The 113,290-nt window shown below is 66.2% G+C and carries 99 protein-coding genes, 3 tRNA genes and 6 pseudogenes (2 of these 108 cut by a window edge); 73 read left to right on the plus strand and 35 right to left on the minus strand.

Translation table 11 applies throughout. The features are described from left to right. Both greA and AC3WLY_RS10300 read left to right on the plus strand, forming a co-directional pair. Window positions 1-351, plus strand: the 3' portion of a protein-coding gene (greA, locus tag AC3WLY_RS10295; protein ID WP_021163362.1) for a transcription elongation factor GreA. The gene continues 126 nt to the left of window position 1, outside the view; the window shows 351 of its 477 coding nt (coding positions 127-477); the start codon falls outside the window, past its left edge; it ends in the stop codon at window positions 349-351. Between the two features lie 14 nt (window positions 352-365). Then, the gene (locus AC3WLY_RS10300; protein ID WP_006497614.1) at window positions 366-824 is read left to right on the plus strand and encodes a DUF4149 domain-containing protein; all 459 of its coding nucleotides are present in this window, start codon (window positions 366-368) and stop codon (window positions 822-824) included. 48 nt (window positions 825-872) lie between these two features. On the opposite strand, the gene AC3WLY_RS10305 is transcribed toward AC3WLY_RS10300, so the two are convergent. Next, a complete protein-coding gene (locus AC3WLY_RS10305) occupies window positions 873-1,400 on the minus strand; it encodes a YhbY family RNA-binding protein (RefSeq protein ID WP_047900347.1) in 528 nt (175 codons plus the stop codon). A 193-nt stretch (window positions 1,401-1,593) separates the two neighbouring features. Here AC3WLY_RS10305 and AC3WLY_RS10310 point away from each other — a divergent pair, with 193 nt between their 5' ends. The 11 genes from AC3WLY_RS10310 to phoR all read left to right on the plus strand — a co-directional run bounded on the left by AC3WLY_RS10310 (window position 1,594) and on the right by phoR (window position 13,826). Continuing rightward, on the plus strand, window positions 1,594-2,256 hold the full coding sequence (locus tag AC3WLY_RS10310) for an RlmE family RNA methyltransferase (RefSeq protein ID WP_034183277.1): 663 nt from the start codon (window positions 1,594-1,596) through the stop codon (window positions 2,254-2,256). Window positions 2,257-2,422: 166 nt separating this feature from the next. Continuing rightward, the gene (gene ftsH, locus AC3WLY_RS10315; protein WP_072435866.1) at window positions 2,423-4,321 is read left to right on the plus strand and encodes an ATP-dependent zinc metalloprotease FtsH; all 1,899 of its coding nucleotides are present in this window, start codon (window positions 2,423-2,425) and stop codon (window positions 4,319-4,321) included. Between the two features lie 76 nt (window positions 4,322-4,397). Beyond that, a complete protein-coding gene (folP, locus tag AC3WLY_RS10320) occupies window positions 4,398-5,291 on the plus strand; it encodes a dihydropteroate synthase (RefSeq protein ID WP_492308553.1) in 894 nt (297 codons plus the stop codon). 28 nt (window positions 5,292-5,319) lie between these two features. Then, window positions 5,320-6,675 carry a phosphoglucosamine mutase gene (gene glmM / locus AC3WLY_RS10325; protein ID WP_175962427.1) on the plus strand — a complete coding sequence of 452 codons (1,356 nt, stop codon included), beginning with the start codon at window positions 5,320-5,322 and terminating at the stop codon, window positions 6,673-6,675. 447 nt (window positions 6,676-7,122) lie between these two features. Further along, window positions 7,123-8,157, plus strand: coding sequence for a phosphate ABC transporter substrate-binding protein PstS (pstS, locus tag AC3WLY_RS10330; RefSeq protein ID WP_175962428.1), 1,035 nt, complete (start codon window positions 7,123-7,125; stop codon window positions 8,155-8,157). Window positions 8,158-8,251: 94 nt separating this feature from the next. Then, on the plus strand, window positions 8,252-9,238 hold the full coding sequence (gene pstC / locus AC3WLY_RS10335) for a phosphate ABC transporter permease PstC (RefSeq protein ID WP_175962429.1): 987 nt from the start codon (window positions 8,252-8,254) through the stop codon (window positions 9,236-9,238). Then, window positions 9,235-10,128: a phosphate ABC transporter permease PstA gene (gene pstA, locus AC3WLY_RS10340; protein ID WP_105392992.1), complete on the plus strand. Its 894-nt coding sequence runs from the start codon at window positions 9,235-9,237 to the stop codon at window positions 10,126-10,128. The genes pstC and pstA overlap by 4 nt, the downstream gene beginning before the upstream one ends. 15 nt (window positions 10,129-10,143) lie before the next feature. Beyond that, window positions 10,144-10,992 carry a phosphate ABC transporter ATP-binding protein PstB gene (pstB, locus tag AC3WLY_RS10345; RefSeq protein ID WP_072435860.1) on the plus strand — a complete coding sequence of 283 codons (849 nt, stop codon included), beginning with the start codon at window positions 10,144-10,146 and terminating at the stop codon, window positions 10,990-10,992. An 18-nt stretch (window positions 10,993-11,010) separates the two neighbouring features. After that, a complete protein-coding gene (gene phoU, locus AC3WLY_RS10350; protein ID WP_310134915.1) occupies window positions 11,011-11,715 on the plus strand; it encodes a phosphate signaling complex protein PhoU in 705 nt (234 codons plus the stop codon). Window positions 11,716-11,747: 32 nt separating this feature from the next. Beyond that, window positions 11,748-12,449 carry a phosphate regulon transcriptional regulator PhoB gene (gene phoB / locus AC3WLY_RS10355; protein WP_027787869.1) on the plus strand — a complete coding sequence of 234 codons (702 nt, stop codon included), beginning with the start codon at window positions 11,748-11,750 and terminating at the stop codon, window positions 12,447-12,449. A gap of 57 nt (window positions 12,450-12,506) precedes the next feature. Beyond that, on the plus strand, window positions 12,507-13,826 hold the full coding sequence (gene phoR / locus AC3WLY_RS10360) for a phosphate regulon sensor histidine kinase PhoR (protein WP_175962430.1): 1,320 nt from the start codon (window positions 12,507-12,509) through the stop codon (window positions 13,824-13,826). 129 nt (window positions 13,827-13,955) lie between these two features. Here the strand turns inward: phoR and ppk1 are convergent, their stop codons facing one another. Next, window positions 13,956-16,019 (minus strand): polyphosphate kinase 1, encoded by a 2,064-nt coding sequence (gene ppk1 / locus AC3WLY_RS10365; protein WP_072435858.1) that lies wholly within the window; start codon window positions 16,017-16,019, stop codon window positions 13,956-13,958. A gap of 279 nt (window positions 16,020-16,298) precedes the next feature. On the opposite strand from ppk1, the gene ppx reads away from it, so the two are divergent. Further along, a complete protein-coding gene (ppx, locus tag AC3WLY_RS10370; RefSeq protein WP_492308552.1) occupies window positions 16,299-17,813 on the plus strand; it encodes an exopolyphosphatase in 1,515 nt (504 codons plus the stop codon). Window positions 17,814-17,901: 88 nt separating this feature from the next. On the opposite strand, the gene AC3WLY_RS10375 is transcribed toward ppx, so the two are convergent. Further along, on the minus strand, window positions 17,902-18,336 hold the full coding sequence (locus AC3WLY_RS10375; protein ID WP_492308551.1) for a hypothetical protein: 435 nt from the start codon (window positions 18,334-18,336) through the stop codon (window positions 17,902-17,904). Between the two features lie 293 nt (window positions 18,337-18,629). Further along, window positions 18,630-18,706, minus strand: a tRNA-Pro gene (locus tag AC3WLY_RS10380). Window positions 18,707-18,863: 157 nt separating this feature from the next. On the opposite strand from AC3WLY_RS10380, the gene sixA reads away from it, so the two are divergent. Together sixA and AC3WLY_RS10390 are read left to right on the plus strand one after the other, a co-directional pair. Continuing rightward, window positions 18,864-19,325 carry a phosphohistidine phosphatase SixA gene (gene sixA / locus AC3WLY_RS10385; RefSeq protein ID WP_072436410.1) on the plus strand — a complete coding sequence of 154 codons (462 nt, stop codon included), beginning with the start codon at window positions 18,864-18,866 and terminating at the stop codon, window positions 19,323-19,325. Between the two features lie 170 nt (window positions 19,326-19,495). After that, the gene (locus tag AC3WLY_RS10390) at window positions 19,496-20,302 is read left to right on the plus strand and encodes a GNAT family N-acetyltransferase (protein WP_492308550.1); all 807 of its coding nucleotides are present in this window, start codon (window positions 19,496-19,498) and stop codon (window positions 20,300-20,302) included. A gap of 210 nt (window positions 20,303-20,512) precedes the next feature. Here the strand turns inward: AC3WLY_RS10390 and AC3WLY_RS10395 are convergent, their stop codons facing one another. Next, window positions 20,513-20,683 (minus strand): hypothetical protein, encoded by a 171-nt coding sequence (locus AC3WLY_RS10395; RefSeq protein WP_174419115.1) that lies wholly within the window; start codon window positions 20,681-20,683, stop codon window positions 20,513-20,515. Window positions 20,684-20,819: 136 nt separating this feature from the next. Here AC3WLY_RS10395 and AC3WLY_RS10400 point away from each other — a divergent pair, with 136 nt between their 5' ends. Beyond that, window positions 20,820-20,996, plus strand: coding sequence for a hypothetical protein (locus AC3WLY_RS10400; RefSeq protein WP_165948090.1), 177 nt, complete (start codon window positions 20,820-20,822; stop codon window positions 20,994-20,996). A gap of 19 nt (window positions 20,997-21,015) precedes the next feature. On the opposite strand, the gene AC3WLY_RS10405 is transcribed toward AC3WLY_RS10400, so the two are convergent. The 5 genes from AC3WLY_RS10405 to AC3WLY_RS10425 form a co-directional block, all read right to left on the minus strand. Further along, window positions 21,016-22,383 carry an MATE family efflux transporter gene (locus AC3WLY_RS10405; RefSeq protein WP_492308549.1) on the minus strand — a complete coding sequence of 456 codons (1,368 nt, stop codon included), beginning with the start codon at window positions 22,381-22,383 and terminating at the stop codon, window positions 21,016-21,018. A 10-nt stretch (window positions 22,384-22,393) separates the two neighbouring features. Beyond that, window positions 22,394-22,717, minus strand: a complete 324-nt coding sequence (locus tag AC3WLY_RS10410; protein WP_492308548.1) for a DUF2288 domain-containing protein — start codon at window positions 22,715-22,717, stop codon at window positions 22,394-22,396. A 72-nt stretch (window positions 22,718-22,789) separates the two neighbouring features. Further along, the gene (locus AC3WLY_RS10415) at window positions 22,790-24,409 is read right to left on the minus strand and encodes an acyl-CoA synthetase (RefSeq protein ID WP_492308547.1); all 1,620 of its coding nucleotides are present in this window, start codon (window positions 24,407-24,409) and stop codon (window positions 22,790-22,792) included. Window positions 24,410-24,776: 367 nt separating this feature from the next. Then, window positions 24,777-25,478, minus strand: coding sequence for a peptidoglycan DD-metalloendopeptidase family protein (locus AC3WLY_RS10420; protein WP_175962444.1), 702 nt, complete (start codon window positions 25,476-25,478; stop codon window positions 24,777-24,779). 133 nt (window positions 25,479-25,611) lie between these two features. Further along, entirely contained in the window at window positions 25,612-26,523 is a 912-nt protein-coding gene (locus tag AC3WLY_RS10425; protein ID WP_492308546.1) for an aldose epimerase family protein, read from the minus strand. Window positions 26,524-27,002: 479 nt separating this feature from the next. Between AC3WLY_RS10425 and AC3WLY_RS10430 the strand changes: the two genes are divergently transcribed. Next, window positions 27,003-27,833, plus strand: coding sequence for an undecaprenyl-diphosphate phosphatase (locus tag AC3WLY_RS10430; protein WP_021157259.1), 831 nt, complete (start codon window positions 27,003-27,005; stop codon window positions 27,831-27,833). A gap of 180 nt (window positions 27,834-28,013) precedes the next feature. Beyond that, window positions 28,014-28,090, plus strand: a tRNA-Arg gene (locus tag AC3WLY_RS10435). Window positions 28,091-28,100: 10 nt separating this feature from the next. On the opposite strand, the gene AC3WLY_RS10440 is transcribed toward AC3WLY_RS10435, so the two are convergent. The 6 genes and pseudogenes from AC3WLY_RS10440 to AC3WLY_RS10465 all read right to left on the minus strand — a co-directional run bounded on the left by AC3WLY_RS10440 (window position 28,101) and on the right by AC3WLY_RS10465 (window position 30,665). Beyond that, a complete protein-coding gene (locus AC3WLY_RS10440; RefSeq protein WP_492332671.1) occupies window positions 28,101-29,165 on the minus strand; it encodes a tyrosine-type recombinase/integrase in 1,065 nt (354 codons plus the stop codon). Next, window positions 29,066-29,407: a hypothetical protein gene (locus tag AC3WLY_RS10445; protein WP_492308640.1), complete on the minus strand. Its 342-nt coding sequence runs from the start codon at window positions 29,405-29,407 to the stop codon at window positions 29,066-29,068. The genes AC3WLY_RS10440 and AC3WLY_RS10445 overlap by 100 nt, the downstream gene beginning before the upstream one ends. Beyond that, window positions 29,404-29,691: pseudogene (locus AC3WLY_RS10450) on the minus strand (hypothetical protein); the annotation flags it as partial. The pseudogene AC3WLY_RS10450 and the gene AC3WLY_RS10445, both read right to left, overlap by 4 nt. 160 nt (window positions 29,692-29,851) lie before the next feature. After that, on the minus strand, window positions 29,852-30,151 hold the full coding sequence (locus AC3WLY_RS10455) for an AAA family ATPase (protein WP_492308545.1): 300 nt from the start codon (window positions 30,149-30,151) through the stop codon (window positions 29,852-29,854). Next, a complete protein-coding gene (locus tag AC3WLY_RS10460; RefSeq protein ID WP_492308544.1) occupies window positions 30,148-30,432 on the minus strand; it encodes a DNA translocase FtsK in 285 nt (94 codons plus the stop codon). The genes AC3WLY_RS10455 and AC3WLY_RS10460 overlap by 4 nt, the downstream gene beginning before the upstream one ends. Next, window positions 30,432-30,665, minus strand: coding sequence for a hypothetical protein (locus AC3WLY_RS10465; RefSeq protein ID WP_492308543.1), 234 nt, complete (start codon window positions 30,663-30,665; stop codon window positions 30,432-30,434). The genes AC3WLY_RS10460 and AC3WLY_RS10465 overlap by 1 nt, the downstream gene beginning before the upstream one ends. Window positions 30,666-31,015: 350 nt before the next feature. Here AC3WLY_RS10465 and AC3WLY_RS10470 point away from each other — a divergent pair, with 350 nt between their 5' ends. After that, window positions 31,016-31,237 carry a hypothetical protein gene (locus AC3WLY_RS10470; RefSeq protein ID WP_492308635.1) on the plus strand — a complete coding sequence of 74 codons (222 nt, stop codon included), beginning with the start codon at window positions 31,016-31,018 and terminating at the stop codon, window positions 31,235-31,237. 140 nt (window positions 31,238-31,377) lie between these two features. Here the strand turns inward: AC3WLY_RS10470 and AC3WLY_RS10475 are convergent, their stop codons facing one another. Then, the gene (locus AC3WLY_RS10475) at window positions 31,378-31,872 is read right to left on the minus strand and encodes a hypothetical protein (protein ID WP_492308542.1); all 495 of its coding nucleotides are present in this window, start codon (window positions 31,870-31,872) and stop codon (window positions 31,378-31,380) included. 92 nt (window positions 31,873-31,964) lie between these two features. Between AC3WLY_RS10475 and AC3WLY_RS10480 the strand changes: the two genes are divergently transcribed. From AC3WLY_RS10480 to AC3WLY_RS10490, 3 genes and pseudogenes are all read left to right on the plus strand, one after another. Further along, window positions 31,965-32,489, plus strand: a complete 525-nt coding sequence (locus tag AC3WLY_RS10480) for a hypothetical protein (RefSeq protein ID WP_492308639.1) — start codon at window positions 31,965-31,967, stop codon at window positions 32,487-32,489. Beyond that, window positions 32,420-32,683 (plus strand): annotated as a pseudogene (locus AC3WLY_RS10485) (DNA-binding protein); the annotation flags it as partial. The gene AC3WLY_RS10480 and the pseudogene AC3WLY_RS10485, both read left to right, overlap by 70 nt. 1,189 nt (window positions 32,684-33,872) lie before the next feature. Beyond that, window positions 33,873-33,949: transfer RNA gene (locus AC3WLY_RS10490), tRNA-Met, on the plus strand. Window positions 33,950-34,156: 207 nt separating this feature from the next. Here AC3WLY_RS10490 and AC3WLY_RS10495 read toward each other — a convergent pair. Both AC3WLY_RS10495 and AC3WLY_RS10500 read right to left on the minus strand, forming a co-directional pair. Then, the gene (locus AC3WLY_RS10495; protein ID WP_492308541.1) at window positions 34,157-34,339 is read right to left on the minus strand and encodes a hypothetical protein; all 183 of its coding nucleotides are present in this window, start codon (window positions 34,337-34,339) and stop codon (window positions 34,157-34,159) included. A 160-nt stretch (window positions 34,340-34,499) separates the two neighbouring features. Next, a complete protein-coding gene (locus AC3WLY_RS10500) occupies window positions 34,500-34,700 on the minus strand; it encodes a hypothetical protein (protein ID WP_492308540.1) in 201 nt (66 codons plus the stop codon). A gap of 87 nt (window positions 34,701-34,787) precedes the next feature. On the opposite strand from AC3WLY_RS10500, the gene AC3WLY_RS10505 reads away from it, so the two are divergent. The 4 genes and pseudogenes from AC3WLY_RS10505 to AC3WLY_RS10520 form a co-directional block, all read left to right on the plus strand. Then, window positions 34,788-35,423: a putative metallopeptidase gene (locus tag AC3WLY_RS10505; RefSeq protein WP_492308539.1), complete on the plus strand. Its 636-nt coding sequence runs from the start codon at window positions 34,788-34,790 to the stop codon at window positions 35,421-35,423. Window positions 35,424-35,444: 21 nt separating this feature from the next. Further along, window positions 35,445-35,924 carry a DUF2280 domain-containing protein gene (locus AC3WLY_RS10510; protein ID WP_492308538.1) on the plus strand — a complete coding sequence of 160 codons (480 nt, stop codon included), beginning with the start codon at window positions 35,445-35,447 and terminating at the stop codon, window positions 35,922-35,924. Then, window positions 35,875-36,126 (plus strand): annotated as a pseudogene (locus tag AC3WLY_RS10515) (phage terminase large subunit); the annotation flags it as partial. The gene AC3WLY_RS10510 and the pseudogene AC3WLY_RS10515, both read left to right, overlap by 50 nt. Then, window positions 36,123-36,248: pseudogene (locus AC3WLY_RS10520) on the plus strand (lysis system i-spanin subunit Rz); the annotation flags it as partial. The pseudogenes AC3WLY_RS10515 and AC3WLY_RS10520, both read left to right, overlap by 4 nt. Before the next feature lie 20 nt (window positions 36,249-36,268). Here AC3WLY_RS10520 and AC3WLY_RS10525 read toward each other — a convergent pair. The 3 genes from AC3WLY_RS10525 to AC3WLY_RS10535 all read right to left on the minus strand — a co-directional run bounded on the left by AC3WLY_RS10525 (window position 36,269) and on the right by AC3WLY_RS10535 (window position 37,969). Continuing rightward, on the minus strand, window positions 36,269-36,946 hold the full coding sequence (locus AC3WLY_RS10525; protein ID WP_492308537.1) for a DUF6602 domain-containing protein: 678 nt from the start codon (window positions 36,944-36,946) through the stop codon (window positions 36,269-36,271). Between the two features lie 85 nt (window positions 36,947-37,031). Further along, the gene (locus tag AC3WLY_RS10530; RefSeq protein WP_492308536.1) at window positions 37,032-37,472 is read right to left on the minus strand and encodes a hypothetical protein; all 441 of its coding nucleotides are present in this window, start codon (window positions 37,470-37,472) and stop codon (window positions 37,032-37,034) included. Window positions 37,473-37,519: 47 nt separating this feature from the next. Then, window positions 37,520-37,969 (minus strand): hypothetical protein, encoded by a 450-nt coding sequence (locus AC3WLY_RS10535; protein WP_492308535.1) that lies wholly within the window; start codon window positions 37,967-37,969, stop codon window positions 37,520-37,522. Between the two features lie 76 nt (window positions 37,970-38,045). Here AC3WLY_RS10535 and AC3WLY_RS10540 point away from each other — a divergent pair, with 76 nt between their 5' ends. The 4 genes and pseudogenes from AC3WLY_RS10540 to AC3WLY_RS10555 all read left to right on the plus strand — a co-directional run bounded on the left by AC3WLY_RS10540 (window position 38,046) and on the right by AC3WLY_RS10555 (window position 41,537). Continuing rightward, window positions 38,046-38,726, plus strand: a complete 681-nt coding sequence (locus AC3WLY_RS10540; RefSeq protein WP_492308534.1) for an SOS response-associated peptidase family protein — start codon at window positions 38,046-38,048, stop codon at window positions 38,724-38,726. 1,034 nt (window positions 38,727-39,760) lie between these two features. Beyond that, window positions 39,761-40,141: pseudogene (locus AC3WLY_RS10545) on the plus strand (peptidylprolyl isomerase); the annotation flags it as partial. A gap of 424 nt (window positions 40,142-40,565) precedes the next feature. Next, window positions 40,566-40,943, plus strand: a complete 378-nt coding sequence (locus AC3WLY_RS10550; RefSeq protein WP_310134864.1) for a DUF3592 domain-containing protein — start codon at window positions 40,566-40,568, stop codon at window positions 40,941-40,943. A gap of 21 nt (window positions 40,944-40,964) precedes the next feature. Further along, window positions 40,965-41,537 (plus strand): hypothetical protein, encoded by a 573-nt coding sequence (locus tag AC3WLY_RS10555; protein WP_492308533.1) that lies wholly within the window; start codon window positions 40,965-40,967, stop codon window positions 41,535-41,537. Here AC3WLY_RS10555 and tssF read toward each other — a convergent pair whose 3' ends face one another. Continuing rightward, window positions 41,538-43,415: a type VI secretion system baseplate subunit TssF gene (gene tssF, locus AC3WLY_RS10560; protein WP_492308532.1), complete on the minus strand. Its 1,878-nt coding sequence runs from the start codon at window positions 43,413-43,415 to the stop codon at window positions 41,538-41,540. Window positions 43,416-43,552: 137 nt separating this feature from the next. Here tssF and AC3WLY_RS10565 point away from each other — a divergent pair, with 137 nt between their 5' ends. Genes AC3WLY_RS10565 through AC3WLY_RS10595 form a run of 7 tightly spaced genes read left to right on the plus strand, consistent with a single transcriptional unit; the run spans window position 43,553 to window position 52,324 of the window. Continuing rightward, window positions 43,553-45,688 (plus strand): type VI secretion system Vgr family protein, encoded by a 2,136-nt coding sequence (locus AC3WLY_RS10565; RefSeq protein WP_492308531.1) that lies wholly within the window; start codon window positions 43,553-43,555, stop codon window positions 45,686-45,688. Window positions 45,689-45,690: 2 nt separating this feature from the next. After that, window positions 45,691-46,194 carry a DUF6484 domain-containing protein gene (locus AC3WLY_RS10570; protein ID WP_310134844.1) on the plus strand — a complete coding sequence of 168 codons (504 nt, stop codon included), beginning with the start codon at window positions 45,691-45,693 and terminating at the stop codon, window positions 46,192-46,194. A 20-nt stretch (window positions 46,195-46,214) separates the two neighbouring features. Further along, a complete protein-coding gene (locus AC3WLY_RS10575) occupies window positions 46,215-47,354 on the plus strand; it encodes a DUF2169 family type VI secretion system accessory protein (protein WP_425131516.1) in 1,140 nt (379 codons plus the stop codon). Beyond that, window positions 47,351-48,427, plus strand: coding sequence for a hypothetical protein (locus tag AC3WLY_RS10580; RefSeq protein ID WP_310134838.1), 1,077 nt, complete (start codon window positions 47,351-47,353; stop codon window positions 48,425-48,427). Before AC3WLY_RS10575 ends, AC3WLY_RS10580 begins: the two co-directional genes overlap by 4 nt. Then, window positions 48,424-50,010 carry a PAAR-like domain-containing protein gene (locus AC3WLY_RS10585; RefSeq protein WP_310134835.1) on the plus strand — a complete coding sequence of 529 codons (1,587 nt, stop codon included), beginning with the start codon at window positions 48,424-48,426 and terminating at the stop codon, window positions 50,008-50,010. Before AC3WLY_RS10580 ends, AC3WLY_RS10585 begins: the two co-directional genes overlap by 4 nt. Beyond that, window positions 50,007-51,035, plus strand: a complete 1,029-nt coding sequence (locus tag AC3WLY_RS10590; protein ID WP_208457437.1) for a WD40/YVTN/BNR-like repeat-containing protein — start codon at window positions 50,007-50,009, stop codon at window positions 51,033-51,035. The genes AC3WLY_RS10585 and AC3WLY_RS10590 overlap by 4 nt, the downstream gene beginning before the upstream one ends. Before the next feature lie 47 nt (window positions 51,036-51,082). Continuing rightward, on the plus strand, window positions 51,083-52,324 hold the full coding sequence (locus tag AC3WLY_RS10595; protein ID WP_492308530.1) for a HEAT repeat domain-containing protein: 1,242 nt from the start codon (window positions 51,083-51,085) through the stop codon (window positions 52,322-52,324). Between the two features lie 14 nt (window positions 52,325-52,338). Here the strand turns inward: AC3WLY_RS10595 and AC3WLY_RS10600 are convergent. From AC3WLY_RS10600 to AC3WLY_RS10610, 3 genes and pseudogenes are all read right to left on the minus strand, one after another. Then, window positions 52,339-52,707, minus strand: a pseudogene (locus tag AC3WLY_RS10600) (transposase); the annotation flags it as partial. 174 nt (window positions 52,708-52,881) lie between these two features. After that, on the minus strand, window positions 52,882-54,699 hold the full coding sequence (gene glmS / locus AC3WLY_RS10605; RefSeq protein ID WP_175963892.1) for a glutamine--fructose-6-phosphate transaminase (isomerizing): 1,818 nt from the start codon (window positions 54,697-54,699) through the stop codon (window positions 52,882-52,884). A gap of 47 nt (window positions 54,700-54,746) precedes the next feature. After that, entirely contained in the window at window positions 54,747-55,835 is a 1,089-nt protein-coding gene (locus AC3WLY_RS10610) for a hypothetical protein (RefSeq protein WP_492308529.1), read from the minus strand. Between the two features lie 1,327 nt (window positions 55,836-57,162). On the opposite strand from AC3WLY_RS10610, the gene wecB reads away from it, so the two are divergent. The 9 genes from wecB to AC3WLY_RS10655 all read left to right on the plus strand — a co-directional run bounded on the left by wecB (window position 57,163) and on the right by AC3WLY_RS10655 (window position 70,023). Next, on the plus strand, window positions 57,163-58,380 hold the full coding sequence (gene wecB / locus AC3WLY_RS10615) for a non-hydrolyzing UDP-N-acetylglucosamine 2-epimerase (RefSeq protein ID WP_175963890.1): 1,218 nt from the start codon (window positions 57,163-57,165) through the stop codon (window positions 58,378-58,380). A 554-nt stretch (window positions 58,381-58,934) separates the two neighbouring features. Beyond that, on the plus strand, window positions 58,935-59,396 hold the full coding sequence (locus tag AC3WLY_RS10620) for a (2Fe-2S)-binding protein (protein WP_175963889.1): 462 nt from the start codon (window positions 58,935-58,937) through the stop codon (window positions 59,394-59,396). After that, window positions 59,393-61,720: a xanthine dehydrogenase family protein molybdopterin-binding subunit gene (locus tag AC3WLY_RS10625; RefSeq protein ID WP_492309397.1), complete on the plus strand. Its 2,328-nt coding sequence runs from the start codon at window positions 59,393-59,395 to the stop codon at window positions 61,718-61,720. The genes AC3WLY_RS10620 and AC3WLY_RS10625 overlap by 4 nt, the downstream gene beginning before the upstream one ends. Window positions 61,721-61,911: 191 nt before the next feature. Further along, window positions 61,912-63,741 carry an acyl-CoA dehydrogenase gene (locus AC3WLY_RS10630; RefSeq protein ID WP_492309398.1) on the plus strand — a complete coding sequence of 610 codons (1,830 nt, stop codon included), beginning with the start codon at window positions 61,912-61,914 and terminating at the stop codon, window positions 63,739-63,741. 147 nt (window positions 63,742-63,888) lie between these two features. Beyond that, a complete protein-coding gene (locus AC3WLY_RS10635; protein WP_425131509.1) occupies window positions 63,889-64,878 on the plus strand; it encodes an NADPH:quinone oxidoreductase family protein in 990 nt (329 codons plus the stop codon). 231 nt (window positions 64,879-65,109) lie between these two features. Continuing rightward, complete coding sequence (locus tag AC3WLY_RS10640; RefSeq protein ID WP_492309449.1) at window positions 65,110-67,200, plus strand: TonB-dependent receptor; 2,091 nt, start codon at window positions 65,110-65,112, stop codon at window positions 67,198-67,200. 29 nt (window positions 67,201-67,229) lie between these two features. Further along, window positions 67,230-67,997 (plus strand): ABC transporter ATP-binding protein, encoded by a 768-nt coding sequence (locus tag AC3WLY_RS10645; protein WP_432207803.1) that lies wholly within the window; start codon window positions 67,230-67,232, stop codon window positions 67,995-67,997. After that, on the plus strand, window positions 67,994-68,986 hold the full coding sequence (locus AC3WLY_RS10650; RefSeq protein WP_492309399.1) for an ABC transporter substrate-binding protein: 993 nt from the start codon (window positions 67,994-67,996) through the stop codon (window positions 68,984-68,986). Before AC3WLY_RS10645 ends, AC3WLY_RS10650 begins: the two co-directional genes overlap by 4 nt. After that, window positions 68,983-70,023 carry a FecCD family ABC transporter permease gene (locus tag AC3WLY_RS10655; RefSeq protein WP_492309400.1) on the plus strand — a complete coding sequence of 347 codons (1,041 nt, stop codon included), beginning with the start codon at window positions 68,983-68,985 and terminating at the stop codon, window positions 70,021-70,023. The genes AC3WLY_RS10650 and AC3WLY_RS10655 overlap by 4 nt, the downstream gene beginning before the upstream one ends. Window positions 70,024-70,087: 64 nt before the next feature. Here the strand turns inward: AC3WLY_RS10655 and AC3WLY_RS10660 are convergent, their stop codons facing one another. Together AC3WLY_RS10660 and AC3WLY_RS10665 are read right to left on the minus strand one after the other, a co-directional pair. Continuing rightward, window positions 70,088-71,464, minus strand: a complete 1,377-nt coding sequence (locus tag AC3WLY_RS10660) for an ATP-binding protein (protein ID WP_492309401.1) — start codon at window positions 71,462-71,464, stop codon at window positions 70,088-70,090. Then, entirely contained in the window at window positions 71,465-72,193 is a 729-nt protein-coding gene (locus AC3WLY_RS10665) for a response regulator (RefSeq protein ID WP_175963881.1), read from the minus strand. A 243-nt stretch (window positions 72,194-72,436) separates the two neighbouring features. Here AC3WLY_RS10665 and AC3WLY_RS10670 point away from each other — a divergent pair, with 243 nt between their 5' ends. Together AC3WLY_RS10670 and AC3WLY_RS10675 are read left to right on the plus strand one after the other, a co-directional pair. After that, on the plus strand, window positions 72,437-73,183 hold the full coding sequence (locus AC3WLY_RS10670) for a MipA/OmpV family protein (protein ID WP_175963880.1): 747 nt from the start codon (window positions 72,437-72,439) through the stop codon (window positions 73,181-73,183). A 240-nt stretch (window positions 73,184-73,423) separates the two neighbouring features. Then, window positions 73,424-73,753, plus strand: coding sequence for a hypothetical protein (locus AC3WLY_RS10675; protein WP_310134801.1), 330 nt, complete (start codon window positions 73,424-73,426; stop codon window positions 73,751-73,753). A 181-nt stretch (window positions 73,754-73,934) separates the two neighbouring features. Here the strand turns inward: AC3WLY_RS10675 and AC3WLY_RS10680 are convergent, their stop codons facing one another. Then, a complete protein-coding gene (locus tag AC3WLY_RS10680) occupies window positions 73,935-75,143 on the minus strand; it encodes a transglycosylase SLT domain-containing protein (RefSeq protein WP_492309402.1) in 1,209 nt (402 codons plus the stop codon). Between the two features lie 411 nt (window positions 75,144-75,554). After that, a complete protein-coding gene (locus AC3WLY_RS10685) occupies window positions 75,555-76,715 on the minus strand; it encodes a porin (RefSeq protein WP_175963877.1) in 1,161 nt (386 codons plus the stop codon). Between the two features lie 483 nt (window positions 76,716-77,198). Between AC3WLY_RS10685 and AC3WLY_RS10690 the strand changes: the two genes are divergently transcribed. From AC3WLY_RS10690 to AC3WLY_RS10705, 4 genes are read left to right on the plus strand one after another with little or no spacing between them, the layout of a single operon-like run. Beyond that, complete coding sequence (locus tag AC3WLY_RS10690) at window positions 77,199-77,708, plus strand: sigma-70 family RNA polymerase sigma factor (RefSeq protein WP_175963875.1); 510 nt, start codon at window positions 77,199-77,201, stop codon at window positions 77,706-77,708. 3 nt (window positions 77,709-77,711) lie between these two features. Beyond that, window positions 77,712-78,698 (plus strand): FecR domain-containing protein, encoded by a 987-nt coding sequence (locus AC3WLY_RS10695; protein ID WP_492309403.1) that lies wholly within the window; start codon window positions 77,712-77,714, stop codon window positions 78,696-78,698. A gap of 54 nt (window positions 78,699-78,752) precedes the next feature. Next, on the plus strand, window positions 78,753-81,332 hold the full coding sequence (locus AC3WLY_RS10700; protein ID WP_492309404.1) for a TonB-dependent siderophore receptor: 2,580 nt from the start codon (window positions 78,753-78,755) through the stop codon (window positions 81,330-81,332). A 55-nt stretch (window positions 81,333-81,387) separates the two neighbouring features. After that, window positions 81,388-82,161: a hypothetical protein gene (locus AC3WLY_RS10705; RefSeq protein WP_175963872.1), complete on the plus strand. Its 774-nt coding sequence runs from the start codon at window positions 81,388-81,390 to the stop codon at window positions 82,159-82,161. A 38-nt stretch (window positions 82,162-82,199) separates the two neighbouring features. Here AC3WLY_RS10705 and AC3WLY_RS10710 read toward each other — a convergent pair whose 3' ends face one another. Beyond that, window positions 82,200-83,090 carry a LysR family transcriptional regulator gene (locus AC3WLY_RS10710; RefSeq protein WP_492309405.1) on the minus strand — a complete coding sequence of 297 codons (891 nt, stop codon included), beginning with the start codon at window positions 83,088-83,090 and terminating at the stop codon, window positions 82,200-82,202. Window positions 83,091-83,202: 112 nt separating this feature from the next. Here AC3WLY_RS10710 and AC3WLY_RS10715 point away from each other — a divergent pair, with 112 nt between their 5' ends. Both AC3WLY_RS10715 and AC3WLY_RS10720 read left to right on the plus strand, forming a co-directional pair. Then, window positions 83,203-83,628 carry a VOC family protein gene (locus AC3WLY_RS10715; RefSeq protein WP_175963870.1) on the plus strand — a complete coding sequence of 142 codons (426 nt, stop codon included), beginning with the start codon at window positions 83,203-83,205 and terminating at the stop codon, window positions 83,626-83,628. A gap of 133 nt (window positions 83,629-83,761) precedes the next feature. Next, window positions 83,762-84,346 (plus strand): flavin reductase, encoded by a 585-nt coding sequence (locus AC3WLY_RS10720; protein ID WP_310134779.1) that lies wholly within the window; start codon window positions 83,762-83,764, stop codon window positions 84,344-84,346. Between the two features lie 39 nt (window positions 84,347-84,385). On the opposite strand, the gene AC3WLY_RS10725 is transcribed toward AC3WLY_RS10720, so the two are convergent. Continuing rightward, complete coding sequence (locus AC3WLY_RS10725) at window positions 84,386-85,282, minus strand: LysR family transcriptional regulator (protein WP_492309406.1); 897 nt, start codon at window positions 85,280-85,282, stop codon at window positions 84,386-84,388. 97 nt (window positions 85,283-85,379) lie between these two features. Here AC3WLY_RS10725 and AC3WLY_RS10730 point away from each other — a divergent pair, with 97 nt between their 5' ends. The 3 genes from AC3WLY_RS10730 to AC3WLY_RS10740 are packed head-to-tail and all read left to right on the plus strand — an operon-like array spanning window position 85,380 to window position 88,387. Continuing rightward, window positions 85,380-86,678, plus strand: a complete 1,299-nt coding sequence (locus AC3WLY_RS10730; RefSeq protein ID WP_492309407.1) for a CitMHS family transporter — start codon at window positions 85,380-85,382, stop codon at window positions 86,676-86,678. Between the two features lie 39 nt (window positions 86,679-86,717). Beyond that, window positions 86,718-88,076 carry an acyclic terpene utilization AtuA family protein gene (locus AC3WLY_RS10735; RefSeq protein ID WP_492309408.1) on the plus strand — a complete coding sequence of 453 codons (1,359 nt, stop codon included), beginning with the start codon at window positions 86,718-86,720 and terminating at the stop codon, window positions 88,074-88,076. Next, the gene (locus tag AC3WLY_RS10740; protein ID WP_310134767.1) at window positions 88,076-88,387 is read left to right on the plus strand and encodes an AtuA-related protein; all 312 of its coding nucleotides are present in this window, start codon (window positions 88,076-88,078) and stop codon (window positions 88,385-88,387) included. The genes AC3WLY_RS10735 and AC3WLY_RS10740 overlap by 1 nt, the downstream gene beginning before the upstream one ends. A 34-nt stretch (window positions 88,388-88,421) precedes the next feature. On the opposite strand, the gene AC3WLY_RS10745 is transcribed toward AC3WLY_RS10740, so the two are convergent. Continuing rightward, complete coding sequence (locus AC3WLY_RS10745; protein WP_279610740.1) at window positions 88,422-88,556, minus strand: hypothetical protein; 135 nt, start codon at window positions 88,554-88,556, stop codon at window positions 88,422-88,424. A gap of 274 nt (window positions 88,557-88,830) precedes the next feature. Between AC3WLY_RS10745 and AC3WLY_RS10750 the strand changes: the two genes are divergently transcribed. The 3 genes from AC3WLY_RS10750 to AC3WLY_RS10760 all read left to right on the plus strand — a co-directional run bounded on the left by AC3WLY_RS10750 (window position 88,831) and on the right by AC3WLY_RS10760 (window position 92,436). Next, on the plus strand, window positions 88,831-90,660 hold the full coding sequence (locus tag AC3WLY_RS10750) for a methyl-accepting chemotaxis protein (protein ID WP_492309409.1): 1,830 nt from the start codon (window positions 88,831-88,833) through the stop codon (window positions 90,658-90,660). A gap of 140 nt (window positions 90,661-90,800) precedes the next feature. Beyond that, window positions 90,801-91,556: a hypothetical protein gene (locus AC3WLY_RS10755; protein ID WP_425131498.1), complete on the plus strand. Its 756-nt coding sequence runs from the start codon at window positions 90,801-90,803 to the stop codon at window positions 91,554-91,556. 55 nt (window positions 91,557-91,611) lie between these two features. Next, on the plus strand, window positions 91,612-92,436 hold the full coding sequence (locus AC3WLY_RS10760; RefSeq protein ID WP_492309410.1) for a topoisomerase IV: 825 nt from the start codon (window positions 91,612-91,614) through the stop codon (window positions 92,434-92,436). A gap of 44 nt (window positions 92,437-92,480) precedes the next feature. Here the strand turns inward: AC3WLY_RS10760 and AC3WLY_RS10765 are convergent, their stop codons facing one another. Both AC3WLY_RS10765 and AC3WLY_RS10770 read right to left on the minus strand, forming a co-directional pair. Then, window positions 92,481-93,410 carry a phosphatidate cytidylyltransferase gene (locus AC3WLY_RS10765; protein WP_034183328.1) on the minus strand — a complete coding sequence of 310 codons (930 nt, stop codon included), beginning with the start codon at window positions 93,408-93,410 and terminating at the stop codon, window positions 92,481-92,483. A 37-nt stretch (window positions 93,411-93,447) separates the two neighbouring features. Further along, window positions 93,448-94,077 (minus strand): lysophospholipid acyltransferase family protein, encoded by a 630-nt coding sequence (locus AC3WLY_RS10770; protein ID WP_425131496.1) that lies wholly within the window; start codon window positions 94,075-94,077, stop codon window positions 93,448-93,450. A 467-nt stretch (window positions 94,078-94,544) separates the two neighbouring features. On the opposite strand from AC3WLY_RS10770, the gene AC3WLY_RS10775 reads away from it, so the two are divergent. The 12 genes from AC3WLY_RS10775 to bcsG form a co-directional block, all read left to right on the plus strand. Further along, complete coding sequence (locus tag AC3WLY_RS10775) at window positions 94,545-95,150, plus strand: CDP-alcohol phosphatidyltransferase family protein (protein WP_492309411.1); 606 nt, start codon at window positions 94,545-94,547, stop codon at window positions 95,148-95,150. A 59-nt stretch (window positions 95,151-95,209) separates the two neighbouring features. Beyond that, window positions 95,210-96,979 (plus strand): bifunctional alpha/beta hydrolase/class I SAM-dependent methyltransferase, encoded by a 1,770-nt coding sequence (locus AC3WLY_RS10780; RefSeq protein ID WP_492332668.1) that lies wholly within the window; start codon window positions 95,210-95,212, stop codon window positions 96,977-96,979. Beyond that, window positions 96,976-98,376 (plus strand): phosphatase PAP2 family protein, encoded by a 1,401-nt coding sequence (locus AC3WLY_RS10785; RefSeq protein ID WP_492309413.1) that lies wholly within the window; start codon window positions 96,976-96,978, stop codon window positions 98,374-98,376. The genes AC3WLY_RS10780 and AC3WLY_RS10785 overlap by 4 nt, the downstream gene beginning before the upstream one ends. Then, the gene (locus AC3WLY_RS10790) at window positions 98,376-98,828 is read left to right on the plus strand and encodes a hypothetical protein (protein WP_492309414.1); all 453 of its coding nucleotides are present in this window, start codon (window positions 98,376-98,378) and stop codon (window positions 98,826-98,828) included. Before AC3WLY_RS10785 ends, AC3WLY_RS10790 begins: the two co-directional genes overlap by 1 nt. 703 nt (window positions 98,829-99,531) lie before the next feature. Further along, window positions 99,532-101,853, plus strand: coding sequence for a cellulose biosynthesis cyclic di-GMP-binding regulatory protein BcsB (gene bcsB / locus AC3WLY_RS10795; RefSeq protein WP_492309415.1), 2,322 nt, complete (start codon window positions 99,532-99,534; stop codon window positions 101,851-101,853). A gap of 3 nt (window positions 101,854-101,856) precedes the next feature. Continuing rightward, a complete protein-coding gene (gene bcsZ, locus AC3WLY_RS10800) occupies window positions 101,857-103,086 on the plus strand; it encodes a cellulose synthase complex periplasmic endoglucanase BcsZ (protein ID WP_492309416.1) in 1,230 nt (409 codons plus the stop codon). Continuing rightward, window positions 103,071-106,979, plus strand: a complete 3,909-nt coding sequence (locus AC3WLY_RS10805; RefSeq protein ID WP_492309417.1) for a cellulose synthase subunit BcsC-related outer membrane protein — start codon at window positions 103,071-103,073, stop codon at window positions 106,977-106,979. The genes bcsZ and AC3WLY_RS10805 overlap by 16 nt, the downstream gene beginning before the upstream one ends. A 9-nt stretch (window positions 106,980-106,988) precedes the next feature. After that, entirely contained in the window at window positions 106,989-108,944 is a 1,956-nt protein-coding gene (gene bcsE / locus AC3WLY_RS10810) for a cellulose biosynthesis protein BcsE (protein WP_492332669.1), read from the plus strand. Beyond that, window positions 108,941-109,174 (plus strand): hypothetical protein, encoded by a 234-nt coding sequence (locus tag AC3WLY_RS10815; RefSeq protein WP_492309419.1) that lies wholly within the window; start codon window positions 108,941-108,943, stop codon window positions 109,172-109,174. The genes bcsE and AC3WLY_RS10815 overlap by 4 nt, the downstream gene beginning before the upstream one ends. After that, window positions 109,171-109,950: a cellulose biosynthesis protein BcsQ gene (gene bcsQ, locus AC3WLY_RS10820; RefSeq protein ID WP_175963855.1), complete on the plus strand. Its 780-nt coding sequence runs from the start codon at window positions 109,171-109,173 to the stop codon at window positions 109,948-109,950. Before AC3WLY_RS10815 ends, bcsQ begins: the two co-directional genes overlap by 4 nt. Beyond that, window positions 109,947-112,484 carry a UDP-forming cellulose synthase catalytic subunit gene (gene bcsA, locus AC3WLY_RS10825; RefSeq protein WP_492309420.1) on the plus strand — a complete coding sequence of 846 codons (2,538 nt, stop codon included), beginning with the start codon at window positions 109,947-109,949 and terminating at the stop codon, window positions 112,482-112,484. The genes bcsQ and bcsA overlap by 4 nt, the downstream gene beginning before the upstream one ends. A 27-nt stretch (window positions 112,485-112,511) precedes the next feature. Then, window positions 112,512-113,290: the 5' end (the start) of a cellulose biosynthesis protein BcsG gene (gene bcsG / locus AC3WLY_RS10830; protein WP_492309421.1), read on the plus strand. It continues 787 nt past the right edge of the window; 779 of the gene's 1,566 nt are visible here — the first part of the coding sequence; the start codon lies at window positions 112,512-112,514; the stop codon falls past the right edge of the window.

The following is a 113,290-nucleotide window of genomic DNA, read 5'->3' on the forward strand; positions in this document are numbered from 1 at the left end:
TCCGAAAACGCCGAATACGATGCCGCGAAGGAAAAGCAGGGCTTCATCGAGGGTCGTATCGCGGAAATCGAATCGAAGCTGTCGGCCGCGCAGGTCATCGATCCCACCGTGCTCGATGCCGAAGGCCGCGTGGTCTTCGCGTCGACGGTCGAGCTCGAGGATCTCGAGTCGGGCGACACCGTCAAATACCAGATCGTCGGCGACGACGAAGCCGATATCGATCACGGCCTGATCTCGGTCAGCTCGCCGATCGCGCGCGCACTGATCGGCAAGTCCGAAGGCGACGTCGCGGCCGTGCAGGCGCCGAGCGGCGTGCGCGAATACGAAATCATCTCGGTCAGCTACATCTGAAGCGGGGCGACGTAATGCCGCATCGCGTGTTCCGTCTGCTGTCGGCCGTGTGGGTCGGCAGCCTGCTGACGATCGGGTATGCGGTCGCGCCCGTGCTGTTCAAGACGCTGGAGCGGATGACGGCCGGTTCGGTCGCCGCCCAGCTGTTCCGTATCGAGGCGATCCTCGGTGTCGTGTGCGGCGTGCTGCTGCTTGCGTTGTCGAACCAGCAGGTGCGGCGCGGCAGCAGCGAATATCGCCGCGTGCGCTGGATCGTCGCCGCGATGGTCGTGTGCGTGTTGGTCGGGTATTTCGCGCTGCAGCCGTTCATGAACGCGCTGCGGGTGGCCGCGATGGACGCGGGCACCGATATCGCGAACTCGCCGTACGCGAGTCGCTTCGGGATGCTGCACGGCGTCTCGAGCGTGTTCTATCTCGTCGAGAGCGTGCTGGGGCTGATGCTGATCTGGCGTCTGCCGGCGCGCGACGCCTGAGCGCAGCGCGGGCAGCGCGGCACGGTGCGACCGTGCCGCGTACGCGTTTTACTTGTCCTGGAACGGCCGCTTGGTGCTTGCCTGGCGCTTTTTCGCGCGCTTCACGTTGCCGCCCGCCGTCACGCGCTCGTTGCCGCGCACGACGACCTTCGTCGGCTTCGGACGACGCACGGGGCTCGCGTTCGGCGACACCTTGACGACCTTGACCGTGCGCGGTGCGCGGCCTTTCCTGTCGTCGGCGGCTTCGGCCGCGCTCGGCAGCGTGCCGGCGCGACGGCCGCGGGCCGGGGCCGCTGCGGCGGCCTCGGGCTTCCAGATCACCAGCAGCTTGCCGATGTGCTGGATCGGCGCCGCGCTCAGGCGGTCGCAGATCTCGTCGTAGATCGCGATGCGTTCGTCGCGCTCGTCGCCGAACACGCGGATCTTGATCAGCTGGTGCGCGGCGAGGTGCACCTTGATTTCCTTCAGCACGGCGTCGGTCAGCCCTTCGGCGCCGATCAGCACGACGGGCTTGAGCGCATGGGCCTGGGAGCGCAGCGCGGAGCGCTCGGCGGGAGAAAGCGAAAGGGCGGGCATGGAAATGTCGAAATCTAAATAGGGGCACGCGGCCTGAAAAACGATCGCGGGAAGTTACCGCGTCAGCCGTGCGCCGAAACCACGTAAAATCGCGACTTGGGCCTGAAAAGGGGCCGCAGCCGCGCGAAGAAGACGCGTATTATCCGCTAAAAGCGCGGCTTCACGAAGCAAATGGCAGCAATCTCTCTCTCGAATGGCAAAAAACCGCTTTAACCAGCACTGGCTGCACGACCACATCAACGACCCGTACGTCAAAATGGCGCAGCGGGAGGGCTATCGCGCGCGTGCCGCGTACAAGCTGAAGGAAATCGACGAGCAGGACAAGCTGGTCCGTCCGGGCCAGGTCATCGTCGATCTCGGCGCGACGCCGGGCAGCTGGAGCCAGTATGCCCGCAACAAGCTCGCGCAGGGCAAGAAGCGCGATACCGAGCGCGAAGGCGGCATCGACGGCACGATCATCGCGCTCGACCTGCTGCCGATGGAGCCGATCGCCGACGTCCACTTCATCCAGGGCGACTTCCGCGAGGACGAAGTGCTCCACCAGCTCGAGGAAGTGCTCGAAGGCCGCGCGGTGGATCTTGTTATTTCGGACATGGCCCCCAACCTCTCCGGTGTGGCCTCGGCGGACGCGGCGCGCATCGAGCATCTTTGCGATCTGGCGCTCGAATTCGCGCAGAACCATCTGAAGCCGGACGGTGCGCTGCTCGTGAAATGCTTTCACGGCAGCGGCTACAGCCAGATCGTCGAGAAATTCAAACAGCAGTTTAAGACCGTCGCGCCGCGCAAGCCCAAGGCGTCCCGCGACAAATCGTCCGAAACGTTCATTTTGGGTCGGCATCTGAAGCATCCGCGCTGATGCGCGGCGGGGTGCCGCAAACGGGCTCCGGCCCTTGCCAGACAAGCGAAGCGCTATCGCGGCGGTTGTCAATGCTTATGGCGAGGGTGGTCGGACTGGATTAGAATGACCGAGGGGCGCCGCAAGGAAAATGTAGGCGCTCGTCTACGAGTGAAGGAGTGGTGCTTTGAACAACAATATGTTTTCGAAGGCAGCGGTGTGGTTAGTGATCGCACTGGTGCTGTTTACGGTGTTCAAGCAGTTCGACAAGCCCCGCGTCCAGGAAGGCGTGTCCTATTCGCAGTTCATGGACGACGCCAAGAACGGCAAGGTCAAGAACGTCATCGTTCAGGGGCGCAACCTCACCGTCACTCCGGCTGATGGCCAGAAATACCAGATCGTGTCGCCCGGCGACATCTGGATGGTCGGCGATCTGATGAAGTACGGCGTGCAGGTCAGCGGCAAGGCCGACGACGAGCCGAATGCGCTGATGTCCGCGCTGTACTACCTCGGGCCGACGATCCTGATCATCGTGTTCTGGTTCTACATGATGAGGCAGATGCAGGGGGGCGGCAAAGGCGGCGCCTTCTCGTTCGGCAAGTCGCGAGCGCGGCTGATCGACGAGAACAACAACGCGGTGAACTTCTCCGACGTCGCGGGCTGCGACGAAGCGAAGGAAGAAGTGTCCGAGCTCGTCGACTTCCTGCGCGATCCGCAGAAATTTCAGAAGCTGGGCGGTCGCATTCCGCGCGGCGTGCTGCTCGTCGGCCCGCCGGGTACCGGCAAGACGCTGCTCGCCCGCGCGATCGCGGGTGAAGCGAAGGTGCCGTTCTTCAGCATCTCGGGTTCGGACTTCGTCGAAATGTTCGTCGGCGTCGGCGCGGCCCGTGTGCGCGACATGTTCGAGCAGGCGAAGAAGCATGCGCCGTGCATCGTGTTCATCGACGAAATCGACGCGGTCGGCCGTCATCGCGGCGCCGGCATGGGCGGCGGCAACGACGAACGCGAGCAGACGCTGAACCAGATGCTGGTCGAGATGGACGGCTTCGAGGCGAACTCGGGCGTGATCGTGATCGCCGCGACCAACCGTTCCGACGTGCTCGACAAGGCGCTGCTGCGTCCGGGCCGTTTCGACCGTCAGGTCTACGTCGGTCTGCCGGACATCCGCGGCCGCGAGCAGATCATGCGCGTGCACCTGCGCAAGGTGCCGATCGCGAACGACGTCGATGCGGCCGTCATCGCACGCGGCACGCCGGGCTTCTCGGGCGCCGATCTCGCGAACCTCGTGAACGAGGCTGCGCTGTTCGCGGCACGCCGCGGCAAGCGCATCGTCGAGATGCAGGATTTCGAGGACGCGAAGGACAAGATCTTCATGGGTCCGGAGCGCAAGTCGGCCGTGATCCGCGAGGAAGCGAAGCGCGCGACCGCTTACCACGAGTCGGGCCACGCGGTGGTCGCGAAGCTGCTGCCGAAGGCCGACCCGGTGCACAAGGTCACGATCATCCCGCGCGGCCGTGCGCTGGGCGTCACGTGGCAGTTGCCGGAGCATGACAACGAGACGTACTCGAAGGACTACCTGCTGGACCGCCTCGCGATCCTGTTCGGTGGCCGGGTGGCGGAAGAGCTGTTCATGAATCTCGTCAGCACCGGCGCATCGGACGACTTCAACAAGGCAACGCAGACGGCGCGCGCGATGGTGGCCCGTTTCGGCATGACCGATGCGCTCGGGCCGATGGTCTACGTCGACGACGAGAACGATGCGTCGCCGTTCGGCCGCGGCTTCACGCGCACGATCTCGGAAGCGACGCAGCAGAAGGTCGATTCGGAAATCCGCCGCGTGCTCGACGATCAGTACACCCTTGCGCGCCGCCTGCTCGAAGAGAACCGCGACAAGGTCGAAGCGATGACGGCCGCGCTGATGGAGTGGGAGACGATCGACGCCGATCAGATCAACGACATCATGGAAGGCCGTCCGCCGCGCTCGCCGAAGAGCTCGCCGGCCGTCGGCGGCGATTCGTCGGGCGGTGGCAGCAGCGCCGAGGTCAAGCCCGGCAACGCGCCGGCGCCTGCTTCGCCGGCGGCATAACCTCCGCTTTAGCACCGTTCACGGGCTGGTGTGGCTTCACACCGGCCCGTTTTGCATTCAACCACGCCAGTCGCTCGTGTCCGATTCCGCTGTTACTCCGTCCATTCCCGCGCCGCTCCAGTGCGGCCGCTTCGCACTGACGTTCGAGCGCCCGCTCGTGATGGGCATTCTCAACGCCACGCCCGATTCGTTCTCCGACGGCGGCCGCTTCCTCGCGCGCGACGATGCGCTGCGCCAGGCCGAGCGCATGATCGCCGAAGGCGCGGACCTCCTCGATATCGGCGGCGAATCGACGCGCCCCGGCGCGCCGCCCGTACCGCTCGACGAGGAACTCGCGCGTGTGATCCCGCTCGTCGAGGCGCTGCGGCCGCTGAACGTGCCGCTGTCGGTCGACACCTACAAGCCGGCCGTGATGCGCGCGGCGCTGGCCGCCGGCGCGGACCTGATCAACGACATCTGGGGATTCCGCCAGCCGGGTGCGATCGACGCGGTGCGCGATGGCAACTGTGGGCTGTGCGCGATGCACATGCTCGGCGAGCCGCAGACGATGCAGGTCGGCGAGCCGGACTACGGCGACGTCGTGACCGACGTGCGCGAGTTTCTTGCCGCGCGCGCGCAGGCGCTGCGCGACGCGGGCATTGCGCCGGAGCGGATCTGCGTGGATCCCGGCTTCGGGTTCGGCAAGGTGGTTGTCGACGACAACTATGCGCTGCTGGCCGCGTTGTCGGACACGGCGCCCGCGCGGCCCGACGGGCGCGCTTATCCGATTCTCGCGGGCATGTCGCGCAAGTCGATGCTCGGCGCGGTGATCGGCGGCAAGCCGCCGATGGAGCGCGTCGCGGCGAGCGTGGCGGCCGCGTTGTGCGCGGTCGAGCGCGGTGCGGCGATCGTGCGCGTGCACGACGTCGCGGCGACGGTCGATGCGCTGAAAGTCTGGAATGCCGTGCGCGAAGCCGCGCGGCAACGATAAGTCAGAAGACGAAGGAGGAAGATTCGCCATGGGACGTCGATATTTCGGCACGGACGGCATTCGCGGCACGGTGGGCGAGGCGCCCATCACGCCGGATTTCGTATTGCGCCTCGGCTACGCGGCCGGCAAGGTGCTGGCCAGCTCGGCCGACGTCGCGGCAGGCTCGCGGCCGACGGTGCTGATCGGCAAGGACACGCGCGTGTCGGGCTACATGCTCGAAGCCGCGCTCGAGGCCGGTTTCTCGGCAGCCGGCGTCGACGTGATGCTGGCCGGCCCGATGCCGACGCCGGGCGTCGCATATCTGACGCGTGCGCTGCGCCTGTCGGCCGGCGTCGTGATCAGCGCGTCGCATAACCCGTATCACGACAACGGGATCAAGTTTTTCTCCGCCGACGGCAACAAGCTGCCCGACGACACCGAAGCCGCGATCGAAGCGTGGCTCGACAAGCCGCTCGAGTGCGCGTCGTCCGACGGCCTCGGCAAGGCGCGCCGCCTCGACGACGCGGCCGGTCGCTACATCGAGTTCTGCAAGAGCACGTTCCCGGCTGCGTTCGACCTGCGCGGGTTGAAGCTCGTGGTCGATTGCGCGCACGGTGCCGCGTACCAGGTCGCGCCGCATGTATTCCACGAGCTCGGCGCGGACGTGATCCCGATCGGCGTCGCGCCGAACGGCTTCAACATCAACGACGGCGTCGGCGCAACCGCGCCCGACGCGCTGGTGCGCGCGGTGCGGGCGAACCACGCCGATCTCGGTATTGCGCTCGACGGCGATGCGGATCGCCTGCAGGTCGTCGATGCGACCGGGCGCCTGTACAACGGCGACGAACTCCTCTACGTGCTCGTGAAGGACCGGATCGCGACCGACGGCAAGGTCGAAGGTGCGGTCGGCACGCTGATGACGAACCTCGCCGTCGAAGTCGCGCTGCAGCGCGAGGGCGTGAAATTCGTCCGCGCGGCGGTCGGCGACCGCTATGTGCTCGAGCAATTGCGCGAGCACGGCTGGCAGCTCGGCGCGGAAGGCTCGGGCCACATCCTGTCGCTCGACCGGCATTCGACCGGCGACGGCATCGTGTCGGCGCTGCTCGTGCTGGCCGCGCTGAAGCGCAGCGGCCGAACGCTCGCGCAGATGCTCGATGGCGTCACGCTGTTTCCGCAGAAGCTGATCAACGTGCGGATGAAGCCGGGCGCCGACTGGAAGGGCAGCGCGTCGATTCGCGCCGCGATCGACGCGGCCGAAGCCGCACTCGCCGGCAGCGGCCGCGTGCTGATCCGCGCATCGGGCACCGAGCCCGTGCTGCGCGTGATGGTCGAAGCGCAGCAGGCGGCCGATGCGGTCCGCCATGCGGAGACGATCGCCGACGCGGTGCGCGCGGCGACGACCTGACGCACGATATCGGCGCGGGGCGGCCTGCCGCCCGCGCGCCGGTTCTCCGGTGAATCGGCATGCGGCGCCTTCGGGCGCCGCAATTTCGTCAGACGCAAAGGTTTGCGCTACCTATAGTGTGTCGCGTCGATCAATGCATCGCCTGACTGAAGATATCTTCCGACCCCTTATATCGCACCCACCGCAAGGCTTCCCGTACCGCCGACGCTGCGCTACGATCCGCCGGCGCACCCGAAAAACGGGTGTCCACCCCGTCCTTGCCAGGCAGGCAATTCTTGCCGCCTCTGCCGTTCCGGTGCCCGCAGGCGCCGCCCGCGCCGCATCCGATATTCCCTTTCAACCAGTCATGTTACTGTCACGCCAGTTTCATCGATTGTCACATTACCGTCATGAGGAGCCCCTAACCTTCGCGGTGCCGTAGTCATCCGCTCACACACTGGAGGTCTCATGAAATTGATGCAAACCGCGATTGCCGGCTTGGCTGGCGCGCTTTTCGCCGTTGCCGCGCAAGCTGCCGACATCACGGGCGCAGGCAGCACGTTCGCGATGCCGATCTATACGAAATGGGCTGCCGACTACCAGCAGTCCGGCGGCGCGAAGGTCAACTACCAGGGTATCGGTTCGTCGGGCGGCCTGAAGCAGATCGTCGCGAAGACGGTCGATTTTGCCGGTTCGGACGCTCCGCTGAAGGATGAAGAGCTCGCGAAGGAAGGCCTGTTCCAGTTCCCGACGGTGGTCGGCGGCGTGGTGCCGGTCATCAACGTGCCGGGTGTGAAGGCCGGTGAACTGACGCTGTCGGGCCCGGTGCTCGGCGACATCTACCTCGGCAAGATCAAGAAGTGGAACGATCCGGCGATCGCCGCGCTGAACCCGAAGGTCAAGCTGCCGGATACGGACATCGCCGTCGTTCGCCGTGCTGACGGCTCGGGCACGAGCTTCATCTGGACGAACTACCTGTCGAAGGTCAACGACGAGTGGAAGTCGAAGATCGGCGAAGGCACGACGGTCAACTGGCCGACGGGCACGGGCGGCAAGGGCAACGACGGCGTTGCGGCCTTCGTGCAGCGCCTGCCGGGCGCGATCGGCTACGTCGAGTGGGCGTACGCGAAGAAGAACAACATGACCTACACTGCGCTGAAGAACTCGACGGGCACGGTGGTCGAGCCGAAGACGGAAACGTTCAAGGCGGCTGCCGCCGGCGCGAACTGGTCGAAGTCGTTCTACCAGATCCTGACGAACCAGCCGGGCAAGGAAGCATGGCCGGTCGTCGGCGCGACGTTCGTGCTGCTGCACGCGAAGCAGGACAAGCCGGAGCAGGGCGCGGAAACGCTGAAGTTCTTCAGCTGGGCGTTCAAGAACGGCGAGAAGGCTGCGGACAGCCTCGACTACATCTCGCTGCCGGCGACGGTCGAGACGGAAATCCGCAAGCAGTGGAAGACGAAGGTGACGGACGCATCGGGCAAGCCGGTCGCCGCCGAGTAAGCAATGCAGCGGTTCACTGCCCGGCCGCGCCGGTCGGGCAGTGTGTGCGGTAAAGCCGGGCGTTACGGCGCCCGGCGATCAAAAGCAGGCACCCATGTCTGATATTTCATACGCGTCCTCCCGATCGCCCGACAGTGCGCAGCAGCGCGCGCCGAGCCGCCTCGGCGACGTTCTGTTCGGCGGCCTCGCACGGCTCGCCGCGATCGTGACCCTGCTGCTGCTGGGCGGGATCATCGTTTCCCTGATCATTGCGTCGATGCCGACCATCCAGAAGTTCGGCCTCGGCTTCCTGTGGCAATCCGAGTGGGATCCCAACTCGGACATCTACGGCGCACTCGTGCCGATCTACGGCACGATCGTGACGTCGGTCATTGCGCTCGTCATCGCGGTGCCCGTCAGTTTCGGCATCGCACTGTTCCTCACCGAGCTGTCGCCCGTGTGGCTGCGCCGCCCGCTGGGCATCGCGATCGAACTGCTCGCCGCGATTCCGTCGATCGTGTACGGCATGTGGGGGCTGCTCGTGTTCGCGCCGATCTTCGCCGAATACTTCCAGAAGCCGCTCGGCCATCTGCTCAAGGACGTGTGGGTGCTCGGGCCGCTGACGTCCGGCCCGCCGATCGGCATCGGCATCCTCGCGGCCGGCGTGATTCTCGCGATCATGATCATCCCGTACATCGCGTCGGTGATGCGCGACGTGTTCGAGGTCACGCCCGTGCTGCTGAAGGAATCGGCATACGGGATCGGCTGCACGACCTGGGAAGTGATGTGGAAGGTCGTGCTGCCCTATACGAAGACCGGCGTGATCGGCGGCGTGATGCTCGGCCTCGGCCGCGCACTCGGCGAGACGATGGCCGTGACGTTCGTGATCGGCAACACGAACCTGCTCGACAGCGTGTCGCTGTTCGCGCCGGGCAACAGCATCACGTCGGCGCTCGCGAACGAATTCGCGGAAGCGCAGCCGGGCGTGCATACGTCCGCGCTGATGGAACTGGGCCTGATCCTGTTCGTGATCACGTTCATCGTGCTGTCCATCTCCAAACTGCTGCTGCTTCGTCTCGAGAAGGGAGAGGGCAAGAAATGAGCGAGCCCATCATGAATTTCCCGGGGCCGGACGGCGCCGTGCTCGAAGCGATGCGCGAGCGCCTGCAGCGCAAGCGCAAGGCCGTCAACGCGATCGCGCTCGCCGCATCGCTCGGCGCAATGGCGTTCGGCCTGCTGTGGCTCGTGTGGATCCTGTACACGACGCTGCACCTCGGTATCGGCGGCCTGTCGCTGCAGCTGTTCACCGAATCGACGCCGGCGCCGAACACCGAAGGCGGCGGTCTCGCGAACGCGATCGTCGGCAGCCTGCTGCTGTGCGGTTTCGGCACGCTGGTCGGCACGCCGATCGGCATCCTCGCGGGCGTCTATCTCGCCGAATACGGCCAGAAGAACCTGCTGGCGAGCACGATCCGCTTCATCAACGACATCCTGCTGTCCGCGCCGTCGATCGTCATCGGCCTGTTCGTGTACGCGCTCGTCGTCGCGAAGTCGGGGCGCTTCTCGGGCTGGGCCGGCGTGATCGCGCTCGCGCTGCTGCAGATCCCGATCGTGATCCGCACGACCGAGAACATGCTGAAGCTCGTGCCGAACGCGCTGCGCGAAGCAGCCTTCGCGCTCGGCACGCCGAAGTGGCGAATGGTGCTGAAGATCACGCTGCGCGCATCGGTGGGCGGCATCATCACGGGCGTGCTGCTCGCGGTCGCGCGGATCGCCGGCGAAACGGCGCCGCTGCTGTTCACCGCGCTGTCGAACCAGTTCTTCTCGTGGGACATGAGCCAGCCGATGGCGAACCTGCCCGTGACGATCTACAAGTTCGCGATGAGCCCGTTCGCGGAATGGCAGTCGCTCGCATGGGCGGGCGTGTTCCTGATTACGCTCGGGGTGCTCGGACTCAACATCCTGGCGCGCTCGGTCTTCTCGAAAAAGTAACGGCGGAGCAATCCGATGAATATGGCAGAGAGCCACCTGAATCCCGTCGAGCGCACCGCAGCGCCCGCCGGCACGCACGACGCGGCGAACGATCGCCCGCTCGCGCCGCTGAACGCGAAGATCGAGGTCAACAACCTCAACTTCTTCTACAGCAAGTTCCATGCGCTGAAGAACATCAACCTGCGCATTCCCGAAGGGAAGGTGACGGCGTTCATCGGCCCGTCGGGCTGCGGCAAGTCGACGCTGCTGCGCACGTTCAACAAGATGTTCGCGCTCTATCCGGAGCAGCGCGCCGAAGGCGAAATCCTGATGGACGGCGAGAACCTGCTGACGACGAAGCGCGACATCTCGCTGCTGCGTGCGCGCATCGGCATGGTGTTCCAGAAGCCGACCCCGTTCCCGATGTCGATCTACGACAACATCGCGTTCGGCGTGAAGATGTTCGAAAAGCTCACGCGCTCGGAAATGGACGACCGCGTCGAGTGGGCGCTCACGAAGGCCGCGCTGTGGAACGAAGTGAAGGACAAGCTTGGCCAGAGCGGCTACGGCCTCTCCGGCGGCCAGCAGCAGCGTCTGTGCATCGCGCGCGGCATCGCGATCCGTCCGGAAGTGCTGCTGCTCGACGAGCCGTGCTCGGCGCTCGACCCGATCTCGACGGGCCGCATCGAGGAACTGATCGCGGAGCTGAAGAGCGACTACACGGTCGTGATCGTCACGCACAACATGCAGCAGGCCGCACGCTGCTCGGATTACACGGCCTACATGTACCTGGGCGAGCTGATCGAGTTCGGCGAAACCGAAAAGATCTTCATCAAGCCGGTGCGCAAGGAAACGGAAGACTACATCACCGGCCGCTTCGGCTGATGACGGAGAACAACAGCCATGTCGGATAAACATCTGTCGAGCCAGTTCGACGCGGACCTGAATGCCGTGTCGTCGAAAGTGCTGGAAATGGGCGGGCTCGTCGAGTCGCAGATCGTCGGCGCGATGCACGCACTCAACGAATTCGATCGCGATGCGGCCGAGAAGGTGATCGCGGCCGAGGAAACGTTGAACGCGATGGAAGTCGAGATCGACCAGGAATGCGGCAACATCATCGCGCGGAGGCAGCCTGCCGCGCGCGACCTGCGTCTTTTGATGTCGATTTCGAAAACGATTACGAACCTCGAGCGTGCCGGCGACGAGGCAGAGAAGATCGCGAAGCGCGTGCGCCGCCTGGTCGACGAGCCGGCCGCGCGCGCGGTCAACATCGCCGAGATCAAGGTGTCGGGCGAGATGGCCGTGACGATCCTGCGCCGCGCGCTCGACGCGTTTGCGCGTCTCGATACGGTGGCGGCCGCGCAGATCGTCAAGGACGACAAGGAGATCGACATGGAATTCCGCGCGTTCGTGCGCAAGCTCGTGTCGTACATGCAGGAAGATCCGCGCACGATCTCGGTCGGCCTCGATTACCTGTTCATCGCGAAGGCGATCGAACGGATCGGCGACCACGCGAAGAACATCGCCGAATTCATCATCTACATCGTGAAGGGCACGGACGTGCGGCACCAGCCGCGCGACACGCTCGACCGCGAAGCCAACAGTTAACGCGATAACGTACAGGAAGAAAAGAGGTGCCGATGCCCAGCAACATTCTCGTCGTTGAAGATGAGCCCGCGATTTCCGAACTGATCTCGGTGAATCTCCAGCACGCCGGTCATTGCCCGATCCGCGCGTACAACGCCGAACAGGCGCAGAACCTGATCAGCGACGTGCTGCCCGATCTCGTGCTGCTCGACTGGATGCTGCCGGGCAAGTCCGGTATCGCGTTTGCGCGCGACCTGCGCAACAACGAACGGACCAAACACATCCCGATCATCATGCTGACCGCGCGCGGCGACGAGCAGGACAAGGTGCTCGGCCTCGAGATCGGCGCGGACGACTACGTGACGAAGCCGTTCTCGCCGAAGGAACTGATGGCGCGCATCAAGGCGGTGCTGCGCCGTCGTGCGCCGCAGCTGACCGAGGACGTCGTGTCGATCAACGGGCTGCGCCTCGATCCGGCCACGCATCGCGTCGCCGCGCATGCGGAAGGCAGCGAGATCAAGCTCGATCTCGGCCCGACCGAATTCCGCCTGCTGCATTTCTTCATGACGCATCCGGAGCGCGTGCACAGCCGCACGCAACTGCTCGACCAGGTGTGGGGCGACCATGTGTTCGTCGAAGAGCGAACCGTCGACGTGCACATCAAACGATTGCGCGCGGCCTTGAAACCGGCCGGCTGCGATGCGATGATCGAGACCGTGCGCGGCAGCGGCTACCGGCTCGCCAAGCACGCGTAACGTATCCGGACATGCCGTGTGCCACGGCATGCCGTTCATTCTTTCGGACGCTGAATCATGAACATCATCTGGGCGCGCTTTCTGGTGTCGCTCGTGCTGCTCGTGCTGATCGGCGTATTGGTCGGCGTCTTTGCCGGCCCGACCGCGGGCCTCGTGTTCGTGGCCGTGATGCTGATCGCGCAGGGCTTTTTCAGCACCTTCCATACGCAGCGTCTGTGGCGGTTGCTCGATGCGCCCGTCTACGGCGAAGTGCCGAGCGCGCCGGGCATCTGGGGCGAGATCTACTACCGGCTGCACAAGCTCGCGAAGCAGTGGCATGCGCAGGTGCGGCAGGTCGAACAGCAGCATTCGCGCTTCATCCAGGCGATCCAGGCCTCGCCGAACGGCGTCGCGATGCTCGACGACCACGACCAGATCGAGTGGTGCAACGCGATCGCCGAGGTCCATTTCGGTCTCGATGCGAAGCGCGACCTGCGCCAGCACGTCACGAACCTGGTGCGTCATCCCGAGTTCGTCCGCTACCTGAATGCGCAGCATTACGACGAGACGCTCGTGATGCGCGGCATGGGCGGCGCGCGGCAGAACGTGCTGGCCGTGCAGGTGTTTCCGTACGGCGAGAACCGCAAGCTGCTGCTCACGCAGGACATCACCGAGCTCGAGCGTACCGACGCGATGCGGCGCGACTTCGTCGCGAACGTGTCGCACGAATTGAAGACGCCGCTCACCGTGCTGTCCGGCTTTCTCGAGACGATGCGCGAGCTGCCGCTGAACGAGGAAGACCGCGCACGCTATCTCGAGATGATGGAGCAGCAGGCGTCGCGGATGCGGCACATCGTCACCGACCTGCTGGTGCTCGCGAAGCTGGAAGGCGAGAGCAAGCCGCCGGTCGATCGCGCGATCGACATGCGTGCCGTGTTCGACCATCTGAAGGAGGATGCGCAGACGCTGTCGAACGGGCATCACGACATCGCGTTCTCGATCGACGAGACGCTCGGCGTCACGGGCGCGCAGACGGAGTTGTTCAGCGCGTTCGCGAATCTCGTCACGAACGCGATTCGTTATACGCCGGATGGCGGCAAGATCGTCGTGTCGTGGCGGCGCGAGGGTGCGCAGGGCGTGTTTTCCGTCACGGACAGCGGCTTCGGCATTCCGGCCGCCGACCTGCCGCGGCTGACCGAGCGCTTCTATCGCGTCGACCGCAGCCGCTCGCGCGATACGGGCGGCACGGGGCTCGGGCTCGCGATCGTCAAGCATGTGCTGCAGCGGCACGATGCGCACCTGTACGTGCAAAGCGAGGAAGGGCGCGGCAGCACGTTCACCGCGCGGTTCCCGGGCTCGCGCGTCATCGCGATCCGGCCGGCCGCGTACGAGGCATGATCGCGTAACGGCATCCGTCGCTCGTTCGGCGAGCGGCGGCACGCCAGGCAAGAAAAAAGCGCAGCCCGCGTATGTGAGCTGCGCTTTTTCATTGGCCGTGCGGCGCGCGATTCGCGCCGCACGGCAGGATCACGAGCAGAACTTCGCGAGCAGCCCGAGCTGCGCGTTGCGGACCGTCTTGCCTGCGCGGCGCCGGCGGTAGTGACCGTCGCTGAGCATCTGCCAGGCCGACTGGTTGTCGCCGAGGCACACCGACAGGCCTTCGGCGATCACGCGCCGCTTGAGCTTGCGCTCGCGGATCGGGAACGCGACTTCGACGCGGCGGAACAGGTTGCGGTCCATCCAGTCGGCGCTCGACAGATAGACGTCCTCGGCACCGCCGGCGTGGAAATAGTAGATCCGGTGGTGCTCGAGGAAGCGGCCGACGATCGAGCGCACCGTGATGTTTTCCGACAGCCCCGGCACGCCGGGCTGCAGCGCGCAGACGCCGCGCACGATCAGGTCGACCTTCACGCCGGCCTGCGACGCTTCGTACAGCGCGGCGATCACCGTCGGCTCCAGCAGCGCGTTCATTTTCGCGACGATGCGCGCGCGTTTGCCGGCACGCGCATTGTCGATCTCCGCGCGGATCGATTCGACGATGCGCGGATGCAGCGTGAACGGCGACTGCCACAGCTCGTGCAGCGTGAGTTCGCCGCCGATCCCGGTCAGTTGCTGGAATACGTGGTGGACGTCCTCGCAGATCTTCTGGTCGGCCGTCATCAGCCCGAAGTCGGTATAGAGGCGCGCCGTGCGCGGGTGGTAGTTGCCGGTGCCGAGGTGCACGTAGCGGCGCAGCGTCGCCTTGCCGGCCTGCACGACGCGCCGCACGATCAGCATCATCTTCGCGTGGCACTTGTGACCGACCACGCCGTACACGACGTGCGCGCCGACGGCTTCGAGCTGCGATGCCCAGTTGATGTTGGTTTCCTCGTCGAAGCGCGCGAGCAACTCGACGACGACGGTCACTTCCTTGCCGTTGCGCGCGGCTTCCATCAGCGCGTCCATCAGCGGCGAATCGGTGCCGGTGCGGTAGATCGTCTGCTTGATCGCGACGACGCTCGGATCCTTCGCGGCCTGCTGCAGCAGTTCGAGCACGGGCTGGAAGCTCTCGTACGGATGATGCAGCAGGATGTCGCCGTCGTCGATCGCATCGAACATCGTCGGCGCGTTCGCGATCGCGGGCGGGGTCGATGCGGTAAACGGCGCGAACTTCAGGTCGGGGCGGTCGACGAGATCGGGAATCTGCATCAGGCGCACGAGGTTCACGGAACCGGCCACGCGATAGCAGTCCTTGTCGCGGAGTTCGCTTTCCTCGAGCAGCCGCCGCACGATGTGCTGCGGCGTATCGGCCGACACCTCGAGGCGCACCGCGTTGCCGAGGTGGCGCGCGGGCAGTTCGCCCTGCAGCGCGACGCGCAGGTTCGTGATTTCGTCCTCGTCGACGAACAGCTCGCTGTTGCGCGTGATGCGGAACTGGTTGCAGCTCTTCACGACGAGTTGCGGGAAGAGTTCGCCGACGAAGCGCTGCATGAACGAGCTCAACAGCACGAAGCCGTGCTCGAAGCCCGACAGCGCGTGCGGCATGCGCACGACGCGCGGCAGCGCGCGCGGCGCCTGCACGATGCCCATCACGGCCTGGCGGCCGAACGCGTCGCGGCCTTCGAGCTCGACGACGAAGTTCAGGCTCTTGTTCAGCACGCGCGGGAACGGGTGCGCCGGATCGAGGCCGATCGGCGTCAGCACGGGCAGCAGTTCGTCGAGGAAGTAGTGGCGCGCCCATTCGAGCTGCTCGTCGTTCCACGAGTCTGTCGCATGGAAATAGATGCCTTCCTGTTCGAGCGCGGGCAGCACGGTTTCGTGCAGCATCGTGTACTGTCGATGGACGAGCCGTTGCGCGCGTTCGACGACGAGATCGTAAGCATGCTGTAACGACATGCCGTCGGGCGTCAGCGCGCCGGGGTTGTCGCGGATCTGCTCCTGAAGGCCGGCCATCCGGACTTCGAAGAATTCGTCGAGGTTGCTGCTGGTGATGCAGATGAAGCGAAGGCGCTCGAGCAACGGAACTTGCGGATCGGCTGCCTGGGCCAGCACGCGCTCGTTGAAGCCGAGGATGCCGAGTTCACGATTGAGAAGCGGGTAGCGGACGGACATCGGCAGAGTAGAGGGGGATTCAGGCGATGATTCGAAAGGACGCTCGGAAACTCTCACGGTACGATGACGTGCTGATGACAGTAATGGTTTTATGTCGACAAATTCTACGCCCTAACCGATTCGTCGCATAAATGTTTCGGCCATATACACTTGAGCAGTGTGCATGCCCGTGAAGCGTGGCAATGGCAAGCGTTCCACGCTTAAAATGTCGCCTTTGATTGATCGCCCTGGGTTGCCGGACCGGCTGCCGCGGGCGAACGCGCACGGAGCCCCATTCTGATGGTTACAACCCCCCACTTGCTGGCTGCCGTGGATCTCGGCTCGAACAGCTTCCGGCTGATCGTCGGTCGCGTCGAGGAAACGTCGGCGGGCAGCCAGATCTATCCCGTCGATGCGCTGCGCGAGCCCGTTCGGCTGGCTGCTGGCCTGTCGAGCGACAAGATGCTCGATCGCGCGTCGCAGGAGCGTGGCTGGGAGGCGCTCAAGCGGTTCGGCGAGCGCCTGCGCGATTTCCATCCGGATCGTGTGCGCGCGGTGGCGACCAACACGCTGCGTGTCGCGAAGAACGCGGCCGAATTTCTCGGCGAGGCCGAAGCGGCGCTCGGTTTCCCGATCGAAGTGATCGCGGGCCGCGAAGAAGCGCGGCTGATCTATGCGGGCGCCGCGCACTCGGTGCCCGCAAGCGCCGGCAAGCGGCTCGTCGTCGACATCGGCGGCGGCTCGACCGAGTTCATCATCGGCTCGCACTACACGCCGATCGTGATGGAGAGTCTCTATATCGGCTGCGTGAGCCACAGCCGCACCTTCTTTCCGGCCGGCAACGTCGACGAATACACGATGCGGCAAGCCGAGCTCGCGGCCAAGCGCGAGATCCAGATCATTTCGAGCGAGTACAAGAAGGCCGGGTGGGACCAGGCGATCGGTTCGTCCGGCACCGCGCGTGCACTCGCGGAGCTCGTCGAGGCGAACGGCTTCAACGATCCGGGCATCACGCACGGCATTTCGCGCGGCGGCCTCGAGCGGCTGAAGCGCGCGCTGATCAAGTCGGAGAACGTCAACCGGCTGAAGCTGGTCGCGCTGAAGCCCGACCGCGTGCCGGTGCTCGCGGGCGGCCTCGCGATCATGCTCGCGGTGTTCGAGGAGCTCGGCGTCGACTACGTCGATACGACCGACGGCGCGCTGCGTCTCGGTGTGCTGTACGACCTGCTCGGCCGGACGCAGCACGAAGACATGCGCGCGGTGACCGTCGAGGGCTTTACTCGCCGCTACGGCGTCGATCGTGCGCAGGCCGAGCGGATCGGTGCGCTCGCCGCGCGTTTCTACGACGAACTCGATGAAGCCGACGACGAAGCGCGCGAGGAAGGCCGGATGTTCCTCGGCTGGGCGGCCGCGTTGCACGAGATCGGCCTGTCGATCTCGCACAGCGCGTATCACAAGCATTCGGCCTATATCGCGAGCAACGCGGACATGCCGGGCTTTTCGCGCACGGACCAGGCGCGGCTCGCCGCGCTCGTGCTCGGTCACGCGGGCAAGCTCGGCAAGCTGTCGCAGGCGCGCGACGTCGAGTGGCCGCTGCTGTTCTGCTTGCGGCTCGCGGCGCTGCTGTGCCGGCGCCGGACCGATGCGGGGTTGCCGGACATTTCCATTTCGCAGATGAAGAAGGGCGGGTATGAAGTGCGCTTGCCGAGCGCGTGGGTCGAGCAGAACCCGCTGACCGACTACAGCCTCAGCCAGGAGGCTGCCGAGTGGGAGAAGGTCGGTATTCCCTATCGCGTGGTGTATACCGGCGCGTAACAGGCTGATAGCGGGGCCCGGACGGGCTCGCGGGCGGGGCGTGCGGTTGTGGCCCTCAGGCGTGACGCATGATCGTCCTGACGATTGCTCAGTCCGACGAGCAGACGATCGCGGTCAGGAACGGAAACGCCTGCTTGACGGTTGCGTCGCTGCCGGCCTTGCGCACGGCTTCCTCCACCGCGCCCTTCGTGCCGCGCACCACGACGCCGTAGGCCCAGTCGCCGATCGGCGTGCCTTCGCCCGGACGGAAGATCGGGTCGTTCGCCTGGTAACCAAGCACGACATAGACGCCGAAGCCGTACGCCGTCAGCGAGCGGTTCGTGCGGAATGCGTTGACCGAGTTCGATTCGACGTGCATCGGCTCCGACTGGATGTCGCCGGCGGCGAGCAGCGGCGCGACGAACTTGTGGCCGGTCGAATGGCAGTCGAGCGCGTCGTCGAGCGCCTTCGCGGACGCGGTGCCGGTGGTCGCGAGCGCGAACAGCGATGCGCAGAGGGCGATCTTGAGAATGTTGTTTTTCATGCGCGGATGCGGGTTGTTCACGCGCATTATCGCGTGTTCCCGGAAGTGTCGCGCGCGGGCTGCTTGTACGCGTCGGCAGCCTGCTGACTTGTGGCCGCGATCTGCTGCCTGCGGTTGCAGCGATGCGCCATGGGCGCCGGGATGCGGCAGAGGCCAACGCGTTGTCGCCTGGCCCCCAATTGATCCCTGCAATGAATCGGATGACCGCGAGCCGGGAAGCCCGGCGACCGGTTCAAGGATCCGGAAACGGAAAAGGGGTTACACGCTTTTGGCATGTAACCCCTTGATTCCTTTGGTCGGAGCGATAGGATTCGAACCTACGACCCTCTGATCCCAAATCAGATGCGCTACCAGGCTGCGCTACGCTCCGACGAGCCAAAGATTGTATCGTCTAATTACTGATTCGGTCAATCGCGATATGCGGGTAAATGCCGCGGCGGTGAACCGGCCGCGATTTGCGACAATTCGCACGATGATCGGCCGGCCCACACGTGTGCGGGGCCGCTTGCCGAAGCAAGGAGAACATCATGATGAACCTGATCCTGTGGCGCCACGCCGAAGCCGAAGACTACGCGGCGAGCGATCTCGCGCGCCAGTTGACCGTTCGTGGCCGCAAGGACGCGCAGGCGATGGCCAAATGGCTGCGTGGCCGGCTCGAGTCGAACGCCGTGATCCTCGCGAGCCCGGCGGCCCGCACCGTGCAGACCGTCGAGGCGCTGACCGACCAGTACCGGACCGTCGACGCGCTCGCGCCGGGCGGCGGTGTCGACGACGTGCTGGCGGCGGCCGGCTGGCCGGAAGGCATCGCGCCGACGGTCGTGATCGTCGGGCACCAGCCGACGCTCGGCAGCGTCGCCGCGCAACTGATCGCCGGCAGCGACGACAGCTGGAGCGTCAAGAAGGGCGGAATCGTGTGGCTCGCGAGCCGCACGCGTGACGGCGGCCGGCAGGCCGTGCTGCGGGCAGTATTGACGCCGGAACTGGTGTAAAGCAGGCCTGACGGGGATTAACGGGATTCATCATACGGCTTCGCAAGCTTTCTGCTAAAGTCAATTCGGCGACACGTCATTGAAAGGACACGGTCGTGCCACATAACGGTCACGGCCGATTACTACATTGGCGGGCATGTCGCCTTATTCCTTACGACCAGGAAAGCCTAATGCGAGAACTGCCGACGCCTACGCTCCCCTTTGCCTCGCTGCCCCTCGACACGTCGCGGCGGCACCTGCCGCGCGCTGCTGAAACCGTTACATCGGAGTACCGCCTGCGTGCCGCATGGGCCCGCACGGAAGACGAATTGCGCGAAGCGCAGCGTCTGCGTTACAGCGTGTTCGCCGAAGAGATGGGCGCGCAGGTCAGCGGCCCCTCCGGTCTCGACGTCGATCCGTTCGATGCGTACTGCGACCACCTGCTGGTTCGCGATCTCGATACGCTGAAGGTGGTCGGCACGTATCGCGTGCTGCCGCCGCACGAGGCGGCGCGTGTCGGCCGCCTGTACGCGGAGGGCGAATTCGACCTGTCGCGCCTGACGCACCTGCGCGGCAAGATGGTCGAGGTCGGCCGCTCGTGCGTGCACAGCGACTACCGCAGCGGCGCCGTCATCATGGCGCTGTGGGGGGGCCTCGGCGCGTACATGATGCAGAACGGCTACGAGACGATGCTCGGCTGCGCAAGCGTGTCGATGGCCGACGGCGGCCACTATGCTGCAAACCTGTACCAGTCGCTGTCGGCGAGCTCGCTGACGGCGCCCGAGTACCGTGCGTTCCCGCATACGGCACTGCCGGTCGATGAACTGCAGACGGGCGTCGCCGTGGTGCCGCCGCCGCTGATCAAGGGCTACCTGCGTCTCGGCGCGAAGATCTGCGGCGCGCCGGCCTGGGATCCCGATTTCAACTGCGCGGATTTCCTGACGCTGTTCCGCCTGTCCGACATCAACGCGCGCTACGCCCGCCACTTCCTGGGCTGAGCCGTCTGAATCGCGGCGCGCCCGTCCCGGGTGCGCGCGAGCAAACGCCGTCGTGCGGCAGCCTGCCGCGCGACGGCGTTCGTGCATTCGGTCAACGTGCGTGTATCCGGCCCTGTTAATTTCGACGATGCGCGGTTCCTGCCGTGCCACGGGATGGCACGTTCGCGAACGGCCCGGGTTCGACGCGGGCCGAACGGCGGGGCGGCTCGCTCAGTGCTTGCGGCGCCAGTCGAGCAGGTGGTGTTCCGCCATCCAGTGGTGGATCATCCCTTCGCCGTCATGGCTGCGCTTGTATTCCCGCGCCTCGAAGTACGACAGCGCGGCCAGCACCATCAGGCCGATGAACAGGCCGATCAGGCCCGCAATTTCCTCAGACGACATGGCAGCCTCCTTCCCACGGCACAGCGCCATGCGTACATAGTAGGACATGCGCGGCGCGACCCCGAAACCGGATTTCCGCTAGACTCGGCGCGGTCCTGGCGCGCGATGGGCGCGCCGATTTCCGGAGCCATACCCGATGACCCGTTTCATGCTGGCCGTGCTGGCCGCAGCGCTTCTCGCGGGCTGCACCAGCGATCCTCGTCAGGCCCGCCGCGGCCACCCGCCGGAAGATCCGGCCGACTATCACGGCGTGCCGACCGACATGACGCCGCCTTCGATGCTCGATGCGCCGCCGCCGAAGCCCGTGCAGTAACGGTCGGCCTGGGCGGCTGTCAGGCGCGTGCGGCGTGCGCGTCGGCGCCGATGCGCCGCAACAGCCCCGGCAGGTAGCGCGCGAGCGTCGCGCCGCGCGCGGCCATGAACAGCAGCAGTGCGAACCAGAGGCCGTGATTGCCGAATGTGCCGACGGCGAGCGTGGCCGCGATGAAGATCGAGAACGACACGATCATCGCGCGCATCAGCGATTGCGTCTGCGTGGCGCCGATGAACACGCCGTCGAGCAGAAAGCCCCAGACCGACACGATCGGCGAGATCGCGGCCCATGGCAGGTAGCGCAGCGCGACTGTACGGATCTCGGCCTGATCGGTCAGCCGCGCGACGATCCAGCCGCCGCCGGCCCAGTAAACGAGCGCGAACAGCAGCGCGCCGAGCGCCGACCAGAACAGCGTGACGCGCACGGCTTGCCGGAATGCGCCGCGGTCGCGCGCGCCGGCTGCCGCGCCGACGAGCGCCTCGGCCGCATGCGCGAAGCCGTCGAGGCCGTACGCCATGAAGGTCTGGAAATTCAGCAGTAGCGCGTTCGCCGCGAGCGTCGCGTCGCCCTGTTTCGCGCCGAGGTGCGCGAACCAGCCGAATGCGCCGAGCAGGCACAGCGTGCGAAGAAAGATGTCGCGATTGAGCGCGATCAGCCGCTTGAGCGCCGCGCGGTCGGCGAGCGCACGCGCGTCGATTGGCCCGAGGCCGCGCGGCCGTAGTCGCCACAGCATCCACGCGCCGAGCGCGAAGCCGCACGCGTCCGCGGTGGCGGTCGCGGCGCCGATGCCGGCGATGCCCCAGCCGAAGCCGTACACGTAGAGCAGCACGGCGCCGATGTTTACCGCATTGATGAACACCTGCGCGACCAGCGCGAGCCGGACGCGCTGCACGCCGAGCAGGTAACCGAGCACGACGTAGTTCGCGAGCGCGAACGGTGCGCTCCAGATTCGCGCGTGGCTGTACGAGAGCGCCGTCGCGCGGACGACATCGCTGCCGCCGAGCGCGGTCAGCGCGAACGACAGCAGCGGCACCTGCAGCGCGAGCACCGCGGCACCGAGCGCGAATGCGACGATCAACGCGCGCAGCAGGTTCAGGCGGATGCCTGCGTCATCGCCGGCACCGTGCGCCTGCGCGACGAGGCCGGTCGTCCCCATCCGCAGGAAGCCGAAGCCCCAGAACACGAAATTGAAGAACAGCCCGCCGAGCGCGACGCCGCCGAGATACTGCGCGCCGTCGAGGTGGCCGGCGACGGCCGTGTCGACGGCGCCGAGGATTGGCTGGGTCAGGTTCGCCAGGACGATCGGGAAGGCGAGCGCGAGGACGCGCCGATGCGTGACGGTGGCCGAACCCGTGCCGGCCCCGTGCGGTAACGCGGATTCGGACATGGCGGACGCGTCAGGCGCGTTCCTGCACGCAGACCCATGGCGACACGACGACCGCCCACAGCTCCGGGTTGCGCGCCGCGTAGTCGGCCGCGGTTTCGGCCGGCATGCGCGCGACGAGGCCGGCAGACAGCCAGCGCGTGACCTGTTCGGCTTCGTCGCTGGCGATCGCTTCCGCGACGCTGACGAGATCGAGGTCGCGCGCGACGGACAGCAGCTTGCCCTGCGCGAAGAAGCGCTCGAGATCGCACCAGTCGATCTTGGCGGTCTCGCCGAGGAGTTTGGCGTAGAGCGGGCTGTTCGGCGCGCCCGCGGCGGATTGGCGTTCAGAGGACATCGGTTTTTTGGAAAGACTGCGTGGCGCCACTATAAACCATCCGGCCGGCGGCCCGAGCGGGGGGCGGACGGCTCACGCGTCGCGCAGCGCGCGGCGCACGATCTTGCCGGTCGCGGTCATCGGCAGGCTGTCGACGAACGCGATCGCGCGCGGATACTCGTGCGCGGCGAGCCGTGTGCGCACGTGGGCCTGCAGTGCGCTGACGAGCGCATCGTCGCCGACGTGGCCGGGGTTCAGCACGACGAACGCCTTGACGATCTCGGTGCGCGTCGCGTCGGGTACGCCGACGACGGCCGCCATCCGCACCGCCGGATGCGTGAGCAGGCAGTCCTCGATCGGGCCCGGGCCGATCCTGTATCCGGCGCTCGTGATCACGTCGTCGTCGCGGCCGACGAAGCGCACGAAGCCGTCGGCGTCGATCGTGCCCGTATCGCCGGTGAGCAGGTAGTCGCCCGCGAACTTGTCGCGGGTCGCGCCGGGATTGCGCCAGTATTCGAGGAACATCACCGGGTCGGGGCGGCGCACCGCGATGCGGCCTTCGACGCCGGGCGGCAGCGGCGTGCCGTCCGCGTCGACGATCGCGACCACGTGACCGGGCACCGCCTTGCCGATCGCGCCCGGCTGCGCATCGAACAGCGCCGCGCACGACGACAGCACCATGTTGCATTCGGTCTGCCCGTAGAACTCGTTGATCGTCACGCCGAGCGCGTCGCGTCCCCAGGCCGTCAGCTCGGTGCCGAGCGATTCCCCGCCGCTCGCGACCGATTTCAGCGACAGCGCGTAGCGTTCGCGCGGTGCCGCGACGGTACGCATGAGTTTCAGCGCGGTGGGCGGCAGGAATGCGTGGGTCACGCCGTGCCGTGCCATCAGCGCGAACGCCGCGTCGCCGTCGAATTTCTCGAAGCGGCGGGCGAGCACGGGCACGCCGTGATGCCAGGATGGCAGCAGCACGTCGAGCAGGCCGCCGATCCACGCCCAGTCGGCCGGCGTCCAGAACAGGCGCGCGTCGCGCGGGAAGCATTGCTGCGACATCTCGACGCCCGGCAGGTGACCCAGCAGCACGCGATGCGCGTGCAGCGCGCCTTTCGGTTTGCCGGTCGTGCCGGACGTGTAGATGATCACCGCCGGATCGTCGGCGGCCGTGTCGGCCGGTGCGAAGTCGGGCGATTCGGCGGCCAGCGCCGCATCGTAGCGCAGCACGCCCGGCGCGTCGGGTGCATCGTCGCCGATGCAGTAGACGGTATGCAGTGCCGGCAGTTGCGCGCGCAGCGGCGCGATTTTCGCGTAGCCGGCCGCGTCGGTGACGAGCGCGGATGCTTCGCTGTTCGCGAGCCGGTATTCGAGCGCATCGACGCCGAACAGCGTGAAGAGCGGCACCGCGATCGCGCCGAGCTTGTATGCGGCGAGATGCGCAATGGCCGTTTCGGGGCCCTGCGCGAGAAAGATGCCGATCCGGTCTCCGCGTCGCAGGCCGGCGCGCACGAAGCTGTTCGCGAGCCGGTTAGAAGCATTCCTCAGGTCGTCGAACGTGAGTCGAATCACGTTGCCTTGCGCGGTTTCGTGGATCAGCGCGAGGCGCCCGCTACCGTCGGCCCATTTGTCGCAGACGTCCACGCCGATGTTGTAGCGGGCCGGAACGGCCCAGCCGAAGCGGGAGAGCAGGTCGTCGTAGCGGTCGGCGGCGGGCAGCATCGCGGGTCTCCTGGGTGTCGAACGTGGCGTCGGGCGAACGGATTACATCAGGGTTTCATGCAGACGAATCGACAATGGTGACTGCTGATAGGGAATGTTCGGACTCGTCCAATAGCCACGGCTCAGTGCACGATTCCACAATGACGCATAAGATCACGACACAACAGTGATAGGACCATGGATTTGCTTCTGATTGCTGCGGGGTTCAGCCTGATCGGAATCGGCGTGCTGGTGGCATTTGCCCGTCACGTCGATCCGCTGTCCGGCCGGTTTACCGGCCGTCTGCGCAAGCGCTGATTCAACCTTCCCGATTTTGCCCGAGACGGCACGCGATGCACACCGGCATCGCGCGCCGGCTGTCGCGCGCTCAGCGCGCGGGCAGGTAGCGTGACGGATCGATCGAGCGGCCGCCGTAGCGCAACTCGAAATGCAGCGCGACGCGATCGCTGTCGCTGTTGCCCATTTCCGCGATCGACTGCCCCTGCGTGACCGACTGGCCTTCCTTCACCAGCAGCGCGCGGTTGTGCGCGTATGCGGTGAGGTAATCGGCGTTGTGCTTCAGGATGATCAGGTTGCCGTAGCCGCGCAGCCCGTTACCCGCATAGACCACGACGCCCGGCGCGGCCGCGATCACCGGCGTGCCCGGCGAGTTCGCGATGTCGATACCCTTGGATTTCGAGCCGTCGAACGTGCGGACCACATTGCCGGCCGCCGGCCAGACCAGCGAAATGCTCGTGGCCGGCTTGACGGCCGATTCGACCGGCGCGGAAGGCGCGGGGCGGGCGCGGCCCGCGCTGCCGGTGCCGGTGGTCGACGGCGTCGATGCGGTGGTCGTGCCGGGCGGCGGCGCGACGCGCAGCACCTGGCCGACTTCGATCGCATCGGGGTTCGCCATCTGGTTCCAGCGCACGATGTTCTGCACCGACGTGCGGTTGTCGCGCGCGATCTTGTAGAGCGTATCGCCGCGCTCGACGCGATAGAACCCGGGGCCGACAGGCGCGGAGCCGCACGCGACGAGCAGGGCGGCGCAGGCGGCTGCGAAGAGTCGCTTCGTTGTTGTTCCGAACATTGAACCTCGCAAGACCCTGCCGCGCACGACGCGGCAGGCAACACAAAACGTCCGATTTTAACGGGTTCGACCCGCGCACCGCAGTTTGGGGCCTTGGTCGAGGTCATCGCGCGCCGTTTCGGCGCGCCCGTTGTCAGCCTGCGAGCGGGATCACGCGAATTCGCAGCGTGGCCGTTTCGATCGCGCCGGGCGCGAGCATGCGCAGCCCGAGGCCGTTGTGGATCGCATCCGGCAGGCCGAGCCACGGCTCGACGCAGTAGAAGTCCGAATCCGGCTTTTCGGTCCAGGTCGTGACCGCGTACCACGGGATCGAGCCCGGCACGTCGAGCGCGATCTCGATCGTGCGGCGGCGGCCCGGCATCACGATGCGCACCGGCGCGGACGGCTCGCCGTCGAGGCGGTGGAAGCGATCGAGGATGTTCGGATCGTCGAGGCTGTAGCGTGCTTCACCGGGTTCGAGCGGGCTGATCGAGCCGTCTGCGCGTTGCTGGCAGATGCGAGTCGGCGGCAGCTCGAGTGTCGTGTCGGCACGTTCGCCGTGCGGCAATGCGAAATAGAAGTGGTGGCCCGCGTAGTAGGGCAGCGGCGTATCGCCGCGATTGGTAGTCGTGAGCGCGACTTCGAGCGTATGCGCGTCGGCCAGCCGGTAGGTCGTTTCGAACCGGAAATCGAACGGGTAGCTCGCGCGCAGCGCGTCGTTCGCGTCGAGCGTCATCGACAAGGCGGCGCCGTCGGCCGATGGGTGCGCGGCGAACGGCAGGTCGCGCGCGAAGCCGTGCATCGGCAGGTCGCGGACCACGCCGGCGGCGTCGCGCCAGCGGCCGAGTTCACCGTCGACGCGGTGGCGACCGAGGAACGGGAACAGCAGCGGATTGCCGCCGCGCACGCGCGCGAGGTTGCTCCAGTCGGCCGTTTCCGGCCAGAAGATGACCGGTTCGCCGTCGACGTGCCATGACAGCAGGCGGCCGCCGAATTGCGGGGCGACCCGGACGAGCGACGGGCCGGCGTGAAGTTCGTGAATGTCGTGTTGCTGGAAGATCGGCATGGCGAATCGGGTTGGGCGGGTGGACGGGACACGGCGCGCTCCATTATCGGGCCGCGGCAGGTCGGGGAAAACCCTTCTCGGGAAATTGCGAGTTTTTAACACTGGCAACGGTCTGGATAATGCCTCTAAACCGGTGATGTTGCCGGGTCATGACACTTCGTGGAGGGGGCCATGGATCTGGCAATGGCAATGGGTATCGCCCTGTTCGGCATGTTCACCGGCAGCACGGTATTATTTTTCTATCAGCTCGGCCGCTGACGGCAATTCCTGCCGAAGTCGAAAGGCCCGCCATGCAAATGGCGGGCTTTTTGCTTTCTGTGCGCTTACAAATTGCAAGCGTTTGTGTGCATTGCCGCAATATCCGGCCAAATGCCTTGGCGCAGTAATCCTGGCTCGGCATAATCGGGGCGCGTTTTTTCGGACGCGCATTGCGTCGTCCGTCTTTCTTCCCGCTTAATCTCGACTAAAAGGACCGACGCGTGAGTCTCTGGTTTCTGGTATTCCTGAGCGTCCTGCAGGGCGTCACCGAACTCTTCCCCGTCAGCAGCCTTGGCCATACGCTGCTCGTGCCGGCGCTGTTCGGCATGCATATCGACAAGCACGCACCGCAACTGCTGCCGTTCCTCGTCGCGCTCCACCTCGGCACCGCGCTGGCGCTGCTGTGGTACTTCCGTGCGCGCTGGATCGCGCTGATCGGCGGCTTCTTCGCGCAGCTCGGCGGCCGCAAGAACGACGACGGGCACCTTATGTGGGCGCTGATCATCGGTACGATCCCGACCGGCATCGTCGGGCTGCTCCTCGAGAAGCGCATCGAACGCGTGTTTCACGACCTGCGGATCGTCGCGATCGCGCTGATCGTGAATGGCGTGCTGCTGTGGCTCGGCGATCGCATCCAGCGCAGCCGCGCGCATCAGGCGCCCGAGAAGATGACGTTCAAGCAGGCGTTCTTCGTGGGCCTCGCGCAGATCGGCGCGCTGATTCCGGGCTTCTCGCGCAGCGGGCTGACGATGATCGCCGGCAATGCCGCCGGGTTGACGGCCGAGAAGGCGGCGGAGTTCTCGTTCCTGCTCGGCACGCCGATCATCTTCGCGGCGGGTGTGCTCGAACTGCCGAAGCTGTTCCATGCGCGCGACCAGCTCGCCGATGCGCTGCTCGGCGGCGTGCTGACGGCGATCGCCGCGTACCTGAGCGTGCGGTTCCTGATGCGCTATTTCGAAGGGCGCGGCCGGCTGGCTTCGTTCGGCGTGTATTGCGTGATCGCCGGCGTGTTCTGTCTCGGCTGGTTCATGCTGCATCCGCAGCCGGTTTGATGCCGCGATGATCGGTCTCGCGTGATGTGACGCGATGATCGGGTATAATTTCGGGCTCGGTTTCATGCCGGGCCCGTTTTGTTTCGAGGGCTTGAGTGTTGGGTGGTGGTGTTGCTGCCACCGTTGCTCAAAGCCTCGTGCCAAATGCAGTCCGCGTCAGGCCGTGTCTTTTCTCCTCGACCGCCCTTAGCTCAGTTGGATAGAGCAACGGCCTTCTAAGCCGTAGGTCACACGTTCGAATCGTGTAGGGCGGGCCAGCTAGAAGCCTTATGCAGCAAGGGATTGCGCCGCTTCCGACAGCGGCGTTTTTTCTTTCTGCTCGACCGACTGCGCCCAAAACGTGACCGTACCTGCGTGCTGCGCCAGGTGGCTGGGCGCAAGGTGCGCGTACTTCTGCACCATCGCGATCGTCTCCCATCCGCCTAGCTCTTTCAGCACCATCAGCGGTGTCCCCCGCTGAACGTGCCAGCTCGCCCAAGAGTGCCGCAGGTCGTGCCAGTTGAAGTCCACCATTCCGGCCGCCTCGCAGGCTCGCGCGAAGTCCCGCTTATCAATCTGCCCGATCAGCTTCGGTGGCCCGTCGCCGCGCGTGTATCCACGCGTGAAGACGAGATCCGTCGCCGTCTGGGCGCGCCGCACAAGCACGCTCATCGCATCCTCATTCAGCGGAACTGACCGGGCCCGTTTCGACTTCGCGCCTTCGTGCGTGATCCACGCATTGCACTGCGCGAGATCTAGCTGCGAGACACGCAGGCCGAATAGCTCGGACTCGCGCATCCCGGTCGCCACAGCCACGATCGCTGCGTCACGCATCCACGGCAAGCGCAGCGCGTTGATCATCTTGGCGATCACCTCGGGTGGTTCCCACCGTACCCGAACATCCGGCTCCTCGAACCGCTGAAGCTTCGGCACGCGGTCGATCCATCCCCATTCAAGGCACAAATTCAGCAAACGCCGGATCGTGTTGACGTATCGATTACGCGTCCCTGGCGCAAGCACCTTCGCCGGTTTCCCGTCGATAATCCGATGCGTTGGGATCGCGTTGAATATGTCGTCGGCTGTCAGCGACCGCACGGGCCGGCCGGCAAACTGATCACGCCAATATTCCGCGTGCCGGATCTTCCCCGCCAAGTCCCGCTGCCCCTGACAGAGAAGGAGAAATCGGACGATCGCCTCTTCGAAAAGCTTTGGAGGTGCCTCTCCAAGCTTGTCCTGACGCCAGAGTTCCGCCTTTAGCCTGTCGTGGTATTCCTGCGCAGCCCGCCTTTCAGTTGTTTCAGTAGATCGTCTAATTCTTTCGCCGCTTGGCGTCCGGAGATCGATAAACCAGATACCGGAACCTTGACGCTTGCGGATTGACATGCATTTTCTCCACCGACCCGCAGCGATAGCCGGGTCAGATTGTTGCGTTTTTCTGATAACCCGGCAAGTCGCGACGGCCAGACCCGCCAGACCCGGGAGCCGGGCAGGCGAAATCCGATTTGTTTGCGCATCGAAAACACGGTGCTATATGACAGCTGCATGCGCTCGGCGACTTGCTGAAGGGTGAGGGCGGTTTCTTCGTGTTCGCTCACTGTTCGACCCTCCTGAATTCGACAACCCACACCCAGGGGTTTGCATCCCAGCCATGCCCGCGCGCGGCGTTCAGACTGTCCCAGAGATCGTGGAACACGCGAATGCTCGGCGGCCGATAGGCGCCGGCGCAGTACCCGCGCATGTGGTGATCCTCGATCGTCACGCCTTCGGCTCGGGCGTCGGACTCGCTGATCGATTGCAGTCGCTCGACGCGCACGCCGGTGATCTCGAGCGTGATGCGCGATGCCGCGCGCGGCATGTGGATCGACGGCCGCCACGTCCTGTACTTTCCCTCGGGCGATTTCTCGCCATCCGGCCCGTGTGGATCTCGGTCGGGCACTCGCACCAGCTATAGCCGGGTGCCATCTGCGCGATACGCTGCATCAGCGCGTAGCCGATGTTCACCATATCGGCGATGCCATGCTGCGCGTCGGGCTCGAAGTTCAGGCCGGCCGGCGCTGCTTTGTGCTGCTCGACAGGGAGTGCGGCGAGGATGGCACGCACCTTTTTCGCCAGTTCATCGCGCGCTGGCACCATGGCGTCGGTTTCCAGACGAGCGAGCCGTATTCCTTCTTCAGCGCGACGCGCACCGTGTCGCCCGTGAGCGCCATGCGCACGGCTTCCTGCAGGCTGCTCTTGCCGGCGCCGTTCGGGCCGGTGAAGAGGGCGACGGGCTTCGCGAGCCGGATATCAGCAGTGCGGATCCCGAGCACGTTCGCCACGTAAATGTCAGTGATTTTCATGATTCCTCTCCCTGCGGTCCGCGCGGCCGCAGCACCGTGCGGCCGCCTTCCGAATCCATCGCACTGACAATGCCTTTCGTTTCGAGCAGCTCGACCAGCCGCGCGGCGCGGTTGTAGCCGATCCTGAACTGGCGCTGCACGCTCGAAATCGTCACTTTCTGCTGCTCGATCACGAACGCTTCGACTTTGGGGTACAGCGGATCCTCGTCTCCGGAGGCGGCTTGTTCCTCGTGCCACTCCTTCCAGCCCTTCACCCATGCGATGCACAGCTCGCCGGCCATCACGGGACATTCGCTCTCGGGCTTGCCTTCGGCGGCCGCCGGCCGGCCTGATGCTGTTCGTCGAGCTGTGCTTGCGTCGGGCCGTCGCCGAGCTTCGGCACCTCGCGGAACTCGGCGTCGACCACGTCGTCCCCGTTGGGGCGCTCGCCGGCCATGCCGTCGCCGTCCTGGTCGGTGTACTCGCGGCCGAGGTCGAAACCGCGCTGATCCGATTCGCCGCGGATCTCGTCCATGCCGCCGGTGTGCTCGCCCGGGTTTGCCACGACGACCAGAACGGTTTTCCCGCTGGCTTCGTAGAGCTCGTGCAGGTTCGGTTGTGAAGCGACCGGAGCGGAACATGTCGGCCGCGAACTGGATCAGCCGGGGCGTTTCCTCGGTGCCGAGCATCACGCGCTTCGCGTTCCTGACCGGGGCGGTCGCGACCTCCGGCGTGCCCTTCGTTTTGAGCCCGATGATCTCGGCTGTACCCGCGGCAGTGGCTCGCCATTCAGGAGCGCAAGGCGATCGAGGAATACCGCCGTCTCAGCAACGAGGCGATCGGTGCGTACGTTCAGCAGGCGTTCGGCCAACGACAGGCGGCGGCATGACGGTGACGATCAGTCGCCGTGACATCGGCAAGGACTTCGTCCGCAAGCTCGGACGCCCCATGACCTACCTCGGCCTCGTCGAGGAAAAGCACCTTTTCATCTTCCGCGATCCGCCGCAGGACTACCTCGCGTTCCGTCCGGATCAGCTCTGGATGCTCGAACGCGTGCGGCCGGAGGCGGCGCCAATCGACAACACGAAGGAGGGCGGCACGTGCTGACCCATCTGTTCGAGCACGCGGCGTTCCGCGCAGGCTGGCGCGTCGGCGTCCTGTTCCGCGAAATCCTGCTGGGCGGTGCGCCTGTGCGGTTTGCCGCGCAGTGGGGGCGTGGCGAACGAAGCGTACGCGGCTACGCGATGTCAATTCCGCACGTTGACACCATGCTTGCATACCGGGCACGACCAGCGCGGATCGACAACGTATACGCCAGCTCTTTGCCCGGGCGTGTACTCGAGAACAACCTTACGTTTCTCTGGGCCGTCGAAGCAGGGCTGACAGAGGAAGTGCGCAGGTACCCCCTGAATCGCGCACTCGCTCTTCAGCGAATACACGAGAGCGCCTTCGCTAACGGCGTGCAGCACGTACTTGTCTCGTTCAGACTGCGTGCGCTCCAGCTCTGCCAGCGTCGTTTTGACTTCACGAAGTTCGTCCTTGAGGTGGTCAATCTCGTCGCGCGCGGACGATTGCTTCTCCTGCAGAGCCAGGGCCGCGTTTTGGACGTCAATGACACGGTCGTTGATCGACTGCTGCATTTCGGCGAGCTTGAGTTCGTCACGCGTGGCGATCGCGGCTTTAGCAAGGTCAATGGTGTTCTTCAGGCCGGCAATTGCGGCTGTCACGGTCATGATCGGCATCTGGTCTCTCGCATTGTTGGTTGCCGTGTGTACTGGCGGCACAACCATCTTAGCGCATGCGCGATGGGTCACTTTGAATGGGAGACGGCGGTATGACGTGGGCCCACGATGACCTCGCGCGTGACCTTGCGGCGCACCTTCGCGGCGCGTCGGATCGGCTCGTCTGGACCGATATGCAGCTCGGACCGTCCGGATCGCCGCGGCCGGACGTCTACACGGTCCCGTGCTCGTTTGCTCGGTTCCAGCCAATCGCCTACGAATGCAAGATCAGCGTCGCCGACTTCCGGCGCGATGTGACGGCCGGCAAATGGACGTCGTATCTGCGTTTCGCGGCCGGCGTCATCTTTGCCGCGCCCGCCGGCCTCCTGAAGAAAGAAGACATTCCCGCCGGCTGCGGGCTGATCGTCCGCGGTCCCGACGACTGGCGATCGCTGAAGGGGCCGACGCTGAAGAACGTGGAGAACCTGCCGCGCGACGCGTGGGTGAAGCTGATCATCGACGACATGGCGCGTCTCGCGAATGCGAGCCACGAGCAGCTGCGCGTCGGGCCGCCTACTGCTCGGGCTTCTCGCACTACCGCGTGCGCCGGGCGATCATCGAGCGGCTTTTTGGCGTGAAGTGCGATCTCGTCGATATCGCCGAGGAGTGCGACGCGCACGTGAACACGGTCAGCAAGCAGAACGCGGCGGTGCGCCGGTGGATCGAGGGCGACAAGAAGACCGGGGAGGCGGGCGTCGAGGGACTCGCGTGGTCGGTGATCGAACGGCGGTACAGCGAGCTCGGATTGCTTCGGGAGCGAACGACCGCTTGACAATGTGTGTTTCACACACAATAATCCACGATATTCGATACACGTCATACGTGCGTCCGAAGCAACGAAGCCCGCGAAAGCGGGCTTTTTTGTTTGCATCTCGTCATTACGATGGAGTTATACCAATAGACAATTAGTCTTTCGTGGTGGCGCGAGCGCAGCATCGGGCCGTCGCCGTGTCATCTGCATATCGCTAATGAAACAACTTCGGTCGTTACCACCGACGGCAACTCCGTTCGCAAAGGGCGGAACCACTTCAAAGCGCAATAGAAACAAATACTCGACATCCGACTACTTGATCTCCCGCGAAAAATGACCAAATATTCGTGGTCGATAGCCGCAATCGCGCTCAAATGTTTCGGGGATGAAACAATTTCGAAGTTTTCCGCATCAATCCGCCTTTTTGCCCGCTCCAACCAGCCCTAAATCGACGCCTAGACGTAGATGGCATGTCCCTTGCGTGCCGGATGTTGAATTCAAATCTGAAAATCAGCTCGAGGCGAAACCATCAACTTCATCTGGGCTCAATCGGTCTTCAGCAGCGTAGTAGGGAACTAAGCTGAATCCGCATGCAGTACACCTTCTAGGGAGGGGCGAAACGGAGATATTTGAAAGAGCGATCAACGGGAGATGCGAATTCCAATTGGGAATGCCGCCGACACCGATTAAAGCCACGCGCTGTCGGCGGATATTAGGACCGGCTTTAATGATGTTGGTCTTCGGATTAGGAGTGCCTTTCGCAGCCGAAGGCCAACACGGAAAGCATATTGCGAAGCCTGGCGTAAAGGAACCAACTTATGTTGATTGTGGGGAAGGCGGTATCGTTGTGCTTCCGCCCGGAGTACCCGAGAGCTCGGCATATTGCCCCAACAGTGGCGCGGGTGGAGACCCGGGAAACGCCGGTTCAGGGCAGCAATACCCAGTACAGCCCGGGCGACGGAGTCTGCATCCTCCTTACCACCCCCCACATAACCCGCCACCGTGCTTAAAGTTCGGAAACTGTGCCGCATCTGGTCAGCTCGGCACCAAGTAAGCATGAAACAGAACCAAGCTGTGAGCAAACCTGTGGACTTACTCCCCTCGCAGGGAGTCGAGGGTTAAGGGGGGGCATCGCCGAAGCGAGGCCCGGAAGGGGCAACTCCGGCATAATGCCATTGCATCGGCGGACTTGTTCGCCTACAACCTCGGCTGCGGGATGGAGCAGTCTGGCAGCTCGTCGGCCTCATAACCCGAAGGTCATAGGTTCAAATCCTATCCCCGCAACCAACATCGAAGCCCGCTGAGCCGACAAGCCAGCGGGCTTTTTCGTTGTGGCGCGTCCGCGCGCTATACTCGCCACGGCCTTAGCTCCGCCGGCGGGGAAGACGCAGCGAGGTGATCAGCCAGCGCGCCGCGAGGTGCAGACGGGTTTCCGCCGCCCTGCTGGCACCAGACACGTTGAGCCCGCTGAGCGAAAACCAGCGGGCTTTTTCGTTACAGTTTGTCGAGTTCGTCCGTTGCCGCCTTGACTGCGGCAGCAATGAGCTTTCCGAGAGCCGCGCCGTTTTTCTCCGGCTCAGCGAGCCAACCAGAAGGTGACCCAGGTTCGAAAAGACCCGTTTCGAGTGCTGCCTTTACGAGTTCGGTCGCTCGATTTTTTGCATCAGTGCTTGCCATCGAATTAACTCCCGTAGCGTGAGCCGGTGAATTCCGGCCCGATGATTCTACGCGAGAATTTTGGAGCGTCAGGGCAGTAGCGGAGGGCCCGCTGAGCGAAAGCCCGCGGGCTATTCCCACACGATCGCCGTCGATTGAAGTGGGGCGGAACGCAAGCGAATTAGCGCGGCGGATTTGCCTTCAAACGCTCGATTTCCTTCTGCTGCTCTTCTACGACAGCGATCAAGTTCGTGAGCGCTGTTGCAGCTTCCTCGAATGCGTGGAACACCTGGCTCTGTGTTCCTGTACGCGCAAAGCCGCCGGCAAAACCGATCATATGGCGGAGCGCCCGTGCTGCCTTTGTTAATTCTTTCTTTTCCATAGTTTCCCCGAAGTAGTGTGGACTTTTGATTCTACGACGTCGGAGCAATTTCGAGGATCAGATATGGCGACTACCTTGGGAGTTCGCATGGACGCGGCGACTCTACGCCCAGCTCCGCCTGAGACGTTGTTTGACGAATCGAACCGGTTCCGACACATTGCACCGGCCGATGGCGTCAACGACTGGGTGCACCACACGTTCTTGTGCGACGGCGCGCCGCTGCAGAACGACGACCACAAGCACCTGATCGACGCCGATGTCGCCTATCTCTGGGCGGCCGTCGAGAACGTGCGCCAGATGCGCCGCGTCGTCGGCCAGTGCGAAGAGGTGATGATCCGCGCCGGCGGCTGGCAGCGCGCCCGGCAGGAGCAGCAGCTCTGCGAATGGTTCGGCCGCGTGCCGGCGTTCCTGATCACGCTCGACGCGCACTATGCGCGCGAGTGCAACGATCTGCAGTGGTGCGCGCTCGTCGAACACGAGCTGTATCACATCGGTCAGCGCCTCGATGCGTTCAGCGCGCCGGCCTTCACCAAGGACGGCATGCCCAAGCTCGGCATCCGCGGGCACGACGTCGAGGAATTCGTCGGCATCGTCCGGCGCTACGGCGTCGGCGGCGGCGCGGGCGACACGGCGAAGTTCGTCGCGGCGGCTCAGCGCGCGCCCGAGGTTGGCCATGCCGACATCGCCCGGGCCTGCGGTACTTGCATCCTGCGTGCCGCGTAGTCCCCCTGAAAGTTTTCCGTTATGGCAGCACTTCCCGAACCGATCAACGTGTTCGTCACGCAGGCGCTCGCCTGTTTCGACACGCCGTCGCGCGCCGCGAAGGCGGTGCGCGAAGAGTTCGGCGTCGAGGTGTCGCCGCAGCAGTGCGAGCGATACGACCCGACGAAGCGCGCCGGCTCGGCGCTCAGCAAGAAATATCGGGAGATCTTCGAGCGGACGAGGGCTGAATTCCTAAGCGACACGTCGCGAATTGGCGTGTCGCACCGCGCGGTTCGTCTGCGCGCGCTCGATCGCGCTGTAGCACTGGCCGAGCAGCGCGGCAACTTGCCGTTGATGGCGCAGCTGCTCGAACAGGCGGCGAAAGAGGCCGGCGACGCGTTCACGAACCGGCGCCGCCTCGAACATACCGGGGAGGACGGCGGCCCAATCGTGAACAGGACGGTCGTCGTCGATGAACAGCAGGTCGCAGCCGCCGTCGCCAAGCTCGAAGACGAGTATTGACCCCGCCATCGAGCGGGCCGTCCTGAAGGCGAAGTGCGAGCGGGACCACCTGTTTTTCAGCCGGTACTTCTTCAAGCACCGGCAGGCGATCAAGTTCCGCGTCAACTGGCACCATGTGCTGATTGCCGACACGGTGCAGCGCGTGATCGACGGCACGCTGAAGAACGTCGTTATCAACGTGCCGCCGGGCTCGTCGAAGACCTCGACCCAGCGGTTGCAGAACGCGTTTTCGCCGTCGCTGGCGACGATCAGCGCGAAATCGACAAACTGAAGGCAGTGCAGGGCTGGGTGTGTGCGGTGCGCCCGGCAACGCCGGGATGTTAATTCTCACACCTAGCCCCGAGTCATTGCCCTAGCACGTACTGAAGCGGTGCTTCGACCGCGAGGGATCCACCCATACTGCCAGCGAAGTGCAGGCAATAGATCAAGGCCCAAAGCGCCGCCGGATTGCCCGGGGTGCTAATACCGTGAAAATCGCCCGTGCTGCAGAACATCAAGGAATCGACGGCAAGGATTCCATCGATCACCCCGGGTCTCAACTTCGACCTCATCGTATCGAGTGATTTCCATCCTTTGAATCCAACGACGAAAAACGGTATGTGTGGCAGGGCCGTTGGGCCGAAGGCGATACCACTGCCGAACTGCCGTTTGAGGGCTGAGAGCTTGCTCGCAGTTGCTTCGACCTCGCTCCATTGACTCGATAAATCTGACTTTACTTCGATGACAGCAGAAATCCCTTCGGCCAAGTAGAGGCGAGTCTTTTCCGATCCAACAATCGGCAAGCTCGGAACGAACGGGTATTCGATGACTACGTCCAATTGACCACTTCTGTTCCCCGCCTGGTCAGTTGCGTCACCAGTACCGAAGCGAAAGTGCGACGGCAACACCTGCGACAGAAAGCTATCGATGAAGGTCTGGCGCTCAAGTCCTTTAGTGTTGGAAGATAGGCTAATGTTGGATTCATACGCTCCAACTAGCATTTTGTGGATACCGCTTAACCGGCTTATGACGTGTTGATTCAATTCGCGCCCCGTACGCTTCTTTTATGAAAGTCAAGTCTAACCGATCTTTCGATATCGCCGTTTGAGGTATCCCAGCACTGCGTGTTTAGTTCTCGGGGCCATCGTCTATGTCGTCTTGGCTGCGGTAGATGGCGCCTGGTTCGTCGATCGGCACTATGTCGTAGCCACGCGCCGTCAAGCTGATCTCGAAATCGCTGAATGCCTCGAACAAGTCGAGACCGCACTTCACTTCAGTGAATTTCGAATTGAGGGTGTTGGTTGCGACACGCTCATGGAATGCGGCGACCGGATCGGACGTATCCCCAGCATCGAAGTGCGAGATCCTGAGAAATGGGGTGCGTCCTTCCTTTGCATACGTCGTGCACAGTACGATCTGCACATTCGTGATCACGTGATGGGGCGGAATTTCCGGCGCAATTCGTTGCAGGTAATCCCGGAAAGAACCGTCAGCCTCGCGTTCGTGAGCGTATGCAACCCCGTGCCAGTCATCAGTTGATGTGCGAAATTCTTCATCGATCGTGGACATGGTCGCCTCCTGTTCCAGAGCGTTCTGGATGCCACAGGCCCGTCACTTCATCCCGGCGCGCCGCATCTCCTCTCGCGTCGATACAACTGCCCCTGTGCGCCGGCTAGATCGCCCTTGTTGGTGACGTTCTTGTCGGTATATTCATACCATTCTTCGATGCGTTCGAGCGATTTGCGTAGTGCGCGAATCTCAAGGATGAGCCACCGGACCTGAAGGTCGGTGTACTCGCGCCACAGCGCACGAAGCTCAGCATCCGTCGGGGCATCGAACTCCCGCATCACTGGCTTCATCTTGAAGCGTGGATCTGTGAGCGGCACACGGTTACGATCGATCCTGGTGGCCTCGATCGGCGTGCACGAGCCTAGGAACACCGCCCGTGCGTCCTGATCAATCCAAAATTCAAATTCCGGTTTCGTGAGCTCGATCGGGGTCCTCAGGCGGTTCTTGTCGTCTTGGAACCCATACTCCCAAATGTAAGCCCACTGCGGCTTGATCACGTTACCGCTACTGTATAAAAACACAGTGTATCCCGGGGTAAGATGGGGTCGTCAAGATCGAAAATTGGGGACGGCGATGTGCACGAACTACGTCGCGCCGGGCGAAGATCCGGGCCTGAGCGAGCTCAAGATCGACAACTTCCGCGATCTGTACCGCTGGACGCCGTGGAAGCCCGAGATCTACCAGGACTACGACGCGCCGATCGTCGCGAGCATCGACGGGCAGTTCAAGCCGCTGATCGCGGGCTTCGGTTTCTGGCCGCGCGCGCTGCAGAAGGCCAATGTCGAGAAGGCGAAGGAGCAGGGCCGCAAGCCGCCGATCATCCGCAGCACGATGAACGTGCGCGACGACAACCTCGGGAAATCGCCGCTGTACGGGCCGGCAAGGCGGGCCGGCAAGCGTTGCCTCATCCCGGCGAAATGGATCTATGAGCCCAACTGGGAGACGGGCAAGTACATCCGCTATCGGATCGGGCTGGCCGGCTGGCGGTCGCTATGCGTCGCAGGCATCTGGCGCACGTTGCAGCGCCCGGACGGCACCGAGCAACACACCATGGCGATGATCACGGTCAACGGCGACGAGCACCCGATCATGAAGCACATGCACCGGCCCGGCGACGAGAAGCGGTCGGTCGTGATCCTGCGGCCGGACGATTGGGAGGAATGGCTGACGACGTCGAACGTCGAGGCGGCGCGCGCGATGCTGCAGCTATACCCGGCCGAGGACATGGCGGCCGAACCCGCGGCAGACAAGTAGGTCGCTGGGGCCGTGCCCAGAGTGTGCCCCGAATGCCTGCAAATTGACTAAAATGGGCGCGAAAGCGTAGCCGGCTATGGGGTGGCTATCGCTTTAATTCGTTGATTCGACTGCGCTTTCGTTCCCGTCTATTTTCAAACTTCCGTTCTTCTAAGCCGTAGGTCACACGTTCGAATCGTGTAGGGCGGGCCAGTAAAATCAAGTGCTTACCTCCGCTCTCTCGCTGCATCAGCCATCAATCAGTCGTCCATGTAACCGTGGTGTAACCAGATTTGGTCAATTCATCACGAGGCTCGTCGTGTCGCGGTCGCTTCGCCGCCCAGTGTCAGATTGCCCGCTGCCTCCCCAACTCCGATAATGCTTTCGAGTAATAGAAAGAGCCGGGGGCAGACGTGAGCAGCAACGATAGTGGAAGCAGCGCCTTGGGCGTCATCGTCATTGCGGCCGCAGTCGCATGGGGAGCGACTAAGGGCTGGTTTTACCAGACGGGGCAGGAATGGTTTGATACCTATTGAGCGTCAATCAATACCAAAGCTCCGACGACGGCGGCAGAGGCAACGGCATGGGCTCAGTGCGAACCACAGACCAAGAAAGCCCTGTTTGACGCCGGATATGTATTCGGCGGGAATCCGGAATATGCTGCGACACCAGAGTTGAAGGCGCTGGAGGCTTCGTGTCCGAGCAATTGGGCAGACGTTCCAATGTCCGGCGTGCATGTGCTGGCGATTGACCTGCTACAAAAGGACGGCGGCCCACAATGGCTCGATAAATTTCTACCGCCGGACAGGATGATTGTACGGACGTTCGATAAGCGCTGGCCCAACTGCAACACGGTGCGCGCTTCCAATGGATTTCCGAAGATTGTCCAGAAGGGAGGTGGGTTCGACTGGGCCGCTCCATGCCAGCCTTGCGAGGCAGAAAAGGCGAGCATGGGCAAATAGGCGCGAGCTGTGACCTTGCACGCTTCTCTGCCATGCGACGTCGGAAAGCTTGGAGCCCCTACATGACTCTTCTCTAACGTCGGAGAGGTCGGCACCGTCGTGAGCGAACTGAAGGCAGGGAAGTCGTTTGAAGGTCTGGCTCGCCAGTACAGCATCGCGCCGAGCCGCGATAGCGGTGGGGAGTTGCCTTGGGTGAGCTTCACGACGCCGGCGACGAAGGGCAAGACATCCGGATTGCCGGTCGTGATCGCCTAGGCGCTTGAGAAGCTGCCGGTCGGTGCCGTTACGCCCGATTCGATCCCGGTCGACGGCGCGCGCGTTATCGTGAAGCTCGACGCCAAGCGACCGACGCAGGTGCCGGCATTCAATCAGGCGCAGGCCGCGATCCGCTAGCAACTCGAGGCGCTCGCGCTGGAAAAGGCGAGTGCGCAGTTTGTTGGCGGCCTGTTGAAGAGTGCGACGATTCAGCAATAGAACGTTGCACGGCCGAGGCAAGATGCGGCATATGAATGCGAGGTAAAGGCCGTGACCTCAGGTTGACTATTCTCTCGCCAGCTTGTCTTTGATGTCGACGGAGACACACATTATCGGGTGGGGAATGTGCTCGCGGCCACCGATGGCTCGCCACGCCGAATACGATCCGACGCGGCCACTGGTGCGCGCGCTGCTATTTCATCGGCATCACGACGACCGACAAGACGTGCCAAAAGCGGCGGCACGAAACCACACGGAAATGAAGGGCGAGGTGCGGACGTAGCGGACCGGCTAAACGCGATCCGAAATCGGTAACCGTCCGTCCGGCGCGTCGGCGGCCGGTGTCCGGCAATGCGCTAAAATCGCGCACAGACCCGCAACTGAAGGGGTGCCGCATGTCGAATAACAGAAATCGAGAGGGCTCATGTTCAAGGCAATTGCAGGCATTGCGATCGGGGTCGTTTTTCTCGTGATCGCGGCTGTCATCGGGTGGTCCACGCGAGGGTTCCTGCAGACTGCGATCGCTGTGCCTGGCGAGGTGGTCAGCCTCAACGCCGGTGGCAGCCACCCGCAGATCGAGTTCGTGACGAAAACAGGCGAACGCGTGTCTTACCCGCAAGGCGGGATGATCTACGGTACCAAGGTGGGCGACAAGGTTACCGTCCTGTATCAGCCGGAGGCGCCCGCCCGCACTGCCACGATCGACCGGTTCGGTGCCGTGTGGAACTGGACGTTGATGGCCACGATTTTCGGCATCGGATTCATCTTCTTCGCGGCGATGAATCTTCCGTCAAAAAAATAACAACCTCTGAGAGGATTGGCCGTGTCAATTCTGAGACCAAGCAACTGGAGCTATAAGACGGGAGCGACGGGCGGCGTCAGCATCGAATTCGTCGTCGCGTCCGGCGGCACGATCGTTCTCGCCGACCCCGGTGGAACCGAAACCGATTTTTACTACGGCGGCGTAGGTGTGGGCATCGGTTTCGGCCTTCGTCTCCCGAAGATCAAGCTCCCGAGATTTTCCCTGCCGGAGATCAAGATACCCAAGATCGCCGGGCACGAGGTCGGAGGGGCCGGCTCTCTCAAATCGTTCGATAGTGCGGGGCTCATCTACATGGCGCCGGCGTTTAGTGGGACCGAGTTGACCAAGAGCGATTTCCAGGGCGCTACGGTGTACCTCGATGGGGGTGTGGGCATCGGCTACGGCAAGGCTGGCTCGGCGATGATCCTGGGGATCAATTCGGCACAGCTTGCCCTTGGCCTGTCGAATCCGGCGATGACGTGGCTCGCCGAGATCGCGATTGCGCATGCCCCTGCGATTTTGCTGATGGGCGGCACGACGGTTGGCCTGCAAGCGGGCGCCGGCGCTGGCATTCTGGTCGGCTATCTGCATTGACTAGATCAACGGCCGCGTTCCGGATTGCGCCGGGCAGCGGTGCAGTTCGTGTCCGGTTTGCGACGAACGGATGATGAGCTGTACATAGCTGTTCGTCGGTGCGTACGGGGCGAAAAGCAGATCCAGCACTCGTGCGAACAGGTGCAACGTGACATCGCGCAACATGCTTTCATCGAGCGACACGATGATCTCGACACCACGCACGAACGACGGGAAATGACCGTCGAGCGACATCCACTTCCTCGCAGGTTGGTAGTCCAGCCCGGCGATCGCGTCGATGCTGCGCTGAGCGACGATGTTCGCGCGCGGTGCGTGCAGCCGCAAGAAATCCTTGAATGCCTTCAGGCCAGTCTGCGTCAGATCGAACGGATGCAACGACATGCCCGCCACGACTCGCCACAACGCATCGTGCCCACGCGCAAGCGCGCTCGGCAGAGTCGGCCGCGTGAGCAACCGAATGGGGCAAGCCAGCGCGGCGCCTTCATGAACGAGGTCGCTGTCCGGCGCGCCGATCGGTAGCCGCGAAGGTAGTTCTCCATTGGTGGCCGTGACGTCGACATCAATTTGCGGGTGCTTCACCCGGGCGGTGTTACCTTCCAGCCCGACGAGCGACAGTAGCAGCGGGGCACGTGCATTGCCTGCCGCTGCATGCGGATCCCGGAACGCAGTCCAGTAAGCAATTACAGGATTAGGTTTCCGGCCATGGCTGAACGCGCGGTACGGCAGCACGGTCGTGCGTGAAGCCGCAGCGGAGGAAGGCATTCCCTTTTCGAGTTCGGACTGCGTCCGATCACCCAGATGAACGGCGTCGATCGAGTACACGTCGAGCGGCGTGCCGGTCTCCAGCGGCTCGGGCGTCACGGGGTGCGCCCGATCGGTGGTCGTCAGCTGGATGGGCGTGGCGTCTCGCTTGAACAGATTGACGACCGGCGTGCAAAAAAGTTTGAACGACGTGACGTCCAGGTCGTGCAGTGCCTGGGCGGCAGCCGATCCCGCTGGCACGTCGCGAATGGCAAGGTGCAACGTCATTTGTCGCGCCTCCGGCGCACGCGAAGCGCGGCGCATTCGCCCCAGGTCGATGTCGACGAAATCGAACTTCTCGGGGAACGCGAAAGACTCGATCAGGGTTTGGCATGCGTCCGACGTGCTGGTGGATTCTTTCGGCAACAGCCGTTCTTTCTCGTCGAAGCCAACCGATTCGATCGGGATCTTTGATAATGCCGCCCACCGGCCGCTCTGATCGACCTCGACAAACGCCGCGCTTGCACGCAGCTGCAGCGCGTCGGCAAGCGCGGCGACGCGGGCGCGGTCACCCGCCAGGTGAATACGAACCTCGCCAGACGGGATCGCGCCATCGAACGTCTCGGTCGGCGTTGCGCTTTCGAACGCGATCGAAAGGATGGCGGAGACGTTGGCCGGAAGCCGGACAGCCGCGGGGACCATCGTGGCCGGGGCAAAACGTGCGGAGTGAATCCGCAGCGGCGCCAGCGTGACATCGTAGGTGGTTTGAAACCGGCACGGTGCCGCATTCGCATCGAGCAACGTACCGCGCTGCATCGTGAAGGGCACCGTAAGTTGGCCGAACAGGTTGGTCGGATCGAACTGGGCGATCGCGCAGGCGGGCACGGTGCGCAGGTACTGCGGGTAAAGAATTTCGAGTAGCGATTCGGTGAACTCGGGGTAGGTGTCCTCGAGCTTCGCGTCGACACGGGCGGCCAGCAGCGCGAATGTCTGGATCATCCGGTCGACATGCAGATCGCCCTGGCCATTGGCGATGCCCAGTCGGGCGCCAATCTTCGGATAGCGTCGGGCAAATTCGGCAACGCCACGCAACAGCAGACCGATCTCGTATTCGTAATGGGGCAGAAGATTATCCATTCACCTTCCGTGCGGCTCCGTCCCCATATTCCAGGTACAGAAACGAAACGCAAAACTTGATCCTTCCCGGGGCACGCAGTTTAATATCCGTCGACGAATAATATCCTGCCGTTCCGATGCGGGGTTCCGAGGGCGCCATGCAACTGTTAGATATTCCAAGCTTTTTTGGGCTACAGAGCAACCGTTTGTTCACCATCCAGACGCCAATGAAAGGACGGTCTGATCTGGTGCTCGTCGATTTTCAGGGTACTGAGGGTTTATCTCAGAATTTCGAGTTCTACGTTCGACTTGCTTCTCAAGATTCGAATATCGAACTGAAAAAGCTGATCGGCCAACCTGTAACGATTACGTTGCAGTTGACCGATGCATTGGCGAGTTCGGAAGAGCGGTACTTCCACGGGTACGTGGCCAACTTCTCGCACCTCGACCATGACGGCAGCTTTACGCTCTACAGTGCGACCATCGTGCCTTGGCTGTGGATGCTTTCGCGCAGCCGGGACATTCGGATTTTTCAGGAAGAGAATACCGAAGCAATTCTTTCGAAAGTCTTTCGCGAATACGGGAAGATTGCGTCGTTCGAGTTCCGGTTGTCGAAGGCGACGAAGAATCGCAGCTACTGTACGCAGTATCGGGAGACGGATCTTGAATTCGTCGAGCGTCTGATGCAGGAGGACGGGCTGTTCTTCTTCTTCGAGCACGCGAAGGACGATCACAAGCTCATCATTACGGATAACTCGGTTGCCGCGAAGCCGATCGGCGGCCGCAGTCCAGTGCTGCAGTACACGAAGGGCGAGGCGCTCGACAATCTGGCGGTGATCACCACGTTTCAGGCGAGCCGCCAGCTCGAGTCCACGCACGTCGGATTGAAGACCTTCGATTACAAGGTGCCGCACGCGCGCAGGTATGTGTCTGGAGGCACGGAAGTCGATCAGGGCGACGTGCCATCGTACGAAGTCTACGACTACCTCGGGGAGCATGGTTTTCCCGATAGTGATCGTGGCGAGGCGTTGACGCGTTTCAGGACGCAGGCGCTTGCCGCGCACAGTAAGATTTTCGTCGGAACGAGCACGAGCCGGCGGTTGTCGCCTTGCCTGTATTTCGAGCTCGACGATCACTACGACCACGGCAGCACCAAGCCTGAAGATCGCCAGTTCCTGCTGACCACGGTGTCGCATAGCGGCACGAACAATTACCAGGCCGGAGAAGGTGCCGCGACCTATCAGTGCAGCTTCACCTGCATCCGCAAGAAGATTCCGTATCGTCCGGCGTTCACCGTCGAGCGGCCGTCGATCATCGGGCCGCAAACTGCGGTCGTCGTTGGGCCCGAGGGCGAGGAGATCTACACGGACAACCTGGGCCGCGTGAAGGTGCAGTTCCACTGGGATCGTCTGGGCAAGCGCGATCAGGGGAGTTCGTGCTGGGTGCGCGTTGGGCAGCCGTGGGCCGCCAGCGGATTCGGGATGATTCAGATACCGCGGATCGGTAACGAGGTGGTCGTAATTTTCCTCGATGGGAATCCGGACCGCCCCCTGATCATCTCAAGCGTTTACAACTCGGCAAACATGCCGCCGTGGGGTTTGCCGGCGAACGCGACGCAGAGCGGGATTCTCACACGCTCGACCAAGACCGGGAACGTGAACACGGCCAACGCAATCCGCTTCGAGGACAAGAAGGGCGCCGAAGAGGTGTGGCTGCACGCCGAGAAGGATCAGCGAATCGAGGTCGAGCACGACGAGTCACATTGGGTCGGCAACGATCGCACGAAGAATATAGACCACGACGAAACGGTGCATGTTGGTCATGACCGAACCGAGACGGTCGACAACAACGAGACCATCACGATCGGCGTGGACCGAACCGAACGAGTTGGTAGCAACGAGACCCTGACGGTCGGAGGTAACCGAAATGAGACGATCGAAGGTTTGCAGAATCTTCTGATCGCGCTCGCTTCAACCGAGACGATCGGACTCGCCAAGGCACTGACGATAGGCGCCGGTTACAACGTAGCGGTCGGCGGTGCAATGAATACGGTCGTCGGGCTCGCACAGGCCGAAGAGATTGGCCTCTCCAAGACGACGCTGGTTGGAAAAACCTGGACCATTACTGCTGGAGATCGATTGGAAATCAAGGTTGGCAAAGCGCACCTTGTGATGGAGAGCGATGGCACGATCTCCATCAACGGACACGAGATCAATGTCGGGAGCACCGGCGAGCAGCACTATAAGGCTGACGGCGAAATCAACATGAAGGGCAAGAAAATTCTCGGGAACTGATTATGAACACTCGTCTACCTGATTCCCTCCGTGTCGAGATCGAGGGCGCGCTGTCCGAAAGTGTATCGAAGTCATCGTCAACGAAGCCGGACGATCTGCGATTTGGGGTAGCGCTTGCACGAATTCGTCGCATCAGAGAGGACGGTCGAGTTCAGATCAGTTTCCTCACGATTGATCTGCAGGACGCATGGGCGCAGTGCTTGTCCCCGCTCGACGAAACTTCAGCAGATCGCACTTGCGCTGTGCAGTTCGTTGGCGGCGACACGACGCAGCCGATCGTTATGGGCTTGTTGCTAGAGCCGACCTTGAGCGATAAAGACGAAAGCGCTGCTGCGATGGTCGGCGAACGGATCGTCATCGAAGCACAACAAGAGATCGAGCTTCGCTGCGGCAATGCACGGATTTTATTGACGCGCGACGGTATTGTTCAGATCCGCGGCACATATGTCACCAGCCACGCGAGTGCGACGCAGCGCATTCGAGGTGGATCGGTCCAACTCAACTGACGCGACGAGGAGACGTCGCAGTGGACATCGTGAATGGAAGCAAGTACTCCTCGGTCGAGGTCTCTACTGCCCTCGATGTCGAGGGGCGTGAGCATCTGATCATCGTTGCGAAGGGCACATATGGCATACCCGCTAATGATGGCGCGGCTAAGCCGATCGAAAGCCAACCGTTCGTTATGGCTGACGTCTACGCTGGTGAACCAGGTCTATCGGCGTCACTCTACGAAGCGGACTTCGTGTTGCGCAAACAGCGGTGCGACGTGCTGTTTAACGCCAACGCCTACGCGTCTGATCGTAGTCCCGTGACGCAATTGGATGTTCGAGTTCAAGTCGGTGCAATGAACAAGACGTTGCGCGTCTTTGGCGATCGTCTCTGGGAAAAGCGGTTGACTGGAATTAGGCCGGGCAAGCCTGCGCCGATCACGCGTGTGCCGCTGCATTATGGGAGGGCCTACGGCGGGGTTCAGATTGTCGAGGGCGATAGTGGAAGACAATCGTTCACGCATCGGGAAAATCCGATAGGCATCGGGTACGGGCCATCGAGTAAAGAGATGGTCGGCGTTTCAATGCCGAATCTCGAATCTGCTGACGACCCGATTCAATCTCCGAAGAAGATTTATCAGCCTCGTGCACTGTCAGCAATCAGCCGATCCGATCCGAAGCGAACTACATATGCAGGAACATACGATGAGCGATGGCGCCGTGACGTATTCCCGTTCTTGCCTGAGGATTTTGACGACCGCTACTATCAGTGTGCACCAGAGGACCAACAAATCGAATTTCCTCGGGGCGGTGAGATCGTGGAACTGCTCAATCTGATGCAGGGTAGACCGCACGTTCGCTTCAAGCTCCCGAATCTGGGTCAGATGCCGGTTCGAATTCTGGGAACTGACTATCAGGTGCACGAACCAGAAGTGCATGTAGATACGCTTTATTTCGAACCAGACGAAGAACGCTTCAGCGTCGTCTGGCGGACCAGCATTCCACTTCAACGCCGGATTCAGGAGATTGATACGGTAGCCGTCGGACCAATCTGCAAAAACTGGTGGATGGCGAAGATTGGGGGGGCAGCTGGATGTACCGGGTGTGGAGGTAAGCGCAGCACAAAATCGGCACCTGACGACTGCGAAGATGAGATCACGTTGGTCGAAAAATTATGACGCCTCTTGCGATTCAAAAGATCGGAATGTGCTGTGCAGTCGGCCATTCATCGCTATCAGCCTGTGCTGCGATACGCGCGAACATCAATCACTTCCGGGAGACCCGCTTCGTCGGCTTTGATGGCGAGCCGATTGTAGGTGCTTATTTGGACGGAATCGAAGAGTGGGGGCCCGCCCGACTGGCTAAGATGTTTCACGCTGTTGTCGAAGAATGCCGCACCAGTTCTGGCGTGAGCTGGTCACCGGAAACGACGGCACTGTTCCTACTGGTGCCCGAGCCAAGCCGCCCCGGAACCGATGACGACTGGCCCGATGAGATCCTGACCTCTTGTGCTGAGGAAACCGGCCTGACTTTTAACCGACAATCGAGAATCTTGCGGGCCGGAAAGGCAGGAATTGGAGAAGCCCTCTTGCGCGCGCATTCGTTGCTAGACGAGCAGCGTGTTGGACATGTGATGGTCTTAGGCATAGACAGCTACCTGCATACGGACGTTGTCGTCCAGCATCTCGAGGGTGAGCGAATTCTCTCAACTGAAAACCGCGACGGGTACATTCCCGGAGAGGGGGCGGGCGCAGTTTTGTTAGGTCTCGACGATGGAGCACCGGGGCGGCTGCTAATTACCGGCGTCGGATGCGCAGAGGAGAACGCCCGGATTAGCCAGTCAGAGAAGCCAATTCGTGGTTTAGGACTCAAGAGAGCGATCCGCGATGCAAGTCAAATGAGTGGTTTCGCGGTGAGCGAGTGCGCTTTCCATATGAGCGACATCAGCGGTGAGTCATACTACTTCAAAGAAGCGTCGCTAGCCATCGCAGGTAGCCTGGAAACGAAGGTGGAAAGTTTCCCTCACTACACTCCGGCGAGCAGCATTGGAGAAACAGGTGCTGCTGTTGGGCCGTTGTTGCTCGCTTATCTAAGTGCAGTTGCCGGTCGCTGGGATAGTCCCGGCCGTCGAGGCCTTCTTCACTTCAGCAATGACGACGGACGGCGGGCCGCCGTCATGGTCGAATATCGGCCGGAACCCTTCCACAAGAAAAATGATGCGAGCTTTGTGGCATCAGGGGTAGGACGATGAGCACGAACGTATATGTGAACAATCGCGAGGCCTGCTCGAAAGCTGCCAAGGGCAAGTCCACGGCAGCGTTTCCAGACCCGTGTTGGAGTCCACCGAATCCGCCTGCAGGGCCGATCGTTGTACCGTATCCAAACACGGCATACGCGAAAGATCTCGCAAACGGGACGAGCACGGTATTTATCTGTGGCTCGATGGTTGCGCAGGCCGACACTTCGTATTTTGCGACGAGTATCGGCGACCAGGGGGCAACCGAATCGTTGCCGAAAGGCGTTGCGACTGGTGCGATCGAAGGCAAGGCGTATTTCATCTCGTGGTCCCATGATGTGATGTTCGAGGGTAAAGGGGTTCCTCGACATGAGGATCTGATGACGCACAACCACGCATCAGATCCGGGGAACACGCCACCTCACATTTACATGGACAGCGATGCGATTCGCCGCGATTGTTCTGGCGAGCTCAAGAAGGTTCAGGACGCTTGCAAACCGGCTGGCGACGACAAGGTGCCCAAGCACGCAGTCTTGAATAAATTCCTGAGCCCGAAAACCCTCCAAAAACTTGATCAGCTCGAAGGCGACATCAAAAAGAAGCTCGAGAGCAATAGCAACACCGCTTGGATGGAGCACTGCACTGGGCTTTGGATTAAGCCCAGCGGCGGCGTCAAGGATGTGATCGACAAGTTCAACAGCCTGCTGAAGGACATGACGTCCGACTTCAAGGAAACCGTGAAGAACATGTTGACCCCCTTGGTCGACAAGGTAAAAGCTGAGGTCGAGCAAAAGGTCGGCCAAGCAGCCGCGAAGCGCGGAGCAGAACTCGGGGAGCGGGCGCTGACGCGGTGGGGCGTAGGCGCTGTCGCGGGTGGCGGTATCTTCGATGAGGTAACTGAAATTGGCGCGACAGCATTGAATGCGTATGACTGGGCGAGCACCGCCTATCAGGGTTACCAGCTCAGCAAAGAGGCTTACAAAGCCGTCCAGGAAATCGGCGACATCAAGGATATGGTTGGACAGGCTTCGAAGGAACTCGAAGCGCTTGCTGTTGATGCAGCCAAGATGTCACCGACGCAGGCCATGGCCACAGGCATGGGCGTTCTGTCGCGTTTCAACGCCTGCACGCGAGCGCGCCGCTGTATCCTTGTCACCTATGACGAGACTAAGGCACCGAAGAACCTAAATGGGAAAGGATGTTGCCCAGGACAAACGGGCCACCATATTCTCCCTGATGAAATGACGAAAGGCGGTCGCTGCCCGGGATACGACAAGAACTCGGCGCCGACGGTCTGCGTGGAAGGTACGAACAACAATAACGGTTCCCACGGCCTGATCCATAAGGCGATGGCCATCATGATCAAGGACCATACTTCTGGGTTATTCGGCAGCAACACACTATCGTATGAAAAGGCGCGAGACTACGGCATTAGAAGCATTCGAGATACTTTTCCTGAGTCTCAGTGCAGCAGGAAGTGCCTGAAGACCCAGTTGGACTCGTACTATCGAAGTAAATGCAACCAAGACCTGCCTGCGGTTTCGGGAAGCTCCGGTGGTGGCGGGCAGGACGATAGCGCAACGGATACCGAAAAATGAACACTCAAGGAAGCGGTATGATCACGGACCGGGAGTACAAGAACAGTCTGCACGGGTACTACGTTACCGACTGTGTCGTCCGGAACCGAGATTACTTTCATTTTGCTGTGCGAAATGAGACTGAAGGAGAGGACGCCAGTCCCCTGTCGGAAGAGAAAGTATCGAAGAAGATTGTCGGGTTCTATCTCGATGAGCCGCTCGACAAACGAATGGGGTCACGTGGCCTGACCGGGTTCGGTATGCTGCATGTCGGTGCGGCCAAACTGGCATCCGGGAAAGACCAAGTTGTTGCCGTGGATGCCGGCGGACAAGTATACGCAAGCGGGGGCGGACGGTCCGAAGTCGAGGCCGCGATTCCGGTCAGTAAGCAAGGACCTCGCCGCGGAGGGATCCGACGCGTCCGCATGATCGGTGGCAGGCTCTACGCCGTCGGTGGATATAACACCGCATGCGTTCGGGCGGATGTCAACGACTGGACCTCTTTGTGCCTCAATCTGCCGATCCCTGATCCTGACAACGTCGACGCCGTCGAAGATGGAAGCTTCGCGGATATCGATGGATTTTCACACGATGATCTCTACGCTGTGGGTGGTCGCGGCAATGCATGGCGCTTCAACGGTTCGAAATGGAAGCGCGTGCCGCTCCCGACCAACATGCTTCTGACGTCCGTCTGCTGTACACCGGGTGGGGATGTGTACATTGGGGCGCAGTCGGGAACGCTTTTTAAAGGTCGAGAAGATACTTGGGTCATGATTCACCGCGGCGATATGACGTTGCCGTTCAAGGACATTGTGTGGCACGCAGACCAGCTTTGGTGCACATCCGATTACGGTGTGTGGAACGTCATCGACGACAAGGTCGTCGAAGTCGAGCTGCCAGCCGAAATCAAGATATCTGCCGGTAATTTATCGGTCGCGGATGGAATGATGCTGATGGCTGGTGTACATGGCGCGGCGTATCACGACGGAAATGAGTGGCGGCTGATCTTCAACCGCTTCGAGATGGATGAACGGGCCACTCGATAATGACGGTTTCTATGGTTGCAGGCTCTCCTGTTATACGACCACTGCTGATGCGGCACGCGCAGGATGCCGCGTTCTACTGGAGCCAGAGCGACAGCAGCTTATGTTCGCCGACAGTGTCGATCACGAAATTGGCATCGTTTCATAGTCTGCTTGAGGCAAACCTCGATGGGCTACGTGTGGCGGGCGACGCCGGAATGCTGATGGCGCGCAGAGAGCTTGATCGCTGGAAATCCCACGGCGACGCGTTCGTATACGGAGTGCTCTCGTTCGAGAAATACGCCGACAGCCAGTTTGAACCTGCGTGGGATTTGCTCGACGAGCATGCCGAGTCGACTGTACACGGATTCAGTTGCGCGATCTCATGGGCATCGCGTAAGGCTGTCTTTGCCCGACTCGAGCAATGGAAGGCAGCTGCGCACTCGCTTCCATTGGCGCTGTCGATAATCGCTCGGCGGGAGCTTGCTTTGCCGACCGCCTCACCGGACGTGGCTCGATACTTCGATCATGAGTCGCATTGGGTGCGGGTCGCTGCCTGCCATCTCGCGGCGGAACTCCCCGCAGCATCTGCTCGAGATTTCCTTCTTCGTGCACTCGATGACGATGACCTAGATGTCCAAATCGCCGCTGCTGACGGTTTAATGACGTTTGGACGTGACACGCGAGTGAAGCGACGGCTTGTCGACATAGTCCGGCGATGTAAGCCGCTGGCTGAGGAACAGCGCGGTTTGGCGAAGCAAATCGCACTTGCAAGACTGGACCGACTAGCCAGATACCTCGGGCATGCGGTGAGCTATGGCGACCATGAGGCTCAAGAAGTATTTGAAATGCTTCCTGCTGAACTGAAAATGCCGTTTGTCGCTCATCACGGTGATCCGGCGTTTGTCGACGATCTTATCGCCCAGTTAGCGACGAACGGATTGTCTGACGCTGCATTTCAGGCGATGCATTTAATTACTGGCATCGATCTTGATGACAGCGAGTTTCTGATTGGAACGACATCGACGCACGACGAGGATACTGTGCTGCAGCAGCATGATTCGGTGCGATTGCAACCGGACCATGGCGCAATTACTTCCTGGTGGAATAAAAATCGGGCTCACTTCAAGAGCGGAACTCCGTGGTTGGTAGGATCGTCCGCTGTGAACCCCGATCATGTTGGCCGGATTTTCCGCTCGGGTACGCAATTGCAACGCTTTGCAGCTCAAATGCACGCGTTTTCGCATAATATCTTGATTTCCAGATTGGACATCCGAACACCGATATGGCGTCAGCCGGGGAATTTTGCATAGTACTACCGACGTAGATCAAAGTATCCGGTGAAGCGGCGCTCGTGCTTGGGAATCAGGATTGGTTCGACGCTGCCGTCGCGATCACGGGGAACGTCGACTCGGACCGGGCCACGATCGGTGATGACCGTTTTACCGCTGGCGCCGTTGCGCTCGTTGGCTTGGCCGGCCGGCTTAGGTTGACCCGGCGGGTAGCCCAGATGCAGATTCATCTCGGCGCCCATCGCACGTTCGATGACCGCCTTGTTGAACGCCAACATCAGGTCCTGCACCTCGGCCGGCGTCATCGGCCCCTTGACCAACTGGTCCAGCAGTTCCTGTGGCAGTTTAGGCAGCGGCCCGCGGGCCGCTGCCCGACGCGCTACAGTTTGCCGTTTCTTCTTCATTGGCATATCCATGACCTTTACACCTCGTGATATGCCTGCCCGCGAAATGGCGGATAGGTCCAACTCGACTTGTTCGGCCATCTAAGTCGTACGTCACACGCTCGAATCGTGCAGGGCGGGCCAGTCAGAACCCTTGAAGACCATCGCGGTCCCGCCCCGTGTTACACAACCCCATCACTCCACCGTCACCGATTTCGCCAGGTTCCTCGGCTTGTCGATATCCGCCCCACGCAAACACGCCGCGTGATACGCAAGCAACTGCAACGGCACCACATGAAGAATCGGCGACAACAGCCCGTAGTAATCCGGCATCCTCAACACCGACACACCCTCGCTGTTGTCGATCCGCGTATCGGCATCGGCGAACACATAAAGCTGCCCGCCGCGCGCCCTCACTTCCTGCATGTTCGACTTCAGCTTCTCGAGCAGCGCATCATTCGGCGCGATCGTCGCGACGGGCATCGTATGGGTGACGAGCGCCAGCGGCCCGTGCTTCAGCTCGCCCGCGGGATACGCTTCCGCGTGGATATACGAAATCTCCTTCAGCTTCAGCGCGCCCTCGAGCGCGATCGGGTAATGCAGCCCACGCCCGAGAAACAGCGCATTTTCGTGCTGCGCGAATTCCGCCGCCCAGCGCTCGATCTGCGGCTCCAGCCTGAGCACGTCGTCGAGCGCATCGGGCAGCCGCCGCAACTGCATGGTGTAGCGTGCGAGCTGCGCGTCGTCGACATAACCTCGCAGCCGCCCGAGCGTCACGGCGAGAATGAACAGCGCGACGAGCTGCGTCGTGAACGCCTTGGTCGACGCGACGCCGATTTCCGGGCCGGCCCGCGTCAGGAACCGCAGGCCCGTCTGACGCATCATTGCGCTGGTCGGCACGTTGCAGATCGCCAGCGTGTCGATATGGCCGAGCGCCTGCGCGTACTTGAGCGCGGCGAGCGTGTCGGCGGTCTCGCCGGATTGCGACACGCTCACGACCAGCGTGTTCGGTGTGGCGAGCGCGTCGCTGTAACGGTATTCGCTCGCGATTTCGACCTGCGCGGGCACGCGCGCGATCGTTTCGAGCCAGCGGCGCGCGGTCAGGCCGGAATAGTGACTCGTGCCGCACGCGAGAATCAGCACGTTGTCGATCTGCCCGAACGCCCGCGCGGCGTCAGGGCCGAATACGGCCGGATCGAACAGCCCCGCATCCGGGATGGTCGCGGCCACCGCCTGCGGCTGTTCGAAAATCTCCTTCTGCATGAAATGCCGGTACGACCCGAGTTCGACCACGCCTTGCGCGGAGGAAACGGTTTGTATCGCGCGCTCGACCGGCGCGCCGCTGCGATCGAGCACGCGCACGCCGCCTGCCGTCAACTCGACGACGTCGCCTTCCTCGAGAAAAATGAAGCGGTCGGTGATGCCGGCGAGCGCGAGCGCGTCGGACGCGAGAAAGCACTCGCCGTCCTTCACGCCGACGACGAGCGGGGAGCCGGCCCGCGCGCCGATCAGCCGCTGCGGCTCGTGTTTGCTGAACACCGCGATCGCATAGGCGCCGTGAAGCTGCGACGTCGCATCGCGCACGGCGGCGAGCAGGTCGCCGCGATACTTGCTGTGGATCAGGTGAGCGACGACCTCGGTGTCGGTCTGGCCGTCGAACTCGTAGTGCTTGTCGGAAAGTTGCTTGCGCAACGTTTCGTGGTTCTCGATGATGCCGTTGTGTACGAGCGCGATTTCGTCGCGCGAGAAAATCGGATGCGCGTTGCAGGTTGCCGGTGCGCCATGCGTCGCCCAGCGGGTGTGCGCGATGCCGGTGCTGCCGGTCAGGCCGGTGCTGCGCACGTGTGCGTCGAGATCGGCGACGCGCGACATGCTGCGTTCGCGGCGCGCCTGGCCGTCGACGACCGTTGCGACGCCGCATGAATCGTAGCCGCGATATTCGAGGCGACGCAAACCTTCAATCAGAATCGGGACGATGTCCCGTTGCGCGACCGCGCCGACGATGCCACACATTACACGTCTCCTTCCCTTTTGATCATCATGGACCGCGCACCCTTGCATCAGTGCGACGCGGTTGCCGTTGCCGACGCCGTCGTGAATCCGCATTGAGCAGGTGTTACGGGCTCCGCCATCCGGCTTTCGAAGGCCAGATAAAGCGATTCCTCCAGTACGTTCCAGTGCGCACCGTGACGGTACGGGCCGGATCGCGCATGCCAGCAGGCGACCGTGCTCCAGTCGTTCATCTTGAACGCGACCAGTGCGATCAAGCCCCACGGATAATCGGTGCCGGCGAGTTGCTGCCACGTCCTGCCGTACTTCTGCATCCATTGCGCATAGATCATCTCGTTGGATTGTTCGGGAACCTTGATATCGGACAGGAGCGGGAAAATCTGCGCGACTTTCGCCGGATAAAAACTCGTGCCGCCGACTTGCTGCGTGCTGGCGCGAAAGCCGGATTGCGCGCCGCGCCAGAACACCTTCAGGATCGCCGACGCGAGCTGGTCGGCACGCTGGCTCCACGGGTCTGCGTGCATGTAGTCGGCGCGCTGTACGTAGTACGCCGCGAGCGCCCGGAACGCGCCGTGCACCTCGACGTTGTCCATCAGCAGCGCGACGTGCTGCGACGACGAGATCTGATAGACGCCGGCAGGCTTGTCGAGCAGGGTGTCCAGATGCGCGCCTGCGCGGCTCAGGCTGAGTTCCCATGCAGCGGGCATGCCGTCGGGCGGTGCGAAACGGGCGAGCAGTTCGATCCAGGTCGCCATCATCGCGTCGTCGGTGTCCGCTTCGGCGCACGGGCTGTACTGGCCGTTCTTCACACAGTAGCGATCGAAGCCGCCGTCCGGACGCTGACGCGGCAACAGCCAGGCGATCCATGCGAGTGCGGCCTGATGCGCGTCGAGTCGCGCATCGGAGGCGGCGAGCAGCGCCTTCGCCGCAAAATAAGGATCGATGCCGGCACCGTTCAGGCGTACGGTGATCGCTCCGTCGGGGCGTTGGTACAGCCCGTTGAGCAGGAGCTCGGCGGCGCTCGCGTGCAGCGCGAAGCCGCACGCGGCGACACAGCAGGCGACGTGCCACAGGCGGCGCAGCCGGGCGGCGGCCGTCACGCATGCGCGTGCAGCCGGGAAAAGCGCGGGCCGGTTCATGATCGGGGGCTCCTGCGCGGTGGTCCTTCGCAATCGTCGCCGGGTGCGGCGTTGGCCGCGTCGCGCCCGGCGAGCGTGTCGACGTTGTGGCTCAGTGCACCCTGGTGCTGGTGAACTTGAGGCTGGTGCCGCTATTCGCGCTCACGAGCCGGTTCGTCGCATGAGCGCTTGAAGGCGGCCCGCGGATCGCGCGGATCTCGACGGGAAACGACCGCACGTTCGTCGCGCAGGGGCGGCTGTCTTTCGCCCCGGGCGGACGCGTCGCGTCGCCTCCCGGTTTCGTTGCTTCGGCGCCTCCGTCTGTCCGCTGTCGTGCGAGTACTTCGGGACACACCTGTCCGGTATTAAGCAAGGCGTGAGCCATCGGCCGCGATGCACCGTGCAGCAAGGGGCGGGAGGGCGGGCTGCGAATGCGGACCGGGCGGCGGCGGCGGGTTTTGATTCACTGGCGAATCAGCTTGTGCGCAAGCGGTGCGACGGCACGCGGTCGACGTCGCGGCCCGCACGCGCCATGCGGCGTGCGATTTGTCTGCCGAACCGGTGCCACCTTGCCGGGGGCGGCTTTGCGCGGTCGGTGCATCACGCGCTATTCGCTGCATATGCAGAGGACGGGAAGCCGGGGCGGTGCCGGTTGCCGCGAGCGCCGACTGGACCGGACTCGGATGTAACCGCCGGTTCCGGATTTGCGTTACACATTCGCAACATTTCGCTCCCGCGGACTCATGCGGCGCGAATGCCGCCGCATGTCGGGAAATCTTTCGTGCACGACAGTGGCCGAGCGGTCGATTGCACGCCGCGCACTGCACAGACAAAAGTTTCGAATCGAGGCGGCGCAAAGCACTTCGAAAGATGCGCGAGGTCCGGGGCGCAATGGGCGCTCGACATGAATTCGTTATTTATCGGACGACGTCGCCGGATGGATCGTGCGACCGACCGGATGTTTATCCATGCCGTGCTCGCCGGGCGATGCGACGCTCGTAGCAGTTGTGAAACATTCCGCACGCGCGGCATGTGCGCCGCGTGCGTCGAACGAACGCGACCCGGCCGCAGGGCGGTTGGTTTGATTATTGCTGTAGTGGTTGAGGCGTGACCAACAGACGTGACGCACGGCCCGGCGAGGAACGACTCATGACGTGATCGATCAGGTGCAACGGAACGCCGGTAGTACGACGATTCGCGTGGCGGAGACCGCGCGGACAGGACGGCGCGCTCGCCCCGCGACGTCGCTACGCGTTGATCGCGTGCGAGTCCGGGAGGCGCCGCCTGAATACATGCTTCGCGCCACGAGCAGGGTCATTCGGCGCGAGGTGGCTAAACGAGGACAACGATGAAAAAGATCTTGCTTGTGTTCGGGACTCGGCCGGAGGCCATCAAAATGGCGCCGCTGGTGCGCGCGCTGAAGGCGCAGACGGATGTCGACGTCAAGGTATGCGTGACCGCGCAGCATCGGGAAATGCTCGATCAGGTGCTGACGTTGTTCGACATCAAGCCCGACTACGATCTCGACCTGATGCGTCAAAGTCAGACGCTGACCGACGTGACGACCGGTATTCTTCAGGCGATCGGCGTGGTCTTCGACGAATTGCGTCCGGACGTCGTGCTGGTGCACGGCGATACGACGACCACACTTGCGGTCAGTCTCGCGGCGTTCTACCGCTACTTGCCGGTCGGGCACGTGGAGGCCGGTTTGCGCAGCGGGGACATCTGGTCGCCGTGGCCGGAGGAACTGAATCGCCGTGTGACCGACGCGGTATCGTCGTGGCATTTCGCGCCGACCGGGAAGGCGCGCGACAACCTGCTCAGCGAGGGCGTGCCGGGGGGCGCGGTCGTGCTGACCGGCAACACCGTGATCGATGCGTTGCACGAGGTCAAGCGCATGCTGGACCACAATGCCGAGCTGACGGAAAAGGTTGCCGCGAGTTTTCCGTTCCTCGAACCGTCGCGTCGCGTCGTGCTGATCACCGGCCATCGCCGCGAGAGCTTCGGCGAGCCGTTCCGGCATTTCTGCGAGGCGTTGCGCACGCTCGCGAACCGCTATCGCGATGCGCAGTTCGTCTATCCGCTGCATATGAATCCGAACGTGCGGGAGCCGGCGCGCGCGCTGCTCGGCGGCGCGCGGAACATTTACCTGATCGAGCCGCAGGAATATCTGTCGTTCGTATTCCTGATGTCGCGCGCACATTTCATCATCACCGATTCGGGCGGCATTCAGGAGGAAGGGCCGGCGCTGGGCAAGCCGGTGCTTGTCACGCGCGACACGACCGAGCGGCCCGAAGCGATCCAGGCCGGCACCGCGCGGCTCGTCGGCACCAATCAGGAGCGGATCGTCTGGGAGGCGTCGCGACTGTTCGACAACGAAAGGGCATACGAGGAAATGTCGCGCGCGAGCAATCCGTATGGCGACGGGCATGCGAGCGAGCGGATCGTTCACGCGCTGATGCGTACGCCGGGGGCAACCGCGAAGACGACGAGTTTTTCGATGGGCGCCGCGGAAATGCCGTATAACGCGCTCACGCTGGGGTTGCAGGCGTTGAGGTCGCGATGAACGTGATCGCGCGGTAGCGTCCGAACCGTTCGATGTGGTCGTGCGAAGGTCCGGTCCGGCCGGGAGGCCGGCCGGACCTTTGCATTTGCGCGATTTCGCGATCGACCATTTCCCGTTCGTCGGCCCGTTGATCGCATCGGGCGGCGTGCGGGAACGAGAAAGAATCGCCTTCCGCCACGCATCGAGACGCCGACACGCAAGCCACCGGCGACGTCACCGACAGGCATGACCAGTCGCAACATCCCTTTCCCGGCTGAACTTCCTCCCCGATTGCCTAAAACTCTCGAATCGCCTCGATCCGACGGCAAATTCGAAATGGTTCGATAATGCGATCGGCGATCCATGCGGACGAGCGGTTGACCGGGATGTCATCGAAAGGTTGCGAAGGCAACCGGACGACAGCCTCGTTTGCGGCATCGGCCCGATCGTGTCTGCAGGCGACACGATCCACGAAACGGCGCCACGCCTGCCTGGTTGTTCGGAATGTGCGCCGCGCCGTTCGAATCCCCACTCGATGCCTGTCCGACGCGGGTGTCGCAACCAGGAGGTGAACGATGATCATGCTGACCGTCAACGGTAGCGAACAGCATTTCGACGGCAATCCCGACATGCCGTTGCTGTGGTATCTGCGCGATGTCCTCGGCCACACCGGTACCAAGTTCGGCTGCGGCATGGCGCTGTGCGGCGCGTGCACCGTGCATCTCGACGGTGTCGCGATCCGTTCGTGCATCACACCCGTCGCGGCCGCTTCCGGCAAACGCGTGACGACGATCGAGGGATTGTCGACGGACCTGACGCATCCGCTGCAGCAGGCATGGCAGGAACTGAACGTCGCGCAATGCGGCTACTGCCAGTCCGGGCAGATCATGCAGGCCGCGTCGCTGCTGAAGACGAATCCGCATCCGAGCGACGCCGACATCGACGATGCGATGTCCGGCAACATCTGCCGCTGCGGCACCTATACGCGCATCCGCGCGGCGATCCGACTGGCCGTGCGCCGCGGAGGTGCCGCATGAGCGCACCCGAACTCTCCGTCCACAACGAAAGCCGCCGCGCGCTGCTGCTCGGCTTCGCCGCATCCGGCGGGCTGCTGCTCGCGTTCGGCGTGCCGTCGCTCGCGCGCGCGGCCGCGCCGGTGCAGCCGCCCGTCAGCGCGAATCCGCAATACGGCGGCGCCGGGATGCCGCACGGGTTGCGCGACGATCCGCACCTGTTCGTTGCGATCGCAACGGACGGCACCGTCACCGTGACCTGCATCCGCTCCGAGATGGGGCAGGGCGTGCGCACGAGCGTCGCGCTCGTGGTGGCCGACGAACTCGGCGCGGACTGGGCGCGCGTGAAGGTCGCGCAGGCTGTCGGCGACGAGCCTCGCTACGGCAACCAGAACACCGATGGCTCGCGCAGCCTGCGGCAGAGCTTCGCCGCGCTGCGCCGCGCGGGCGCGGCCGCGCGCACGATGCTCGAGCAGGCTGCCGCGATGGCGTGGGGCGTCGACGCGCGTCAGGTCAAGGTGACGGTGCACGAGGTCGTCGATACGAAGAGCGGACGCAAGCTCGGCTTCGGCGAGCTCGCGGCGAAAGCGGCCGCGCTGCCGGTGCCGGATCCCGCCACCGTGATGCTGAAGGCGCCGGCCGAATTCCGCTATATCGGCAAGGGCAAAACCGCCCTGATCGACGGACGCGACATCGTCGGCGGCCGTGCGCACTACGGGATCGACACGCGGCTCGACGGCATGCTGTATGCGGTCGTCGCGCGACCGCCGGCCTATGGCGACACGGTGGCGTCGTTCGACGCCTCGGCCGCGGAGAAGCTGCCGGGCATCGTCAAGGTCGTGCAGCTCGCGTCGACGGCGCTGCCGTCCGGCTTCCAGCCGCTCGGCGGCGTAGCCGTCGTCGCACGCGACACGTGGACGGCCATCCAGGCGCGTGCGCAATTGAAGATCGACTGGAAGCACGGACCCAACGCGAGCTACGACTCGGCCGCGTATCGCAAGACGCTCGAGGCGGCCGCCGCGCAGCCGGGCGACGTGATCCGCAACGACGGCGATGCGGCCGCGGCGCTCGCCGGCGCCGCGAAACGCGTGCGCGCGACGTACTACATCCCGCATCTCGCGCACGCGACGATGGAGCCGCCCGCGGCCGTCGCGCGGGTGGCGGACGGCCGCTGCGAAGTATGGACCTGCACGCAGGCGCCGCAGACCACGCGCGACGAGATCGCGAAGGCGCTCGGGCTGCCGACGGAGCACGTGACGGTCAACGTGACGCTGCTCGGCGGCGGTTTCGGCCGCAAGTCGAAACCGGACTACGTGGTGGAGGCGGCATTGCTGTCGAAGGCGGTCGGCGCGCCGGTCAAGCTGACGTTCACGCGCGAGGACGACATCGCGCACGACTATTTCCACGCGGTGTCGCTCGAAGCATTCGACGGCGGGATCGATGCGTCGGGGAACGTGGTCGCGTGGCAGCATCGCACGGTCGCGCCGTCGATCCAGTCGACGTTCAGGGCCGGCGTCGTGCACGAGCAGCCGGGCGAGCTCGCGCAAGGGATCGCGGATCTGCCGTTCGCGATTCCGAACGTGCGGATCGAGAATCCGGCCGCGCAAGCGCACACGCGGATCGGCTGGTTCCGCTCGGTCTACAACATTCCGCATGCGTTCGGAGTCCAGAGCTTCGTGTCGGAGCTCGCACACGCGGCCGGCCGCGACCCGAAGGATTTCCTGCTCGAGCTGATCGGGCCCGCACGGCGTTTCGAGCCGCACATCACGGTGAAGAACGTGAACTACGGCGAGGATCCCGCGCTGTATCCGGTCGACACCGGGCGGCTGCGGCGCGTGGTCGAGACGGTCGCGCGCGAAGCCGGCTGGGGACGCAAGCTGCCGAAGGGGCACGGGCTCGGGATAGCCGCGCATCGCAGCTTCGTGTCGTACACGGCCGCGGTGTGCGAGGTGCAGGTCGGTGCGGACGGCAAGATCTCGGTGCCGCGCGTCGACATCGCGATCGACTGCGGGCCGCAGGTCAATCCGGAGCGCGTGCGCTCGCAGCTCGAGGGGGCGGTGGTGATGGGGCTCGGCATTGCGCTGCACGGCGAGATCACGTTCAAGGACGGGCATCCTGAACAGAGCAACTTCAACGGCTTCCAGGTGCTGAGAATGAACGAGGCGCCGCGCGAAATCCGCGTGCATCTCGTCGCGCCGGACGACTTCGCGACGCCGCTCGGCGGCGTCGGCGAGCCGGGCCTGCCGCCCGTCGCGCCGGCGCTGACCAACGCGATTTTCGCGGCGACCGGCACGCGCATCCGCAGCCTGCCTGTCGCCGATCAGCTCGCGAAGCCGCAGGCTGGTTGACGCAATACCCGAGGCCGGGCCGCATCGTGCGGCCCGCATGCTCGATCCTTGAACGATCGGCTCATCCCGGGTACGCGGAGTCGCGCGCCTGTCGTTGTCGTTTGCGAACGGTCGTGCTAAATTTCTGCCAGCACTTGCAATCGCGGATCCATTCATTCGGCTGACAAGGCCGGCACCCGGGAGACGGCACGATGAGCCTGTTGATGTCGCGACGCGACCTCGCGTTCCTGTTGTACGACTGGCTCGATGCCGGAGCGCTCGTCGCGCTGCCTCGCCATGCGGAGCACAGCCGCGAGACCTTCGATGCGGTACTCGATACCAGCGAGCGGATCGCCGAGGATCTGTTCGCGCCGCACGCGGCGCGCGGCGACCGCGAGGAGCCGCATTTCGACGGCGAGCGCGTGACGCTGATCCCGGAAGTCGAACCGGCCGTGCGAGCGTTTGCGGACGCCGGGCTGATCGCCGCCGGCCACGACGAAGCGCTCGGCGGCATGCGGTTGCCGAAGCTGATCGAAGCCGCATCGTTCCTGTTCTTCCAGGCCGCGAACATCGCGACCGCCGCCTATCCGTTCCTGACCGTCGCGAACGCGAACCTGCTCGTCGCGCACGGTAGCGCCGCACAGATCGACGCGTTCGCGCGCCCGGAACTGGAAGGGCGTTTCCTCGGCACGATGTGCCTGTCGGAGCCGCAAGCCGGTTCGTCGCTGTCCGACATCGCGACGCGTGCGGATTTCGAACGTGATTCGCCGCTCGGCCCGCGCTACCGGCTGACCGGCAACAAGATGTGGATTTCCGGCGGCGAACACGAGCTGGCGGAGAACATCGTCCACCTCGTGCTCGCGAAGATTCCCGACGAGCACGGCCGCTTGCAGCCCGGCACGCGCGGCATCTCGCTGTTCATCGTGCCCAAGTACCTGCCGGGAACCGACGGCGGCGCAGCCGGCGAACGCAACGACGTCGTGCTCGCCGGCCTGAACCACAAGATGGGCTATCGCGGTACGACCAACTGCCTGCTGAATTTCGGCGAAGGCACGCGCTATCGTCCGCAAGGGCGCGCGGGCGCGATCGGCTATCTGGTCGGCGAGCCGAACCACGGCCTCGCGTATATGTTCCACATGATGAACGAGGCGCGCATCGGTGTCGGCGCGGGTGCGGTGGCGCTCGGCTACACGGGGTATCTGCACGCGCTCGACTACGCGCGCAACCGGCCGCAGGGGCGTCCGCTCGGGCCGGCCGGCAAGGATGCCGCGGCGCCGCAGGCGCCGATCGTCGCGCATCCGGACGTGCGGCGCATGCTGCTTGCGCAGAAGGCCTATGTCGAAGGCGGCCTGGCGCTGATCCTGTACTGCGCGAAGCTGGTCGACGAAGGGCGCGCGCATGAAGATGCGGCGGTGCGCGCCAATGCCGCGCGTCTGCTCGACATCCTGACGCCGATCGCGAAAAGCTGGCCGTCGCAGTGGTGCCTCGCCGCGAACGATCTCGCGATCCAGGTGCACGGCGGCTACGGCTACACGCGCGACTACGCGGTCGAGCGGCTCTATCGCGACAATCGCCTCAATCCGATTCACGAAGGCACGCACGGGATCCAGGCACTCGATCTGCTGGGCCGCAAGGTCGCGCAGGACGACGGCGCCTTGCTGCGCGCGCTGGACGCGCGGATCCGCGCGTCCGTCGAACACGCGCGGGCGCTGGATGCCGGCACACGTGAGCAGGCCGATGCGCTGGCGCAGCGCTGGGCGCGGCTGTGCGACGTCACTCGGCAGCTGGGCGCGATCGGCGATCCGCAGACGCGACTCGCGAATGCGAGCGTCTATCTCGAAGCGTTCGGCCATCTCGTCGTCGCTTGGCTGTGGCTCGACGTGACGCTCGCCGCGCACGGGCATGACGGCGATTTCCACGACGGCAAGCGTGCGGCGGCCCGATACTTTTTCCGCTGGGAATTGCCGAAGGTGGATGCGCAGTTCGATCTGCTGTCGAGCGTCGACACGACGACGCTCGACATGCACGACGCGTGGTTCTGAACGTTGTCGTGACGACATTCCGGAATGCTGAAGATGTAGCGGATGCCGGCCTGCCGGCCGCCGCGTATTCGTCGTGAACCGGCCGTGCGGGCGTATCCCGCAGACCGTACCGATGCCCGGCCACGCCGCGCAAGGAGAGAGGAGAGCATGAAAGCCCTGTTGTGTACCGCATTCGGCCCGATCGATCGCTTGCGCATCGAGGACGTCGCGATTCCCGAACCGGCTGCGGGCCAGGTCCGGATTCAGGTGAAGGCGGCGTCGCTCAATTTCCCCGATGCGCTGATCGTCCAGGGGCTGTATCAGGTGAAGCCGGCGCTGCCGTTCTCGCCGGGCGCCGAGTTTGCCGGCGTGATCGATGCAGTCGGCGAAGGCGTGAGCGCGTGGCGGCCCGGCGATTCGGTCGTCGCGTTCACCGGGCACGGCGGGTTCGCGCAACAGTGCGTGGCCGACGTGCACCAGATCGCCGCGCTGCCGCCGGGCATGACGTTCGAGCAGGGCGCGGCGCTCGTGCTCGCCTACGGCACGTCGCTGCACGCATTGCAGCAGCGCGCGTGCCTGCAACAAGGCGAGACGCTGCTCGTGCTGGGCGCGGCGGGCGGCGTCGGGCTCGCCGCGATCGAGATCGCGAAGGCGCTCGGCGCGCGCGTGATCGCGGCGGCGTCGAGTGCGGACAAGCTGGCGCTGTGCCGCGCGGCGGGCGCCGACGAGACGATCGACTATTCGACCGAAGACCTGCGCCGCCGCGTCGACGAGCTGACCGGCGGACGCGGCGCCGACGTCGTCTACGATCCGGTGGGCGGCGCATACAGCGAGGCGGCGCTGCGCGCGACCGCGTGGCACGGCCGGTTCCTCGTGGTCGGTTTCGCGGCCGGCGAGATCCCGAAGATCGCGCTGAACCTGGCGCTGCTCAAGGAGCGCGACATTCTCGGCGTGTTCTGGGGCGACGCGGTGCGCCGCAACCCCGCGCAGCATGTCGCGAACATGCACCTGCTTGCCGAATGGTTCGCGGCCGGCAAGGTGCGGCCCGCGATCACCGAGCGCGTGTCGCTGGCCGGCGCGGCCGACGCGATCGCGCGGATGGCGAACCGGCAGGTGAAGGGCAAGGTGGTGATCCTGCCGGACGCAGGCCCAAGCTGACAAAATCCTGACGAAGCAAATTGATATATTGTATCATCTGACGTTTTCGTCGTCGGCCGGCCGTGCCGGGCAACCTCGCCGGCGACGACACCAAACGAAGATCGATACGACGTGACGAAATCCAGAAACAACCTGGCGTGCGGGGGGCGGCACCATGCTGCGTCGCGCCGGAACACCGGCGCCTGGCGCGCACGCGCGGCGCGCGGCTGCACGACCCTGCTGGGTTGCGCGATGGCGACCTCCGGCGCATTGGCTGCCGAAGCGGTAGCCCCCGCACCGGACGACCGGCACGCGTTGCCGGCGATCAGCGTGACCGCGCGCCCGGCGCAGGCCGACCCGCTGACGCAGCCGCTCGAAACGGGTTCGCGGCTCGGGCTGGCAAGCCTCGATACGCCGGCGAGCGTCGAGACGGTCACGGCCGACACGATCGAAGCGCGCGGCGATCGCACGGTGCTCGATGCGGTTACGCGCACGGCGGGATTCTCGAGCGCGATGGCGCCCGGCAACGGCGGCACCGCGTTGAGCGTGCGCGGCTTCAGCGGACAGGAATCGGTGATGACGCTGCTCGACGGCGTGCGGCTGATGCCGGCCGCCGGCACGATCACGTTTCCGTTCGATACGTGGTCGGTCGAGCGCATCGAGGTGTTGCGCGGCCCGGCGTCGGTGCTGTACGGCGAAGGGGCGATCGGCGGCGTCGTGAACGTCGTGCCGAAGCGGCCGCAGCGCACGCGCGAGACGACGCTGCAGGTCGGCGTCGGCCCCGACGGCGCGAAGCGCGTCGCGTTCGATACGACGGGCGCGCTCGGCCCGCGGCTGTCGTACCGCTTCTACGCGAGCGATGCGCGTGCCAACGGTCTTGCCGAGCGGGCCGACACGCATACGACGGCGGTCGGCGGTGCGTTGAGATTCGACGTGAGCCCGCAACTCACGCTGACGCTCGACTACGACTACGGCCGCCAGATGCCTGCGACGTACTACGGCGTGCCCGCGCCGAACGGCGTGCTCGATCCGTCGCTGCGCAAGCTCAACTACAACGTCGGCGATGCGACGATCGCGTACTACGACCAGTGGACACGCCTGTCGGCCCGCTACCGGCCCACGGCCGGCGTGACGATCGACAACCAGCTTTACTACCTGACTTCGAACCGCCACTGGCGCAACGCCGAATCGTATGCGCTGGACCCTGCGACCGGGCTTGTGACGCGCGGCGACTATCTCGACATCGGTCACCATCAGCGGCAGATCGGCGACCGGCTGAGCGCGCGCTTCGACGGCACGCTGTTCGGCCGCGCGAACCGCTTCGTCGTCGGCACGGAGTTCAGCCAGATCACGTTCGACGGCATCAACAATTCGCCGTACGGCGGCGAATCGACGGTAGCGGCGCACGGCTTCGACCCCGGCGTGTTCGCGAGCCCCGACCCGACGGTGCCGCAGTTCGGCACGCGTGCGCGGCAGGCGGCGGTGTTCGCCGAGAACCGGCTCGAAGTGCTGCCGCGGCTCGCGTGGGTGAGCGGCCTGCGATACGACCACATCGCGTTCAGCCGCGAGCAGGCGGCGACCGGCGCGGGCTTCGACAAGCGTTTCGCGAACGTCGGCTGGCGCACGGGCTTCGTGTTGGAGGTCGCGCCGACACTCAGCGCGTATGCGCAGTACACGACCGGCGCGGAGGGCCTCGGCTCGCTCGTGACGCTGTCCGCGTCGCAGGCGAACTACCGGCTCGCGACCGGCGAACAGTGGGAAGCGGGCCTCAAGCAGACGCTGTTCGACGGCCGCGCATACTGGACGTTCGCCGTGTACGACATCACGAAGCGCAACCTGCTCAGCACCGATCCGGTCAATCCCGCGCTGCGCCACCAGGTCGGCCGGCAATCGTCGCGCGGCGTCGAGCTGACGGGCGGCGCGCGGTTGCCGCACGGCTGGACGATCGATGCGAACGTCGCGCTGCTGCATGCACGCTACGACGAATTCAACCAGGTAGCTGGCGGCGCGACGGTGTCACGGGCCGGCAACGTGCCGTCCAACGTGCCGCGGCAGACGGCGAACCTGTGGCTCGGCTGGGCGTTCGCCGAGTGCTGGCAGGCGAACGCGGGCGTGCGTCATGTCGGCGCGACGTACGGCGACGATGCGAACCGCCTGAAGGTGCCGTCGTACACGGTGTTCGATGCGTCGCTGCGGTGGCGGCCGACGTCGCGCACCGAGCTGGCGCTGTATCTGCGCAATCTCGCGAACCGCACGTACGCGGTGACGACGTCGAACGCCGGCGAGCAATGGCTGCTCGGTCCGTCGCGCTCGGCGGAGCTCGTCGCGACGATGCGCTTCTAGTGCGGCGCCGCGAGCCTTCAGTGGTGCACATGCTCGACATCGATCGCGTGAGCTGGTCTCCCGGCGGCGCGCTCGCCGTGCTCGATTCGGTGACGCTGAGCGTCGCCGCGGGAGAGTTCGTCGGGCTGGTCGGCCCGAACGGCAGCGGCAAGACGAGCCTGCTGCGCTGCGTGTTCCGTTACGCGCGGCCGGATGCGGGCGATGTTGCCCTCGATGCGCAGGATGTGTGGCGCATGCGGCCGCGCGCGGTCGCGCAACGGATCGCGGTGCTGCAGCAGGAGACGCCGGACGATTTCGGGCTGACGGTCGACGAACTGGTCGGCATGGGCCGCACGCCGCACAAGCGGCCGTTCGATGCGGAGTCGGCCGACGATCGCCGGATCGTCGAATCCGCGCTACACGACGTCGGCCTCGCCGAGCGCCGTGCGCAACGCTTCGCGTCGCTGTCGGGCGGCGAGAAGCAGCGTGCGTTGCTGGCCCGTGCGCTCGCGCAGCAACCGGAACTGCTGCTGCTCGACGAACCGACCAACCATCTCGACCTGCGTCACCAGCTCGAACTGCTCGCGCGCGTGCGGCGCCTCGGCATCGCGACGCTCGCGACGATTCACGACCTCAACCTCGCGGCCGCGTATTGCGACCGGCTCCATGTGCTCGCGCACGGCCGGGTCGTCGCGTCCGGCGCGCCGGACGACGTGCTGACCGAAGCGCTGCTGCGCGACGTGTTCGGCGTCGCCGCGCTCGTCGATCGGCATCCCGTCACGGGCCGGCCGCGTATCACGCCGCTTCATCCGGAATGACCGCCATGCCGTTACCTGCCTCGTCCTTCGTATCCCGCCGGCTGGTGGCCGCGGCCGTGCTCGGCTGCGCCGCCGTTCACGCGGGCGCGTATCCCGTCACCGTGCGCAGTTGCAACCGCGACGTGACGTTCGAGCGCGCACCGACCCGCGCGGTGAGCAACGACGTGAACCTGACCGAGATGATGCTCGTGCTCGGCCTGAAGGACCGGCTCGTCGGCTATACGGGCATCGCCGGCTGGAAGACGGGGACCGCGCGAGTGCGCGACGCATTGCGCGGCGTGCCCGAACTGGCGAGCCAGTATCCGTCGCTCGAGGTGCTGGCCGCCGCGCGCGCCGACTTCTATCTCGCGGGCTGGAACTACGGGATGCATGTCGGCGGCCCGGTGACGCCCGCGACGCTCGCGCCGTTCGGCATCCGCACGTATGAACTGACCGAATCGTGCTCGCATGTGATGAAGCAATCAGCCGCGTCGTTCGACGACGTGTTCCGGGACCTGAACAATCTCGGCCGGATCTTCGGCGTCGATGCGCGCGCCGCGCAGGTCGTCGCCGCGATGCGCGCACGTCTCGCGGCAGTGTCGCGCGCGATCGGGCGCCCGGAGCCGCTGCGCGCGTTCGTCTACGACAGCGGCACCGACAAGCCGATGACGGCGGGCGCGCTTGCGATGCCGACCGCGCTGCTGGCGGCGGCGGGCGCGCGCAACGTGATGGACGACGTGCCGCGCAGCTGGACGCAGGTGAACTGGGAGAGCGTGGTCGCACGCGATCCGCAGGTCATCGTGATCGTCGACTATTCGGCCGTGACGGCCGTGCAGAAGCAGCAGTTCCTGTCGAGCCAGCCGGCGCTCGCGCGCGTGGCCGCGATCCGCGACCGGCGCTTCGTCGTGATTCCGTACGATGCGGCGACGCCGGGACCCGAGAACGTAGTGGCCGTCGAGACGCTCGCGCGCGCGCTGTATCCGGCCGCGTTCGCCGGGCCGGCGCGATGAGCGCGGCCATGCAGGCGTCGCGGCCCGGCATGCGCGTGGTGCTGCCGGCGCTTGCCGTGCTGCTGATCGTGTCGATCGTCGTGTCGGCTGCGTTCGGTCCCGCGCCGATCGCGATGCCGGTCGCGGTGCGGATCGTCGCCACGCATATCGCGTCGGCGTTCGGCGCTGCCGGCGCGCTTGCGGCGGGCGTGGGCGACGACAGCATCGTGTGGCTGATCCGGATGCCGCGGGCGCTGCTGGCCGCGATTGTCGGCGCGACGCTGGCGGCGGTCGGTGTCGCGTTGCAGGCGGCGACCGCAAACCGCCTCGCCGATCCGCACCTGCTCGGCGTGAGCGCGGGCGCGATGCTCGGCGCCGTCGCGGTCACGGTGGTGACTGGCGCGGCGTTCGGCCCGTTCACGCTGTCGGCCGCCGCCTTCGCGGGCGCGCTTGCGGCGACCGCGTGCGTCGTCGCGCTTGCTTACCGGCGCGGCCGGCTCGAATCGGATCGCTTGCTGCTCGCGGGCGTATCGGTGTCGTTCATGATGGCCGCGTTCGGCAACCTGCTGCTGTATCTCGGCGACCAACGCGCCGCGTCGTCGGTGCTGTTCTGGATGCTCGGCGGGGTCGGGCTCGCGCGTTGGGATCTGCTGCCGGTGCCGGCCGTGTGCGCGGCGCTCGCCGGCGGTGTGATGTACGCCCGCCGGCGCGAACTGAATGCGCTGATGTCGGGCGATGTCGCGGCGGCCGCGCTCGGCGTGGCGAGCGCGCCGATGCGGCGCGAGGTGTTTGTCGTCGCATCGTTCGCGACGGGCGCGATGGTCGCGGTGAGCGGCGCGATCGGCTTCGTCGGGCTCGTGACGCCGCATCTGTGCCGTCGCGTGGTCGGCGCCGAGCACGGCAGGCTGCTGCCGGTCGCCGCGCTGACGGGCGCGATCCTGCTCGTGTGGGCCGATGTCGCGGCCCGTACGCTCGCGGCGCCGGAGGATTTACCGATCGGCATCGTGACCGCGCTGTTCGGCAGCCTGTTCTTCGTCGCGCTGCTGCGCCGACGCTGAGCGGCAGCGCACGCGCTGGCGGCACGCCGTCAGGCGAGGGCGGGGCGGTGCCCTGTCGTGCGCTTCAGCGCGGCGGTGTGGCTGTGCTCGTGCTGTCGCCGGGCGCGTCGGCGCGGGCGATGGTTCCCGCTACGTCGAAGAGACTGTCCGCCAGCGTTCGCGCGGGCAGCGTGATCACGAAGCGTGCGCCGCCAAGCGGCGAATCGTCGAGCCGGACGTTGCCGCCATGCACGAGCGCGACGCGCCGCACGATCGCAAGCCCGAGACCGAATCCGCCCGTCTGCCGGTCGCGGCTCGAATCGAGCCGCTGGAACGGTTCGAACACGCGCGCGCGCTCGACGGCCGGAATGCCGGGGCCGTCGTCGTCGACGCTCAGCACCAGCATGCCGGACGCGTCGCTCGTCGCGGACAGCCGTACCGTGTGCGACGCATAGCGCGCGCCGTTGCGGATCAGGTTCAGCAACGCACGCGCGACGAGCTTCGGATCGCATACGTAGGTGGCGGGCGCGCCGCACGTCGACACGTCGAGCGTGATCCCGCGATCGGCGATGTCGTTCGCGACGTTGCCGGCGACGCTGTCGATCAGCGCATCGACGACGACTTCCATCGGCGCGAGCTGGCTCGCGCCTTGTTCGAGCCGGCCGATCGTCAGCAGCTCGGTGACGAGCTCGTCGAGTTCGCGCACGTCGTGCCGCAGCGCATCGCGGCGTGCGCGCATGCGCCCCGTTTCGTCGGGCTCGGCGAGCAGCGCGAGCCCGAATTCGAGGCGTGCGAGCGGCGTCTTCAGTTCGTGCGAGATCGCGTGCATCATTTCGCGCTGCTGCGTGATCGACGCCTCGATCCGCTCGGCCATGTCGTTGAACTGCTGCGACAACGCGTAGACGTTCGAGCGGCCCGACAGCTTCATGCGCGTCGACAGATCGCCGGCGCCGAATGCATGCGCGGCCGCCTGGAGCTTGCGCAGGTCGCGCCAGTGATAGTAGGTCCACAGCGCGACGGCGAACAGCGCCGCGAGCGCGACGACCAGATACGCATATATCCTGATGTCGAGGTCGGCCGGCTCGATCGGGCGCGCGTGCAGCACCGAGCCGTCGGCGAGCGGCATGTAGTAGTTCTTGCGGTTGTAGCTGATTGCGATCCTGCCCGCTTCGAGGTCGCGCAGCGGCGCACCGCTCAGTTGGGTGCGGGCGTCGGCCATCGTCAGGAAGCCGAATCGTTCGTTGCCGTGCTGCGCGAGTTCGCGCAGGGCGAGCGCGCGCTGCGCGCCCGGATGACGTTCGAGGTAGTCGTTCAGCACGAACGCGTAGGTGGTCAGCGAATCGCGCTGCGCCTGAGCAACGCGCTCGGAGAAGATCCGGTCGAACGCGTATTGAATGAACACGATCGATGCCGCGCAGCACAGGATCACGATGAGGTACAGCTTGATCAGCGGGCGCAGCATTCACTCGTCCCACGCGGAAGGGCTGAACAGATAGCCGCGGCCCCAGATCGTCTTGATCCGGTGCGGCTCCGATGATGCGTCCTCGAAGCGGCGGCGCAGCTTCGAGATGCCCGAGTCGACCGAGCGGTCGAGCCCGTCGAACTCGATTCCGCGCAGCTGCTTCAGGATGTCGTCGCGGCTCAGCACCGTGCCGGCCGCACGCGCGAGGATCAGCAGCAGGTTGAATTCGGCGGTCTTCAGGTCGACGAGTTCGCCGCGCCACGTGACCGTGCGGTTCGGCGGCGAAATCGTCAGCTCGCCGAACACGAGCGCGTGCGCCGGCGCATTGGCCGGCGATTCCGGTGCGGCGGGCTGCGCGCGCCGCAGCAGCGCACGCGCACGGGCGACCAGCACGCGCGGCTCGATCGGCTTCGTCACGTAGTCGTCGGCGCCGAGTTCGAGGCCGGCGACCTGGTCGTAGACGTCGGCGCGCGCGGTGAGAATCAGCACCGGGACGTTGGTGAACGCGCGAATGCGCCGGCAGACTTCCATCCCGTCGAGATTCGGCAGCATCAGATCGAGTATCACGAGCGCGGGCCGGTGTTCGCGCACCGCGGCGACCGCGAGATCGCCGCGTCGCACGACCGTCACCGCGAATTCATAGCCGTCGAGATATTCGCGTACGAGCTGCGCGAGGCGGTCGTCGTCCTCGATCAGCAGCACACGGTATTTGAGCGGATTGTCGTTCATGGTCTCCCCGAAATGCTCGCGTCGTCTGGCACTCCGGCAGGCGGGCGCGGCGCGGCACTCGAATTCTATCCGCGTTGCGGCGGCCTGAGCCACCGCAAGACAATCGGGAACACTCGAACACAATTGGGCACAGATTCACCGCAGATTCCGGACAGTTCCGCCGCGCGGCCGCACCTAGACTTCGGGCTTCGTCATTCTTATCTCGATATTGTGCGTCCATTCCTCCACTTCTCCCGCTATTGCATGCCGCTTGCCGGCCTGACCCTGGCCGCCGTCGCCCACGCCGAAAACCAGTACGCGATATCGCTCGGCGGCGGCGTCGCGCCGCGCTACCAGGGCAGCAACCAGTATCGCGTCGTCGTCGGGCCGTCGTTTTCGGCGATGTTCGGCAACGGCTTTTTCATCGACACCGGTGCGGGGGCCGGCTATCGGCTGAACCTGCCGAACGGCGCGTTCGTGTCGGCGGCGGTGGGCTACGACGCGGGCCGCGCCGACGAAAACCGCTTCGGTCTGCCGGGCTCGGACCACCTGAAGGGAATGGGCCGTGTTCCGGGCTCGGTGCTGGTCGGCATGCGTGCGGGCGTGAAGCTGCTGGACGGCGGCGAACTGAGCGTCACGGTCGACGCGCCGGTCACGCATACGTCGCGCGGCCTGTCCGGGCACCTCGATCTCGCGGTGCCCGTGTTCAAGGCCGGGCGGCACGAGATCGTCGTGACGGGCAGCGTGCATGCGGGCACGGGACGGTATATGCAGACGTTCTACGGCGTGACCGATGCGCAGTCGATGACGAGCGGATTCAGACCCTACTCGACGAGCGGCGGCGTCGACAGCGCGACGATGTCGGTCGCTTGGAACTGGGACGTGTCGCGGCACTGGTCGGTGCACGCGACCGGCAGCTTCACGCGGCTGCTGGGGCGCTACGGCGACAGCCCGATCGTGCAGACGCGCAGCAACTATTCCGGAATGACCGGCGTGACGTACAAGTTCTGAGCGCGGCCGACGCCGATCCGCTGCGCGGTTCGATCGCGCACGCGCAGGCGAAGCAGGATTCGGCGTCGCGTCGTCATGGTCAATCGCGTGCGGTAACATGCTCGAGGCTTCGGCATCGAGCCGGGCCCGTGACGGCGCCGCTTCGGCAATGCAGGTTGCGCGCGCAACCGGTCACGGATGGAACAGGCCCGGTCGGCCGGAACGTCGCGCGTTCGCCGGCCGGGCATAACGGAGAAATCGATGAAGAAAGCGATCACGATGATGGTTGCGCTCGTTGCGGGCGCAACGTTTGCCGGATGTGCGGACATGAACACGAAGAACGCGAATGGCGGCGGCGCTTCGGCGAACGCCGGGCAGCCGGGCGTGTCGCGCGCATGCAAGGCAGACGCGGGGCCGGATGACGCGCTGATCGGCAAGAGCGAGGCCGAAGCGGCCGCATTGCTCGACGGCTGCCAGTGGCGCGTGCTCGAGCGTGACGGCAAGTCGTTGCCGGGCACGATGGATTATCGGGAAGATCGTCGCGATCTCGGCATTCGCGACGGAAAGGTGGTGTGGGTGCGGCGTGGGTGATCGACGCGGTCGGCGGGAGGCGCGTTCGCTGCCGGCATCGCTCACACTATCCGCGGGTGATTCTCGATGAACCACGGCACGGCGGAACGGCAACCGGCGGACCGCATGAGCGCCATCGAATGGCGGCCGACCATCAAGCGGCGATCGCCACCACCAGTGTGCAGCCGGCAGCGCGGGTGCGCTATTTCGAGATGTACCACAGCGCATCCGTGCTGACGCGCGCCGGCTGAGCGGCCGCAGCCGGCGCCTTGGTCGTTGGGGTCGGCGGCGGCGTATTCGACGTCACCGCAGTCGGCCACGTGGCGGCCGTATTCGGCATATTGGCCGTACTCGGCGTATTCGACGCCGTCGCCGTCGCGCCCGACGTCGACGGCGTGTTCAGATACCACAGCGCATCGGCCGACGCCGTACGCGTCGCCGGCGTATTCGCAGCCGCTTTCGATGCGGACTGCGCCGAAGTCGAAGCCCCGGGCCGCTGCGTCCCGGCCGCCTGTGCCGTCATCCCGGCCGCGCCGCGCTGCGCACGCGCCTCGAACGGCCCCAACTGGAAGATCAACGTTTGCGCGGGGCGCGTCAAGACGGCATACGGAAACTGCAGCTCCCACGACATCAGCACGCGGCCCGACGACGTTTCGGTGAAGATCGCCGGCACGTGCTTCATGTCGCTGAACTGCACGTAGATCCGCGCACCGTCGTCGAACACCTGGGTCGGCTTCGCCTGGTCCGCGCCCGTGACCGTCCATCCGAAGTTGTACGTACCGGCCGGACCGGCAGGTCCGCCTTGCGGAGGAGGCGGCGGCGGGGCCGGCGATACCGTGCGCGCTCGCGTGACCTGCGGCGCCGCGACGCTCAGGCTCGCGAACGGGTTGTACGCCTGTTGCTGTTGCGGCGGCGTAAAGGAGGGCGGAAGGATGGGCATGGGAGTATCCGGCGAATCCGGCATGGTCCGGATTGCATCATAGACCTTGCGCGCATACGCGAGGCGCTTGTCGGGCGACGCGGAGTTGTACGCGCCGATCGCGTTCCAGTTGGGGCCGAGCTGGCGGATGTTCTGCGACAGGATCCACGCGCCGACATACGCGTTCGTGCATGCATCGAACAGGCTCTCCCGCGTGATGCCTTCGCGCGCGAGCGTCGGCAGCCACGTGCTGTTGATCTGCATCAGGCCGATGTCGACCGTGCCGTTCGTATTCGTATTGACGGCGTTCGGATTCATCCCCGATTCGACCTGCGCGATGCCGCGCATCAGGGCGACGCTCACGTGCTGGAACGCGGCCGCGTCGTCGAGGCAATCGGCGCGCGCGACGCCGTGCAGCACGCACGACATCGCAATCGTCGAGGCGACTTTCAGCGTTTCGCGGCTGATCGAACGGGTTGTCTGACGCGGCATGGCAGGATGGGGCGGAATCCGGCCGCCCGGTGCAAGGAAATGACGAGAGACGCGAAGTGTGCCATAGCGCGCAGACAAATGGCTCGCGTCAAACTTTCCTTTGCATTTGCCCAGGCGCTCGCCCCGCCTTTTTATCGCGTCGGATCACCGGCCGCGACAAAGTTGGATCGGTAAAAATGGCCGCCTTTTAGGCGAATGCCGGTGCGGTGGCGATGCGCTGAATACTGACGCATCGCGTCAGTCATGCCGGGAAAACGGCGCTGAATCAAGCGGAATGGAAATCGCCCGGCAGTCGGTATCCGGGCCGGAAAGGGCGATGAAAAGACGACCGAAAGACAACGGCGGCCGAAGCCGCCGTGCGGGTGCATGCGGTTCCGGCCGGCCGCGCGGCGCGCAACCGGCCGCTTCGCATCAGAAGCGGTGACGCAGGCCGAGGTTGACCATCGTCTGCGAGCTCGTGCCCGCATAGCCGTACGAACCGATCGATGCCTGTGCGGCCATCGAGCCGCCGTTGCCGTCGCCGGTCTGGCCGCTCGCGTGCTGGTAGGCGGCGGTCAGGTAGACGTCGGTGCGCTTCGACAGGTTGTAGTCCGCGCCGGCCGATACCTGGTGATAGGTGGCCGACGTGTCGCCGCCCGAGCGCGTGTAGCTGTAGCCGACGCCGACGAGCAGCGCGTTCGTCGCCTGGTAGTTCACGAAGCCTTGCCCCGTGTTGTAGTGCTCGTTCGAGCCGAACACCGAGCTCGCGTCGCGGCGGTACTGCGCGTTGCTGTAGCCGAGGCCGAACGTGAACGGACCGGCGACGTACTGGCCGGCGATGCGCGCGATGCCGATCGAGTGCGCGCTTGCATAACCGTTGTTGATCGGGCCGTCGAACGTGCCGTCCGACGAGCTGGTCCAGCCGCTGCGCAGGCCGTTCGACGCGGGGCTGTTGGTCGCGTGGAAGTACCCGCCCGCGATGCTGAACGGGCCGTTGTTGTACGACACGGCGGCCGAATACGACTGCGCGGAGCCCGTGCTGCCGGCGATGCCGCCGAACGAGTACATCGCCGCGAACTGCAGGCCCGAATAGACGGCCGACGTGTACTTCACCGCGTTGTCGACGCGGAAGCTGTTGTCGTAGTTGTCGACGTCGCCCGGCGTCGCGAATACGCTGCCGAGGTAATTGTCGGCGGTGATGCCCTGCACGAGGTCGACGAGCGGATCGTACTGGCGGCCGAACGTGAGCGTGCCGTAGCGGTCGCTCGTCAGGCCGACGAACGCCTGGCGGCCGAACAGGCGGCTGCCCTGGCCCTGCCGGCCGTTGCTCGGGTCGAAGCCGTTCTCGAGCTGGAACAGCGCCTTCAGCCCGCCGCCGAGATCCTCGGTGCCTTTCACGCCCCAGCGGCTGCCGGCCAGGTTGCCCGCGCTGCTGTTGCCGAGCATCCACGCGTTGTCCTTGCCCTGCGCATGGTTCACGTAGGTGATCGACGTGTCGATCACGCCATACAGCGTGACGCTCGACTGCGCATGCGCGACGGGCATTGCCGCGAATGACGCGACGGAAATCAGAGAGAGGGTCGTGCGTTTCATTTCATCTCCTTGCGCATTGGCTCGTGTTCGTGATCCGGAATGGCAGGAGACTACAGATCCGGAATAAAACGGCAAAAATGAAATTCTCTTTTGTGGCCTGACGCAGACAGTGATGTACCCCGAAATTCACTATTGATGGATTTGAATTATTGACGATCGTGTATCAATTGGTTTTCATTTCGCGATTTATATATGGCGTTTTACATATCTCGTGATAATTTCCGGTGATTTTCGGGGGAATGGCGGCGGCCGGACTATTGTTATGGATCCGTCAAATAATTGTTTAATGAATTGAATTGGCCGGACTGTAATGAATGTGTTAATGGCGTGTCGCCTGCGGCCGGCGACGGCACCGCGGCTTCGCCATCCATCGCTGTCGCGTAGCCGCCGCGCACCGAAACCACGGTCGCAAGCTCGCTTTTGTATATAATAATCATTCTCATTTACAAAATTGCCGCCGCCTGCACACTCCGGAACCCGGCCATGTCCGCTGACAAGCTGTCTCTCCATCGAGAAATCGACGCCCTCTATGCCGGCCATCACGCGTGGCTGCGCGGCTGGCTGAGCCGGAAGCTCGGTTGCGCGCACCGCGCGGCCGACCTGGCGCACGACACGTTCATGCGCCTGCTCGTGCGCGACGAGCCGATCGGCGCCGACGAGCCGCGCGCGTTCCTGACGACGGTCGCACAACGCGTGCTGAGCAACCACTGGCGGCGCGAGCAGATCGAGCGCGCGTATCTCGACGTGCTCGCGCAGCGTCCGGAAGCGTATGCGCCGTCGCCGGAGGAGCGGGCCGTCGTGCTCGAGACGCTGCTGGAAATCGACCGGCTGCTCGACGGCCTGCCGCTCGCGGCGAAGCGCGCGTTCCTGCTCGCGCAGCTCGATGGCCTCACGCAGGCCGAGATCGCGCGCGAACTCGGCGTGTCGCTCGCGACGGTGAAGCGCCATCTCGTGAAGGCCGGCACGCAGTGCTTCTTCGCGATGGCGGCCTGACCGATGGCCGCCCCGGGAGCGCCGGCGGTGCCGCCGCATGTCGCGCGTCGTGCAGTCGAATGGTGGGTCGACCGGCAGACCGGCCGCACGGACGACGCATTCGAGGCCGCGCTCGCGCGCTGGCGTGCCGAGGATCCGGCGCACGACGCGGCATGGCGTCATATCGAAACGATGCAGCGCAGGTTCGGCAGGCTGGCGGCCGGGATCGATACGCAGGCCGCGCACGCGGCGTTGCTGCCGCCGCGTGCGGGTCGCCGCCGCGCGGCCGTGAAGGCGCTGGCCGTGCTGCTGTTTGCGGGTGGTGCCGCGTGGATGGCCGAGCCCGCGCGCCGTGCGGCGATCTGGCCGGCCGATCTGCGAACGGCGGTTGGCGAACGGCGCGCGGTGACGCTCGCGGACCGCACGGTCGTCGTGCTCGATACCGATACGGCGCTCGACGTGCGCTTCGACGACACCGTGCGTCGCCTGCGCCTGCTGCGCGGCACGATCATGGTGACGAGCGGCCACGACGATCGCGTGCCCGCACGGCCGCTCGTCGTCGCAACCGCGCAGGGCGAGCTGCGGCCGCTCGGCACGCGCTTCGCGGTACGGCAGCGCGACGGCGCGACGCGCATCGAGGTGTTCGCCGGGGCCGTGCGCGTGCAGCCGGTCGACGCGACGGCCGGCGCGCGCGTGATCGCGGCGGGAGAGGGTGCTGATTTCACGCGCGACGCCATCGGCGAGCCGGCGCCGCTCACTGCGTATGCGTCCGCGTGGACGGACGGCATGCTCGTCGCGTCGCGCATGCGGCTGGCCGACCTCGTCGCCGAGCTCGACCGCTATCGCCGCGGCAGCCTGCGCTGCGATGCGGCCGTGGCCGACCTGCTCGTGTCGGGCACCTATCCGCTCGACGATCCGGCGCGCGTGCTCGACACGCTGAAGGCGACGCTGCCGATCGACGTCGACTACCTGACGCGCTACTGGGCAACGGTCGTGCCGGCCCGATCGTGAGCGCTGCGAAAAAATTCTCCGCCGACCTGAGCTGTTTCTCGATGTTCGCGTGACATGGGTAATGAAAGCAGCACTGGCCCATCGTCCACCGACTCTCCGATCATGGTTTCCATCCGTCTCACGTATCGGCGCCGCCCGGCGCCCGCCCGTCATCTGCCGCGTGCATTGCGCCCGGCCGCGCCCGCCGCACCGGGCCGCTTCGCGCGCCGGCTGGCCGGCGCCGTCCTGCTGTCGGCGCTGCTGCCGCTGCCCGCGCTGGCCGACACCGACGCCGATGCGGCGCCTGCCGCGCAGCGCGCATCGCGTCGCGCGCTCGACATTCCAGCCGGCCCGCTCGAAGCGACGCTGAACCGGTTCGGGCGCGACGCGGGCATCCTGCTCGCGTTTCCGACCGAGCTGACGGCCGGCCTGACGAGTGGCGGCGTGCAGGGCCGGTTCGACGTCGACGGTGCGCTCGACCGCCTGCTGGCGGGTACGGGGCTCGTCGCGCTGCGCCAGCCGGGCGGCGGCTACACGCTGATGCGCGCGAACGGCTCGGTCGCGCAGCCTGCGGCGACCGGCGCGGCGGCCGCCGCCGAACTGCCGGCGATCACGGTGCGCACCCGCGCGCTGCGGGCCGAAAGCTATCGCGCGCCGAAGGAAGCGGGCGTGCTGCGTTCCGAGATTCCGCTGCTCGACACCGCGCAGGCGGTCAACATCGTGCCCGCACAGGTGCTGCGCGACCAGCGTCCGCGCAATCTCGACGACGCGCTCGGTAACGTGAGTGGCATCACGCAGGGCAACACGCTCGCGGGCACGCAGGACACGATCATGAAGCGCGGCTTCGGCGACAACCGCGACGGCTCGGTCATGCACAACGGCATGCCGATCGTGCAGGGGCGTTCGTTCAACGCAGCGGTCGACAGCGTCGAGGTGCTCAAGGGGCCGACGTCGCTGCTGTACGGGCTGATGGATCCGGGCGGCGTCGTCAACGTCGTCAGCAAGCAGCCGCAACTCACGCACTACAACGCGATCTCGCTCGGCGCGTCGACGTTCGGGCACGGCAAGAACGGCGGCAGCGCGACGTTCGACTCGACGGGGCCGGTCGGCGATTCGCGGCTCGCGTACCGGCTGATCGTCGACCAGTCGAACGAACAGTACTGGCGCAACTTCGGCGAATACCGGCAGACCTTCGTCGCACCGTCGCTCGCGTGGTACGGCCGCGATACGCAGGTCGTGGCGTCCTACGAGTACCGCAAGTTCCATTCGCCGTTCGATCGCGGCACCGCGCTCGACCCGCGCACCAATGCGCCGCTCGACATTCCCGCGCGGCGGCGGATCGACGAGCCGTTCAACAACATGGACGGCGAATCGCATCTCGCGCAACTGAGCATCGATCACCAGTTCAACGCGGACTGGAGCGCGCATCTCGGCTACAGCTACAACCGCGAGACCTACGACGCGAACCAGCTGCGCACGACCGGCGTCGATCCGGTGAAGGGCACGCTGTCGCGCAGCAACGACGCGACGCACGGTTCGCTCAGCACCGACAGCTACGGCATCGCTTACGTGAACGGCAAGGTGACGCTGGCGGGGATGCGCCACGACGTGCAACTCGGCGTCGACAGCGAGTACCGCCGCATCTATCGCAAGGACCTGCTGCGGCAGGCCGTGAAGGCGCCGTTCAGTTATATCGATCCGGTGTACGGGCTGCTGCCGCCGTCGAGCACCGTTTCCGCGAGCGACAGCGACCAGACCGACACGCTGCACGACACGTCGGTGTTCCTCCAGGACAGCATCCACCTGACCGACAAGTGGATCGTGTCGGGCGGGATCCGCTACATCACGTACAACCAGGTCGCGGGGCGCGGCCGGCCGTTCAAGGCCAACACCGACCTCAGCGGCTCGAAGTGGCTGCCGCGCGCGGGCGTCGTCTACAAGTGGACCGATTCGTTCTCGCTGTACGGCAGCTATTCGCAATCGCTGAAGCCGTCTTCGTCGATCGCGCCGATGGCATCGGGCTACGTGATCGACGGTGCGACGCCGCCCGAGGAGGCGACCGCGTGGGAGGTCGGCGGCAAGCTCGACCTGCCGGGCGGGATGACGGGCACGCTCGCGCTGTTCAACATCGACAAGAAGAACGTGCTCGTGTCGCAGTTCAACGACACGACGAAGCTGACCGACTGGCGCACGTCGGGCAAGGCGCGCTCGCGCGGCGTCGAGCTCGACCTGACGGGCAAGATCGGCGAACGCGTGAACGTGATCGCGAGCTACGCGTACATCGATGCGAAGACGGTCGAGGATCCGCTGTACGCGGGCAACCGGCTGTGGAACGTCGCGCGGCACACCGCGTCGCTCGCGGCCGTCTACGACGTCGGCACGCTGATCGGCGGCGACGACCTGCGCATCGGCGCGGCGGCCCGCTACGTCGGCGCGCGGCCCGGCGATTCGGCGAACAGCTTCACGCTGCCGTCGTACGTGCTTGCTGATGCGTTCGCGACGTACGACACGCGGATCGGCAAGCAGAAGCTGTCGTTTCAGCTCAACGTGAAGAACCTGTTCAACCGCACGTACTACCCGTCGAGCGCGAACCGCTACTTCGTCGCGATCGGCGATGCGCGACAGGTGTCGCTGCTGACCACGCTGCAGTTCTGACCAGGCAATCGCCGCGCGGCCGAAACGACGGCGCGCGGCTTCGGAGAAGATCCAGATGAACCGGAAGATGAAGACCGGCGCCGTGCGCGCCGTTGCCGCCGGCACGCGGCGCCGCGCATTGCGTACGATCGCGGGGTCGGTGCTTGCGCTGTGTGCGGGCCTGGGCGCTGGTGTACCGGCATCCGCGCTTGCAGCCGATGCACCGCCGGCCGTCACGCGCGTCGCGATGCTCGTGCAGTTGCGCGGCCCGAACCTGAAGGTCGACGAGCGCATCGGCCAGCATCTCGGCGAACGCGGCTACGCGGTGCGCCTGATCGACGAATCGGCGACGCCCGATGCGGCGCGCGATGCCGACCTGGTCGTGATCTCGTCGACGGTGTCGTCGAAGAACGTGCGGCCGGGTTGGCGCACGCTCGACAAGCCGCTCGTGACCTGGGAAAACGACCTGCTCGACGATCTCGCGATGACGGGCAAGCGTCACGACGTCGACTTCGGCGAAACGGGCAAGGAGCGCTACCTGTGGCTCGTCAACGCGCCGCATCCGGTTTCGGCCGGCTTGCCGGCCGGCGCGACGAACGTGTACGGCAAGCAGGCGCCGATGAGCTGGGGCAAGCCGGGGCTCGGTGCGATCACGATCGCGACCGTGTACGGCCAACCCGACAAGGCCACGATCTTCGCATACGAGAAGGGCGCGACGATGGACTACGAAGCGCTTGCGCCGGCGCGCCGCGTGATGTTCTTCCTCGACAACGACACGTTCACGAACCTGTCGCCGGCCGGGCTCGCGCTGTTCGACGCGGCCGTCGACTGGGCGGCCGGGCGGCGCTGATCCGCAACGGCGACGGCGTCGCCGTGCGGTCGCGCGACTCAGGCCGCCCGCGGCGGCGCGCGCCGTCGCGACGCCTCTTCTATTAGTTGGGCCAGCATCTGCGCCGGTTCCGACATCGTCCGCCGCGCGCGATGCACGAGCCCGATGTCGCGGTGGAACGTGTGGTGTCCGAGGTCGATCGCGCGCACGCCGGCCGGCCAGCGGCGATACACGGCTGTCTGCGGCACGATCGCGATGCCGACACCGTTCTCGACCAGCTTGACGATCGCGTCGAGCTCGTCGAGTTCGCAGGTGTCGCGCACTGCGATGTGCATCTTCCGCAAAAAACGATCGACCTGGCGGCCGCCGAACGACGCGCGGTCGTAGCGCACGAACGGCTCGTTCGCGAGCAGCGCGGCCCAATCCTTGCCCTTCACGCCGCGCGGCACGATCAGCCGGAACGGCTCCTGCGCGAGCGTCGTCCAGTGCAGGTCGCTCTGCAGCGAAAACGGCGGCCGGATGATCGCGGCCATGTCGATCTCGCCCGCGTCGACGCGGTTGACCAGCTCGATCGACAGCCCCGGTATCACGCGTGTGCGGCACGCGGGATGCCGGCGATGGAAATCGGCCAGCGCGGCCGGCAGCAGCGCGCCCTGCACCGACGCGATCGCGCCGATCGTCACGCGCACGGCGGCCGGCGAGCCGGGCGCGGTCGAACTCAGGTTCTCGTACAGGCGGATCAGCACCTGCGCCTGGTCGAGCACGTGATGACCCATATCGTTGAGGCGGGCCGAGCGGCCTTGCCGGTCGAACAGCGCAAAGCCGAGTTCGGCTTCGAGGCGCTGCATCTGCGCGCTGACGGCCGCCTGCGTCAGCCCGATACGATTGCCCGCGGCGGCGAACGTGCCTTCGCGGGCGACGGCGACAAGGGTTTTCAGCTCGCGGATCATTGATCAATTCCGTTTGTGAATGGCAAAACTATATATTGATTTAATTTTTGCCTGGCGTTGTCTACCATGGTGCGATCCTCGCGCCACGCGAGCGTTCCTTCACGAGGCAACCATGAGTCTTTCCCCGTTTCACCTGGCGATTCCGGTCTACGACCTGCCGGCCGCGCGCGATTTCTACGGCCGCGTGTTCGGGCTGGAAGAAGGGCGTTCGAGCACGCAGTGGGTCGACTTCGACTTCTACGGGCACCAGCTCGTGATTCACGAGCATCCGAAGACGGCGTCGCAGGAAGGCGCGCATACGAATGCCGTCGACGGTCACGACGTGCCGGTGCCGCATTTCGGAGTCGTGCTCGACTGGGCGAGCTGGGAAGCGCTGGCCGAGCGGTTGAAATCGTTCGGCGTGACCTTCGCGATCGAACCGTATGTGCGGTTCAAGGGGCAGGTCGGCGAACAGGCGACGATGTTCCTGTTCGATCCGTGCGGCAATGCGCTCGAGTTCAAGGCGTTCCGCGATATCGGGCAACTGTTCGCGAAGTGACGGATCGGGCGAGTCTGCGCCGGTTGAAAATGGGTGCGAGAATGCGGCCTCGTACCGGGCCGCGCGCAGGCGCGCCGGCCGGCGCCGTGCCGCACGGCATCCGTCCGTGCGTGCCGTTCTCCAAGGAACCCGTATGGACAGTCACATCGCTCCGGTGGAGCTGAAGAAAGCCTACCGACTCCTCAATCACGGCCCGACCGTGCTCGTGTCGGCCCGCCACGACGGCGTCGACAACGTGATGGCCGCCGCGTGGGCGTGCGCGCTGGACTTCCTGCCGCCGAAGCTGACGGTCGTGCTCGACAAGTCCGCGAAGACGCGCGAGCTCGTCGAGCGCAGCGGCACGTTCGTGATCCAGGTGCCGACGGCCGCGCAGTTGCAACTCACGCACGCGGTCGGCAGCCACAGTCTGGCCGAGCGGCCGGACAAGCTGCGTGAAGCGGGCGTCACGCTGTTCGACGTCGACGGCCATGACCTGCCGTTCGTCGCCGGCTGCTCGGGCTGGCTCGCGTGCAGGCTGATTCCCGAGCCGCACAACCAGCAGACCTACGACCTGTTCATCGGCGAGGTGGTCGCTGCGTGGTCCGACACGCGCGTGTTCCGCGACGGCCACTGGTATTTCGAATCGGCCGATCCGGCGCTGCGCAGCCTGCACTACATCGCGGGCGGCAATTTCTATGCGATCGGCGAGTCGCTGCACGTCGATCTGGACGCGCAATAAGCGTTACGCAGGCTTTCTTTCCCGGTCCGGGCGCGCGGCTCACGCGCGCTTTTTCAATTCCGCCAGCATCGCTTCGGCGAACGCCTGCGCGACGCGCGGCAGCGTGCGCCCGCGCTTCGTGACGAGCGCGATCGGCCGCACGAACGCGGGATCGTCGATCGGCTTCGCGACCAGCTCCGGTTCGGCGCGCACCTCGCGCGCGGTCGCGGGCAGGATCGTCACGCCGAGGCCGCCGCGCACCATCGCGACGGCCGTCATCATGTAGGTCGGCTCGCACGCGATGTCGGGCGCGCAGCCGGCCGCTTCCAGCGCGGCGTCGACGACGCTGCGCACGCTCGTGCCCTGCGCGGTCAGCACGAGCGGCGCGCTTGCCACGTCGGCGGTGCTCACGCGGCGCTTGCGCGCGAGCGGATGATCTTTCGGGCACACGACGACGAGCCGGTCGGCGCCCGTGTACAACACTTCCAGCGACGCATCGAACGCATCGCCGCCCGTCAGCCCGAGATCGGCTTCCTCGTTGCGCACGAGCGCGGTGACGAGGCTCGCGACGCCGTCGCGAATCTCGAAGCCCGCGCGCGGCACGTCGCGCCGGAACGACTGGATCAACTCAGGCAGCACGCTGGACGCGAAGGTCGGCAGGCACGCGAGCCGCACCGTGCCGCTCGTGCCTTCGCCGAGCGCGCGCGCATCGCGCAGCACGCGCTCCATGTCGTCGAGCGAGCGCTGCAGCAGCGGCAGCAACTCGTGCCCGGTCTGCGTGAGCGCGACGCTGCGGCTGTTACGGTCGAACAGCCGCGCGCCGACGATTTCCTCGAGCCGGCGGATCTGCACGGTCAGCGCCGGCTGCGACAGGTGCAGCCGCGCGGCCGCGCGCGTGAAGTTGCCGGCGTGCGCGACGGTGACGAAGGCGCGGATGTCGCGAAGATTCAGATCCATAACGATTCGTGATTGCTGCGATCAAATCATTTCAATTGTGCTATCGCTGCGCCGACCTTACGCTCGTCTCCAACAAAAGACAAGGTAGGAGACACGGATGCTGCCGTTACTCGGGCTTGGCACGATCGTCGTGCTGCTGGCCGCGATTCTGTCGAAGCGGATGTCGCCGCTCGTCGCGCTGATCGTCGTGCCGATCGCGGCGTCGCTGATCGGCGGCTTCGGGCTGCACACCAGCAAGTTCGTGATCGACGGGCTGAAGGGCCTCGCGCCCGTGGTCGGGATGTTCGTGTTCGCGATCCTGTATTTCGGGACGATCACCGACGCCGGCACGCTCGACCCGATCATCGACCGCATCCTGCGCGCGGTCGGCACGCGGCCCACGCGCATCGTGATGGGCACGACGCTGCTCGCGCTGCTGATCCATCTCGACGGCTCGGGCGCCGTCTGTTTTCTCGTGACGATACCGGCCGTGCTGCCGCTGTACGACCGGCTGAAGATGGATAGGCGCGTGCTGGCCGCGGCCGTGTCGATGGCCGCGGGCATCAACTTCCTGCCGTGGACGGGGCCGATGATCCGCGCGTCGGCGTCGCTGCACCTGCCGGTGTCGGCGCTGTTCAACCCGCTGATCCCGGTTCAGGCGATCGGGCTCGTGTTCGTGTTCGGCGTCGCGTACTGGCTCGGGCGGCGCGAGGAGAAGCGGCTCGGCCTCACGCGCGACGATGCATCGATCCCGCTGCCGACGCGCGAACTGACGCCCGACGAGCAGGCGCTGCGCCGGCCGCACCTGTTCTGGTTCAACCTCGTGCTGACGCTCGTCGTGCTCGGCACGATGGTCGTGATGGGCGAGAAGATCCCGCCGGCGATCATGTTCATGGTCGGGCTGTGCATCGCGCTGATGGTGAATTACCCGGACGTCGACATGCAGAGGAAGCGGGTCGACGCGCATGCGCGCGCGGCGCTGATGATGGCCGGCATCCTGCTCGCGGCCGGCGTGTTCACGGGGATCATGCAGGGCAGCGGGATGCTGAAGGCGATGGCGCAGGCCGCGGTCGGTTTCGTGCCGCCGTCGATGGCCGGCCATATTCCGGTGGTGCTCGGCCTCGCGTCGATGCCGCTCAGCATGCTGTTCGATCCCGATTCGTTTTACTTCGGCGTGCTGCCGGTGATCGCGGAGGTGGCCGGCCAGCTCGGCGTGCCGGCCGTGCAGGTCGGGCAGGCCGCGTTGCTCGGCCAGATGACGACCGGGTTTCCGGTCAGCCCGCTGACGCCCGCGACGTTCCTGGTCGTCGGCCTGTGCGGCATCGAGCTGGCCGAGCATCAGAAATTCACGTTCCCGCTGCTGTTCGGCGCCTCGATCGTGATGACGATCGCGTGCGTCGTGCTGGGCATCTTTTGATTTTTCCCGGCGGCGCACCCGCCGGACGACGGTACGGACATGACAGCAAAGCAACCTGAACGGCGTGTGCGCATCGGCGCGGGCGCCGGCTACTCGGGCGACCGGATCGAGCCCGCGGTCGAACTGGCGGAACACGGGCAGCTCGACTATCTCGTCTTCGAATGCCTGGCCGAGCGCACGATCGCGATCGCGCAGCAGGCGCGCCGCAAGGATCCGGCGCTTGGCTACGATCCGCTGCTCGACGCGCGCATGCGTGCGGTGCTGCCGGTCGCCGTGCCGAAGGGCGTGCGCATCGTGTCGAACATGGGTGCGGCGAATCCGCGCGCAGCGGCAAGACGTACCGCGCAGATCGCGCAATCGCTCGGTATTGCTCGATTGAAAGTCGCGGCGGTCGAAGGCGACGACGTGCTCGACGTCGTGCTGCGCTGCGCGTTCCGTTTCGAGGAATCGGGCGACGAAGTCGCCGCGTATCGCAATCGCATCGTGTCCGCGAACGCGTACCTCGGCGCCGCGCCGATCGTCGACGCGCTCGCGGCCGGCGCGGACGTCGTGCTGACCGGGCGCGTCGCCGATCCGTCGCTGTTCGCCGCACCGCTGATCCACGCGTTCGGCTGGCGGATGGACGACTGGGACACGCTCGGGCAGGCGACGGTCGTCGGCCATCTGCTCGAATGCGCGGGACAGGTGACGGGCGGCTATTTCGCCGATCCCGGCTACAAGGACGTGCCGGATCTCGCTCGCCTCGGGTTCCCGATCGGCGAAGTCTCGGCGGACGGCTCGGTCGTGATCACGAAGGTGGCGCACTCGGGCGGCCGCGTGAGCGCGGCGACCTGCAAGGAACAACTGCTCTACGAGATTCACGATCCGGCGCGGTATCTGCAGCCCGACGTCGTCGCGGATTTCACGCGGGTCGCGGTCGCGGAGGAAGCAACGGACCGTGTGCGCGTGACGGGCGGGCGCGGTACCGCGCGGCCCGATACGCTGAAGGTGTCGGTGGCGTACGTCGACGGCTACATCGGCGAAGGGCAGATCTCGTACGGCGGCCCCGGCGCGCTCGAACGCGCGCGTCTCGCGCTCGACATCGTCCGCGAGCGGCTGGCGCTGACCGGCGTCGCCGCGACCGAATTGCGCTTCGACCTGATCGGCGTCGATTCGCTGTATGGGGACGCGACGCCGGCCGTGCGCGGCGAGCCGGCCGAGGTGCGCGTGCGGGTGGCCGGCCGCGCGGCGAGCGCCGATGAAGCGGCGCGGATCGGCAACGAAGTCGAGACGCTCTATACGAACGGGCCGGCCGGCGGCGGTGGCGCGTTCAAGTCGACGCGCGAGGTGATCGCGGTGCAGTCGGTGCTGCTGCCGCGCGCGGCGGTGACGCCGTCGTTTTCATTCGTGGAGGCATGATGCAACTGCGTGAACTCGCGCATGCGCGCACCGGCGACAAGGGCAATACGCTGAATGTATCGGTCATCTGTCGCGATCCGCGTCATTACGACCATCTGCGCACGCATCTGGATGCCGACAAGGTGAAGGCGTGGCTCGCGGGCATCGTGCACGGCGACGTCGTGCGCTACGAATTGCCGGCGCTGGGTGCATTCAACTTCGTGCTGCGCGATGCGCTCGGCGGCGGCGTGACGCGCTCGCTCGCGCTCGATGCGCACGGCAAGTCGGTCAGTTCGGCGTTGCTGGCGATCGAGGTGCCCGACCCGGCGTGACGGACGGCGTCGGCGCCGGGGTGCGGGCACAAGGTCACGGAATCAGCAGCTCGCGACGCCCGTCCGCGTGTTCGATGCGCTCGCCGGCGATGTGCAGGCGCTGGTCCTTTCGATAGTCGTAGATCGCGCGCGACGCGGCGAGCTGGACGATGTCGAGCTTCAGTTTCATGGGCGATTTCGGTGGGCGAGACCGGCGCGGCCGGCCTCGCAACGATGAATGTCGGAACGCCCGAGTATGCGCTGAACCGCCGGTTTTCCCATCCAGTCGGCGTGTTGACCCGTCGCGGGTATTGATCTCGCGTGCCTTCTCCAGGCCCGGTTTCGCTTTTTTTCGCCGGTCCGACCAGTCGGACCTCAAGTTGCGTCTCGCGCGGTCGTTAAGGACGATTGAGTGCCCATTTGACCAATCGAAAACAACGCGGCAACCGGAGATCACCGTCATCATGCTGTCATCGATTCGCGCCCGGATTCTGGCGACCTGCGTCGCCATCGTGGTCACGGCCCTGGCCGTGACAGGCGGCCTTGTGTACTACGTCGTCAAGCAACACAACGACGCAACCATCGACCAGAACCTGCAGTCCGTCCTGACCGGCCACGCGCTCGCGCTCGACGAGTGGGTCGCGAGCCGCGCTCAGCAGACCCAGGCGCTCGCGGACACGCTGGCGCCGGGCGAAGGCGACCCGCTGCCGGCGCTGACGCTGCTCGGCAAATCGGGCGGCTTCCAGGTGCTCACGCTCGGCCTGCCGGACCGCACGGCGTACTCGAACGTCCCGCTCGCGGCCGGCTACGATCCGACCGCGCGCCCGTGGTTCAAGCAGGCGGTCGAGGCCGGCCGGCTCGTCGTCACGGCGTTGTACCGCGACGCGTCGACCGGCAAGCCCGCCTTCGCGTTCGCCGCACCGATCGTGCGCGGCGGCACGCTGAAGGGCGTGCTCGCGGCGAGCCTCTATATGGAGCGCGCGAGCGCGATCGTGGCATCGATGCACCCGACGCCGTCGAGCTTCGCGTTCCTGGTCGACAAGAGCGGGCGCCTGATCGCGGGCGCGAAGACCGATCTGATCATGAAGCCGGCCGTCGAGCTGTCGCCCGAACTGACGCCGGAGCGCCTCGCCGGCCTGCAGGCGGCGACCGAACCGGTGGCGATCGACGTGGACGGCGTGACCAAGCTGCTCCGCGCGCGCCCGATCGCCGGGACGGACTGGTCGCTCGTGATGGCGCTCGACCGGTCGGACGTGACGGCCGGCATGCGGGCCGTGGCGACGACGACGCTCGTTGCGATCCTCGTCGTCGCCTGCGTCGCGGCAGCGCTCGTCGGCGCACTGACGAACGCGGCGTTCAAGCGCGTGCTGCTCGTGCGCGACGCGCTGACCGACGTCGCGAGCGGGAGCGGCGACCTGACGAAGCGGCTGCCGGCCGACGGCCGCGACGAGGCCGCGCAGATCGCGCACGCTTTCAATATGTTCGCCGAAAAGATCAGTGCGATCCTGCTGCAGATTCGCGGCTTCAGCGAATCCGTGAACGTAGCGAGCGCGGAGATCGCGCAGGGCAACCAGGATCTGTCGAGCCGCACCGAACTTGCGGCATCGAGCCTGCAGGAGACGGCGGCGGCGCTCGAGGAGATCGCCGGCACGGCGCGCAACTCGGCCGATGCGGCCACGCAGGTGAGCCGACTGGCGGAATCGGCGTCGGGTGTCGCCGTGCGCGGCGGCGAGGTGGTGAGCGAGGTGGTCGCGACGATGGACGAGATCACGAAGGCGTCGGCCGAGATCTCGAACATCATCGGCGTGATCGACGGCATCGCGTTCCAGACCAACATCCTCGCGCTGAATGCGGCCGTCGAGGCGGCGCGCGCGCACGAGCACGGGCGGGGCTTCGCGGTGGTCGCGGGCGAGGTGCGCACTCTCGCGCAACGCAGCGCGGTGGCGGCCAGGGAAATCAAGCAGTTGATCCAGTCGTCCGTCGAGAAGATCGAGGGCGGTTCGGGGCTCGTGCAGACGGCCGGTGCGACGATGGACGAGATCGTCGAGGGCGTGCGCGGCATCACGAGCGTGATCGCGGAAATGACGGTCGCGGCGAACGAGCAGAGCACCGGGCTCGCGCAGGTGAACCAGGCCGTGTCGCAGCTCGATCACTCGACGCAGCAGAACGCGGCGCTCGTCGAGGAATCGGCTGCCGCCGCGGCGCTGTTGCGCGAGCAGGCGGCGCAGCTCGCGCAGACGGTCGGCGAATTCAAGCTCGCGGGTTCGCACCGGGCCGAGACGGTATCGGCGTGATCCGGCCGCGGTCGCAGAAGGCTGCGAGAGGGATGCACGAAGGGGGAGCGGCGGAACGGGCGCCGTGCGTGTACGCTACGGGCTCGCGGGTGCATGCCCGCGCGCGCGGCGCGGGCCGCGCGCATCGACCGGGTCCTGCAATGAAGAACGAAATCGTAACGCCGGCCGGCGCGAATGGCGAGGCCGGGCGTCGTCGCCGGTTCGCGGCCGTCGCTGTGCTCGCCGCGCTGGCGTGCATGGGCGTGACGGTCGCACAGGCTGTTGCTGCCGCGCAGCCGGCATCGTGCGACGAGCAGTTGACGCAACTGATCGTGCCGGCGCTGCGGCAGACCGCGATGGACCGGCGCGCGATCCACGCCAATGTGGATGAGCGCGACGGCAACATCTTGCGCATTCGCTTGTTCGTCACGCCCGACCACCCAGGCACGCCGAACCGCGATGCGACGATCGGCTGGGTGACGCTCGATACGCAAGCGATGCGTGCGCTCGACGTTACGCGCGACCCCGACCGGCCGGACGTGCTCGTGATCGACCGGCGCGCGTTGGCGCGCTTCGTGTCCGCGTGTGCTGCACCGGCCGCACCCCTGCACGGCGCCGTCGATTGCGACGCATTGAATCGCCGTGCGCAAGCGCAGGGCGATTACGTGACGGGCAGCGATGCGGGCCGCGTCGTGACGGGCAAGGGGCGCCTGCCGTTCTTTTCCGCGCCTGATGACGCATGCCGGATCGACGGGTTGTTCATCGTAGAGCATGACCACGTCGATGCGCGAACCGACTACGGCCGTTTCACATCGGTCGTCTATTTGAATCCGCGCACGAACGGCATTGCCGAAGGGTGGGTGCAAACCGCGCGGCTGAAGCCGGACGGCACCGGCATCGCGCCACGCCAACCCTGATCGTGTGCGCCTGCATCCATCTGTTACACGCCTCCCGATTCGACCGGACCTCGTCATGACTGCCCAGCACCGAAAAGAACCCGGCAAGCCGTTCGCGGCTTCGCTAGCCGCACTTGCCGCACTCACGGTGCTCGCCGCGCTCTCCGCGTCGTCGCCCGTCCACGCGGCCGATCCGATTCATCCGGACCGTCAGTTGCAGAAGTTCATTAGCGACAGCTACGGCACGTGGCGCGCGGACCGCAAGGGCTGGCAGTCGGACGCGGGGGATTCGATATATTCGCCGTGCGGCTCGCTGCGCGTTGCGACTGCCGACGGCCCGCGGTATCTGCTCGCGATGTGCGGCGAGACCGAAGCGGCCGTGCAGAACGGAATGCCGGGCATGGACAGCGATGCCACGCCGGGCACGGTCGATCTGTACGTGCTGCGGCCTTCGCCGGACGGCAAGGGGCTCGAAGCGGTGTCGAAGAAGACGGACATCGCGTCCGGCACGCGCGGCGAGCCGGGCACGCCGCGCATCGAGCGGCTCGGGCCGCACCTGTTCGGTTTCGTCATCGGCGACGGCGATTCGCGACAAGGCTATACGCAACGTATCCGCTCGATCTGGCTGCCGTACGGCGATGCGCTGGTGCTTGCGGCGGCGCGCATCAACGAGGCGCTCGACAATGCAGAGTCGAACGAATGCGCGAACGCCCCGGTGCGCTGCGAGGCGCTGCGCTTCGAGATCACGCCGGACCTGACCGGCACCGGCGCCGTCTATCCGTTGATCGTGACCGAAACCGGCACGCGCGGCGATCGCGCGGTCCGGGCGCGCTACGTGGTGAAATTCGACGCGGCGCGCGGCCGCTACGTCGTGCCGAAGGCGGTGCGGGAAGGGTATTGAGTGGTTGCAGCGCGACGCGCAGGCCGCGTCGCACCCTCCGCGCATCACACGTACAGGTAGCGCACCAGGTGGAAGAACACCGGCGCGGCGAAGCAGATCGAGTCGACGCGATCGAGCATCCCGCCGTGGCCCGCGATCATCGAGCCCCAGTCCTTCGTGCCGAGCGAGCGCTTGACAGCCGACAGCACGAGCCCGCCGACGAAGCCCGCGATCACGATCGCGAGCGAGATCCCGAACGCCGCGCCGAAGCTGAACGGCGTCACGCGATACAGCGACGCGCCGCACAGCGTCGCGAGCAGGCCGCCGCCGACGAAGCCTTCGACCGTCTTCGACGGCGACAGCTGCGGCGCGATCTTGCGGCGCCCGAACAGCTTGCCGACGACGTACTGCAGCACGTCGCTGATCTGCACGACGACCAGGAAGAAGAACAGCAGCAGCGCGTTCTGCCCCGCGTAGCGCGGAATGTCGAGGATCAGCACGGCCGGCGCGTGGCTCAGCCCGTACACGCATACCATCAGCGCCCAGTTGATCTTCGCGTTGCGGCTCAGGAATTCGCGCGTGTCCTGCGTGAGCGCCGACACGAGCGACATCGCGAAGAACAGGTGCACGGGCACGAAGATCGAATACATCCCGTACCAGTTGATCCCGAGCAGCAGGTACTGCACGGGGATCGCGACGAAGAACGCGATGAACAGCGTCGTGTGGTCGCTCGCGGTGGTCGGCGTGAGCGTGATGAATTCGCGCAGCGTCAGGTACGACAGCAGCGCGAACACGAGATACGTGACGTTGTTGCCGAGGCCGATCGCGATGGCCATGATCGCGATCATCGCCCACCACGCGCGGATGCGCTGGTTCAGGTTGACGATGGTCGAGCTCGTGCCGCCGCTGCGCGCGCCGAGGATCGCGCCGATCACGGTGGCGACGACGAGCACGCCCGTGACGCCCGCGACCAGTTCCCAGAAGAGTGTTCGCATGGGGATATCCGGAAAAAGGGAGAGGAGGGCGCCGCGTTCAGCCCGCGGGCCGCTGCGGCGCGAGCGCGACGACCGCGTCGCGCATGCGGGCGAGGAACGTCGGCTTGTCTTCCTGGTCGCCGAGCGCATCGTTCGCGCCGAAGTGCACCTTGCAGATCAGCGGCACGGGCCAGATCGCGCCCTTCGGCATGATGCGCTGCAGGTTCTCGAGGTAGACCGGCGCGAGCGCGACGTTCGGGAACTCGGTCGCGAGATGGAACAGCCCGCTCTTGAACGGCTGCGGCAGCACGTCGGCGCCGCGCGTGCCTTCCGGGAAGATGATGATCGAGTGGCCCTGCCGCAGCGCGTCGCGCACCGGCTCGAGCGGGTCGCCGCCGGATTCGCGGTGACGGTCGATCAGCACCACGTTCAGCAGCTTCTGCGCGATGTGGCGCTTCATGTCGCTGCTGTCCCAGTAGTCGCGCGCGGCGACCGGCCGCACGACCGCGCGCACGTCGCGCGGCAGCGCGGCGAGGATCGCGAGCGTGTCGATGTGGCTCGTATGGTTCGAGAAATAGATCTTCTGCGTCGGGGACGGCGGCGCCTGATGCCAGACCGGATACGCGCCGGCGACGAGCCGCACGATGGACAGCAGGAAGTCGCGCTGCCAGACGTTGACGATGTTCATCGGCGCGGCGCCTCCTGCCTGCATGCCCGGCCTGCCGCGCATGCGCGGCGGGCGGGATCCCGGAATGCCGGCGCGGCAGGATGCGCGCCGGACGGCCTTTGTTTAAATTTTTTCAAGTTCGTGGCTGCCTGTCGCAGGTCCGCGATAATCGGACGGTTCGCCGTCACACCACGTTGCGTAGCGGCGAATGTGCCGGTCGGCGGCGTGATGATCGGCCATTGCACGAGCGCCCGTTTGCAGTTCGAATGGATCTTCGCTGCGATCGGGCCAGCGGATTATCGCGAGTTTCCGTCAAAAACGCCAGATTGGCGCCGCGCGGGCGGCCCGTGGCGTGCTTGACGCATCGGAGCGGCTCGGCGACGATGAGGGCCGTCCATTGAAGGCCGACGAAGGCCGTTTCGCCGCCCGGGGCATGGCGGCGGGAAACGTGTCCGACTGTGCCGCGCGAAAAATACGAATACGAAACGATGAGCCTCTACGCACTCAAACCCAAATTCCAGGACCGTCTGCGCCCGTTCGCGAATTCGCTCGCCGAACGCGGCGTCACCGCCAACCAGGTCACGCTGTTCGCGGCCGGCGGCTCGATCGTCGTCGGCGCGCTCGCCGGGCTCGGCGTATTCGCCCGCGTGCTGTTCCTGCTGATTCCGCTGTGGCTGTTCGCGCGGATGGCGCTCAACGCGATCGACGGCATGCTCGCGCGCGAACACGGGCAGAAGAGCACGCTCGGCGCATACCTGAACGAGCTGGGCGACATCGTGTCCGATGTCGCGCTCGTGCTGCCGTTCCTCGCCGTTTCCGCGTTCGCTCCGGCGGACGTCTGGCTGTTCGCGCTGACGGCGGTGATCGTCGAATGCGCGGGGCTGATCGGGCCGCTCGTCGGCGCAGCGCGCCGCTACGACGGCCCGTTCGGCAAGAGCGACCGCGCGCTGGCCCTCGGCGCGTTCGCGCTGTGGATCGGCTTCGGCCTGCCGGTCGGCAGCATCGCCGCGTGGCTGTGGCGGCTGCTGATCGTGCTGTCGATCGTGACGGTGGTGCGGCGCGTGCAGGCCGGCATCGCCGAAAAGGGCGGTTGACCCACGAGGCGCCGGAGGGCGGCGCCACATGATTCGAATAACGAAACGAGAGAGATCGCATGAGCGCACGCACGGCCCGCGAGGCCGACTTCATCACGCACGACGGCGAAACGCTGTTCTATCGTCACTGGCCCGCGACGGGCCCGCGCTGCCGCGGCGCAATCGTGCTGCTGCATCGCGGCCACGAGCATTCTGCGCGCGTCGCGCATCTCGTCGACGAGCTCGACCTGCCGGATTTCGCGTTTTTCGCATGGGACGCGCGCGGCCACGGCCGCTCGCCCGGCGCGCGCGGCTATAGCCCGAGCGCGGCCGCATCGGTGCGCGACCTGCAGACCTTCGTCGAGCATATCCGCGACACGCACGGCATCGCGATCGAGGACATGGCCGTGGTCGGCCAGAGCGTCGGCGCCGTGCTCGCGGCGACCTGGGCGCACGACTACGCGCCGCCGATCCGCTGCCTCGTCGTCGCGTCGCCGGCATTCCACATCAAGCTCTACGTGCCGTTCGCGCGGCCGGGGCTGCGGCTGATGCACAAGCTGCGCGGGCTGTTCTACGTGAACAGCTACGTGAAGCCGAAATTCCTCACGCACGATCCCGAGCGGATCGCGAGCTACGCGTCCGATCCGCTGATCACGCGGCCGATCGCGGTCAACATGCTGCTCGACCTGCACGACACCGCGCAGCGGATCGTCGCCGATGCGGCCGCGATCACCGTGCCGACGCAACTGCTGATCTCGGGCGCCGACTGGGTCGTGCATCGCGGCCCGCAGGACCGCTTCTTCGAACGGCTCGGCTCGGCGCGCAAGGAGCGCATCGTGCTGCGGGGCTTCTATCACGACACGCTCGGCGAGCGCGACCGCGCAGAGGCGCTCGCGCCGCTGCGCGCGTTCGTGCTGCGCGAATTCGATGCGCCGAGCCCGCGCGTGTCGCTCGCCGACGCCGATCGGCGCGGCGCGTTCCACGACGAATACGCGGCGCTCGGCCGCCCGCCCGCGAACGTGTTCGCGCGGGCGTACTGGGCGCTCACGCGCGCCGGCCTGAAAGCGGGCGGCGCGCTGTCGGACGGCATCGCGCTCGGGCTGCGGCTCGGCTTCGATTCGGGCTCGACGCTCGACTACGTGTACCGCAACCGCGCGCAGGGGCGGCTCGGCGTCGGCGCGCTGATCGACCGTACGTATCTCGATTCGCCGGGCTGGGTCGGCATCCGCCAGCGCAAGGTGCATCTGCAGGAGCTGATCGGCACGGCGATCGGCCGCCTGCGCGGCCACGGCACGCCGGTGCGGATCGTCGACATCGCGGCCGGGCACGGGCGCTACGTGCTCGACGCGATCGCGACGGCCGCCGAGCGCGACGGCGCGGCGCCCGACGACATCACGCTGCGCGACTACAGCCCGCCGAACGTCGAGGCCGGGCGCGTGCTGATCGCCCAGCGCGGGCTCGAGCCGATCGCGCGCTTCGAGCGCGGCGACGCATTCGACGAGACGTCGCTCGCGACGCTCGAGCCGCGTCCGACGCTCGCGATCGTGTCGGGTCTCTATGAACTGTTCGGCGAGAACGCGCTGATCGAACGTTCGCTGCGCGGGCTCGCGCAGGCCGTGCCGCCGGGCGGCTATCTCGTCTATACGGGGCAGCCGTGGCATCCGCAGCTCGAATTCATCGCGCGCGCGCTGAACAATCACCGCGGCGAGGCGACCTGGGTGATGCGCCGCCGCTCGCAGGCCGAGATGGACGAGCTCGTCGCGCGCGCGGGCTTCCGCAAGCTCGACCAGCGGATCGACGAGATGGGCATCTTCACGGTCAGCCTCGCGCAGCGGATCGACGCGTCATGAGCGCGCTCGGCGGCGGCGCGAGCGGCCTCGCCGAGCCGGCGGCCGGCGCGCGCGACGCGTCGTTCGCGCTGCGCTTCGGCTGGCTCGCGGCGATGGGCGCCGTGTTCTTCTCGACGTACGGCTTCGCGAACTGGCTCGCTGCGCGCCGCGCGGCGGTGCCGACGTTCGCGTTCGGCTGGGAGCACGCGATCCCGTTCGTGCCGTGGACGATCGTGCCGTACTGGTCGATCGATCTTCTGTATGCGCTGTCGTTCTTCTTCTGGACGCGCCGCGACGATCTGCTCGATCACGTGAAGCGGCTGCTGACCGTGCAACTGGTGTCGGTCGCGTGCTTCATCGCGTGGCCGCTGCGCTTCGGTTTCGAGCGGCCCGACCCGGGCGGCGCGGCCGGCGCGCTGTTCACGCTGCTGATGGGGTTCGACAAACCGTTCAACCAGGCGCCGTCGCTGCACATCGGGTTGCTCGTCGTGCTGTGGGCCGTCTATGCGAAGCATCTGCGCGGCACGGTCGCGCGCGTCGTGCTGCATCTGTGGTTCGCGGCGATCGGCGTGTCGGTGCTGACGACCTACCAGCATCACGCGATCGACGTGCCGACCGGCGCGGCCGTCGGCTGTCTCGCGCTGTTCCTGTTTCCGCTGCGCGATGCCGCGGGCCGGCTGCCGGGCGCCGACGCGTCGCCGGGCGCGGCCGGCCGCGCGCTCGCGCGTCGTTATGCGCTCGGTGCGGTGCTGGTCGCGCTCGTGGCGCTGTGGTGCGTGCCGCGCGCGCCGGGCTGGGCGCTGGCGGCGGGGTGGATCGCGCTGGCGCTCGCGTGCGTCGCGTGGCTCTACCGGCGCGGCGCGCCCGGTGCATTCCAGAAGGATGCGCACGGGCGTTTCCCGGTCTTCATCCGCTGGCTGCTCGCGCCGACGATCGCCGGCGCGTTCGTCAATTCGCGGCTGTGGACGTTCCGGCAGCCGGCGCCGGTGCGGATCGACGAGCGCGTGTCGATCGGCCGCACACCGACGACGCGCGACGTGCGGCGCCATGGCTTCACGGCGCTGGTCGACCTGACCGCCGAGATGCCGCGCTGGGCGGCGGCCGATGCATCGCTCGTGTATGCGGCCGTGCCGCAGCTCGACCTCGTCGCACCGACCGCAGCGCAACTCGCGGAGGCAGTCGCGGCGCTCGAGCGCCTGCACGGCGAAGGGCGCGACGTGCTGGTCTGCTGCGCGCTCGGTTACGGGCGCAGCGTGCTGTGCGCGGCGGCATGGCTCGCCGCGCGGCGCGGGCTCGGCGATGCGCGCGACGCGCTTGCCGCGGTGCGCGCGGTGCGGCCGCACGCGGTATGGTCGGACGACGGCGTGGCCGTGCTGCAGTATTGGATCGATCACCGTCGCAGCGCGGGAGGCGTGTGATGCGCGATCCGTCCGCGCCATTTCGGATTGCCGCCGCGCGCGGCGCGCTCGATGCGGGCGCGTGGGCGATCGTGGCTGCGCTGGCCGCGGCCGGCGCGGGCTGGTGGATTGCATCGGGCTGGGCGCCGGCGACGATCGCGCGCGTGCTGCTGGCGGTCGTCAGCACGGGGTCGGGGATCGCGGCGCTGTGGTACGCGGTGCGCATCGAGATCGACCGCCGGCTGTTCGCCGCGCTGGCGCGGGCGGCGGCGGGCGATGCGTCGGTCGACGACGGGCTTGCGGCGCTCGACCGCGCGCTCGCCGATCTCGGCTGGATCGACGCAGCGAAGGCCGGGCGCGCACTCGACGCGCGCGTGCGCGGCGCGGTCGGGCTGTGCCGGGCCGGTGTGCTCGTCGCGGTCGTGCAGTGGGTTGTGGTCGGGCTCGCGATCGCGATGCCGCAGATCGGTTAGCGCCTCTTTACGGTTGCAACGGGCCGGCAATGCACGTTCCCCGAATCCAAATAAATCGTCCGCGGGGCGGCCAGCGAAAGCCCGTCATTAATATGATCAGGCCCTGGGCCATCGCGCTGCCGAGGTCGAGACCGAGCTTCGCGATCTCCGTCTGCACGGTGATGATGCGCAGCAGCGTATCGGGGGACGGAGTGGCGGTGTCGGTGATTTGATACAGATCAGCTTTCCATGAAAGAAAGCACGTTCGGCGTAACGGGATTGCGGTAGCATACGCGCCGCCCCGCGGCAGTGCGGCCCCGGGCCCGGGCGGTCTGCAACGGACTGCCGCCGGCAAGCCGCACCGCGCCGGCAGCATGCCGTTCGGCCCGTCCGGCGACAACGGCGCAATTCTTGCCATTCGTGCTTCTCGCGCAGCATTTCCGACCGGATTGAGGTTTTTTCCGCTTCATCGTCGCGAATAGGGGGCAAGTTTTGTCCTGTTTTTGAGATAGTGTGACGAATGGGCGCGTGCCGGTGCCAGGCGCGCGCGCAACACGACGACAGCCGATTAAAGAATGGGCCGCTTCGTTTTGATAAATGAATCAGGCCAGTTAGCTATATGAGGGGAAGCAGTGGGGATGTTCACTCACGGGCATGGCTGCTTTGCGCGCGTCGGTGTCGACGCGACGGATGACGGGATGACCCTGACGAAACGGAGCGGCGCATGAAGCCGGTCGCGTCGCTGTTCGTCCTGTCGGTTGCCATGGTCGGCGCTTTCCACGCGGCCGCGCTGTCGGCCGCTCCGATGCCGGCGGTGCCTGCGACCGCTGCGGCGCCCGGTGCCGGTAATGCGGCGTCGCCCGGCGGTGCGTCGGTGCTCGCGGCTGCGCCGACGGCGGCCAGTGCGCCGTCCGCCGGGCTGCCGGCGACGACCGTGCGCGTGCCGTTCGCGTCGCTCGGCGCGTTCGAACCGCTGCGCCTGCGCGGCGCCGACGACGCGCGCACGATCCACGCGGGCGTGCGTCTTGACCGCGTGGTCACGGGCGCGCGGCTACGCCTGACCTACGCGTATTCGCCGTCGCTCGTGTTCCCGATGTCGCACCTGAAGGTGTCGGTGAACGGCGAGGTCATCGCGACCGTCCCGTTCGACGCCGCGCGCGCGGGCCGCACGGTCACGCAGGATATTCCGATCGATCCGCGCTATTTTTCGGATTTCAACCAGATCGGCCTGCGCCTGATCGCGCACTACACGCTCGACCATTGCGAGGATCCGTCGAATTCGGCGCTGTGGGCCGACGTGAGCCCGACGAGCGAGCTGATCCTCGATGAATCGCCGGTCCGCCTGCCGAACGATCTCGCGCTGCTGCCCGCGCCGTTTTTCGACCGGCGCGACAACGGCCGCGTGCGGCTGCCGTTCGTGCTGCCGGGGGCGCCCGATTCGGCGACGCTGCGCAGCGCGGGCGTGCTCGCGTCGTGGTTCGGCGCGCTGGCCGACTACCGGCATGCGCGCTTCCCGGTGTCGTCCACGCTGCCGGCCGACGACCAGGCGGTGGTGGTCGGCACGACCGCGACGCTGCCGGCCGGTCTCGCTTTGCCGTCGGTCAACGGTCCGCTGCTCGCGGTTGCCGACAACCCGGCCGCGCCGGGGCGCAAGCTGCTCGTCGTCACGGGCCGCACGGCGGCCGAGGTCGACGACGCGGTCGCGACGCTCGTGCTCGGCCGCGCGGCGCTGTCGGGGCCGGCGGCGACGGTCGCGCACGTCGATCTCGGCGCGCCGCGCAAGCCGTACGACGCGCCGCGCTGGCTGCCGGTGAACCGGCCGATCGCGTTCCGCGAACTCGTGTCCGATCTGCGCGAGCTGGAAGCGCGCGGCACGACGCCCGACGCGATTCGCCTGAACCTGCGCGTGCCGGCCGATCTCCATTCATGGAACGGCTCGGGCGTGCCGATCACGCTGCGCTACCGCTACACGGCGCCGACCGTGCAGGACAACTCGACGCTCGCCGTCGAGATCAACGACCAGCTCGTGAAGTCGTACCGGCTCGGGCCGGCCCATGCCGAGGACGCGCGCGGCCGCATGCAGCTGCCGCTGTTGTCGGTGCCGGAAGGGCGTGTGACGAGCGATGTCGACATCCCGGCGTTCCGCGTCGGCAGCGGCAACCAGCTGCAGTTCCGCTTCACGCTCGATTCGCAGAAGACGGGCCTGTGCTCGAGCACGGCCACCGAGCCGCAGCGCGCGGCGATCGATCCCGATTCGACGATCGACTTCTCGCACTTCGTCCATTACGCGCAATTGCCGAACCTCGCGTATTTCGCGAACAGCGGTTTTCCGTTCACGCGCTTCGCCGACCTGTCGCAGACGGCCGTCGTGATACCCGAGCGGCCGTCGCCGCAGGAGCTCGAGGCCTACCTGACGATGCTCGGCCACATGGGCGAGTGGACGGGTTTCCCGGCACTGCGCGTGCAGGTCGCGCGGCCCGGCGACGTCGCGGCGCTGTCGGGCAGCAAGGATCTGCTCGTGATCGACGGCTCGCCCGCGTCGCCGCTGCTCGCGCACTGGCGCTCGGCGCTGCCGCTCGCGATCGGCGAGCAGGGCGGCGACGGCGCGACGCGCGTCGCGTTCACGGTCAAGGAGCGCTGGCGCAACGGCGTCGGCCTGGCCGACGGCGGCGCGCATATCGAGCAGACGGGCCCGCTCGCGGCGCTCGCCGGTTTCGAGCTGCCGGGCAGCCATGGCCGCAGCGTCGTCGCGCTGACGGCGACCGACCAGCCGCGCCTCGGCGATCTGCTGAACGTGTTCGAGAACTCGGGCCTCGTGTCGCAGCTGCAGGGCGACCTCGCGCTGGTGCGGCCGGGGCAGGTCGACAGCCTGCGCGTCGGCGAGCCTTACGTGGTCGGCTTCGTGCCGTGGTATGCGCGCGTCTGGACGCAGGCGGCGCGGCATCCGGTCGTGCTCGGCGCGGTCGGTGTCGTCGCGGGGCTGCTGCTCGCGCTCGGCGTGTTCAGCGTGCTGCAGAGAATCGCCGCGCGTCGACGGGGGATGTAACGGATGGCGCGGGTTATGGCGAAGCGACGGGCAACGCGGCCGGCGCGGCGCGTCGGCGCGGCACTCGCGCTGGCGGTTGCGATGGCGTGTGCGGCGGGCGGCATGGCCGCTCGCGCGCAGGCCGCGGGAGCCAGCGCGACCGATGCGGCCGCCGCCGGATGCAGCGCGGCGTGGCCGCGCTGGGACGCGTTCAAGCGCGATTTCATCTCGGCCGACGGCCGCGTGATCGACGTCGGTTCGGCCGATTCACGCACGGTGTCGGAGGGGCAGGCGTATGGGCTTTTCTTCGCGCTGGTCGCGAACGACCGGCGCATGTTCGACACGATCCTCGCATGGACCGAGAACAACCTCGCGCAGGGCGACCTGAGCGCGCACCTGCCGGCGTGGCTGTGGGGCCGCGCGCAGGACGGCGCGTGGCGCGTGCTCGACGCGAACGCGGCGTCGGACGCCGACCTGTGGATCGCGTACGCGCTCGTCGAGGCCGGGCGGCTGTGGCACGAGCGCAGCTACACGGCGCGCGGCGCGCTGCTCGCGAAGCGCGTGCTCGACGAGGAAACCGCGGCCGTGCCGGGCCTCGGCGTCACGCTGCTGCCGGGGCCGACCGGCTTCAGGCTGCCCAACGGCCAGTGGCGCGTGAACCCGAGCTATTCGCCGCCGCAGGTGATCCGCGCGCTCGGCGCGCGCCTGCCCGACGACCGGCGCTGGGCCGCGCTGGCGTCCAGCACCGGGCGCGTGCTGCTCGACACGGCGCCGAAGGGTTTTTCGCCCGACTGGGCGCTGTATCGCGCGGGCACGGGCTTCGGGCCCGATCCGCAGACGCATGCGCAGAGCGCGTACAACGCGATCCGCGTGTACCTGTGGGCCGGCATGCTCGACCGCGCCGATCCGCTCGCCGCGCCGTTGCTCGCGCGTTTCGCGCCGTTCGCCGACCATATCGCCGCGCATGGCGCGCCGCCGGAGAAGGTCGATACGACGACGGGCATCGCGGAGCCGAACGACGGCAACGGCGGATTTTCCGCAGCGGCCGTGCCGTTTCTCGACGCGCGCGGCCAGCGCGCGCTCGCGGATGCGCAGGCGGCCCGCGTCGAGTCGCTCGCGCGCCAGTCGGCGCCGGGTTATTACACGAGCGTGCTGACGCTGTTCGGCCTCGGCTGGCGCGACGGACGCTACAGGTTCGGCGCGGACGGCACGCTCGACGCCCGCTGGGGAGGCCATTCGTGCGCCGCCCGCTGAAGTGCGCCGCGCCGCATGTCGCGGGATTCGCATGGCTCGCGTCGTCGGTGTGCGCGGCGGCGCCGGGCACCGCAGCCGACGCGGCGATGCCGAAAACCGCCATGCCGGCGGCCGCCGCTTCCGCCGATGCGCAGCGTCAGCTCGATACCGCGCGGATGTGGGGCGTCAAGCATCGCGACGACCTCGCGCACGATGCGCTGCGCAAGGGGCTGCTGATCGCGCCGGGCGATCCCGAACTGCTTGCCGAACAGGTCCGTGTGCTGCTGCGGCTCGGCGATGCGAAGGGCGCGCAGGCCGCGCTCGCGCGCCTGCAGGCGCAGTCGCCGAATGCGCCCGCGACGCGGCGGGTGGCCGACGAATATCGCGTCGCGACGAGCGGGCGCGGCGAGATGGCGCAGATCCGCCTGCTCGCGCGCAGCGGCCGCGCCGACGAGGCAGCCCGGCGGATCGTCGCGCTGTTTCCGAACGGCGCGCCGTCGGGTGCGCTCGGCGCCGAGTATTACCAGATCGTGTCGAATGCGCCGCGCGGTCGCGAGCCGGCGATCGCCGCGCTGCGCCGCGCGGCCGCGGCCGATCCGCAGGATACGAGCGCGTCGATGGCGCTCGCGCGGCTGCTGAACCAGCGTGCCGACACGCGCGCGGAGGCAAACCGGATCGCATGGTCGCTCGCGAAGCGGGACGACGCCGACCATACGGAGGCGATGGCGCTGTGGCGGCGCGTGCTGCAATCGGCCGGCAGCGATCCGGCGTATCTCGACGCGCTGCATGCGTATCTTGCACTCGTGCCGGACGACACCGAATTCCGCGACCGCGCTGCCGAACTGGACAGCCGGCGCGATGCGCAGCGCCGGCTCGAACGCGATCCCGACTACATCGCGCAGCAGCGCGGCCTGCAGGCGCTCGCGCGCGGCGACCTTGCGGCCGCCGATCCGCTGCTCGCCCGCGCCGCACGTGCGCGCGCGGACGACGCCGATGCGGTCGGCGGGCTCGGCCTGCTGCGCCTGCGCGAAGGGCGGCACGACGAGGCCCGCGCGCTGTTCGCGCGGGCCGCGACGCTCGCGACCGACCAGCGCGGCAAATGGCAGAGCCTGGCGCGCACCGCGCAGTTCTGGGGGCTGCTCGCGCAAGGCCGCGCGGCCGCCGCCGCGGGCCGGCCGCAGGATGCCGAGCGCGCGGCGCGTGCCGCGCTCGCGATGCAGCCGGACAGCCCGGACGCGAAGCTGCAGCTTGCCGATGCGCTGCTGGCGCAGCGCGACTGGGCGCGCGCGGAGCCGTTGCTGCGCGAATTGCTGGCCGTGCGTTCGCCGAACCCGTCGGCCGTGCGCGGCACGGCGACGCTGTATGAAAACACCGGCCGCGCGGACCGGATCGGCCCGCTGCTCGACGCGTTGCAAGGGCGCGTGACGGGCCGCGACGATCGCCGCGCGCTCGACGGCATGCGCGCCGACCTGCTCGCGAACCAGGCGCGCGCGCTCGCGGACAAGGGCGAACGCGGGCCCGCCGCGCAACGCTACGAGGCGGCCGTGCGTGCGGCGCCCGACGCGCCGTGGACGCGCTTCGCGCTCGCGCGCCTGTATCGCGACATGGGGCTGCCGCAGCTCGGCCGCACGGTGATGGACGAAGGGCTCGCGCAAAGCGATACGCCCGAGATGCGCTATGCAACGGCGCTGTACCGCAATTCGCTCGACGACGTCGCGGGCGCGCAGGCCGCGCTCGCGCCCGTCGACGATGAGCAACGCTCGGACGGGATGCGCGCGCTCGCGCGCAAGCTCGACGCGGAACGCACGCTGGCCGACGCGCGCGGCGCGCTCGGGCGCGGCGATCGTGCGGCATTCGCGGCATCGCTCGCGCATGCGCAGGCGAGCGCGCCGGACGATCCCGACATGCTCGCCGCGATCGGCGCGCAGTGGATCGACGCGGGCGAACCCGAGCGCGGCCTCGCGCCGTTGCGCGACTGGATCGCCGCGCATTCGCGCGAAGCCGATGCGGACGTGCGGCTGCGCTACGGCGACCTGCTCGGCAGCGCGGGGCGCGACGACGCACTCGCCGCGTGGCTCGCCGCGCTGCGCCGCGAACCGTCGCTGACGCCCGCGCAGACGGTGAGGCTCGAGGACCAGTCGCTGCGGCTCGTGCTGCGGCAGACGGACGATGCGATCGCGCGGCAGGACTACGCGCAGGCGCGTGCGCTGCTCGATCGTGCGAGCCCGGCCGGCCGGGCGGACAAGCGCCATGCGCTCGAACTGGCCGATCTCGAACGCGCGCAGGGCCATTACGGCGCGGCGCGCGACGCGCTCGCACCGGTCGTCGCGCGCACGCCGGACGATGCCGATACGCAGCTTGCGCTTGCGCGGATCGACGAGGACAGCGGCAACCGTGCGGCCGCGCTCGTGCGGGTGCAGGCCGTGCTCGCACGCACGCCGGACGACGACGTCGACACGCAACTGTCGGCCGTGCGCCGCCTGAACGCGCTGCGCCGTCCGGACGAAGCCGCGCAGGTGACCGGCCGGCTGCAGGCCGCGTATCCGGCGCGTGCGGACGTGACGGTCGCGGCCGGGCGCGTGGCCGAGGCACAGGGCCGCTATGACGACGCGGCGTCGCTGTACCGGCTGTCGCGGTCGCAGGAACGCATGGCGGGCGTGAGCCCGGGCCGCGACGGGCTGACGCCCGCGCAGGCCGCGTTCGCGGATCTCGAACAGCGGCGCAACCCCGAGATCGAGACCGGCTGGATGCCCGCGTACAAGTCGGGCGACGAAGGCATCTCGTCGTATCGCGCGCAGCAGGTGCCGATCTACCTGCAGATGCCGATCCGCTACGACGGGCATGTGTTCGCGCAGATCGACACCGTGCATCTGGATCCGGGCACGCTCGATACGAGCGACCCGAACGCGTATTCGCTGAAGACCTTCGGGACCTACGCGGCGCTCAGGGCATCGAGCGGGCTGCCGCCCCCGTTCCAGTCGAATCAGCAGGCCGCCGCGCTGATCGCGAATCCGCCGGGCTCGCTGCACCAGTCGACGACGGGCGTCGCGCTCGGCGCCGGCTATCGCACGGATGCTTGGCGCTTCGATCTCGGCACGTCGCCGCTCGGTTTCCCCGTGCATTACCTCGTCGGCGGCGTGCGCTACCGTTTCGACGCCGGCCCGGCGAGCTTCAGCGTGAATGCGTCGCGGCGGCCGGAAACGAGCAGCGTGCTGTCGTACGCGGGGATGCGTGACCCGTGGACGGGCGCGGTCTGGGGCGGCGTGCGCCGCGACGGCGTGAACCTGCGTGCGTCGGTCGACGTCGGCCGCACGAACCTGTTCGCGGAACTCGGCGCGGGCGTGCTGTCCGGCCGCAACGTCGAACGCAACGCGGAAGTCACGCTGCGCGCCGGGTTCACGGTGCCCGTGTACGAGCGCGCGACGATGAAGGTCAGCACCGGGCTCGTCGGCAATGCGTGGCACTACGCGCAGAACCTGCGCTACTACACGTACGGGCAGGGCGGTTACTACAGCCCGCAGCGCTATCTGTCGCTCGGCGTGCCGATCGAATGGGCGGGGCGGCGCGACGCGCTGTCGTGGGACCTGACCGTCACGGGCGGAATCTCGAACAGCTACGAAAAGGATTCGCTGTTTTACCCGACGTTTTCGGACCAGCGGGCCGCGCAGGTGGCGGCCGGGTTCGTGTACGCGGGCAGCTCGACACGCGGCGTGTCGTTCTCGTACGGCGTGAACGGTATCGTCGAGTACCGCGTGAACCCGCACCTGAGCGTCGGCGCGCAACTGCATGTCGACCGGTCGCACGACTACGCGCCGAGTTCGGCGCTCGTGTACCTGCGCTATGCGTTCGATGCGCGCGCGCAGCCCAGCTGGCTTGTCACGCCGACGCCGGTGCGGCTTTATTCGGATTACTAGGGGAACGTCGTGAATACGGAAATCGATGCCGCCCGTCCCGCGCTCGGCGCCGCCGGCCTGCTGGGCCGCCTGCGCGCGCTGCTGCGCACGGGGCCGGCCGGCGGCCGCGTCGGCACGCTGAGCCGGCTCGCGATCGACGGCCTGCCCGATGCGTGGACGCAACTTGAAGCGGGCGGCCTGTACGCGATCTACGCGGCCGGCGGCACGCCGGCGTGCGATGCGCTCGTATGGGAGAGCGCGCGACAGGCGCGCACGCGCGACGTCACGGTCGTGCTCGCACGCGATGCGGCACGCGTCGTCGAGCAAATGGAGGCGCGCGGCTTTGCGGGCGGCGCGCAGCCGGCCGGCTGGCCGCGCAACCTGAGCGTGCTGGCGATGCCGCCGGCGGCCGAACCGGCCGATGGCGCCGGCGTGACCGGCGCCGCACCGCGCCGCGCGGCGCCGGGCCCGTTCGCGCGGCTGACCGGTGGCTTGCGCGCGATGAAGCGCTACGGTTTTCGTGCGCGTTCGCTGTATTTCGTCGAAGGCGCGCAGCGCTGGTTCAGCTGGGACGATCCGGTCGCGCTCGCCGACGAAGCGCACGCGCTCGCCGACTGGTGCCGCACGCATCGCATCGCGCTCGTGCTGCTGCTCGATCCCGAAGCGGCTCGTGCGGGCACGGAGGTCCGCACCGACGATCCGCCGCTCGTGCGCGGTGCGGATCGCGCGCCGCGCAGCGGTTTCCACGGCGTCTTCTCGGGCGTCGCGCAGATGCAGCGCACGCACGGTGAACTGCTGTGGATCGTCGATTTCTGGCGCGCGGGCGACACGCTCGCGGCCGGCGAGGTGCGGCCGCTGCGCTTTGCGCCGGGCGGCCGGCTGTCGGCAAGCATCGATGGCGGCGCGACCGAGCCGGCGCGCCGGATGAAGCTCGCGATCGACGAGGATCGCGTCGTCGTCAGCCGCGCGGTGCTCGACGGCGTGAACCGCGCGCCCGGCGACTGGGAAATCGTCGACGACAACGCGGCCGTCGTCGCGGCCTGCGCGAAGGCCCAGGCCGCGACCGCGGTGCTCGTGTTCCGCTCGCATGCGCAGCTCGAAGCGTTGTGCGCGGACGTGCACGCGCTGCGCCGGCAGTGCGGCGGCGCGCTGAAGATCGCGGTCGTCGAGCGCGGCGAGGTGCTGCGCCAGCAGTTCGAGATGCTGCTGCTGAGCGTCGGCGCGAGCCGCGTCGTCGCGCGCGACCTGCCGGTGTCGCGGATGCAGGCCGCCGTGCACGCGCTGCGCGGCCAGCTCTATGCGCGGCCCGTCGCGGCGGACTATCGCGCGGCGCTCGCGGCCGCGCTCGGCGATTCGGTGCTCGGCTATCTGCCGGTCGGCGCGTTCTGCCTGCGGATTCGCGCGGTGCTCGATCGCGGCGCCGTGCTCGCGCTGCCGCACACGCTCGCGAAGATCGCGCTGCTGCCGGGCGTGTCGCACGTCGACGCGCTGCGGCACTGCCGGCCGCGCCGCGCGGGCGACGTCGTGACGGCCAATCCCGCGCACCTGTACGTGTTCCTGTTCGCGTGCGAGCCGGTCGACGCCGACGACGCGCTCGCGCGGATCTTCGACGTGCCGGTCGACACGCTGTCCGATCGCGTCGTGTGCCTCGGGCGGGGCAGCATCGACACGGAGCTCGATGCGCTGAAAGCCGAGAACCGGCGCGCGCCGATCGCCGACTACAGCGACCTGTTCGCGGTCAAGCAGCCGCCGGGCGCCGCGCGTGCGCCGGCGGCGCGCGCCGATTCCGGCGCGGCGTCGGACGAAGCGAGCGAAATAAGCGATGCGATCGACGCGATCGATACGATCGTCGCGCTCGAGGCGATCGGTGCGACGCCGGCTCCCGCGGGCGTCGACGCGGCGCCGCCGCAACCCGTGATTCCCGCCGCGCGAACGCGCAGCGCCATCCGCAGCGCGATGCCGCTGCGCAAGCCGGAGGGCGCATGATCGCCGAACTCGTCATCGGTTTCGTCGTCGGCATCCTGATCGCGGTGCCCGTCTGGATCGTCGCGCAACACCTCGGCATCGGCCGCGGCTTTCAGGCGCCGCGCGGGATCGACCGGCGCGACGCGGTGCCGTGCGAACTCGTGCCGGTTGCGCTGCGCGGGCGGCTGCTGCCCGGGGACGAGCGCGGCGGCGAGCGCGGCGGCGAGCGTGGCGGCGAGGCGACGCGATGAAGACGATCGCCATTACATCGACGACGGGCGGCGCGGGCCGCACGACGCTCGCGGCCGCGCTCGCGGTGCTGCTCGCGCGCCGCGGCCGGCAGGTCGTCGCCGTCGAGTTCGATGCGCAGAACCTGATGGGCGCGACGCTCGGCCTCGACTCGCTGGCCGAGCACGGCCTCGCGCAGAGCGTGCTCGGCGGGGCCGAGCCGTGGCACGCGCACACGTGGCGCAATGCCGACGGCGTGCTGTTCGTGCCGTACGGGCAGGTCGACGCGGCCGGCGCGGCCGCGTGCGATGCGCGGCTCGCGGCCGACCCGGCATGGCTGTCGCGCGCGCTCGACGAGATCGCGCTGCCGGCCGACGGCGTCGTGCTGGTGGACACCGCGCGCTATCCGTCGCCGCAGGCCGAGCAGGCGATTCGCCGCGCGGACCTGACGCTCGTCGTCGTGCCGCCCGAACCGATCGCCTGCGCGACGGCGGCCGCGCGGCTCGGGGCGCTGCGTGCTGGCGGCGGCGAACTGCAGATCGTCGTGAACCGGCTGAATCCGGCACGCGACATGCAGCGCGACGCGATCGCGATGCTGCGCGCGGTCGCGGGGCCGGCATCGATGCTCGAACAGCGGATCCACGTCGACGCGGCCGTGCCCGAAGCGCTCGCGCGCGGCAGCTGGATCTTCGACGACGCGCCGTATTCGCAGGCGTCGCACGACCTGAACGGCATCGCGAACTGGGTCGATGCGTGGCTGGCGGCGGCAGTCGCCGGCCGGACCGGAGCGGCGCGATGAAGGCCGCCTTCGCGCCGCGGCTGCGCGCGTTCGGCCGCCGCGCGACCGACTGGTTCGCGCGCGGCATCGGGCTGCCGGCGGAGCGCACGCTGCTCGACTGGGTCGTGCGGCTGTTTTTCCACGCGCCGCCGCCGGGCCGGCCCGATCCCGTGCGCCGCCGGGCGCGCGCCGCGTTCCTGCGGCTCGCGCACAAGTGGGGCGTGCTGCAGCCGCTCAGTCCGCGCGAATGGCTGTGGCGCGCGATCGTGCGCGCGCCGCGCGCGGCCGACGGCCGGCCGGCGCGCGATCCGCTCGCGTGGTTCGACACGTTCGTCGTGCCCGTCTATGTGGCCGGGCGCGCGGTCGGCCGTCGCATCGACGCACTGCTCGAACGCCTGCCGTGGGCGCGCTGGGGCGGCTGGCTCGATGCGCGCGCGAACGACGTCGGCCGGCGCCGCTGGCTCGCGCCGCTGCTGCTCGTGGCCGGCGCGCTGCTGTGGGCCGCGGCCGGGATGTCGCCGCTGATGCCCGGTGCGCAGTTCGCGTTCTTCGCGATCGTCGCGGTGCTGGCGCTCGCGCTGCGCCGCCTGCCGGGCCACCTGCCGACGCTCGCGCTCGCGTCGCTCGCGCTGCTCGCGACGCTGCGCTACGTGTGGTGGCGCACGACGCAGACGCTCGACTTCCGCGGCCCGGTCGAGGCGATCGCCGGCTACCTGCTGTACGGCGCCGAAGCCTATACGTGGATGATCCTGCTGCTCGGTTTCGTGCAGACCGCCTGGCCGCTCGACCGGCCGATCGTGCCGCTGCCCGACGATCCCGACACCTGGCCGACCGTCGACATCTACATCCCGACCTACAACGAGCCGCTGTCGGTCGTGAAGCCGACGGTATTCGCCGCGCAGAGCATCGACTGGCCGACCGCGAAGCTGCGCGTCTACCTGCTCGACGACGGCCGGCGCCCCGAGTTCGCGGCGTTCGCGGCCGAGGCCGGCATCGACTACCTGACGCGCGACGACAATCTCCACGCGAAGGCCGGCAACATCAACCGCGCGCTGCCGAAGACGCACGGCGAATACATCGCGATCTTCGACTGCGATCACGTGCCGACGCGCTCGTTCCTGCAGACGACGATGGGCGTGTTCCTGCGCGACCCGAAGTGCGCGCTCGTGCAGACGCCGCACCATTTCTTCTCGCCCGATCCGTTCGAGCGCAACCTCGGCACGTTCCGCGAGATCCCGAACGAGGGCAACCTGTTCTACGGCCTCGTGCAGTCGGGCAACGATCTGTGGAACGCGACGTTCTTCTGCGGCTCGTGCGCGGTGCTCAAGCGCAGCGCGCTGGAAGAGGTCGGCGGCGTCGCGGTGGAAACCGTGACCGAGGATGCGCATACGGCGCTCAAGCTGCACCGGCGCGGCTATACGTCGGCGTACCTGCCGACCGTGCAGGCGGCCGGCCTCGCGACCGAAAGCCTCGCGGGCCACGTGAAGCAGCGCACGCGCTGGGCGCGCGGGATGGCGCAGATCTTCCGCATCGACAATCCGTTCCTCGGGCGCGGGCTCGGCTTCATCCAGCGGATCTGCTACGGCAACGCGATGCTGCATTTCTTCTACGGGATTCCGCGGCTGGTGTTCCTGACGATCCCGGTCGCATACCTGTTCTTCCACCTGTACTTCATCAACGCGTCGTCGCTCGCGCTCGCGAGCTACGTGATCCCGTATCTTGTGCTCGCGAACGTCGCGAACTCGCGGATGCAGGGGCGCTACCGCCATTCGTTCTGGGCCGAGGTCTACGAATCGGTGCTCGCGTGGTACATCGCGCTGCCGACCACCGTCGCGTTCTTCAGCCCGAAGCACGGCAAGTTCAACGTGACCGACAAGGGCGGCAAGATCGACGAAGGCTATGTCGACTGGTCGACGTCGAAGCCGTATCTCGTGCTGTTCGCGCTGAACGTGCTCGCGATCGTCGCCGGCCTGTGGCGGCTCGCGGCCGACCAGGGCGACGAGGCGTCGACGATCCTGATCACGCTCGGCTGGACCGCGTACAACCTCGCGATGCTCGGCGCGGCGCTGGCCGTCGCGCGCGAGACGAAGCAGGTGCGCGTCACGCACCGGATCGCGATGCGCGTGCCGGCCACGCTGCTGCTCGCCGACGGAACGACGGCCGCATGCTTCACGAGCGACTACTCGACCGGCGGCCTCGGCCTCGAAGCCGTGCCGGGGCTGCCGCTCGCCGTCGGCGACACGCTGACGGTGTGCGTGACGCGCGGCGACCGGCCGTTCCCGTTCCCGGTGCGCGTGAGCCGCGTGACGCCGACCCACGTCGGCGTGAGTTTCGAAGCGCTGACGCTCGAACAGGAGCGCCAGCTTGTGCAATGCACGTTCGGCCGCGCGGATGCGTGGCTCGACTGGCACGAAGGCACGCCCGTCGACACGCCGCTCGGCGGGCTGAAGGGCGTGCTGCGCATCGGCGTGGACGGTTATGTGCGGATGTGGAAGGGTGCGGCGCGCGGCCTGCAGGCCATGCTGGCGCCGAAGCTCGATCGGGCGCGCGACTGACGCGGCGCTCATCACGGAGTGGGTTAGATGACGTTCTGGAATCTGTATTTCATCCTGAAGTTCGCGCTGTTCGCGACCGGGCACCTGCAGCCGCTGTGGCTCGCGAACCTCGCGTTCGCGGTGGCGCTCGCGGCGAGCGCGCCGGTGCGGCGGCGTGCATGGCGCATCGTCCGGCAGCTCGTGGCGATCGCGATCGCGGTGCCGCTGCTTGCGCGCGAGATGCATGCGCCGCCGCTGGCACGCCTCGTCGAGGCCGCGCAGGAAGTGAGCACGTTCCGCGTCGACTACTGGATGGAACTGCTGCCGCGCCTGCTGCCGCCCGCGCTCGTGCTGACGGTGGCCGGCGCGCTGATCGTCTATTTCATCGTCAACCGCTGGCTGCGCGTCGCGACGTTCGTGCTGGCCGTGCTGATCGTGATGCCGCTGTGGCAAGCGGGCAGCGGCTTGATGGCGCGCGTGGTCGCACCGGCCACGCAGCAGGCGAACGCGCAGGGCGCGACGGCGATGGGGCGCGCCGACCAGCCCGAGGACCACAACGCCGCGCTCGCGACGTTCCGTGCACAGGAGTCGCAGCGGCAGGTCGCGTTCGGCCATCCCGGCAACGATCCGGCCGCCCAGTTCGACGTGATCGTGCTGCACGTCTGCTCGCTGTCGTGGGACGATCTCGATGCGGCGAAGGTGCGCAATCACCCGATGTTGAGCCACTTCGACTATCTGTTCACGAACTTCAGCACCGCCGCGAGCTACAGCGGCCCGGCGGCGATCCGCGTGCTGCGCGCGAGCTGCGGGCAGGAGGCGCACGCGGA

This window comes from Burkholderia sp. FW306-1C-G01B (assembly GCF_058781685.1).

Bases quoted from the DNA above. Each gene is read 5' to 3' on its own strand.
- AC3WLY_RS10300 (WP_006497614.1), top strand. From the start codon at position 366: ATGCCGCATCGCGTGTTCCGTCTGCTGTCGGCCGTGTGGGTCGGCAGC.
- AC3WLY_RS10305 (WP_047900347.1), bottom strand. From the start codon at position 1,400: ATGCCCGCCCTTTCGCTTTCTCCCGCCGAGCGCTCCGCGCTGCGCTCC.
- AC3WLY_RS10310 (WP_034183277.1), top strand. From the start codon at position 1,594: ATGGCAAAAAACCGCTTTAACCAGCACTGGCTGCACGACCACATCAAC.
- glmM (WP_175962427.1), top strand. From the start codon at position 5,320: ATGGGACGTCGATATTTCGGCACGGACGGCATTCGCGGCACGGTGGGC.
- pstS (WP_175962428.1), top strand. From the start codon at position 7,123: ATGAAATTGATGCAAACCGCGATTGCCGGCTTGGCTGGCGCGCTTTTC.
- pstC (WP_175962429.1), top strand. From the start codon at position 8,252: ATGTCTGATATTTCATACGCGTCCTCCCGATCGCCCGACAGTGCGCAG.
- pstA (WP_105392992.1), top strand. From the start codon at position 9,235: ATGAGCGAGCCCATCATGAATTTCCCGGGGCCGGACGGCGCCGTGCTC.
- pstB (WP_072435860.1), top strand. From the start codon at position 10,144: ATGAATATGGCAGAGAGCCACCTGAATCCCGTCGAGCGCACCGCAGCG.
- phoU (WP_310134915.1), top strand. From the start codon at position 11,011: ATGTCGGATAAACATCTGTCGAGCCAGTTCGACGCGGACCTGAATGCC.
- phoB (WP_027787869.1), top strand. From the start codon at position 11,748: ATGCCCAGCAACATTCTCGTCGTTGAAGATGAGCCCGCGATTTCCGAA.
- phoR (WP_175962430.1), top strand. From the start codon at position 12,507: ATGAACATCATCTGGGCGCGCTTTCTGGTGTCGCTCGTGCTGCTCGTG.
- ppk1 (WP_072435858.1), bottom strand. From the start codon at position 16,019: ATGTCCGTCCGCTACCCGCTTCTCAATCGTGAACTCGGCATCCTCGGC.
- ppx (WP_492308552.1), top strand. From the start codon at position 16,299: ATGGTTACAACCCCCCACTTGCTGGCTGCCGTGGATCTCGGCTCGAAC.
- AC3WLY_RS10375 (WP_492308551.1), bottom strand. From the start codon at position 18,336: ATGAAAAACAACATTCTCAAGATCGCCCTCTGCGCATCGCTGTTCGCG.
- sixA (WP_072436410.1), top strand. From the start codon at position 18,864: ATGATGAACCTGATCCTGTGGCGCCACGCCGAAGCCGAAGACTACGCG.
- AC3WLY_RS10390 (WP_492308550.1), top strand. From the start codon at position 19,496: ATGCGAGAACTGCCGACGCCTACGCTCCCCTTTGCCTCGCTGCCCCTC.
- AC3WLY_RS10395 (WP_174419115.1), bottom strand. From the start codon at position 20,683: ATGTCGTCTGAGGAAATTGCGGGCCTGATCGGCCTGTTCATCGGCCTG.
- AC3WLY_RS10400 (WP_165948090.1), top strand. From the start codon at position 20,820: ATGACCCGTTTCATGCTGGCCGTGCTGGCCGCAGCGCTTCTCGCGGGC.
- AC3WLY_RS10405 (WP_492308549.1), bottom strand. From the start codon at position 22,383: ATGTCCGAATCCGCGTTACCGCACGGGGCCGGCACGGGTTCGGCCACC.
- AC3WLY_RS10410 (WP_492308548.1), bottom strand. From the start codon at position 22,717: ATGTCCTCTGAACGCCAATCCGCCGCGGGCGCGCCGAACAGCCCGCTC.
- AC3WLY_RS10415 (WP_492308547.1), bottom strand. From the start codon at position 24,409: ATGCTGCCCGCCGCCGACCGCTACGACGACCTGCTCTCCCGCTTCGGC.
- AC3WLY_RS10420 (WP_175962444.1), bottom strand. From the start codon at position 25,478: ATGTTCGGAACAACAACGAAGCGACTCTTCGCAGCCGCCTGCGCCGCC.
- AC3WLY_RS10425 (WP_492308546.1), bottom strand. From the start codon at position 26,523: ATGCCGATCTTCCAGCAACACGACATTCACGAACTTCACGCCGGCCCG.
- AC3WLY_RS10455 (WP_492308545.1), bottom strand. From the start codon at position 30,151: ATGAAAATCACTGACATTTACGTGGCGAACGTGCTCGGGATCCGCACT.
- AC3WLY_RS10460 (WP_492308544.1), bottom strand. From the start codon at position 30,432: ATGGCCGGCGAGCTGTGCATCGCATGGGTGAAGGGCTGGAAGGAGTGG.
- AC3WLY_RS10465 (WP_492308543.1), bottom strand. From the start codon at position 30,665: ATGGACGAGATCCGCGGCGAATCGGATCAGCGCGGTTTCGACCTCGGC.
- AC3WLY_RS10470 (WP_492308635.1), top strand. From the start codon at position 31,016: ATGACGGTGACGATCAGTCGCCGTGACATCGGCAAGGACTTCGTCCGC.
- AC3WLY_RS10475 (WP_492308542.1), bottom strand. From the start codon at position 31,872: ATGCCGATCATGACCGTGACAGCCGCAATTGCCGGCCTGAAGAACACC.
- AC3WLY_RS10480 (WP_492308639.1), top strand. From the start codon at position 31,965: ATGACGTGGGCCCACGATGACCTCGCGCGTGACCTTGCGGCGCACCTT.
- AC3WLY_RS10495 (WP_492308541.1), bottom strand. From the start codon at position 34,339: ATGGCAAGCACTGATGCAAAAAATCGAGCGACCGAACTCGTAAAGGCA.
- AC3WLY_RS10500 (WP_492308540.1), bottom strand. From the start codon at position 34,700: ATGGAAAAGAAAGAATTAACAAAGGCAGCACGGGCGCTCCGCCATATG.
- AC3WLY_RS10505 (WP_492308539.1), top strand. From the start codon at position 34,788: ATGGACGCGGCGACTCTACGCCCAGCTCCGCCTGAGACGTTGTTTGAC.
- AC3WLY_RS10510 (WP_492308538.1), top strand. From the start codon at position 35,445: ATGGCAGCACTTCCCGAACCGATCAACGTGTTCGTCACGCAGGCGCTC.
- AC3WLY_RS10530 (WP_492308536.1), bottom strand. From the start codon at position 37,472: ATGTCCACGATCGATGAAGAATTTCGCACATCAACTGATGACTGGCAC.
- AC3WLY_RS10540 (WP_492308534.1), top strand. From the start codon at position 38,046: ATGTGCACGAACTACGTCGCGCCGGGCGAAGATCCGGGCCTGAGCGAG.
- AC3WLY_RS10550 (WP_310134864.1), top strand. From the start codon at position 40,566: ATGTTCAAGGCAATTGCAGGCATTGCGATCGGGGTCGTTTTTCTCGTG.
- tssF (WP_492308532.1), bottom strand. From the start codon at position 43,415: ATGGATAATCTTCTGCCCCATTACGAATACGAGATCGGTCTGCTGTTG.
- AC3WLY_RS10565 (WP_492308531.1), top strand. From the start codon at position 43,553: ATGCAACTGTTAGATATTCCAAGCTTTTTTGGGCTACAGAGCAACCGT.
- AC3WLY_RS10570 (WP_310134844.1), top strand. From the start codon at position 45,691: ATGAACACTCGTCTACCTGATTCCCTCCGTGTCGAGATCGAGGGCGCG.
- AC3WLY_RS10580 (WP_310134838.1), top strand. From the start codon at position 47,351: ATGACGCCTCTTGCGATTCAAAAGATCGGAATGTGCTGTGCAGTCGGC.
- AC3WLY_RS10585 (WP_310134835.1), top strand. From the start codon at position 48,424: ATGAGCACGAACGTATATGTGAACAATCGCGAGGCCTGCTCGAAAGCT.
- AC3WLY_RS10590 (WP_208457437.1), top strand. From the start codon at position 50,007: ATGAACACTCAAGGAAGCGGTATGATCACGGACCGGGAGTACAAGAAC.
- AC3WLY_RS10595 (WP_492308530.1), top strand. From the start codon at position 51,083: ATGCGGCACGCGCAGGATGCCGCGTTCTACTGGAGCCAGAGCGACAGC.
- glmS (WP_175963892.1), bottom strand. From the start codon at position 54,699: ATGTGTGGCATCGTCGGCGCGGTCGCGCAACGGGACATCGTCCCGATT.
- AC3WLY_RS10610 (WP_492308529.1), bottom strand. From the start codon at position 55,835: ATGAACCGGCCCGCGCTTTTCCCGGCTGCACGCGCATGCGTGACGGCC.
- wecB (WP_175963890.1), top strand. From the start codon at position 57,163: ATGAAAAAGATCTTGCTTGTGTTCGGGACTCGGCCGGAGGCCATCAAA.
- AC3WLY_RS10620 (WP_175963889.1), top strand. From the start codon at position 58,935: ATGATCATGCTGACCGTCAACGGTAGCGAACAGCATTTCGACGGCAAT.
- AC3WLY_RS10625 (WP_492309397.1), top strand. From the start codon at position 59,393: ATGAGCGCACCCGAACTCTCCGTCCACAACGAAAGCCGCCGCGCGCTG.
- AC3WLY_RS10630 (WP_492309398.1), top strand. From the start codon at position 61,912: ATGAGCCTGTTGATGTCGCGACGCGACCTCGCGTTCCTGTTGTACGAC.
- AC3WLY_RS10635 (WP_425131509.1), top strand. From the start codon at position 63,889: ATGAAAGCCCTGTTGTGTACCGCATTCGGCCCGATCGATCGCTTGCGC.
- AC3WLY_RS10640 (WP_492309449.1), top strand. From the start codon at position 65,110: ATGGCGACCTCCGGCGCATTGGCTGCCGAAGCGGTAGCCCCCGCACCG.
- AC3WLY_RS10645 (WP_432207803.1), top strand. From the start codon at position 67,230: ATGCTCGACATCGATCGCGTGAGCTGGTCTCCCGGCGGCGCGCTCGCC.
- AC3WLY_RS10650 (WP_492309399.1), top strand. From the start codon at position 67,994: ATGACCGCCATGCCGTTACCTGCCTCGTCCTTCGTATCCCGCCGGCTG.
- AC3WLY_RS10655 (WP_492309400.1), top strand. From the start codon at position 68,983: ATGAGCGCGGCCATGCAGGCGTCGCGGCCCGGCATGCGCGTGGTGCTG.
- AC3WLY_RS10660 (WP_492309401.1), bottom strand. From the start codon at position 71,464: ATGCTGCGCCCGCTGATCAAGCTGTACCTCATCGTGATCCTGTGCTGC.
- AC3WLY_RS10665 (WP_175963881.1), bottom strand. From the start codon at position 72,193: ATGAACGACAATCCGCTCAAATACCGTGTGCTGCTGATCGAGGACGAC.
- AC3WLY_RS10670 (WP_175963880.1), top strand. From the start codon at position 72,437: ATGCCGCTTGCCGGCCTGACCCTGGCCGCCGTCGCCCACGCCGAAAAC.
- AC3WLY_RS10675 (WP_310134801.1), top strand. From the start codon at position 73,424: ATGAAGAAAGCGATCACGATGATGGTTGCGCTCGTTGCGGGCGCAACG.
- AC3WLY_RS10680 (WP_492309402.1), bottom strand. From the start codon at position 75,143: ATGCCGCGTCAGACAACCCGTTCGATCAGCCGCGAAACGCTGAAAGTC.
- AC3WLY_RS10685 (WP_175963877.1), bottom strand. From the start codon at position 76,715: ATGAAACGCACGACCCTCTCTCTGATTTCCGTCGCGTCATTCGCGGCA.
- AC3WLY_RS10690 (WP_175963875.1), top strand. From the start codon at position 77,199: ATGTCCGCTGACAAGCTGTCTCTCCATCGAGAAATCGACGCCCTCTAT.
- AC3WLY_RS10695 (WP_492309403.1), top strand. From the start codon at position 77,712: ATGGCCGCCCCGGGAGCGCCGGCGGTGCCGCCGCATGTCGCGCGTCGT.
- AC3WLY_RS10700 (WP_492309404.1), top strand. From the start codon at position 78,753: ATGGGTAATGAAAGCAGCACTGGCCCATCGTCCACCGACTCTCCGATC.
- AC3WLY_RS10705 (WP_175963872.1), top strand. From the start codon at position 81,388: ATGAACCGGAAGATGAAGACCGGCGCCGTGCGCGCCGTTGCCGCCGGC.
- AC3WLY_RS10710 (WP_492309405.1), bottom strand. From the start codon at position 83,090: ATGATCCGCGAGCTGAAAACCCTTGTCGCCGTCGCCCGCGAAGGCACG.
- AC3WLY_RS10715 (WP_175963870.1), top strand. From the start codon at position 83,203: ATGAGTCTTTCCCCGTTTCACCTGGCGATTCCGGTCTACGACCTGCCG.
- AC3WLY_RS10720 (WP_310134779.1), top strand. From the start codon at position 83,762: ATGGACAGTCACATCGCTCCGGTGGAGCTGAAGAAAGCCTACCGACTC.
- AC3WLY_RS10725 (WP_492309406.1), bottom strand. From the start codon at position 85,282: ATGGATCTGAATCTTCGCGACATCCGCGCCTTCGTCACCGTCGCGCAC.
- AC3WLY_RS10730 (WP_492309407.1), top strand. From the start codon at position 85,380: ATGCTGCCGTTACTCGGGCTTGGCACGATCGTCGTGCTGCTGGCCGCG.
- AC3WLY_RS10735 (WP_492309408.1), top strand. From the start codon at position 86,718: ATGACAGCAAAGCAACCTGAACGGCGTGTGCGCATCGGCGCGGGCGCC.
- AC3WLY_RS10740 (WP_310134767.1), top strand. From the start codon at position 88,076: ATGCAACTGCGTGAACTCGCGCATGCGCGCACCGGCGACAAGGGCAAT.
- AC3WLY_RS10745 (WP_279610740.1), bottom strand. From the start codon at position 88,556: ATGAAACTGAAGCTCGACATCGTCCAGCTCGCCGCGTCGCGCGCGATC.
- AC3WLY_RS10750 (WP_492309409.1), top strand. From the start codon at position 88,831: ATGCTGTCATCGATTCGCGCCCGGATTCTGGCGACCTGCGTCGCCATC.
- AC3WLY_RS10755 (WP_425131498.1), top strand. From the start codon at position 90,801: ATGAAGAACGAAATCGTAACGCCGGCCGGCGCGAATGGCGAGGCCGGG.
- AC3WLY_RS10760 (WP_492309410.1), top strand. From the start codon at position 91,612: ATGACTGCCCAGCACCGAAAAGAACCCGGCAAGCCGTTCGCGGCTTCG.
- AC3WLY_RS10765 (WP_034183328.1), bottom strand. From the start codon at position 93,410: ATGCGAACACTCTTCTGGGAACTGGTCGCGGGCGTCACGGGCGTGCTC.
- AC3WLY_RS10770 (WP_425131496.1), bottom strand. From the start codon at position 94,077: ATGAACATCGTCAACGTCTGGCAGCGCGACTTCCTGCTGTCCATCGTG.
- AC3WLY_RS10775 (WP_492309411.1), top strand. From the start codon at position 94,545: ATGAGCCTCTACGCACTCAAACCCAAATTCCAGGACCGTCTGCGCCCG.
- AC3WLY_RS10780 (WP_492332668.1), top strand. From the start codon at position 95,210: ATGAGCGCACGCACGGCCCGCGAGGCCGACTTCATCACGCACGACGGC.
- AC3WLY_RS10785 (WP_492309413.1), top strand. From the start codon at position 96,976: ATGAGCGCGCTCGGCGGCGGCGCGAGCGGCCTCGCCGAGCCGGCGGCC.
- AC3WLY_RS10790 (WP_492309414.1), top strand. From the start codon at position 98,376: ATGCGCGATCCGTCCGCGCCATTTCGGATTGCCGCCGCGCGCGGCGCG.
- bcsB (WP_492309415.1), top strand. From the start codon at position 99,532: ATGAAGCCGGTCGCGTCGCTGTTCGTCCTGTCGGTTGCCATGGTCGGC.
- bcsZ (WP_492309416.1), top strand. From the start codon at position 101,857: ATGGCGCGGGTTATGGCGAAGCGACGGGCAACGCGGCCGGCGCGGCGC.
- AC3WLY_RS10815 (WP_492309419.1), top strand. From the start codon at position 108,941: ATGATCGCCGAACTCGTCATCGGTTTCGTCGTCGGCATCCTGATCGCG.
- bcsQ (WP_175963855.1), top strand. From the start codon at position 109,171: ATGAAGACGATCGCCATTACATCGACGACGGGCGGCGCGGGCCGCACG.
- bcsA (WP_492309420.1), top strand. From the start codon at position 109,947: ATGAAGGCCGCCTTCGCGCCGCGGCTGCGCGCGTTCGGCCGCCGCGCG.